At 59.6% G+C, this 115343-nt stretch carries 92 protein-coding genes and 3 pseudogenes (2 of these 95 cut by a window edge); 37 read left to right on the plus strand and 58 right to left on the minus strand.

The genetic code is table 11. The annotated features are described in order from the left end of the window. The 4 genes and pseudogenes from M1D74_RS17200 to M1D74_RS17215 form a co-directional block, all read right to left on the minus strand. Positions 1–878, minus strand: partial view of an aldehyde dehydrogenase family protein gene (locus tag M1D74_RS17200; protein ID WP_458117331.1) — the 5' portion only. Its footprint begins 502 nt before the window's first position; the window shows 878 of its 1380 coding nt (coding positions 1–878); it begins with the start codon at positions 876–878; its stop codon lies off the left edge, out of view. A gap of 132 nt (positions 879–1010) precedes the next feature. Continuing rightward, a pseudogene (locus M1D74_RS17205) lies at positions 1011–1184 on the minus strand (RidA family protein); the annotation flags it as partial. Positions 1185–1418: 234 nt separating this feature from the next. After that, positions 1419–2765, minus strand: coding sequence for an aspartate aminotransferase family protein (locus M1D74_RS17210; protein ID WP_458117332.1), 1347 nt, complete (start codon positions 2763–2765; stop codon positions 1419–1421). Positions 2766–3111: 346 nt separating this feature from the next. Further along, the gene (locus M1D74_RS17215; RefSeq protein ID WP_458117333.1) at positions 3112–3264 is read right to left on the minus strand and encodes a hypothetical protein; all 153 of its coding nucleotides are present in this window, start codon (positions 3262–3264) and stop codon (positions 3112–3114) included. 84 nt (positions 3265–3348) lie between these two features. Between M1D74_RS17215 and M1D74_RS17220 the strand changes: the two genes are divergently transcribed. Then, positions 3349–3537, plus strand: coding sequence for a hypothetical protein (locus tag M1D74_RS17220; protein WP_458117334.1), 189 nt, complete (start codon positions 3349–3351; stop codon positions 3535–3537). Here the strand turns inward: M1D74_RS17220 and M1D74_RS17225 are convergent. Beyond that, positions 3534–3761, minus strand: coding sequence for a hypothetical protein (locus M1D74_RS17225; protein WP_458117335.1), 228 nt, complete (start codon positions 3759–3761; stop codon positions 3534–3536). The genes M1D74_RS17220 and M1D74_RS17225 overlap by 4 nt on opposite strands. A gap of 138 nt (positions 3762–3899) precedes the next feature. Here M1D74_RS17225 and M1D74_RS17230 point away from each other — a divergent pair, with 138 nt between their 5' ends. Continuing rightward, positions 3900–4847: a LysR substrate-binding domain-containing protein gene (locus M1D74_RS17230; protein ID WP_458117336.1), complete on the plus strand. Its 948-nt coding sequence runs from the start codon at positions 3900–3902 to the stop codon at positions 4845–4847. A gap of 108 nt (positions 4848–4955) precedes the next feature. After that, on the plus strand, positions 4956–5183 hold the full coding sequence (locus M1D74_RS17235; RefSeq protein WP_458117337.1) for a hypothetical protein: 228 nt from the start codon (positions 4956–4958) through the stop codon (positions 5181–5183). A 102-nt stretch (positions 5184–5285) separates the two neighbouring features. Here the strand turns inward: M1D74_RS17235 and M1D74_RS17240 are convergent, their stop codons facing one another. Then, entirely contained in the window at positions 5286–5570 is a 285-nt protein-coding gene (locus M1D74_RS17240; RefSeq protein WP_458117338.1) for a hypothetical protein, read from the minus strand. 418 nt (positions 5571–5988) lie between these two features. Between M1D74_RS17240 and M1D74_RS17245 the strand changes: the two genes are divergently transcribed. Continuing rightward, positions 5989–7407 (plus strand): APC family permease, encoded by a 1419-nt coding sequence (locus M1D74_RS17245; protein WP_458117339.1) that lies wholly within the window; start codon positions 5989–5991, stop codon positions 7405–7407. Between the two features lie 930 nt (positions 7408–8337). Here M1D74_RS17245 and M1D74_RS17250 read toward each other — a convergent pair. The 14 genes from M1D74_RS17250 to M1D74_RS17315 form a co-directional block, all read right to left on the minus strand. Then, a complete protein-coding gene (locus M1D74_RS17250; protein ID WP_458117340.1) occupies positions 8338–8688 on the minus strand; it encodes a GNAT family N-acetyltransferase in 351 nt (116 codons plus the stop codon). A 785-nt stretch (positions 8689–9473) separates the two neighbouring features. Beyond that, positions 9474–11063 (minus strand): benzoylformate decarboxylase, encoded by a 1590-nt coding sequence (gene mdlC, locus M1D74_RS17255; RefSeq protein WP_458117365.1) that lies wholly within the window; start codon positions 11061–11063, stop codon positions 9474–9476. 192 nt (positions 11064–11255) lie between these two features. Beyond that, entirely contained in the window at positions 11256–12635 is a 1380-nt protein-coding gene (locus M1D74_RS17260; RefSeq protein ID WP_458117341.1) for an aldehyde dehydrogenase family protein, read from the minus strand. 13 nt (positions 12636–12648) lie between these two features. After that, a complete protein-coding gene (locus M1D74_RS17265) occupies positions 12649–13473 on the minus strand; it encodes a TetR/AcrR family transcriptional regulator (RefSeq protein WP_458117342.1) in 825 nt (274 codons plus the stop codon). Further along, complete coding sequence (locus tag M1D74_RS17270) at positions 13470–14483, minus strand: FAD-dependent oxidoreductase (protein WP_458117343.1); 1014 nt, start codon at positions 14481–14483, stop codon at positions 13470–13472. The genes M1D74_RS17265 and M1D74_RS17270 overlap by 4 nt, the downstream gene beginning before the upstream one ends. Next, positions 14480–14872, minus strand: a complete 393-nt coding sequence (locus M1D74_RS17275) for a RidA family protein (protein ID WP_458117344.1) — start codon at positions 14870–14872, stop codon at positions 14480–14482. The genes M1D74_RS17270 and M1D74_RS17275 overlap by 4 nt, the downstream gene beginning before the upstream one ends. 51 nt (positions 14873–14923) lie before the next feature. Then, on the minus strand, positions 14924–15685 hold the full coding sequence (locus M1D74_RS17280; RefSeq protein WP_458117366.1) for an amino acid ABC transporter ATP-binding protein: 762 nt from the start codon (positions 15683–15685) through the stop codon (positions 14924–14926). A gap of 2 nt (positions 15686–15687) precedes the next feature. Further along, complete coding sequence (locus M1D74_RS17285) at positions 15688–16431, minus strand: amino acid ABC transporter permease (RefSeq protein ID WP_458117345.1); 744 nt, start codon at positions 16429–16431, stop codon at positions 15688–15690. A 59-nt stretch (positions 16432–16490) separates the two neighbouring features. Further along, positions 16491–17438, minus strand: a complete 948-nt coding sequence (locus M1D74_RS17290) for a substrate-binding periplasmic protein (RefSeq protein WP_458117346.1) — start codon at positions 17436–17438, stop codon at positions 16491–16493. Between the two features lie 468 nt (positions 17439–17906). Continuing rightward, positions 17907–19532 (minus strand): IclR family transcriptional regulator domain-containing protein, encoded by a 1626-nt coding sequence (locus M1D74_RS17295; protein ID WP_458117347.1) that lies wholly within the window; start codon positions 19530–19532, stop codon positions 17907–17909. 157 nt (positions 19533–19689) lie between these two features. After that, the gene (locus tag M1D74_RS17300) at positions 19690–20448 is read right to left on the minus strand and encodes a maleylpyruvate isomerase family mycothiol-dependent enzyme (protein ID WP_458117348.1); all 759 of its coding nucleotides are present in this window, start codon (positions 20446–20448) and stop codon (positions 19690–19692) included. Further along, positions 20448–21278, minus strand: a complete 831-nt coding sequence (locus tag M1D74_RS17305) for a fumarylacetoacetate hydrolase family protein (RefSeq protein WP_458117349.1) — start codon at positions 21276–21278, stop codon at positions 20448–20450. The genes M1D74_RS17300 and M1D74_RS17305 overlap by 1 nt, the downstream gene beginning before the upstream one ends. After that, positions 21278–22378, minus strand: a complete 1101-nt coding sequence (locus M1D74_RS17310; protein ID WP_458117350.1) for a cupin domain-containing protein — start codon at positions 22376–22378, stop codon at positions 21278–21280. Before M1D74_RS17310 ends, M1D74_RS17305 begins: the two co-directional genes overlap by 1 nt. 310 nt (positions 22379–22688) lie before the next feature. Next, positions 22689–23987 carry a flavin-dependent oxidoreductase gene (locus M1D74_RS17315; protein WP_458117351.1) on the minus strand — a complete coding sequence of 433 codons (1299 nt, stop codon included), beginning with the start codon at positions 23985–23987 and terminating at the stop codon, positions 22689–22691. A 119-nt stretch (positions 23988–24106) separates the two neighbouring features. Between M1D74_RS17315 and M1D74_RS17320 the strand changes: the two genes are divergently transcribed. Beyond that, the gene (locus M1D74_RS17320) at positions 24107–24868 is read left to right on the plus strand and encodes an IclR family transcriptional regulator (protein WP_458117352.1); all 762 of its coding nucleotides are present in this window, start codon (positions 24107–24109) and stop codon (positions 24866–24868) included. A 170-nt stretch (positions 24869–25038) separates the two neighbouring features. Here M1D74_RS17320 and M1D74_RS17325 read toward each other — a convergent pair whose 3' ends face one another. Then, on the minus strand, positions 25039–26217 hold the full coding sequence (locus M1D74_RS17325) for an MFS transporter (RefSeq protein ID WP_458117367.1): 1179 nt from the start codon (positions 26215–26217) through the stop codon (positions 25039–25041). Between the two features lie 540 nt (positions 26218–26757). Between M1D74_RS17325 and M1D74_RS17330 the strand changes: the two genes are divergently transcribed. Continuing rightward, on the plus strand, positions 26758–26919 hold the full coding sequence (locus M1D74_RS17330; protein ID WP_458117353.1) for a hypothetical protein: 162 nt from the start codon (positions 26758–26760) through the stop codon (positions 26917–26919). 49 nt (positions 26920–26968) lie between these two features. Here M1D74_RS17330 and M1D74_RS17335 read toward each other — a convergent pair whose 3' ends face one another. Both M1D74_RS17335 and M1D74_RS17340 read right to left on the minus strand, forming a co-directional pair. Continuing rightward, positions 26969–27817, minus strand: a complete 849-nt coding sequence (locus M1D74_RS17335; protein WP_458117354.1) for a prephenate dehydratase — start codon at positions 27815–27817, stop codon at positions 26969–26971. A 31-nt stretch (positions 27818–27848) separates the two neighbouring features. Further along, on the minus strand, positions 27849–28643 hold the full coding sequence (locus tag M1D74_RS17340; protein ID WP_458117355.1) for an alpha/beta fold hydrolase: 795 nt from the start codon (positions 28641–28643) through the stop codon (positions 27849–27851). Positions 28644–28762: 119 nt separating this feature from the next. Here M1D74_RS17340 and M1D74_RS17345 point away from each other — a divergent pair, with 119 nt between their 5' ends. The 8 genes and pseudogenes from M1D74_RS17345 (at position 28763) to M1D74_RS17380 (ending at position 36033) form a co-directional block, all read left to right on the plus strand. Further along, positions 28763–29440 carry a hypothetical protein gene (locus tag M1D74_RS17345; RefSeq protein ID WP_458117356.1) on the plus strand — a complete coding sequence of 226 codons (678 nt, stop codon included), beginning with the start codon at positions 28763–28765 and terminating at the stop codon, positions 29438–29440. Between the two features lie 115 nt (positions 29441–29555). After that, positions 29556–30179 (plus strand): AAA family ATPase, encoded by a 624-nt coding sequence (locus M1D74_RS17350; protein WP_458117357.1) that lies wholly within the window; start codon positions 29556–29558, stop codon positions 30177–30179. Between the two features lie 662 nt (positions 30180–30841). Beyond that, on the plus strand, positions 30842–31657 hold the full coding sequence (locus tag M1D74_RS17355; protein ID WP_458117358.1) for a hypothetical protein: 816 nt from the start codon (positions 30842–30844) through the stop codon (positions 31655–31657). A 297-nt stretch (positions 31658–31954) separates the two neighbouring features. Then, the gene (locus tag M1D74_RS17360) at positions 31955–32656 is read left to right on the plus strand and encodes a hypothetical protein (protein WP_458117359.1); all 702 of its coding nucleotides are present in this window, start codon (positions 31955–31957) and stop codon (positions 32654–32656) included. Then, a complete protein-coding gene (locus M1D74_RS17365; protein WP_458117360.1) occupies positions 32649–33770 on the plus strand; it encodes an XRE family transcriptional regulator in 1122 nt (373 codons plus the stop codon). Before M1D74_RS17360 ends, M1D74_RS17365 begins: the two co-directional genes overlap by 8 nt. Positions 33771–33974: 204 nt before the next feature. After that, positions 33975–34319 (plus strand): hypothetical protein, encoded by a 345-nt coding sequence (locus M1D74_RS17370; protein ID WP_458117361.1) that lies wholly within the window; start codon positions 33975–33977, stop codon positions 34317–34319. Positions 34320–34435: 116 nt separating this feature from the next. Next, positions 34436–35365 (plus strand): hypothetical protein, encoded by a 930-nt coding sequence (locus M1D74_RS17375; RefSeq protein WP_458117362.1) that lies wholly within the window; start codon positions 34436–34438, stop codon positions 35363–35365. Positions 35366–35730: 365 nt separating this feature from the next. After that, positions 35731–36033, plus strand: a pseudogene (locus M1D74_RS17380) (DUF4193 domain-containing protein). A gap of 813 nt (positions 36034–36846) precedes the next feature. On the opposite strand, the gene M1D74_RS17385 reads toward M1D74_RS17380, so the two are convergent. The 12 genes from M1D74_RS17385 to M1D74_RS17440 all read right to left on the minus strand — a co-directional run bounded on the left by M1D74_RS17385 (position 36847) and on the right by M1D74_RS17440 (position 54108). After that, positions 36847–39864 carry a glycosyl hydrolase gene (locus M1D74_RS17385; protein WP_458117219.1) on the minus strand — a complete coding sequence of 1006 codons (3018 nt, stop codon included), beginning with the start codon at positions 39862–39864 and terminating at the stop codon, positions 36847–36849. 867 nt (positions 39865–40731) lie between these two features. Further along, positions 40732–41295: a LacI family DNA-binding transcriptional regulator gene (locus M1D74_RS17390; protein ID WP_458117220.1), complete on the minus strand. Its 564-nt coding sequence runs from the start codon at positions 41293–41295 to the stop codon at positions 40732–40734. After that, the gene (locus tag M1D74_RS17395) at positions 41288–41935 is read right to left on the minus strand and encodes a LutC/YkgG family protein (protein WP_458117368.1); all 648 of its coding nucleotides are present in this window, start codon (positions 41933–41935) and stop codon (positions 41288–41290) included. Before M1D74_RS17395 ends, M1D74_RS17390 begins: the two co-directional genes overlap by 8 nt. Next, the gene (locus tag M1D74_RS17400; RefSeq protein WP_458117221.1) at positions 41935–43404 is read right to left on the minus strand and encodes a LutB/LldF family L-lactate oxidation iron-sulfur protein; all 1470 of its coding nucleotides are present in this window, start codon (positions 43402–43404) and stop codon (positions 41935–41937) included. Before M1D74_RS17400 ends, M1D74_RS17395 begins: the two co-directional genes overlap by 1 nt. Continuing rightward, on the minus strand, positions 43404–44210 hold the full coding sequence (locus M1D74_RS17405; RefSeq protein ID WP_458117222.1) for a (Fe-S)-binding protein: 807 nt from the start codon (positions 44208–44210) through the stop codon (positions 43404–43406). The genes M1D74_RS17400 and M1D74_RS17405 overlap by 1 nt, the downstream gene beginning before the upstream one ends. A gap of 49 nt (positions 44211–44259) precedes the next feature. After that, positions 44260–45765 (minus strand): rhamnulokinase, encoded by a 1506-nt coding sequence (locus tag M1D74_RS17410; protein WP_458117223.1) that lies wholly within the window; start codon positions 45763–45765, stop codon positions 44260–44262. A gap of 11 nt (positions 45766–45776) precedes the next feature. After that, on the minus strand, positions 45777–47819 hold the full coding sequence (locus tag M1D74_RS17415) for a bifunctional aldolase/short-chain dehydrogenase (RefSeq protein ID WP_458117224.1): 2043 nt from the start codon (positions 47817–47819) through the stop codon (positions 45777–45779). A 2-nt stretch (positions 47820–47821) separates the two neighbouring features. Continuing rightward, positions 47822–48988 carry an L-rhamnose isomerase gene (rhaI, locus tag M1D74_RS17420; RefSeq protein ID WP_458117225.1) on the minus strand — a complete coding sequence of 389 codons (1167 nt, stop codon included), beginning with the start codon at positions 48986–48988 and terminating at the stop codon, positions 47822–47824. A 408-nt stretch (positions 48989–49396) separates the two neighbouring features. Further along, positions 49397–50443 (minus strand): rhamnose ABC transporter substrate-binding protein, encoded by a 1047-nt coding sequence (gene rhaS / locus M1D74_RS17425; protein ID WP_458117226.1) that lies wholly within the window; start codon positions 50441–50443, stop codon positions 49397–49399. A gap of 67 nt (positions 50444–50510) precedes the next feature. After that, a complete protein-coding gene (locus M1D74_RS17430) occupies positions 50511–51560 on the minus strand; it encodes an ABC transporter permease (RefSeq protein WP_458117227.1) in 1050 nt (349 codons plus the stop codon). Continuing rightward, the gene (locus tag M1D74_RS17435) at positions 51557–52588 is read right to left on the minus strand and encodes an ABC transporter permease (RefSeq protein ID WP_458117228.1); all 1032 of its coding nucleotides are present in this window, start codon (positions 52586–52588) and stop codon (positions 51557–51559) included. Before M1D74_RS17435 ends, M1D74_RS17430 begins: the two co-directional genes overlap by 4 nt. Continuing rightward, positions 52585–54108, minus strand: coding sequence for a sugar ABC transporter ATP-binding protein (locus tag M1D74_RS17440; RefSeq protein WP_458117229.1), 1524 nt, complete (start codon positions 54106–54108; stop codon positions 52585–52587). The genes M1D74_RS17435 and M1D74_RS17440 overlap by 4 nt, the downstream gene beginning before the upstream one ends. A 364-nt stretch (positions 54109–54472) precedes the next feature. Here M1D74_RS17440 and M1D74_RS17445 point away from each other — a divergent pair, with 364 nt between their 5' ends. From M1D74_RS17445 to M1D74_RS17485, 9 genes and pseudogenes are all read left to right on the plus strand, one after another. Continuing rightward, complete coding sequence (locus M1D74_RS17445) at positions 54473–57685, plus strand: glycosyl hydrolase (protein WP_458117369.1); 3213 nt, start codon at positions 54473–54475, stop codon at positions 57683–57685. A gap of 110 nt (positions 57686–57795) precedes the next feature. Further along, positions 57796–58359: a MarR family winged helix-turn-helix transcriptional regulator gene (locus M1D74_RS17450; RefSeq protein ID WP_458117230.1), complete on the plus strand. Its 564-nt coding sequence runs from the start codon at positions 57796–57798 to the stop codon at positions 58357–58359. A 659-nt stretch (positions 58360–59018) separates the two neighbouring features. Next, positions 59019–59150: pseudogene (locus tag M1D74_RS17455) on the plus strand (LacI family DNA-binding transcriptional regulator); the annotation flags it as partial. 108 nt (positions 59151–59258) lie between these two features. After that, on the plus strand, positions 59259–60071 hold the full coding sequence (locus M1D74_RS17460) for a LacI family DNA-binding transcriptional regulator (RefSeq protein ID WP_458117370.1): 813 nt from the start codon (positions 59259–59261) through the stop codon (positions 60069–60071). A gap of 362 nt (positions 60072–60433) precedes the next feature. After that, positions 60434–61645, plus strand: coding sequence for a sugar ABC transporter substrate-binding protein (locus M1D74_RS17465; RefSeq protein WP_458117231.1), 1212 nt, complete (start codon positions 60434–60436; stop codon positions 61643–61645). A 6-nt stretch (positions 61646–61651) separates the two neighbouring features. Next, the gene (locus M1D74_RS17470) at positions 61652–62596 is read left to right on the plus strand and encodes a carbohydrate ABC transporter permease (RefSeq protein WP_458117232.1); all 945 of its coding nucleotides are present in this window, start codon (positions 61652–61654) and stop codon (positions 62594–62596) included. Beyond that, complete coding sequence (locus tag M1D74_RS17475) at positions 62593–63477, plus strand: carbohydrate ABC transporter permease (RefSeq protein ID WP_458117233.1); 885 nt, start codon at positions 62593–62595, stop codon at positions 63475–63477. The genes M1D74_RS17470 and M1D74_RS17475 overlap by 4 nt, the downstream gene beginning before the upstream one ends. Before the next feature lie 49 nt (positions 63478–63526). After that, positions 63527–65584 (plus strand): glycoside hydrolase family 31 protein, encoded by a 2058-nt coding sequence (locus M1D74_RS17480; protein WP_458117234.1) that lies wholly within the window; start codon positions 63527–63529, stop codon positions 65582–65584. 165 nt (positions 65585–65749) lie between these two features. Further along, on the plus strand, positions 65750–67540 hold the full coding sequence (locus tag M1D74_RS17485) for a glycoside hydrolase family 35 protein (protein ID WP_458117235.1): 1791 nt from the start codon (positions 65750–65752) through the stop codon (positions 67538–67540). A gap of 169 nt (positions 67541–67709) precedes the next feature. Here the strand turns inward: M1D74_RS17485 and M1D74_RS17490 are convergent, their stop codons facing one another. Then, on the minus strand, positions 67710–69161 hold the full coding sequence (locus M1D74_RS17490; protein ID WP_458117236.1) for an aldehyde dehydrogenase: 1452 nt from the start codon (positions 69159–69161) through the stop codon (positions 67710–67712). 840 nt (positions 69162–70001) lie between these two features. Here M1D74_RS17490 and M1D74_RS17495 point away from each other — a divergent pair. The 3 genes from M1D74_RS17495 (at position 70002) to M1D74_RS17505 (ending at position 72989) form a co-directional block, all read left to right on the plus strand. After that, entirely contained in the window at positions 70002–71411 is a 1410-nt protein-coding gene (locus tag M1D74_RS17495; RefSeq protein ID WP_458117237.1) for an APC family permease, read from the plus strand. 62 nt (positions 71412–71473) lie between these two features. Continuing rightward, entirely contained in the window at positions 71474–72220 is a 747-nt protein-coding gene (locus M1D74_RS17500; RefSeq protein ID WP_458117238.1) for a cyclase family protein, read from the plus strand. 43 nt (positions 72221–72263) lie between these two features. After that, on the plus strand, positions 72264–72989 hold the full coding sequence (locus M1D74_RS17505; protein ID WP_458117239.1) for an alpha/beta hydrolase: 726 nt from the start codon (positions 72264–72266) through the stop codon (positions 72987–72989). 185 nt (positions 72990–73174) lie between these two features. Here the strand turns inward: M1D74_RS17505 and M1D74_RS17510 are convergent, their stop codons facing one another. Both M1D74_RS17510 and M1D74_RS17515 read right to left on the minus strand, forming a co-directional pair. Beyond that, a complete protein-coding gene (locus M1D74_RS17510; protein ID WP_458117240.1) occupies positions 73175–75124 on the minus strand; it encodes a primary-amine oxidase in 1950 nt (649 codons plus the stop codon). A 210-nt stretch (positions 75125–75334) separates the two neighbouring features. After that, positions 75335–76243 (minus strand): PaaX family transcriptional regulator, encoded by a 909-nt coding sequence (locus M1D74_RS17515; RefSeq protein ID WP_458117241.1) that lies wholly within the window; start codon positions 76241–76243, stop codon positions 75335–75337. 133 nt (positions 76244–76376) lie between these two features. On the opposite strand from M1D74_RS17515, the gene M1D74_RS17520 reads away from it, so the two are divergent. After that, a complete protein-coding gene (locus tag M1D74_RS17520) occupies positions 76377–76877 on the plus strand; it encodes a hypothetical protein (RefSeq protein WP_458117242.1) in 501 nt (166 codons plus the stop codon). Positions 76878–76963: 86 nt separating this feature from the next. Then, entirely contained in the window at positions 76964–78607 is a 1644-nt protein-coding gene (locus M1D74_RS17525; protein ID WP_458117243.1) for an amidohydrolase, read from the plus strand. A gap of 57 nt (positions 78608–78664) precedes the next feature. Here the strand turns inward: M1D74_RS17525 and M1D74_RS17530 are convergent, their stop codons facing one another. The 8 genes from M1D74_RS17530 to M1D74_RS17565 form a co-directional block, all read right to left on the minus strand. Next, complete coding sequence (locus tag M1D74_RS17530; RefSeq protein ID WP_458117244.1) at positions 78665–79405, minus strand: maleylpyruvate isomerase family mycothiol-dependent enzyme; 741 nt, start codon at positions 79403–79405, stop codon at positions 78665–78667. A 71-nt stretch (positions 79406–79476) separates the two neighbouring features. Next, a complete protein-coding gene (locus tag M1D74_RS17535; RefSeq protein WP_458117245.1) occupies positions 79477–80313 on the minus strand; it encodes a fumarylacetoacetate hydrolase family protein in 837 nt (278 codons plus the stop codon). Beyond that, positions 80313–81410: a cupin domain-containing protein gene (locus M1D74_RS17540; protein ID WP_458117246.1), complete on the minus strand. Its 1098-nt coding sequence runs from the start codon at positions 81408–81410 to the stop codon at positions 80313–80315. Before M1D74_RS17540 ends, M1D74_RS17535 begins: the two co-directional genes overlap by 1 nt. Before the next feature lie 85 nt (positions 81411–81495). Further along, positions 81496–83175: a (2,3-dihydroxybenzoyl)adenylate synthase gene (locus M1D74_RS17545; protein WP_458117247.1), complete on the minus strand. Its 1680-nt coding sequence runs from the start codon at positions 83173–83175 to the stop codon at positions 81496–81498. Continuing rightward, positions 83175–85214 (minus strand): acetate--CoA ligase family protein, encoded by a 2040-nt coding sequence (locus M1D74_RS17550; protein WP_458117248.1) that lies wholly within the window; start codon positions 85212–85214, stop codon positions 83175–83177. Before M1D74_RS17550 ends, M1D74_RS17545 begins: the two co-directional genes overlap by 1 nt. Next, entirely contained in the window at positions 85207–86805 is a 1599-nt protein-coding gene (locus M1D74_RS17555; RefSeq protein ID WP_458117249.1) for an FAD-dependent monooxygenase, read from the minus strand. The genes M1D74_RS17550 and M1D74_RS17555 overlap by 8 nt, the downstream gene beginning before the upstream one ends. A 135-nt stretch (positions 86806–86940) precedes the next feature. Further along, positions 86941–87792: a PaaX family transcriptional regulator gene (locus M1D74_RS17560; protein ID WP_458117250.1), complete on the minus strand. Its 852-nt coding sequence runs from the start codon at positions 87790–87792 to the stop codon at positions 86941–86943. Positions 87793–88787: 995 nt separating this feature from the next. Further along, entirely contained in the window at positions 88788–90101 is a 1314-nt protein-coding gene (locus M1D74_RS17565) for an MFS transporter (RefSeq protein ID WP_458117251.1), read from the minus strand. Positions 90102–90366: 265 nt separating this feature from the next. On the opposite strand from M1D74_RS17565, the gene M1D74_RS17570 reads away from it, so the two are divergent. Both M1D74_RS17570 and M1D74_RS17575 read left to right on the plus strand, forming a co-directional pair. Next, a complete protein-coding gene (locus M1D74_RS17570; protein WP_458117252.1) occupies positions 90367–93321 on the plus strand; it encodes a glycosyl hydrolase in 2955 nt (984 codons plus the stop codon). A 98-nt stretch (positions 93322–93419) separates the two neighbouring features. Further along, positions 93420–93965, plus strand: a complete 546-nt coding sequence (locus M1D74_RS17575; RefSeq protein ID WP_458117253.1) for a MarR family winged helix-turn-helix transcriptional regulator — start codon at positions 93420–93422, stop codon at positions 93963–93965. Positions 93966–94043: 78 nt separating this feature from the next. On the opposite strand, the gene M1D74_RS17580 is transcribed toward M1D74_RS17575, so the two are convergent. Beyond that, positions 94044–95318 carry an MFS transporter gene (locus tag M1D74_RS17580; protein WP_458117254.1) on the minus strand — a complete coding sequence of 425 codons (1275 nt, stop codon included), beginning with the start codon at positions 95316–95318 and terminating at the stop codon, positions 94044–94046. Beyond that, complete coding sequence (locus M1D74_RS17585; protein ID WP_458117255.1) at positions 95318–96085, minus strand: MBL fold metallo-hydrolase; 768 nt, start codon at positions 96083–96085, stop codon at positions 95318–95320. The genes M1D74_RS17580 and M1D74_RS17585 overlap by 1 nt, the downstream gene beginning before the upstream one ends. Before the next feature lie 145 nt (positions 96086–96230). On the opposite strand from M1D74_RS17585, the gene M1D74_RS17590 reads away from it, so the two are divergent. Then, entirely contained in the window at positions 96231–96818 is a 588-nt protein-coding gene (locus M1D74_RS17590; RefSeq protein ID WP_458117371.1) for an ABATE domain-containing protein, read from the plus strand. A gap of 159 nt (positions 96819–96977) precedes the next feature. Here the strand turns inward: M1D74_RS17590 and M1D74_RS17595 are convergent, their stop codons facing one another. Beyond that, the gene (locus M1D74_RS17595; protein ID WP_458117256.1) at positions 96978–97928 is read right to left on the minus strand and encodes a LacI family DNA-binding transcriptional regulator; all 951 of its coding nucleotides are present in this window, start codon (positions 97926–97928) and stop codon (positions 96978–96980) included. 134 nt (positions 97929–98062) lie between these two features. Here M1D74_RS17595 and M1D74_RS17600 point away from each other — a divergent pair, with 134 nt between their 5' ends. Then, on the plus strand, positions 98063–99364 hold the full coding sequence (locus M1D74_RS17600; RefSeq protein ID WP_458117257.1) for an MFS transporter: 1302 nt from the start codon (positions 98063–98065) through the stop codon (positions 99362–99364). 78 nt (positions 99365–99442) lie between these two features. Beyond that, positions 99443–101848, plus strand: coding sequence for a glycoside hydrolase family 2 TIM barrel-domain containing protein (locus M1D74_RS17605; RefSeq protein WP_458117258.1), 2406 nt, complete (start codon positions 99443–99445; stop codon positions 101846–101848). A 229-nt stretch (positions 101849–102077) separates the two neighbouring features. Here M1D74_RS17605 and M1D74_RS17610 read toward each other — a convergent pair whose 3' ends face one another. Genes M1D74_RS17610 through M1D74_RS17620 form a run of 3 tightly spaced genes read right to left on the minus strand, consistent with a single transcriptional unit; the run spans position 102078 to position 104805 of the window. Further along, positions 102078–102845, minus strand: coding sequence for a hypothetical protein (locus tag M1D74_RS17610; RefSeq protein ID WP_458117259.1), 768 nt, complete (start codon positions 102843–102845; stop codon positions 102078–102080). Between the two features lie 2 nt (positions 102846–102847). Further along, positions 102848–104389 (minus strand): relaxase/mobilization nuclease domain-containing protein, encoded by a 1542-nt coding sequence (locus tag M1D74_RS17615; RefSeq protein ID WP_458117260.1) that lies wholly within the window; start codon positions 104387–104389, stop codon positions 102848–102850. Next, positions 104386–104805: a plasmid mobilization relaxosome protein MobC gene (locus M1D74_RS17620; protein WP_458117261.1), complete on the minus strand. Its 420-nt coding sequence runs from the start codon at positions 104803–104805 to the stop codon at positions 104386–104388. Before M1D74_RS17620 ends, M1D74_RS17615 begins: the two co-directional genes overlap by 4 nt. Before the next feature lie 443 nt (positions 104806–105248). Here M1D74_RS17620 and M1D74_RS17625 point away from each other — a divergent pair, with 443 nt between their 5' ends. The 3 genes from M1D74_RS17625 (at position 105249) to M1D74_RS17635 (ending at position 107111) form a co-directional block, all read left to right on the plus strand. Further along, a complete protein-coding gene (locus M1D74_RS17625) occupies positions 105249–105461 on the plus strand; it encodes a helix-turn-helix transcriptional regulator (protein ID WP_458117262.1) in 213 nt (70 codons plus the stop codon). 35 nt (positions 105462–105496) lie between these two features. Beyond that, positions 105497–105775: a hypothetical protein gene (locus tag M1D74_RS17630; RefSeq protein ID WP_458117263.1), complete on the plus strand. Its 279-nt coding sequence runs from the start codon at positions 105497–105499 to the stop codon at positions 105773–105775. Between the two features lie 385 nt (positions 105776–106160). Further along, positions 106161–107111, plus strand: a complete 951-nt coding sequence (locus M1D74_RS17635; protein WP_458117264.1) for a glycoside hydrolase family 43 protein — start codon at positions 106161–106163, stop codon at positions 107109–107111. Positions 107112–107601: 490 nt separating this feature from the next. On the opposite strand, the gene M1D74_RS17640 is transcribed toward M1D74_RS17635, so the two are convergent. The 5 genes from M1D74_RS17640 to M1D74_RS17660 all read right to left on the minus strand — a co-directional run bounded on the left by M1D74_RS17640 (position 107602) and on the right by M1D74_RS17660 (position 112580). Continuing rightward, positions 107602–108582, minus strand: coding sequence for a zinc-binding alcohol dehydrogenase family protein (locus M1D74_RS17640; RefSeq protein ID WP_458117265.1), 981 nt, complete (start codon positions 108580–108582; stop codon positions 107602–107604). Next, on the minus strand, positions 108579–109004 hold the full coding sequence (locus M1D74_RS17645; RefSeq protein ID WP_458117266.1) for a MarR family winged helix-turn-helix transcriptional regulator: 426 nt from the start codon (positions 109002–109004) through the stop codon (positions 108579–108581). Before M1D74_RS17645 ends, M1D74_RS17640 begins: the two co-directional genes overlap by 4 nt. A 347-nt stretch (positions 109005–109351) precedes the next feature. Beyond that, positions 109352–110764: an MBL fold metallo-hydrolase gene (locus M1D74_RS17650; RefSeq protein ID WP_458117267.1), complete on the minus strand. Its 1413-nt coding sequence runs from the start codon at positions 110762–110764 to the stop codon at positions 109352–109354. A 305-nt stretch (positions 110765–111069) separates the two neighbouring features. Next, positions 111070–111969: a sulfite exporter TauE/SafE family protein gene (locus tag M1D74_RS17655; protein ID WP_458117268.1), complete on the minus strand. Its 900-nt coding sequence runs from the start codon at positions 111967–111969 to the stop codon at positions 111070–111072. Further along, positions 111969–112580, minus strand: a complete 612-nt coding sequence (locus M1D74_RS17660) for a rhodanese-like domain-containing protein (RefSeq protein WP_458117269.1) — start codon at positions 112578–112580, stop codon at positions 111969–111971. The genes M1D74_RS17655 and M1D74_RS17660 overlap by 1 nt, the downstream gene beginning before the upstream one ends. Positions 112581–112702: 122 nt before the next feature. Between M1D74_RS17660 and M1D74_RS17665 the strand changes: the two genes are divergently transcribed. After that, complete coding sequence (locus M1D74_RS17665; protein WP_458117270.1) at positions 112703–112960, plus strand: metal-sensitive transcriptional regulator; 258 nt, start codon at positions 112703–112705, stop codon at positions 112958–112960. 733 nt (positions 112961–113693) lie between these two features. On the opposite strand, the gene M1D74_RS17670 is transcribed toward M1D74_RS17665, so the two are convergent. Beyond that, positions 113694–115343 carry the 3' portion of an OmpL47-type beta-barrel domain-containing protein gene (locus M1D74_RS17670; protein WP_458117271.1) on the minus strand. The gene runs 2529 nt beyond the window's last position, so only the last 1650 of its 4179 coding nucleotides appear in the window; the start codon falls outside the window, past its right edge; the stop codon is at positions 113694–113696.

Here is a 115343-nt window from a genome sequence, read left to right on the forward strand (position 1 = left end):
CCCACACGCAGACTGCTCACCTGTTCACAGACGAGCTCCCGTACACGTTCAAATACGGGCTCCTGTACAAGGATGCGTGTATTGGCCATGCAAATCTGACCGGCAGAGAAGAAAGCATTCTTCAGGCAGGTAGCTACGGCCGCGTCGATGTCAGCATCTTCATAGATCACGCTGGCACCTTTTCCTCCCAACTCCAAAATCGGCCGGGCGAAATTCGATACTGCAGCCATGGCTACCTGACGGCCTACGTTCGTGGAACCAGTGAAAGCCACGACGCGGATGCGCCTATCCCCGGCCAAAGTCTGCCCAACTTCGGCATCGCCATAGACAATCTGCACAACGTCTTTGGGAGCATCTGTTGGCAAGAGATCCAAGGCCCGAGTTGTCGCCAAGGGAGTCAAGGGGGCAGGCTTCACAACCGCCGTGACGCCTGCGGCCAGAGCCGGGCCGAGGTCACGGAAGAGCAGGAATAAAGGCCAGTTCCAAGGAACAATAAAAGCTGCGGGACCCGCAGCCTCTCGGATCAGATATCCAGCCGAACCGTCGGAGAGCTCATGCGAAGAGCCTGACAGCATACGTGCGAGCCCGGCGCTGAAACGCACCGCGTCTACCGTCATCTCGACTTCACGCTGGCACTCTGTCCGAACCTTCCCACTCTCACCTACCAGGAGATCGACAAGTTCATCAGCGTGTTGTTCAAGCGTATTTGCCCAGGCGAACAATGTTGCCTGCCGCAGCTTTGCATCTCTGCGCCAGGGGCTCATCCGGAAGGCAGTATCGCTTCGTTCGATGACCCGGAGAGTTGATTCGGCGTCATCCATATTGAACGCTGCAAGTTCTTCATGCGTACTTTTATCCAGGACAGTAAGATTTGTCATTTGTGATTGTTCCTCATCCTTGAGTTTCCGTCGGCGTCCTTACACTGGATGCAATGCGGGGAGGTGCTTCGGAGTGTATTTCCGATCCGCTTGATAGCCCTTCGCGCCGATGCAGACGATCGGCAAGCCCGATCAGGAGCGTCTCGACGAAAAAATCGAAACTGTCGTGAAGGGGCCCTCTAGACAGTTGAAGATCGTGCTCCGTGCAGGGCGTGGTTCCGCGAATCGCTCCACGTAGATTTCCTTGAAATCTTTGGAAAGTGAGATGTCGGAGACGAAGCACATGGTTTTCACCACATCTTTGAGGTCGGCGCCGGCTACTTAGAGGACGTTCCACGGGTGGACGCGCGCAGTTCGCAATGGCCTGCAACACCCTCACGCGCATGGCTGCAAGGGTTGTTACGCCACATCGCTGCCTCCTATGCGTGAGTCGCCCTCCCACTGAACATAGGAATGTGCGGCATGTTCGATGCAGCCTATGCAGTCCGAGGGAGCGCAGTTGAGAACGGTGAAAATCTTCTACCGGCGGTTCCCCCACGCTTATGCCTCGATGTCTTCCACAATCTCCTTGAGCGTCTCGATGAACGACGTGATGTCGTCGTCCGTCATCGGCAACGATAGTGAGATCCCGCCGCGGTGGACAGGGAAGAACCCGCGGTTTGCCAGCTCCAGGGAGCAGGTCTGCAACTTCTCGGTGTCCACATTGGTCCAGTAGTCCCGGTGCGTCCGGACCCTCGATTCAGGGCTGGTGAGGTAGACGTAGCCCAGACGCGAGTTTCCCCTGCCCAGGATCCGGAACGGGTGATTCTTCTCCGCGCTCCACTCGTTGATCTCGGTCAGAATACGACCGGCCTGGCCGTTGAGCTTAGTGAACGCCGCTTCGTCCAAGGTGCGCATGCAGGCGATGCCGGCGATGAGAGCCAGCTTGTGACCGTGGTGGGTGCCGGAGATGACGACCTTTCCGTTCTCCAAGACGCTCATGATCTCGGCGGAACCCCCGACGGCCCCGAGGGGCATGCCACCGCCGATGACCTTGCCCATCACCGTGAGGTCAGGGGTGACCCCGCACTCACCCTGAAGTCCGTTGTAGCCAGCACGTAGCGTGACGGTTTCGTCGAAGATCAGCACGATACCGAGTTCCTGGGTCAACGACCGCAGGTCCTCGACAAACTCCTGATCCAGAGTGACGAACCCTCCGGCGCCACTCTCGAGCTCGATGATGAGGCAGGCGATGGAGTCGGCATTGGCTCGGAGGATCCGCTCGGCGCCGACACGGTCGTTCTGGGTCAGCAGGACGACGTTCTGCACCTCAGCGGTGGGGATTCCGCCGCTGTCGGCCATCGGCTTAGGATCGGAGGCGGTGCCGCTGTCCGGTCCGGGAGATGGATGGGTGGAGATGTTGAGGGGATCGGTGAAGCCGTGATATCCGCCTTCGACCTTCGCGATCTTGGACTTCCCCGTATACGCTCGGGCGATGCGCACGGCGCTCATACACGATTCTGATGCGGAGCAGGAAAACTGGACCTTCTCTACCGAGGGAATGCGGTCCACGAGTATTTGCGCCAGCTCCGCTTCTCGAGTGCTGGGGTTGCCGAAGGAAATTCCCGACGGTATGGCTTCGATGAGAGCGGACGTGATCGCGGGATGGTTGTGCCCGAGAATGTTCACCGTGAAGTTGTTGTTCAGATCGAGGAGCGTATGTCCGTCGACGGTCTCGATATGGGCACCATCGCCCTTGTCCACGTAGACCGCGTGGGGGCCGAAGTTGAAGGAATTCCTGCTGTATCCGCCGGGAATGAGGTGCTTGCCTTGCTGCGTCAGCTCACCCGACTTCGCAAATTTTGTCGTGAACCGGTCGAGGCTTGCCTCAAAGGTCAGCTTGACCATCAGTACCCATCTCCTTCGGCAAAACATTGTTACTACCCATCCGGCTTGCACGGAATTCCTGCGGGAGGGTGAACCGTCTACTTATTCCTTTATCGTCGAATCTGTTGCGAGCCAGGACAAGCCGCAGATCACGATCAGCCGATCTCAAAATCCAATCGACGGGCCAGGGCGCATCCATACGCTCCAGCACCGCCACCCAGCACCGCAGCTCGAGTGGTTCCGGACATCGGGGTGGTCGCGCCCGTGGTCCGGGCGGGGTCGTGGCGGCGCAGCACCTCCTGCATCCGCGGCTAGTGGTCGGCCGGTGGGATGATGAATCCATCCACGCCCCTGATCGGCTCCCCGATCATCGCGGCGATGTTCTCCGGGAGATCTGCTGGATGCGCTGCTCGAGCTCGCGGACGCAGAAGTCCATGACGTCCTGACCGTCAAAGAGGTGGGGTCGGTAGGAGTGCGGCGAGGTGAGGTGGGGCAGGTGCGGGCCCTGGCCCTCGGCCATGTCGGCGGATCCGGTCGCCGAGCCGCCGCCGTAGGTCAGGCCGTGGTAGGCGGTGTGGCGGGGGAGGATCCAGTTCTTGGACGAATGGCCGTTGAGGTAGTGGTAGTAGCGGGCGGTCTTGAGGCCGCGTCGTTACCCTCGGACCCGCCGGAACTGAAGAACACCTTGGTCATCCGCTCCGGGGCCAGCGAGATCAGCCGCTCCCACAGCTCGATGGCCTGGTCGTTGCTGAAGTGCCAGAAGGAGGTGAACTACTCCAGCTTGTGCATCTAGGACGCGGCGACCTCAGCCATTTCCGCGCGGCCGTGACCGATCTGGGCCAGCCACAGCCCACCCGGTGGCGTCGAGGTACTCCCGCCGGTCGCGTCGGTCAGGCGGCACCCGCGGCCCTCAACCATGATGACGTGGTCGGTGACCGATGAAGGCAGATGCGGGTGGATCAGGTGCTTGACGTCCGTGTGGAGGGGATCGGTCGCCTCGCGGGCCTGAACGGTCATGGTGCGCGCCTTTCCGCCTGCGTTTATACTGGGGGAAGCATTGACTCGAGCATGCGGTGTGGCGCTTATCACGGACAACGAGCACTTCGCGATCGGCCGATCGTCTGATGCGATCAGGGGTCTTATCGGGAGGCGCACGTGGAAATCCGGCAGTTGCAGTACATGACCGTGCTCGCCGAGACCCTGCACTTCGGCCGCGCCGCCCAGCGCATGCACATCGCACAGTCGGCGTTCAGTACTCAGATCGCCCGCCTCGAGCGGCAGGTCGGAGCGCAACTGTTCGACCGCTCGGCCAACCGTGTGACGCTCACGCGGGCCGGTGAGGCATTCCTTCCCCGCGCCCAAGCGATCCTCAACGAAATGGCCGACGCCAGCCAGGAAGCCCGCCTCGTCCACGCCGCAGGTCAGACGCAACTGCGGATCGGTCTGTTTTGCGAATCAGCCGGTGAGCTGACGCCGCTCATCGTCTCCGCCTTCCGGACCGCGATGCCCGACGTTCAGCTGTCTTTCCAGGAACTGTCCATGGTCAACCAGGTGGAGGCGCTGGCCTCGGAGATGGTGGATGTAGCGTTCATCCGATCGCCGATGGCCGACACGCGGGTACAACTGCACGAGCTCTTCGCCGAGCCCCGGTTGGTCGGCGTCAGGCCCGATCACCGGCTGGCAACTCTGGATCAGGTGACCACCAGTGACTTGCTTGAGGAACCCTTCGCTGTAGCTGCTCCCGAGGCCCCCGCGCGCTGGCGTGCCTATTGGTCATGCGATGACGTGCGTGGTGAACCCGGGCGAGTCGCAGCCTCGGTGACCAATGTCCCGGAGAGTCTCCACGCGATCGCTTACCAAGGTGCCGTCGACACCTTTTCCGGATCGACGACCCGCTTTCTGCGCTTCCCCGGCGTGGTCTACCGGCCCATCGTGGATGGGACATTCTCACCGATCGCCGTGGCCACGCGCATAGACGAACGGCGCGGCCACGTCGAGGCGTTCCGTCGCATAGCCCAGCAATTGGCAACTACGTCCCTATCTGTTGTCCCGGACGCCGTCCCTGTCGACCGAGCACCCAAGGGCACGCCCAGAGCCGCCTGACCGAGCCTACTCAGCGGTCAAGGACGGTGCTCGAGCACGTAGCGGGCATCCATTGTTCAGGGCGCTGCTACCCACCTTCGGCATGAAACGACGGGGAGCTCCGCCCTAATGAGCCAAGATGTCGGGTACCACGTGGGTGAGAACCAGGCTGCCGGCATTGGCGTCCTTCGCGATGCGTCCGATGTCTCCGATGTCGGTGTGCACTTCGCGCATGTGCTTCATCGTCGTTTCGTTCCATCCCATACGAGTCGCCGAGGATTCGAGTTCGACGGCTTCGTGGATAAGGACGTCGCAGTTCTTGGCCAGGGCGATGAAATTGGTGATGGTGCGGTGTGACCAGAGAACACCACTGACCCGTGCTGCGTGTCGAATCGATAAGCCAAAGCCGGGCATGGGGCGCGATGGGGAACGAGAGTTGCGGTGACTCTAACGTTCTCCTCAGTGCCTGGGAATCTCAATGCTGCTGTCGAGCAGCCTGGAGTGGTGGGGCGGGGGCCGGTTCTCGATAGGGGGTGTGGTCACGGAGCATAGCCCAGATGACGTTGAGATGGAGCTTGCCCCGATGTTCGCCGCCAGCACAGGCCCGAAGCCAGGCCTGCTCAACAGGATCTCGGCGGCCTCGTGCTGGTGGAACCGATCGGTGATCTCGTGGTCGAGCCCGGCGAGTTCTTCATCGATCGCGGTGATCTCCGCCGCTAGTTTCGTGATATGTGATGAGCCCACCGACTGGGTCGGAAGGCTCGTGTGCTGGATAGCTGCGGCGTCGACGGCCGCCTGGCCCAACCTGGCGGCGCGTACACACGGTTCCCACCGGGATCTGGCGTTGAAATGTCTTCCGATGCAGTCCGCCCCCGATTGTGGCAGCAAGACACGGGTTCCTCTTTCAAATGGGACTCGCGCCACCAGCGTACCGACGGTCCTTACATGAGCGGGCGCCACCCAGAAGGGAAATTCTATGGAAAGGCGTGGCATTGCTCTGAAGCGCATCCGGCTCGCATGTGGACTGCAGAAGACTCGAAGAGTGATTACAGATGAAAACCACCTCGCCAGTGCTGGAGGACACCATTCTGAATCCGCGATGGGCCGATCTCCTTTTCGCCATTGGAGACTCTTGTGATCGGCACCATACTTTGGGGATTGAATGACTTTCTCACTGACTGGAGTTGCCGTGGCTGCTGACGCCTCACTTCGACGTACCCTCAAACTGCGCCATGTCGTGCTCTTCGGCCTCGCCTACACGGCACCGCTGGCGGTCGTTAATACCTACGGGCCGATCGCCCACGCCTCCCACGGCCTGGTTCCGGCAGCTTACGTGGTTGGCATCGTGGCCATGCTGTTCACCGCCTACGCGTACTCCCAGATGGCGCGTCGGGTCCCTTCGTCAGGATCAGCTTATGCCTACGTGCGCGCGTCCATGGGCGCGCACGCTGGCTGGGCGGTTGGCTGGACTGTGCTTCTGGACTACTTGTTTTTGCCCGCCGTCGAAGCGGTAATCAATGCCATGTTCCTTGCGACCATCTTCCCAGCAGTGCCGCACTGGGCATGGATCGTCGTGTACATCGCCCTGGTGACGGTCACGAACATCGCCGGCGTCAAGGTTGCAGCGGTGCTGAACTACGTCCTGGTGGGCTTGCCGCTTCTGCTGCTAGGGGTATTCTCCTTCCTTGCCGTGAAAAGCGTGTTGGCGGGTGAGGGTGTGGGGGCCGTGGTCTCCACGTTGCCGTTTCACAGCCCGGACGTCGGCATGGCGGCCGTGCTCTCGGGCGCTTCACTGGTCATCGTCTCGTTCCTTGGTTTCGACGCTGTCACAACCTTGGCCGAGGAGACACGCGACCCGCGCCGCACCATTCCGAAGGCCATCCTTATCGTGACGCTGATCGCAGGCCTGCTCTTCATCGCGATCTCCTACCTGATGTTCCTGGTGCACCCAAACCATGAGGCGTTCACTAATCCCAACGCCCCTGCATTGGAAATCTTCATGACCGTTGGCGGCCCTGCCCTGGTCTCCATTTTCCTGGTCTGCCGCACAGCGGGCGGACTCGCCGCCACGATAGCGTCCCAAGGCACGGTTTCACGCATTTTCTTCGCCCTGGGCCGCGACGGAATCCTGCCGCGTCGACTGTTCAGCTACATTCACCCTCGATTCCAGACGCCCATGGGCGCCATGCTGGTCGTGACTGCGCTGGTCCTTACTCTCGCCTTAAGCCTTAGTATCGATACCCTCTTCTCGATGATCAGTTTCGGCGCTTTGACTGCCTTCGCTTTCGTGAATTTGTCGGTCGTCGTCTTGGTCTTCTTCAAGGAAGGCCGACGGGGGCTCCAAGGTACTCTGCTCTACCTGTGCGTGCCCCTTGTGGGATTCATGGTGTCCTTCGTGCTGTGGTTGGGCCTCAGCACTCAAGCGAAGATCCTCGGCGGGTTGTGGGTGCTGGTCGGAATCGTCTATCTGGTCATTCGGACCCGTGGATTCACCCGGCAGATGGACCCAAACCTCGGTTTCGACACACCGGAGGCGCCCGAGGTCCCCTCCCCCCAAGAAGCGAGAAGCCCTCGTGCTTGAACATGACGTCGAACCGTTGAACCTAGCGTCGGGGCTGGCTCGTCGAAGGCCGCGGACCGAGTCCGTTCTTGCTTTGAACTACGTTGTGGGCCTCTTCGGAACTATGCCTCCTCCCATCAAGGTCGCGCACGCTGCTGGTATCCCGAACCCGCAGCTCAGCCATATCTGACGCGCCAGGAGCAGCATGCAGACTATAAACAACCATGACTACGCAACGGCGGGTGACATTCCTTCCACCGTGCGCGGGTACGAAACATGCCGGGGTGAAGTTCAGCAGCTGGCTTTCCGCTCACGGCCCGCCTGGCCGGACTTCAGCACCGCCGGGGATACGGCCCAAACATTGTTCTCATGGTGACCGATGATCTGGCCTTCAGCGACGTTGGGCCCTTCGGCACGAGATAGACATGCCGAATTTAGATGTAAAAGGGCATGACCTTATTGGCACGGTCCCCGAACACAAACTCGACCGAGGACTACGGCGTGTGTTAATTGGACTATGACGACTGGGGGCATCTCAATGCGGGGGACAGGGTGCGCGTTCAGGTTCCAGGGTATCCACTCCGAGACGCAACGGTCGACGAAGTAGGTGAGGACGCCACCTACTTCTGGTTATGGATAGACGGGTATGGCCGCAAGATGACTTTTGTTGGGGACGGGTCAGCAATCTTCAAGTTGTCCGAGTCGTCCCGGTAACGGGTGCCGCATCCGCGGATCGTGCCGCCTGCTGGAGGTTGACCGGTGCACGGATCTTTTTCAGCCGCCTGAGTAGTGATGGGGCCGGTTGGCTCTAGAAAGTGCAGGGCGCAATGGGGCAGTCGCTGGCCCAACTACGCCCTGAGCAGTCTTCCCAAAAGACGACGTCGGAGGTAACCAGTAAGTTTCCGGCTCTCACAGCTTGCAGCAAATGTTGCTGCCACGGCTGGTGGAGGCTCATTGGTCAGGATCCAACCGTTTAAAGAAGTAGACCCGGCGATATCCATCTTCGACGTCTCGGTGGGTCTCGTGATAGCCGCGCCTCGGGTAATAGGTGAGGTTTTCTACCATCGCCTCGTTTGTGTACAGGCGGACTTCCTCGAGCCCTGAACGACGGGCGAGCTGCTCCGCTTCGATGAGCAACGCTGATCCCAAACCCAAGCCCTGAACGTCAGGTGATACGGCGAGGTTAAGAATGTGAAGTGCCGCTTCCTCACACCGGGTAACAAGCATGCCAACCAGCTGATGATCGCTCCAGGCAAGAAGGGCGTCCCCCGAGGCTGCAATCGCATCATAATCAGATGTCATGGGAGCGGGTTCCTTCCCGATCCGCTCAACGTACGATGCATATGCCCTGCGAGCGAGGTCACACATGGACGAGCTGTCGGACTCACGTGCAGCCGCGAACTTTATCCCCGCTTTCTCGATCATCTCATTAGTGCACCATAACGGACTGCTTTTGAGCATCTCAGATAATAAGAACTGGCGTAACGACGTTGCCGACGCATGGGGAAGGATCTCAAAGCGCTAATTCATGCCCCCGGCGCACGGACGCAACGGGACAGCGAGCCGTTACTGCCCCATCCTTGAATTGGAAATTTCCGGTGTACTGGTCGCTTCAATTCCTGAACTGGAATAGCGCGCGTTTGCATTGCCGGCCACTCCGCCAATCACTATCAACGCGAACAGCGAGTCCGAAATCACTTCTGAGACATAAGCACGGGTGAGGGCGGCGGTGCTTGAGGGTTAGGTCAATTGCACCGCCGGTCCTGGCATCGGTGGAACTTACGAGGAGTGTATGACAATCCGCTCCGGAACAGTTGAAGATCTAATGCCCGACTTCAGACTTCTCTGCCGCTGACACCTCCCACAGGCACGCCGATCTTGGCAGAGGACCAACCGCGAGGTATGGATCGAGCCCCACCTTGTCGACGGAGTGAAGTGACCAGCTGCGCATGTGCACGCAGCTGGTCACCGACAGTCCCACTGCTCTAGTGAGCTGCCCTGCATCGAAATTCAGCACCAAGCGGAGAATAGGATTCTCTACGCGCATGGCCCCAAGATCAGGGTTTTGCGCTGCACTTGGCCCTAGGTCAGCTCGGGATTGCGAAACTGGTCGGAACTTCGAGCAGGACGGGTGCATCAGCGTTCAGAGCATCGCGTAGTTTGGCTTTGAACTCTTCCAGTGTTTGTGTCCGGTGCGCCTGGACCCCGTACCCTTCGGCCAAAGCACAGAAATCGATCCCTGGAACATCGAGTCCTGGAGATGCCTCCGCTCCCAGACGGGTTGCAAAATTCCGAAGTGCTCCGTACGTGCCGTTGTTAAGGATGACGTATATGACCGGTATCTTCTCGTGGGCCGCTGTCCACAGTGCAGTGATGCCGTAGTTCGCAGAGCCGTCCCCAATTACGGCGATGACCTGCCGCTGGGGTTCGGCCAGTTGAACGCCAACCGCCGCAGCCATCCCGAAGCCCAAACCACCGGAAGCTGCAAAGTAGTAGCTGCCCGGATACGTCATGCTAAGGCGCTGCCACATGGACGCAATTGTCGAGGTGGACTCATTGACGTAGATTGCGTCCTCAGGAGCAACTGCATCAATCGCGTCGAGTACCGCCTCCGCGTTCAGGCGGGAATCCGTAGAGTGTGGAAGCGGCGGAATGGGGATCGGTTCAAGTGAGGCTCTGCCGCTGTCCGGTGCTATTCGTGCCAGTGTTTCAACAGCCGAGCGAATGTCTGCCACAAATGCGTTACCCATCGGAGCTCGAGCTGCCTCCGCTGGATCCGACGTTATATGAACGAGCGAGGCACCCTTGGGCAAAAAGGCGCCCGGCGCATGCTGGTGGTAACGGAAAACCGGCCCGCCAATGACCAAAATGAGATCATGCCCCTCCAAGGATGAGGTGACCCCTGCTACATTTGCGGGCAGGAGACCGCGGAAATTTGGGTGGCGCGTGGGGAACGGACACCGGGGGGCAGAAGGGGCGACCCAAACGGGTGCTCCTAATTTTTCGGCCAGTATCACTGCTGAGTCATTAGCCCGGGTCGCATCCACTTCGGGACCTAGGACCAGCACGGGATTCTCTGCCTGCGCCAGAATGTCCGTCAGGTCGCGGATCTGCCCCAACGACAGGTCACCGCCCTGGGACACGACTCTGCCTTGAACGTGTTCGTCGGCTTCGCCCGCATCTTGGCCCCAGTCATCGTAGGGAATGGACACATAAACCGGGCCCCGCGGGGCGAGAGCTGCCGTATGTACTGCTTGTCCAAGAGTCCTGACGACGTCGGACGCAGCCAGAGGCTCACTGCTCCATTTGACCAACGGACGAGGCAGCGCCGGCGCGTCCATGTTGGCGAGCATGACCTCCATTCCCACGGTCGAGCGCACCTGCTGGCCCGCGGTGATGACAAGAGGACTGTGCGAGTAGAAGGCGTTCGTCAATGCCCCCATCGCGTTGCCCGTTCCTGCTGCCGCATGCAAGTTCACAAAAGAGGGAACACCCGTTGCCTGGGCGTAGCCGTCAGCCATGCCGGTAACCACTCCTTCGTGCAGACCAAGGATGTATCGGAAATCCTCTGGCATGTCAGCGAGAAACGGAAGTTCATTCGATCCTGGATTGCCAAATACCGTGGTAATACCATTCCGACGTAGCAGTTTGTACGTCGCTTCGCTGATTGTCGTCAAAGTATCGATGCTTTCTGTGTTAATTGTACAAAATTTCGCCATCAAATGAGGACCTGCGGCGTCGGAATGAACGCTTGGAGAAGCAAGCCTTCCTGTCTCTCCCTGATCGATTCGGCGTCAGGGCAGCATGGCAGCGGAAGACGGCCATTGGCTGTCGATCCGTGCTGCAGCAAGCCGCCCTCAGCAAGCGGGTCAGGAGACATCCCAGTTGACGTGCTTCAGCTCCGTGAATTCGTACAGGCCTTCCATTCCCCTGGTCCTGCCCATACCTGAGTCTTTGGAGCCACCGGAGGGAACCTCGGCAAAAATACGCATGTATCGGTTGACCCATACGGTTCCGAAATGGAGTTCCCGTGCAGCCTTCCAGGCACGGTTGATGTCCGTCGTCCATACAGCGGCGACCAGACCGTACCGGGTATCGTTCGCCAGGGCGAGCCCCTCCTGATCGGTTCGGAACGGTTCCAGGGTCACTACGGGCCCGAAAATTTCTTCCTGGCGAAGGCGGGGATTGATACGCTCCCCGCTGATGACCGCCGGTTCCAGGAATGCACCGGGCAGGTCAAGCGTTGACGGAGTTCCGCCTCCAAGCAAAAGGGATCCCTCACTCCGCGCAAGATCAATATAAGAGGAGACCCGGTTCGCCTGATCTGCGGAAATTAGGGCGCCTAAATCACTTGTCTGATCGGAAGGATGCCCCACACGCAGACTGCTCACCTGTTCACAGACGAGCTCCCGTACACGTTCAAATACGGGCTCCTGTACAAGGATGCGTGTATTGGCCATGCAAATCTGACCGGCAGAGAAGAAAGCATTCTTCAGGCAGGTAGCTACGGCCGCGTCGATGTCAGCATCTTCATAGATCACGCTGGCACCTTTTCCTCCCAACTCCAAAATCGGCCGGGCGAAATTCGATACTGCAGCCATGGCTACCTGACGGCCTACGTTCGTGGAACCAGTGAAAGCCACGACGCGGATGCGCCTATCCCCGGCCAAAGTCTGCCCAACTTCGGCATCGCCATAGACAATCTGCACAACGTCCTTGGGAGCATCTGATGGCAAGAGATCCAAGGCCCGAGTTGTCGCCAAGGGAGTCAAGGGGGCAGGCTTCACAACCGCCGTGACGCCTGCAGCCAGAGCCGGGCCGAGGTCACGGAAGAGCAGGAATAAAGGCCAGTTCCAAGGAACAATAAAAGCTGCGGGACCCGCAGCCTCTCGGATCAGATATCCAGCCGAACCGTCGGAGAGCTCATGCGAAGAGCCTGACAGCATACGTGCGAGCCCGGCGCTGAAACGCACCGCGTCTACCGTCATCTCGACTTCACGCTGGCACTCTGTCCGAACCTTCCCACTCTCACCCACCAGGAGATCGACAAGTTCATCAGCGTGTTGTTCAAGCGTATTTGCCCAGGCGAACAATGTTGCCTGCCGCAGCTTTGCATCTCTGCGCCAGGGGCTCATCCGGAAGGCAGTATCGCTTCGTTCGATGACCCGGAGAGTTGATTCGGCGTCATCCATATTGAACGCTGCAAGTTCTTCATGCGTACTTTTATCCAGGACAGTAAGATTTGTCATTTGTGATTGTTCCTCATCCTTGAGTTTCCGCCGGCGTCCTTACACTGGATGCAATGCGGGGAGGTGCTTCGGAGTGTATTTCCGATCCGCTTGATAGCCCTTCGCGCCGATGCAGACGATCGGCAAGCCCTATCAGGAGCGTCTCGACGAAAAAATCGAAGCTGTCGTGAAGGGGCCGGGTAATTCCGGATTCCCACCTCATGCCGAATGCCTGGTTCGCCAAGGCATCGATATTTCTGGATATGGTGGGGTATCGGCGTGCAGGCACACTGAGCAGCCGATCCTCGACGGTTGCCCGCCATCCCTGACCGGCCTTATCGAAAGCGGGCTCAGAGCAAAGCTCGCTGTTTGTCCATCCAGTGACACCGGCTGCCAGCGCGTTATATGCGAAAGTCAGTTCGGCGCCGGTGAATCCTGCCCTCTCGATGACGCTGAGGGTACGCTCGATGGACGGGAGCGACGCTTCGACTTCCGTCGAGAGTTGTCCTGCGATTATCGGAGCAAAGTTGGGATGGGCGTGCAGGACATTGCGGCGTGTATGGGCCCACCGAAAAAGCCAGGATCGCCAGTCTGCGGGTTCTGCCTCTTCGATCTTAACGTTGTGCGCCAAGTGACTGGCTGCAGCGGAAATGAGTTCATCTTTTCCTTGAAAGTGCCAGTAAACGGCAGAGGGGGCAACCTCTAGTTCCTCTGCCAGGACACGCATCGTGAGTGCGGCGAGCCCATGCCTGTCCACATATTCGGTGGTCTTTTTCAGGATTGCGAGGCGTGTGAGTTTGGGGCCGTTAGGCTTTTGCGCCACAGGCCTCTTTCCTTTCACCACCCCTACATCACTCATCTGATTTTCTCCGTTATGCTTGCGAGCAACTCTGAGACGGACTCGGCGCATCCCCAGGACAGCGTTACGCCGGCACCACCGTGGCCGTAGCAATTGATGATCGGACGCAGACCGTAATCCTCCCTATCCAGGCGAACGGTTGGACGCGCCGGACGGTGACCTACTACTTGGCGTTCGATGGGGGCTCCCGCCAGGGAAGGCGCGAGTTCGAAAGCCCGTTCCAGTATCCGGGCTTCTTGGGCCAAGTCGTACTCCGGATTCCAGACATGGGGTTCGGGGTATCCTCCGCATATCACGGTGTCACCTCTGGGAAAGACATACATCATGCCTTCCGGGTGGTCCCGATCACTGATCGATGTCGTCAGCCCTCCGGTATTGGCAAGCATGACAATCTGGCTCCTGATGGGATACGACTCCGTGTCGCCATTGAAAGTGCGTGAGTTCAACCCCGCAGCAAGGACGATGGGGCCCTGCCCGGGAACATCATCAAAGCCGGAGACCTCTCTGTGCTCTATTACCACGCCTGCCTCAAGGCATTTGTCACGAAGCCAGGGGAGGTACCGGCTCATATCAATTCGGAGAGAACGGGACAACGTGCCATATCCGTAAGCGGCAGGAAGTTGGTCCTCCAGGAGCTCCCTTGCCGGCTGTACGACAGATTCATACCAGCGGTCGGTCTTCGGGCGGGCCCGCATATAGGCAACGCTTTCCTGGGGAGCGATGCCAGTTTTTGGATCCACTGCCAGCTCTTCGAAGACCTCCCGCGTGCGGAGTGCCCATGCCCTAACTCGGTCCGATTTCTCGACGTGCACCGGGCCCCAAACTGCAGCTGCAATCGAGGATACGGTGTCCTCAACTTCGTGTGCAGTAATGACTTTGACGTTCCTCTTCTGCTGAGCCAGCAGAAGTGCGCAGCTGAGTCCAATGACGCCGCCGCCAATGACCGTAATTGTCTCCGCTTCGGGCGGTCCGGATTTCGGGGTGTCCAGAGTTGACTCCTTCAACGTCAACGTGTCGCTCCGGGCAACACTGCGATGGCCTCGATTTCCACACGGAAGCCCTCCAGACAGTTGAAGATCGTGCTCCTTGCAGGGCGTGGTTCCGCGAATCGCTCCACGTAGACTTCGTTGAAATCCTTGAAGAGTGAGATGTCGGAGACGAAGCACATGGTTTTCACCACATCTTTGAGATCAGCGCCAGCTGCTTTGAGGACGTTCTCCAGGTTGGCTATTGTTCGTTCTACTTCCTCCCGGAAATCCTCGGGAAATTCGCCCGTCTCCGGGTTCTTGCCAACCTGGCCGCTGGTATACACGAAACCATTTGCAATGATGGCCGGGGAGAACCGGTTCCCAACCGTCGGGCCGGTAGTTGCAGGAGCGATCGCTTGGAATGAAGACATGATCAACCTTTCGGTAATTGGATTTGAAGCGGAGGTGGTTGCGGGCTGCGCCTAGTAAGCTCCGGCCGCGTGACTGGAAAGGAACGAAACGGTACGCGGGTCTGTGGATTGCAGGACATCCTGCGGGGACCCGTTCTCGATGACCCGCCCTGTGTCCATCAGAACAATTCGGTCTGCCACACCCATGGCGAATGCCAGTTCGTGGGTGACGACGACCATCGTCATTCCGTCTGCACTGAGCTTCTTCATGACGTCCAGCACTTCGACTGTCGACTCCGGGTCTAGGGCTGATGTCGGTTCATCAAAGAGCAGAGCTTCCGGCTTCAGGGCCAAAGCACGGGCGATGGCTACGCGCTGCTGTTGGCCGCCGGACAGTTGTGCCGGCCTGATCAAGCATCGGTCGATAAGACCAACGCGATCGAGGAGTTCGATAGATTCAGCCAGTGCCTGGTCTTCGGAATGTCCGCGGACATGCATTAGCGGGAGTGCGACGTTTTCGACGGCAGTCAGGTGCGGAAACAGGTGAAAGCTCTGGAACACCATGCCGATGCTGCGGCGAAGTGCAACAAGGTGGCGCTTATCGGCCGGTCTGTTGTCCGCGAATACCTTGTGTTCGGCCACCTCTATTGTTCCCGAATCCGGGGTTTCCAACAGATTCAGGCAGCGCAGCAGCGTGCTTTTCCCTCCACCGCTGCGTCCGAGGATCGTGACGACTTCGCCTTTGTGCACCGTGAGATCAACACTGTCGAGCACGACGTTGGAACCAAAGGACTTGCGTAGGTTACGGACTCGAATTGTTTCGGTACCAGAAATGTTCACAGTACAACCTTCCGATTGCTGTCTTGCTGGAGGCGCCGTTCGGCGAGGAGGCGTTCGGCGGCGTGCAACCGACGGACACGTCGGGCACTCATCGGCTTGCTCGCTTCGAGACGCCGTTCCAGGGCGCCGACCAGTCGGGAGAGCGGGAAGCAGAGGGCAAAGTAGAGGGCACCAATCATCACGTACACTTCCAGGGGCCGGAAAGTTGTGGATGCAATTATTTGCCCCTGAGTCATTAGCTCAGCACCGCCGATAGTGACGAGCAGAGCCGTGCTCTTTAGAAGATCAACGAGCATAGTCCCCGTTCCCGGAAGTGCCAGCCGAATTGCCTGGGGAAGGATAACCAGTGTTTCAACTGCGCGGGGCGTTAGCCCGAGCGCAAGCGAGGCCTCACGTTGTCCTTTTTGGACTCCTTCCAAGCCTCCACGGAAGACTTCGGACATATACGCGCCATACGCCAGAACGAGCGAGAGCACGCCAGCTGTAAACACGTCCAAGCGTATGCCTACCGACGGTAGACCGAAGTAGAAGATGTAAATAGTCGTGATCAGGGGAAGGTTTTTAAGCACCTCGGTGTAACCCAGGGCCGAAGCCCGGAAGGGCCACTTAGACGATCCTCGCAGCAGGGCGAGGATGATCCCTAGCAGTACGCTTCCGAGGAAGCTGACGACCGTAAAGGCGAGAGTGTTGAGTAACGCTTGCCCTAGTGATTCGATGTAGAGCGTCCAGTCGATATTCATGTGGTTTGCCGATCAATTTTACGCGGGTTCAAGTGTCTTCCGTTCCTAGCTGCGGCGGATTATTTTTCGGGAGGAGTCCAGCCGGCCTCCCGGTCGACTGCCGTCCGCTGCTCACTGAAGACCTGCGCCCAGCCGTCGGATAGGGAAAGGAACTCGTCGGGGTTCTCGATTCCGTACTTCGTCATGAGTTCGGCGATCTGCCCATCTGCGTACATTTTTCTGATCTGCTCGTCGAGCGCCGCCTGCAGTTCTTCGTGGCCTGGGGCGAGGTACCAGCCGAGCATGACAGGGCCAAAGATTTCCAGCGTTGGGTCGGCCCTGAGTTCGTCAATGGTCGGGGCAACAATGGGAGTAGCGACGAGGTCGAGCTCGGGCCGGGACTGAGCGGTATAAATTGCCATCAGCGGGTCAATCAGAGCGACATCGATGCGTCCTGCTTGGAGATCAGCGATTACGGTTGCTGCATCCGGGTAGGTATGCAAATCAACGTCGTCCCTCTTCTGTAGGTTGTCCACGAAGAGGAATCCTGTGATCGTTCCTACACGCTTGCCGGCCAGGTCATGATGCGTCGAGGCACTGACTTCGGGGGAGTGGAGGTATACGTGGGGGACGTAGAAGGGCGGATCCGTAAAGAGACCCTTCTGCGTACGTTCCTTGCGCCATGCAACGCTTCCCACCGCGATGTCCTGCCTGGAGGATTGCACCGCTGCAAGCATCCCGGGAAAGTCAGAAATGACCACCTGGGACTCCAGGCCGAGGTCGTCAAGTGCTGTGGTCAGCATCTCAGCTTCAAATCCGACGAACTCACCGTTGACCAAGTTCGTATTGGGCATCGAGGCCGTCGTATTGATCAGGACCTTGTCACCGCCGATCAAATTGTATTTGCTGGCGGCCTCATCGTCCCCAGCCTGGGCACCGGCACAGCCCGTCAATAAAGTGATCGCCGCGGCAAATGCTGTCAGGGCGGCACCTATCCGTGTAGCCCGGCCATGTTTTGTTAGTGCCATTGTCTTACCTTTCTGAATGCGACCTGGGGGGGTGTTCGCTATACGAAATACCTGAACGCTGTTCAGTGAATCATTGAACGCTGTTCAGTTGTGTTGCCCATGCGTTTCCTCCTTGTAAAGCCTTTACTGGGGCTGGCAGGCGAGGTCGGATAAATGACCCTCGCCTTAATAAGAAGGTGGGCTGCAATACCAAAAGCCCTTTAGCGCAACCCCTACAACGAGGGACTCCCTTGGGCAGGAGAACTAAGAACGATCCCTGCCTCGCTGTCTGACAAAAATGCCAGGCTCTCGAGTTGGTTACAGGGGCCTACGCCAAGAGGACAAGCCGATAAGAAGGACGCTTGGACCGTCAACAGCGCTTAAGTATCTTGAGTTATCAGAGTGGCTTCGTCGCTACGGAATATTATGAAAACTGCGCTGTTTTCGATGTGACCAATATAACGTGGTCCATCAGGACCAGCAATAGAGCTATCCGAAAAGCGTCACATTGCGCGCTATGCGGACAGTTGGCGGTATCAGACCATCTCTGAGTTCTGTCACTAGCGCCGCTGCCGTCTCACGAAGCGCCGGCAGGAAAGTACTTGCCATGGTCTGCTGGGAGACCGCCGGTTCGTGCACTGACGCGCTTAGGGCTGCAACGACCTCTCCCCGACGGTTTTGCAGGGGAACCGCAATGGCGCGAAGTCCCACCTCCAGGAGTTGGTCAACGTAACTCCATCCTTGGATTCGAACCGTCTCGAGCGTGTCGGCCAAGACTTCGGTCTGTCCGTCGTCCGTTTCGTGGCGTAGCGCGATGATCAGTTCGTCGGGTGGCAGAAGCGACAGAAGAACCTGACCCATGGCGGTCCCGGCGGCGGGAATGCGGGTGCCGGGGTAGATGTTGACAGCCATAGGACTCGGCGAGCTGGCTGTTGCAATGTACCGGAGGTTCGCCCCTTCGAGAATGCCGATGGAAATAAATGCTCCAAGCTTTCGGGCTAGTTCTTCGAGGTAGGGCTTGCTGACATCTGCGAGGGAAAGCTTAGGAATCAGAGAGTATCCGAGTCCGAGAACCTGCGGGGTAAGGGCAAAACCTCGGGCCTGGGGAGCCAGGTATCCAAGAGAAGATAACGTCAGTACGAAACGACGTACCGCTGAGCGGGGAATTTGGCACCGTTCGGCTATCTGTGCCAGCCGCAGGCACGGGTGGCCCGCGTCAAAGCAGGTGAGGACTTCCAACCCGCGCTCCAGTGATTGGATTGCATCCGGAGGTCGCCTCATATTGCGTGAGGGCATAGCAGGTGCGGGTACAGCTTCTGCGGGAGCTGTGCTGGAGCATGCCAAGAGCCGCTTCGCCGTATCCTGCGCGGCAGACTGGAGGAGCGGCACGAACCTGTTTTCAAGAACTGCGGTATCCACGCGCGTGGCGTGGGCGACTATATTCAGGGCAGCGATTGTTTGCCCTTGGGGGTTGTGCACGGGAACGGCGACCGACCTGATGCCGGGCACCAGCTCCTGATCCGCTACCGCCCAGCCGCGCTCACAGGCTTCCACGATCCGTCGCTGGACATACTCCCTGTCAACCCCGGGTTCTTGGTCAATGAAGCAGAAGTAGTCGTTCAGTTCGTCCGGATTGAGACCACCAAGCAAAACACGGCCGGTTGCTGTGCTGTATGCGGGAATGCTGGAACCAACCGTTATGTTGGCCGCGACGATTCTGTCGGCAACCACGCGGGACGTGAAATAAACGCGATTGTGATGCAGGACCGTCAGCGAAGCGGTCTCCCTTACCGTTCGGACCAAATCCCGTAAGCAGGGATGAGCAGCGTCCGGCAGAGGATTGCTGCGAAGATACGCATCACCGACACTCAGAACGCCGGGGGACAACGTGTACCCCCCGGCGGACTGGTTCGCGTAGCCGCGGTACTCTAGGGTGAGCGCGAACCTACGCGCAGCGGTGCGAGTGATGCCGACCTGAGTTGCTATCTCGGTAACTGAAAGAGCTGTATCCTGCTCAGCTAACGTCCTGAGTACGGCCAGCCCGCGTGCCATGGACTCCACATAGTCCGGGTTGGTGGTACCGACGTCAGCATCGGCCGCTGTTGCTCTTTGCACAGTCTCGAATGTAGACCATCGGTTCGCCAATCAGGGGCACAATGAAGAAGGGCTGGCTCCTCCCCGGCAAAGAGATCATGCGGCACCGACTGTCCACGAAGCACGCTGTTGCCTCCACCTCCGCCCCTGAGCTGCGGAATCTACAAGCAGTACCTTTTCAGATCCATCTCGGAGCCGGACTTATGTCAATGTTGTCGTCTGACGTGCGTCGCGCGAATGCCGCTATTTCACCGTTACCGCGGCCGGCGGCCCATTGAACGATGGCGGGCAGTGGCCCGGTGACGATTCTCGGTTTGTTGGCTGTGACGTCGCCAAACGTCAGGTCCGTTCCGGACACCTTGATTAATAACCCTACGTCGGTGCCGCGGGTGTGCCAGGCGCCGGTGATGTCCTCAAGCAGGCGGGCAAGTACGGGTTCAGGGATATCCGTGTAGGATGCTCCGTTGTTCAGGTCTACGGCGTGCATCCAGACTTCCCGGGTGCGCATCCACACCGTTTCTTCTCCTGGTACCACTCTGCCCTGGGCTGTCCTAACTTTGTTGTGCCAGGCGTCGGCGGGCAGGTCGCGCCATTCTACGTTCAGGTGGATTGCGGAATGGTCAAACAGGTTCCTCAGTGCGATGGGGGACAAGGTGGCGCCGAACTCGATTTCGCGGTTGCGGGCTTCGGGAGAGGGATACATAGGTCTTTCCACCCCCGTGGCCGCCCATTCAACCAGCCGAGCGATGGCCCGGGCGTTGTATCCCACGTGAGCCACAACGTGCCGCCGGGTCCAGCCCGGCAGGAGCGACTCTCCGTCCAGCTCAGCGTCGCTCAGCTCGTTGAGCTTGCGGGCGAAGAACGCGGTTCCACGTCGGGCCTGCAGCAACCCGTCCAGCAGGACGGGGTCCGTGGTTTGATCGTTCCGGGCAACCATCAGGCTTCCTTGACCACGCGGTTCGTCAACTCGCCCAGGCCCTCGATGGTGGTCACCAGGACCTGGCCCTCCTGCAGGTACCGCTTGGGTTCCTGGGCGTGGCCCACCCCGCCGGGGGTGCCGGTAGCGATCACGTCACCGGGGTTCAGGGTGATGATGGTCGAGATGTAAGAGACCAGGAACTCGGGGGTGAATACCAGGTCCGACGTCGGCGTGGACTGCTGGACATCGCCGTCAACGGCCGAAGTCATCAGCGGGCCCGGTGTGAATTCATCCTTGGTGACCAGGGCAGGGCCGAACGGAGTGGACTTTTCCCAAGTCTTGCCCTGCAGCCACTGGATGGTGCGGAATTGGTAGTCACGCATTGAAATGTCGTTCAGCACCGAATAGCCGGCGATGTGGTCCGCGGCCTGGGCTTCGGGGATGCGGCGGCCCTTCTTGCCGATCACGACAGCGAGCTCGGCCTCCCAGTCCACAGTATCCGATTCCTGCGGCAGGGCTAGGTCATCATTGGGCCCGATCAGGGACTCGGCGTATTTGGCGAACAGGGTGGGGTGCTCGGGAACCTCGCGGCCCATCTCCTTGATGTGGTTGCGGTAGTTGTGGCCCACGCAGATGATCTTCGCCGGGGAAGGCACGACCGCGGCGAGATCCGCGCCGTCCAGGGCATGGGTGGCGCCGCTGGCGGCTTTCGCCGTGGTTTCCCACGCAGGATCCTGCAGCAGGGCCCCGACGTCGGAGAAACCCGGGATTTCGGTGAGGGTCCCGCCGTCCTGGCGGACCGCCGTCGTGCTCTTCCCATTGTCGAGGCGGAGGGTGAGGAGTCTCATTACTTGGTGCGTCCTTCGGTGTAGGTGCGGTTGAAGTTCAAACGTTCGAAAATGGGGGCGTCACTGAATCGGAAGAGGTCAAACTCACCCTCGACTGAGGCCTGCAGAGACCAGGCAGCCCAAGACGGAACAACGAACAGGTCGCCCTTGGCCAATGCCCTAGTTTCGCCGTCCAGGGTCACGGTGCCGGTGCCCTCGAAGACCTGCCAGACACTGGAACCCACCTCACGCAGCGGCTCAGTGGAAGCACCGGCCCGGAAACGATGGAACTCCGCACGGATGGTAGGCATCACGTCCCCGCCAGTCGTCGGGTTGGTGTAGCGGATCGCGGCGTGGCCCTGGGACACCGTGGCCGGGTGGCCTTCGTCCTCCAGCAGCAACTGATCGCGCAGAGCAGCGTCGGTGTGCTCCCATCGGTATGCGGCGATGGGAGAGTTGGTGGTGTCCTTCAAACCTGACAACGGCCGCAAGCCAGGGTGGGCCCACAACCGCTCAGAACGGGAAATGTGCGGTGTGGCCTCGTCCGTAACTCGCTCGGTGCCGAACTCGAAGAACCCGGCATCGGCGTAGTGCACGAACGGGATATCCAACCCATCGATCCAGGCCATCGGCTCATCGGTATCGTTATGGTGACCATGGAAGTTCCAGCCAGGAGTCAGCAGGAAATCGCCACGGCGCATGGCCACGGGGTCTCCGTTCACCACCGTCCACACACCCTCGCCCTCGACCACAAAGCGGAAAGCGTTCTGCGAATGCCGATGCTCCGGCGCCGTTTCACGACCACCCAGGTACTGGATAGCGGCCCACAGCGTAGGAGTGGCGTACGGGGTACCGCCCAGGCCTGGATTCGCCAGCGCGATCGCTCGGCGCTCCCCACCCCGGCCCACAGGAACCAGGTCGCCGGCGCGAGCGGCCAACGGATAAAGGTCGTTCCACCGCCACAGATGCGGCACCGCCTTCGGAGACGGGACCATCGGCATCAGATTTCCGATCTCCGTCCACAACGGAATCAAGTTCTCACTGTCAAAATCCCGGTACAACTGCTCAAGCTGCGCAGCCTCCTCAGGAGTAGGTTCGGCCGTCGTTTCAATTCCAGTCATCTGGCTGAGTCCTTTGGTTGATTATTCGTTGTCGTTGTCCGCCTCAAACGGGTGCCTGGTGGTTATGAAAGTCAGGCGGTTCTCCGTCGTTCGGCTCGAGGTCGGCCTCTTCGTGGCGAGGCAGTGACTCTCATTCGGGGTGAGGGGGCTGTTGGTATCAGACCCGATTGAAGCCAATGCGTGTCCTCAATCAGCCCTCGAAAAGCGTTAGGTCAGTTCCACGCATTTGCTCCGAGCGCACACGCCCGGAGGCACGACGTGCCTGGCAGCCGGATACGTCAGTGACGTGTTCCAGCAATCCATGTGCCGATTACTCCCTCGCTGCCACCGAGGCCTTTAGTTCCTCCAGACTGTATCCCGCCACCTGGCGGTACCGGTCAGCAATCTGGGTCAACTCTTCGCTGCTGATCACGTCTTCAATCCGGTCGAAAGGCTGGTCGTTAGTGCGTTCCCATACTTCCCGAATAATGGTGTCGGGCGGGGCCGCCCTGTTGGTCAGGACAACGGCTGAGGTTCGGGGCAGGCGGTCTGCTTCATAGTCGGCCAGTGCCTGTTGCGGGTCAGCAGCAGCTCCTAGCAAGGACCCCAGCTTTTGCGCATCGAGAATGGCCTGACCTGCGCCGTTGGAGCCCCGGGGAACCATGGGATGTGCGGCATCGCCGAGCAACGTCACTCGACCGAAGGTCCATCGGGGCAGGGGGTCCTGATCAACCATTGGGTACTCGAGGACCTTATCGGAACCTCTAATCAGCGCCGCTACGTCAAGCCAGTCAAAGTTCCAGTCTTTATATACGTCATAAAAATCGTCGAGCTGGCCTTCGCGGGTCCAGTCCCGTTGGGTCCGTTGCGGAGTTTCGATTTCCGCCACCCAGTTGACCAGCTGATTACCCTCGCCATCGACATTGTTACGGATGGGATAGATGACCATTTTGCCGCTGGCGAGCCAGCCCGCCCGAACCATGGAGGCTCCGGTGAGGAATGGCTTAGCTACCGTGACTCCCCGCCACATGGTGACGCCCGAGTAACGAGGTTCCCCTTCCGCCGGATAGAACTGCTTCCTGATGGCGGAATGAACTCCATCGCAGGCGATAATTACGTCAGCACGAACTGCCGGAAGCGGCGTTTTGTCGCTGGTCCTTGTGAACTGGGCAACGGCACCGGTTTCATCCTGGTTCACCGAGTCGCAGTGGTGGTCTGTAACGACGGCATCTGCCCCCAGGCGCTCGATCACCGCGTCCAAAAGAACCTTCTGCAGATCGCCACGGTGGATCGAGTACTGCGGGTTGTCGTATCCGGCATGACGGCCCGCAGGCTCCGAGTGGATGAACTGGCCGAACCTGTTGAAGAAGGCGGCCTCCTGGGTGATCACCGCCACCTCAGAAAGTGCTGGTTCCAGCCCCAACTCTCCCAAGACAGCTGCGGCGTGAGGGAGGATGTTGATCCCTACGCCGAGGGGGCGAATCTCCGGAGCCGCTTCGAATACCTTGCAGGAAACCCCTGCCTTCTGTAGTTTCAGGGCCAGCACCAGTCCACCGATGCCTGCCCCAATAATCGCGACCTGCAGTGCTCCCGGATCCGGGTTGTCGTGTGCTTCAACGAGGGATGCCATTTTTCTCCTTAGAAGGGTCCGCGTGTGCTTAGTGAAACGCGGGTTAGTCCTTGCTTGCTTGAGCCACTAACGTAAACGGACTGTTCCTTCTGCAGAACATTTCTGGCAAAGTTTCCGTCATGCAGAACAAAGCTCTACCGCCATATGCGGTCGAATCGGTTTCTAATGCCCTGCGCATCCTGATTCTCTTCAGAGAGCACGACATTGTGCGGGTTACAGATGCGGCGAAGGAATTGGGTGTCGCGCGATCCACTGCACATCGTTTGCTCACGACCATGGCGTACGAAGGTTTCGTGCAGCAGGAGCGGAACTCACGCTCGTATCGCCCGGGTCCGGCATTGCTAGAACTAACGCTATCTTCGGGTGGACTCCAAAGTCTTCGGCAGACAGCAAGACCGATAATGGAAGACTTGTCTGTCCTGTGCAAGGAGACTGTGCAGCTTTTGGTTCTGGAAGGGCGAAGCGTCAGGTTTCTCGAAAGCATCGAAAGCGACAGGGCAGTCAGGGTCACGGGCCGTACAGGTGCCTTGCTGCCTGTACACGCGACGGCAGGGGGCAAGTCGTTGCTCGCGGCGATGAAACCAGACGAGGTCAAAGCTCTTCTTTCGTCCGGTTTGGGACGCGTCACCGAACAAACCACCACCAATATGGCCTCGCTCCTGGAGGAACTGGAGGACATCACGCGACAGGGATATGCCATCAACATGGGGGAGAGCCTTGAGGGCCTCCACGCGGTGGCGGTACCAGTGAGAAACGCGCAAGGAAAAACAGTCGCTTCCCTGGCAGTCAGCGTCCCGGCGGACCGAGGTGGTGCGTCGAGGCTGCGTCAGCACGCATCCGCCGCTCATGACGCCGCCGAGCGTTTGGGCCCACTCTTGTGAAGGGCAGCGGATTGAGGCCCGCCACGTCCCCTACCGAGCAACCTATCGTTCGATTCGTCCCCCGGTAGCAGTCGCGGTCCGTGTGCCACATGGACCGCGACGCCTCACGAGGACGTTTGGCTCCCTACAGCGGCATGTGGGGTTTTGAAGACGCGTTCGCGCTCGGATCGTCAGTCTTTCGTCTCCACCGCTACGTCTGCCGGGCGTTCATTGACGAAGTACATGAAAAGGATGGCCACAGCCGGCCCCGCGGCCAACGTTGCAAAAGCAGCAAAGAAGGACTGGCCGGTCAGTGCAAATACTCCACCCACGGCAAGCGGCACAAGAACGCTGCCCAACTGCCAGAAACCCGACATGAACCCTGCTGCTGTACCAATCATTTCTGATCCGACGAGCCTTGGTACAAGTGCAACCATCAGCGGCATAAAGCACGACGCTCCCAGCCCGAGGAGGGGTGCAACTATAAGGAATGCCGTGGCGTTATTCATCAGCCCGAAAATGAGGAGGGTCACTGCGAACACGGCGTATACGATCATCGCAGGCACCCGACGCGATGCGTTGAAGTAGTCGGAGACCCACCCCATGATTGGTTTACCCAGCACACCGAGCGCTGCATAGAGCGCCACTATCCCTCCCGCTACCGCCGGGTCAATGCCATGCCCCTTGATGATGAGGGCGTTGGACCATGTGATAAAGCCGTAGGCCCCCCAAAATCCGCCGAAGCCTGCTAAAGCCAGCAGCACCAGATTCTTATTACCGACGAGTGTGCGGAATGTCGATTTTCCTGCTGCTCTTGAGGATCTGGTAACGATGGGTCCTGGGCGGAGGACCACATAGCATACTATTCCGACGATGACCGAAACGACGCCGAAGACGTGGTAGGAGGCTGTCCACCCGTAGAGGTCTATGAGGGCGGGCACTGCGGTGTTGGCAATAACTACGCCGAGGGAAACGGCCGAGGTATAGATCCCCATTACCTTTCCCAACTGGTGGGGTTTGAACCAGCTAGAAATCAGCTTGATGCCGGCAGCATATTCGGCTCCGGCGAACAATCCGACTGTTCCCTGAACCAGGATGCCAATCACCGCAGAAGTAGTGGATCCGAAAACAAACATGAAGGATCCAGCGCCCACAAGGGACACCGCAATGATGGTTCTGCCTCCAAACTTGTCGGTCAGGATTCCTCCACCCGAGATAGAGACGACATAGCCGATGTAGTAGCCGGTGGCGAATACGCCCAGGCTGGCGAGGGGAACACCAAGGTCTTCCCCGACAAAGATAGAGGAAGGCCCCCAAGTGGATCGGTCCAGTGAGGTCATCGTGAACGCCAGCCAGCAAAGTGCCAGCACTATCCAGGGATAACGGCGCCGGGATTGGGAAGGGGCGTCCGAGTAGGTCGAAGTTTTGAGGTGGGAGACCAATTTGAAAAACTTTCTACGCTGAAGATAACTACCAACCGTGAGCTCGGTCAGGTCCGTTTCCGCGGTCGTCGCGGAGCGGGTTCTCCAAATCGACAAGAACCATTACTGCTGATGGACCTGCAGAGCACCGGAGTGTCTTCGAAGTCTAGGGAGGTGTGAGTCACAGTCGTTTTTTTGCTGGAAAGTTCTTCACAGGGGAACATTTCGGCGGCGGGTAAGGCCTTGATGCGGCATCCTATGGCCCCGATCAGCCAATGATACGGAGCCCCTGTCGGCAGAGGCACAGACAACCCTGACTCTTTCTGAAGTTTTGCAAGCGGGGATATTGTTCTAGGTTGCCCTTCCCCGCAGCTGAAGTTGCCCGGTCAGGATTCATGCCCCGAATTTCAGGGAAATACACGGGATGAACTTCATTCTTGGCGGGCGTTTTGGTCCTTGTGCGGGACCTCTCGCCCTTCAATGCTCCATATGGACAGCGACGGTGGTCGCTTCGGGGCAGCGGCGTGGACCTCGACTACATCGTTGTCGCCCTTGATAATCGAGCACTCAGGGACGCCTGCCTCGGAGGTTCAGAACGATCGCATCGGGCTGGTGCTCGGCGACCGCACGACGGACGTCGCCGTTGAGTAAGGTGTCACCGGCGACGTGGAGGACTGGAGTAGGTCAGGGTTCCGGACAGTCAGCCGTGCATCCCACGGTAGTCCGATGCTGCGTACGTGCCGAGGATCCGGACCTCAGAAGTGAAGAACTTTAGTTCCTTCAGGGCCAAGCCAAGCGATGGGTCTTCGGGGTGGCCTTCGACATCGACCATGAACATGGTGGCGGCGAACTGGGTCCCCACCATGTAACTCTCAAGCCGGGTCAAGTTCACGCCGTTTGTAGCGAAACCACCAAGAGCCTTATAGAGAGCCGAGGGCACGTTCACAACCCGGAATACGAAGCTTGTGATAGCTGGTCCGGGAAGTTCCGCCCGGCTTGGCAATTCTGTTTCTCGGGCCAGGACTACAAACCGCGTGGTGTTGGAAGGGTCGTCTTCAACCCCCGAAGCCAAAACGTCGAGGCCGTAGATCTGAGCCGCGAGCGGCGGGGCCAAGCACAGCTTACGAGGGTCGTTCCATTCTCTGATCTCTCGTGCCGACCCTGCCGTGTCCCCGGCAACAACCGGTCTCAGTCCTGCCTCCCGGATTAGGCGGCGGCACTGACCCAGAGCATGGATATGACTATGCACCTCGGTGGCTTCTTCTATTGTGCTCCCGGGAATGCCCAAAAGGTCGAAGTGGATGGGCAGGAAGAACTCGTCAACTATCTGAAGGTTGGATTGCGGCAGCAGGATGTGGATGTCCGCAACCCGGCCGGCGATCGAGTTTTCGATGGGAATCATGGCCCGGTCTGCTTCGCAGCGTGCGACCAGTTCGAAGACGTCTTCGAAGCTTGCGCATGGGACGCTTCTCATCCCCGGAAACATCTGCTTACAAGCGATATCCGAGTTGGCTCCAGGCTCGCCCTGGTACGCAATCGTGTAGGCCATCCTTCGTATGGTGCCACAGGTTAGCCATCCCTCACCTCACGTTCAGAAATCCGGTAAGAGCTTCTATCCACTGTTCGAAGGCATCAAGGTGGGCGTCGTGTGATCCTGCTGCAAGGTCGACGCGTATGACGTCGCTACCCCGCTTCACGAATTGCGCCTTTTGGTCTTCGGTGAACATCCCGTCCTCGGCGTAAACAACTAATGTTGGCGCCTGTACGCGCCCCCACTCCGCCCACCGCGGTTCTCCAAGAGGCGTCAGCACCGCGACCATCACTTCGGGGTCGAAGCGGGGATGCAAACCGTCCTCCCGGCGTTCCATGTCCTCGAGCCAGGCGCGCTGTATTGGACCGTCCCCTAGGAATGCGGACGCCGTGGAACGGTCAGGGAATGGAATGGGCCAGGAGCGGAAGTACTCGCCGAGAGCCGCATGCTCGTGGTCGCTGCCACCCCTTTCACCGCACTCGAGGAGCACGAGGGACCGGACGAGGTCGGGGTGAGCGGCAGCGGTGAGCATTGCGGTGTGAGCACCCATGGAGTGCCCGACCAGATGCACCGGGTCGGAAACCTCGCGATCAATGACTGTGGCAACGTCGCTGACGAAAGCCTTACGCGAGGTGTCTGAGGGCAACCGTGTGCTCAGGCCGTGACCCCGCTGGTCGATCAGTATGACCTTTCGCCCGTGCAGCGCTCGTGCAGTAGGCAGAAATTCCTTTCCGCTTCCGGCCAGGCCGTGGAGGATCACGATGGAAGGCTCACAGCCGTCGATGACGACGTAGCTGATGTCGGTGCCATCAGCTACGCGAACTACGCGCCTGGTTTGATCCACCCAGAAATCCTACGTAACGACCTATCACCGGCCCGTAGGCCCGTACATCCGGAGACTTCCAGTAGGTATCGTCGTTCTCTTGCGATTCCTCCTGGTGGCGCCTGCTAGCGTGATCAGTTGTGGAACCACTTGAGACTGAGCGCCGGGTGATTGATGCTGCTGAAGGCTTAGCGCGAACCCTCGGGGAGAACGACAACCACACCGTGGCCGCCGCTGCGATGGATATTGACGGTTACATTCATCAGGCAGTGAATGTCTACCACTTCAACGGCGGTCCCTGCGCCGAATTGGTCGCCCTGGGCGCCGCGGCCACCGCAGGGGCGAAGCAACTGCTCACGATTGCTGCAGCCGGCGATGGAGGGCGCGGTCTCATTCCTCCGTGCGGTCGATGCCGGCAGGTGCTACTTGATCACCATCCCGACATACTTGTCGCAGTTCCTACAGAATCTGGCCCGGCTGTCCGGCCGATTCGGAAACTCCTGCCTGACACCTACTTCTTCCCGGACGCTAACGGGAGCCGAATCTTCCGGTTCAACAAGCGGTATCACAACGCTGTGATGTCAGGGGAGAAGACAACGACCATCCGCTGGGATGACCCAATCGAGGTGGGACCCGCAACTTTCGTCTTCGAGGGCCACCCCGACTTTGCCCACACTGAGGGCGAGATTCTTTCCGTAGAACGGATCCGCTTGATCGATCTCGATGCTGAACACGTCGCGGGTTTGCGAACGCACTACCCGTCCATGCCTGAAGACGCCGACCTGTCACGCGTCACTTTTCGCATCACCCCGTCCTGAAACCTTGGAGCCGCCAACCTCCGAATCGTGTGACTGAGATCGACCAAGCTCCGTAGCAAACCGATCGAATCTCAAGCGCAGGAATGTCGGCGACTGCCTATGGCAGAGTTACTACATGCGTTTGCTAGTGATTTTTGGTCCGCCCGCGGTCGGCAAAATGACCGTCGGACGCGAGATAGCTCAGCGGAGCAACTTCCGCCTGTTCCATAACCACACCCTCATCGAGCCCCTACTCGAAGTGTTCGACTACGGGACACCACCGTTCACCCGCCTACTTAACGAATGGCGGGCGGGGGTCGTCGAGGAAGCAGCCCTGTCAGGCACCGACCTGCTGTTCACATTTGTGTGGGGCCTAGAGTTGCAGGCAGACGCCGATGATCTCTCGAGGTACATCCGCCCCTATGTCGAGAAGGGCGCAGACGTAGCATTCGTGGAACTGTCAGCGGACCTGAACACGCGCCTGCGACGGAATCGGACCGAGTTGCGCCTCGCCGAGAAGCGATCAAAGCGCGACGTGGAATGGTCCGACTCGAATGTTCGAGATATGGAACGTTTCCTTATGAATACTGACCCGAATGCCACTGTTGGCGGGGCTTTGCCAGGAACCGCACTCCTAGCTGAACACATGCATCTACGGCTGGACAACGGCGATCTCACAGCACAGGAGGCAGCGGCCCAGATTCTCGCCTGGCTAGAAAAGGCTCCAACGGAACACATCAGCCAACAGTCCGCGTCTTAGCGCAGGAGGACAATACCGAAACTCGCATACTGTCAGAGATCGGTTTACGGGCATCAATGGGTATCCCTCGCCGCACTAGCGATGGATTAGGGCCTCGTCCACTGCGATGTAGCCTGCCGAAGTACGAGTGAGGTGCCAATGGTGATCACTTGCCGTCCAGGCGTTTCCCTGAACTGTTGCCATTTGGAGCCACTCCATCATCGTTTGCAAATACCCGTGCATTAGCGCCTCGCGCACCTCCTGACGCAATGGAGAGGGCACTGCGTGATGAATTATGCGAAGCGGCTTAGAGTCCCGCTCTTCGATCCCAAAGTAATTGGCTCGAGCATCCGAGGACCAATCAGCCGTCAGTAGATCCAACGGTTTTACCGGTTTCGTGTCGAGCCAGCTCAATGCCAGAGTTCGCACCCTCACGTTCTGACGCCGAAGTGCCACCAGAAAGTCTTCTTGTCCAAGCGGATAGGACCACCCACTTGGGAGGCGGTCACGACTGAAATTGGCCCACGGATCGTTTGCTTCCATGCCCGTAGCCTAAGCACCCCTTCAGGCCCAACAGCGATCAATCCCTCGCGATCCCTCATCGGACACTGCGACCTAATGCGACACCCCACTGCTCTCCCCGCCGATGCGTCGAAAGAAGTTCGTTCGTTCGTGTCTTCGTCATGCAACTCGCGGAGCTGTGGAAGGTTAGAGCAGTGAAAATTGTGCAAGAAGAAGGTGATGGGAAGCTGAGCTTCCGCCAAACGATCGAGGACGCCGAACTCGAACCGGAAACACTGTATAACGCAGCCAATGACCTCCAGCGAATCTCAAAAGCGGAAGCGATCGAACTGCTTTATCAGATGGCGATTGACGCAGGCGTTACCGACGCTCTGCTGAATTACGGCATCTTCCTGTGGTACGAAGGCAAGCTCAAGCAGGCCATTCCTCCTCTCGAGCAGGCCTACGAGGCCGACGACCAGCATGCTGCCCTGACACTCGGACAGATCTACTTTGAACTCAACGATGCGAAGACCGCCATCACCTGGTTCGAACGATCGGGCGATCACCCATACGTGCCGGTGCGCCTGTCGCGTGCGTACCGTTCCCTCGGAGCCGAGAACACCGCACTGAGAATCCTGCTGGAGGCAAAAGAGGAGAACCCGGAAGCTGCCGTCGAACTCGTACTGAGTGGAGAGCTGGAGGTTGACGAGTCGATTGAACTCCTCGAACGCCACATTGATGAAGGAGGTGTCGACGTGCTCATCCCGCTGGCGAACCTCTATGGGATGAAGGGACGTGTCGCCGACGAAATCGAACTTCTCCGTCGAGCCGTCGCAGCCGGCGAACCGAACGCAGTGCACAATCTCGGGCTAGCGCTTTGGCAAGCAGGACACCGCCAAGAAGGTAGAACACTCTTGAAGGAAGCTGCGCAAAGCGGTGACCAACTTGCCGCTCAAGCGTTGCACGGTCTTCGTAGAAAGCGCCGCAAGAGATAGCACTCATCCCACAACAACGGATCGCTCACCGTACAGCCAGAGATCGGATGCGGGCATAGGTCTGGGGGCCAACCAAGTTGCCGGCGAAGAAAGGCAGGATTCAGCAAGCTGAGGAACCTGATTAACAACAGCTAGTCAATAGATGACATGGCCGGAGTGCTGGGAAGCGTTGCGGTCCGACGAGCAAATCTTGGACTTGCCGTGTGACACTGAAGCGATAATGCGCGAATGATGTGCCATACTGAAGTCAGTCCTCGGCCGAATTCGCGGCTCCGGACGCGAATCAGGAGGACCATTATGCTCCCAGCCTCGCCCGCCGACGTTCTCGGCTCCCATGTTCAGGACGTCCATACCCTTGTGGTCGAAACCGTGCGCTCCCGGCACGAGCGTTTCGCCGAAGCGCATCAGGTTTCGGGATCGCGGTACATGATGGGGTTCGGCAGTCAATGGCGTGATCTTCTGGATGACGTACAGGAAGCCTTCAAGGACCGTGGATATAGGACGCACAAGCTGCCTCCGGCTGGCTACAAACTCCCGGTTATCAACGACTGCCTCGTATATGTCTGGCGCGTCCCGGACTCCAAGGGAGCGGTCTCGTCGTTCGCATCCAGTCCGACTCGGTTGAACGGCTTCGCTGCTCAGCTGCTCGATCCGACGCTCTTCGAGCCGGGATTTGGGGGTGAACCCGAGTCGGAGCTGGCCTCTGATTCACCCGAAGCGACTGATCTCGAGCGCGTGGTGCGGGCAGCCGAGGACGTTATGCCATTAGTCCTAATCATGATCAAGTCCTCGCCGCGACAACTGCAGTCAATCGAATGGGCGGTAGCCGAGCTCGACGGGGAGACGGGAGAGGTCAAGTTGCACGGTCAGGAAAGCATTTGGGAGCCGGAGCTCAACGTTGATGACGTCGTGACGGACGTCGAGTCGTTCGACAGCGGCACTCCGAACGGCCCCACGATCGAGCCGCAGGAGCAGGAGGGGACGCAGCCGGATGCGTGACGATGGCCCCGGCCTCTTTGACTTGCCCGGCGCCGGGCAGACGCATGGCCGCTTCGAGCCGGCGCGACTTACCCAGGCACGCGTTCGCGTTGGCATGAGTAAGACCGATCTGGCCGCCGCGGTCGGAGTGTCCGCTGCCGCGATCGGTCAGTACGAGGCCGGCGTCAATTCGCCGCGCGTCGACGTACTGGACCGTTTGGCGAAGTCTTTGGATGTCCGTCCTGAATTTTTCGACATAGGCCGTCCGCTTGCGCGCATCGACACCGTAAATGCGCACTTCCGCAGCTTAAGATCCGCCCGTGTAAGCGACCGGCAGAAGGCCCTGGCCACTGCGACCTTGGTATGGGAGTTGACGTTTGCGCTTGAGCGCCACATCAGGATTCCCGAGGTCAATCTGCCCGTTGTGCCTGAGCCCACTACTCCGGCGGACGCTGCCGCGCTCCTGCGATTGCATTGGGGAATTCCCGATGGCCCCGTCAAGCACCTTGTGGCGACGGTTGAGTCCCATGGCATCGTGGTCGCCATGCGCCCGCTCGGCGAGATCGACGCGGTCGACGCCTTCTCAGTTGTGATCGTGGATCGTCCCATAGTTGTCACTACGCCGCGTCGGAGCGAGAACGTTTTCAGGCATCGGTTCTCGATCGCGCACGAGATAGGGCACTTGCTGCTGCATTCGGAGTCATGTGAACACAACGCGGCCATCGAGAAGGAGGCGGACGCATTCGCCGCTGCGTTCCTGACCCCTGCCGCCTCTATGGATGCGGCACTTCCGCCGAGGCTCGATTTAGCAGCACTAGACAGGCTTGGCAGGACCTGGGGCGTCTCTCCTCACTCACTCGTCCGTCGAATGGTAGAGCGTGGTCGCACCACTGAGTCGTCGGCCCGGCGGGCGTACCAGCGCCTAACCATGGTCAACGATGCAGCCGCCGATCCGACCAGTGCGTATCCAGGTGAAATGCCCACGCTCTTGAAGAAGGCAGCCGAATTGGCCGCAGACCACGGTGGTGGCGCGCCTGCTCTGGCCGAAGCTCTGAAGATCACTCCGCGTCAGGTGCGCGACTTGCTCGGAGAGGTCGATCAGCGCCCGGTCTTGCGCCTTATCAGCGGCGATTAAATTATGAGCGTTGTAGCAACGAGGGAGCGGTTTCTGAGAGGAGTTCACCATCCAACCCATCTGAAGGGTTCCGCCGAGCAGGAGTGGGATCCTTGAACGCACATGTTCTTTTCTCAAGCGTAAACAGCATCAATTTCCAACAAAGACGAGGCCCGCTGGCTACTGCCCACCTTGATGTCACCTGGTCGTAGTAGCTTTACGGCCATGGAAACGCCCTCGTTACCGCCCAGCGTCATCAAATTCATCGAGTATCTCGCCCGGATGGCGCGCGGATACGATAACCATCTCAAGTGGAATGAGCAGGCCAAGTTCAAGGCCGACCTCATGAACGTCCGTCATCGTTGGACCGGTGTGGAAACGACGGCGTTTCGGGAACGCTGTCTCGCGGAGGGCATGCGGGGCGAGGACGTCGACGAACTTGCAGATTGGTTGGGCAAAGCAAAAACTGGCCGACGGCTCGTTCCACAGCACAGCTACCGCGACTACAGTTTTCCTGAACCAGCCGAAGCCGCCGCGCCTTCGCAGGTGGAGACCAGCCGCGACTGGTGATCAGCTCGGCGGAACCAGGACGCTTTGCCGGACATCGGAGACGCCTCAATAACGCCCCTAATGTGGCGGGGCCGCACAGGCGTACACGCTCGAACTCTAGCTGGGGGAATAGATAAGTGGATGCAGCAACGTCGGCAACGATCTGGGCGGCCATTGCTACGGGTTTTTCGGCCTTGACCGTCGCGGTTCAGTCGATATTTACACGGCAGTCGGTGAACGAAGCTAAACGGTCAGCTGATGCGAGCGAGAAAGCGGTGAACGCCGCGAACGCCACCCTCGAACTTGCTCGTGAAGAAGCGAACCACTCGGCTGTGGGTCTTCAGTTGGCACAGAAGCAGGCGGAGCAAGCTCAGTTGATGGCCGCCGAGACCATTCGAGCAAGAATGGAAGTATCGGCTCCTAACGTCGTGATGAACTTTGTTCACGTCAATGAGCAAGGGCACGCCATCCCGGTCGGCTATGTGGCGTCGGAGGAGTCTGGGTCCCAAGATGATGCTCAACTGGCGGCGGTCGAGGTTGGTCACACCTTCGTAGACCCGGCGGACGAAGATCGTTGGCTTTTCGCAGTTTTTCGCGTGACTTTTCGGAACCGAAGCACGAGTCCCGTGACATTGCAGCTCCATCAGGCATTCAGCCGATTCATTAAATCTGGCGGCGTGCGTGGGAGAACTCGATACCTCACTATTGATGGCTATGGCGCGGAGGGCAGTAGCCGTGCAACCTTCATCCTTATCGGAACGCGGCTCGGTCAGTTGTTCTACGTTGCTAATCATTGTGGTGACCGTGTTATTGGTGGCGAAGGCTACTGGTCCACTGATCTACAAGGCGACTCCGGGTGCTACATCTCCCAAAAGCTTGAGATAACGGGATCCCTACTTCGTCACGGCGCACGTAAGGGCGAGTATCAGCTCAATGCTCTGGGACCGGACATCAACTACCCTTCGACGGCGGTGATGCACCGACAGAAGCGTCATTACGCAGTTGGCGACGATGGCCATGGCGGTTTCCGGCTTTTGCCTGAGGATGATTTCTCCACATTGGCTTAAGCGCGGTCATACTACAGGCAGCCCGTAAGTCGGTCGCACACTGCTGCGTTAGCCGAACGGTCAACGCTCTGGATGTGACCGAACCCAATCAATGGCAGAAACCGATGCCATATGTACGTATGGGCTGAACGCATACACGCACGTTGAGGGGTCGCTTTATTGCAGCCCATACGAGCCCATAGCCACAGGAACCAGAGTCGACTGACGAAGTCCGTGAGTAACAGAGTCCTTGATCTATGTGGAGGGAGATAGCACCCAAACTTGCGATGCATGCCGGAGATCAAGCGGTGCATATAGATGAAGTTTGAGATTGTGTGGTTGAGAGTTCAGCCCTGTACGCTGGGGCAATTTCACGAAGGAGACTAATGGCCACCGATTACGACGAGCCCCGCAACAAGTTCGACGAATCCTCAAACGAGTCCCTTGAGGCGATCCGCGCCTAGGCGGCGCAGAAGACCCAGACGGCGATCATCGACGTCGACGATTCCGACACCGCAGAAGGCATCGACCTGCCAGGCGCCGATTTGTCGCACGAGGAACTGCAGATCCAGGTCATCCCGCAGCAGGCAGACGAGTTCACTTGCTCGTCCTGCTTTTTAGTTCGTCATCACAGCCAAGTTGCCCGGACGTCCGGCAGTCTGCAGTACTGCAAGGAATGCGAAGGCTGAGGAAATCAGCTGATCCGGACGCAGCAGTGCTGAAAGATGCCGGACCCGCGAACTCACTCAGGCGGTCGCTACTTGGATGTACGAGACCGCCGATCTGGATGGCGTTACATTTGCATCCGCCACGGTGACGACCTGTGGTTATGGGCGGTCTTCGAAAGACCAGGCGACGGGCTCTCCAGTCCGCAACTCCGAGGCATAAAGGTAGAAGAGCTCCACTACGAAAGCGGCGCCATCAAGCACGCCTTCCGGATGCTGGACCTGTCTTGGAAGAGCGAATAGGCCCATCTATTACTCTTAGCCGGTCCAATAAGAGGTCGCGCAGAACGTTGAATGCCTTCAGGCTGACGGTCGGAACTGGGCCTCCTGTGCTCGTCGGGGTCGGGACTGGGGATGAGTTCGAATGAGGCCTGCTGCAGGGATCGCCCCGGCGGTTCGCGTCCTCATCACAGGTTCCATGTGAGTGTGGCTCGGGGTGGCGCTAGGCTCCCGTCTTGGCCCGTGATATCTCAGACAGCGGCGCCGGGCTTCCTAGCCGACGGTGATGACGTGCTTCGACATCTTGACGTTTCCGGGAACGGCTTCGAGTTACCGCCTTTCCGCACTGGGGATCAGCCGACAGCCTAGATCCCCGAACGAGCTATGGACTGGCGCCGCATAGGAAACGAACTGCTGCGTCAGTTCGACGAGCAGAGCCCAAGGACTTGGCATCACCATTTACGAGTCCCACCTTGACGCCGGTTCAACCTTAAAACCTTCAATGGCTGTGGGGTGCTCGAACGGATCCCATACGAGCACCCCTCAGTCTCATCCTGTTCAGCGACCCCGTGCCTTCCAGTCTCCTGGTTCGAGATCAACCTCTTGGTACGTTGTTACCGAGACCGGGCCGAACACGCCGTAGGCCTGTCGCGGACCCCTGGAAGGCGTCGCCGCCTCGCCTGTAATGACGCGCATCCGGTTCCGGAGTGTAGTGCCAATCTCGATTTGTACGGTGTTGGCACCAGCTGTCACATACTCGGAAATATCTGCTTCGGGATTCCGCGGGTTGATTCCGCGCACTTCCTTTCCGTTCACGGTGAGCCGCACAGTGTCGTAGACCGACCCGAGGTCGAGGGTTACTCGGCCCGACTTTGACCACTTCTTATCGACGTTGAGTGTGCCCTGGTAGGTTCCGATACCAGAGACATCTTCCAGCCCTGGTATTGAGGTCCATGCCGGGAGCTTGCCGTCCGCGCCGAGCGTCAACGCATGCTCGGATGGCACCCTGGCAATGTCGTACGGGTTGGACCCGTCAGCCTGCTCCCAGGACTCGACATTGAGCTTCCACTCGGTGCCAAGCGCAGCCGTGGGTACCTTTTTAGCCTGCGCGGTAACCTGGGCCCCGTTGCTGAGTTCTGCATTCACCGTGCCGTCGCGGTCGGCCAGCAGCGTGATCGTCTTGTCCGTGTATTCGGCTCCGCCCGCAGCGGTGGTGGAAACGACGCTGGGCAACTTATCGAGCTTCTTGTCCGACCACTCATCACTGATTGCGATGATTGTGGTCTCGTTCCCCTCTAGAGCGACGTCGACCGTTGTACGCCCGTTGGACTGGGTAAATTCGGCAATGGGCGTGATCTGACCGGTCCAAGCGTCGAGCTTGTAAGGTCGGCCTTCGCCCTTCAGTGCATAGGTGGTTGTGAGCGGTGTAGTTGCTGTGTTGTAGAGGTAGTAGAGGTCGCCGGACTCAGTCGAACGGCGCACCGGCACTGCTGTGGTCGCGCCAGTGGCGTCCGCATCAGGCAGAGTCGACGCCTCTTCAAGAGCCGCCGGAACAGCAGCCCGGTCAGCGACCTGAACCGCAGAGCCGGTGGCGAGAATGTCAGCGACAATGCCAGCGATGTCGGCATCACGCTCGGCATAGAACGGCGATTCGGTGGGCGGGGCACCAATGAACAGAATCGGAAAACCAGCCCTGGCGGCTTCGAGAAGGTGATGCGCTGCATCGACCGTCAGCTTCGTTCCCTGATCAACGATAAGGGAACGGTAGCCGGCACCCTCTGCGTCGAGGCGCCCGTCCGACACGGTGAAGGTCTCGAGGTCGAGCATGTCCGGCGACACGAACCCATACGAGTATCCAGCGGCCTGCAGAGCACCGTTGTCGTTGTAGTACTTGGGCGGTGTGGTTCCCAGAAGCATGTCGCTGTAGCTGTGCCGGTAAACAGCAACGTCGGTTACCTGACGTCCTTCACGTAGCGCGACCTGCTGACGACCCAAGTAGTCTGCTACCGGCTCCGCAAGCTCCCAGGTCGGTTGCTTCCCGTAGTTCTCGGAGAAGGAGTTCTGGCCGAACCGGATCCATCCCGGCCAGGTCGCATCGGGGGAGAGGTTGTAGGAGTACCCGTGGAACACAATGTTGTTCACGCCGCCGGCGAAGTTCCCCTCCACAATCGGGAGCGTGTTTTGCCAGCCGAATGCGTTCGTTCCTCCGAAGGAGGCGCAGCATTCGGTGGAGATCAAATTCCGGTCCGATGCATGAGCAGCCGCAGCCGTGTATCGGTAAGCGTCGATCTGATTGTTGTGCTGGAACGATTCTGTTTCGGGGACGTCGATCTCGAACACAGCCTGCGACTGCTCCAGTGATTGCCCGTACGAGGGCTGGAACCGCAGACCGAGATTGTACTGCGCAGCCCATTCACGCATGGGAATGATGTGGTTCTCCACATACAGATCGGTCAGCGTCTGGTAGTAGTCATTGCGGATCTTCTGGCCCACCCCCGGCTCGAACTCGAAGGTTCCCAGCTTAGTATCGGCATTTGCCCGGCCCACAAAGAAGTTGTTGAGGTCCGGAACAAGGATTGCCGGCAGATGCGGAGTCAGGTCATACCCGCGACGGGCCTTGAACTCTTCGAAGAAGTCGTCAGTCCAGAGCTGGTAGGACGACAGGTGTAGCGAATCTTCGAACAAGTACCCGCCGTTATCGGCAAGCAAATCCACCGCAGCGGGGTCTGCAAGGAGCTCCTGTTCCCACAAGGTTGACCAGGCGTTGGTGCCTTCCTTGCTCAGGTGATCAACGACGAACGACTTCGGTTCAGTAATATCGGCGACCACGGCACCACTACCGCGGAACCAGTAGCTGGTCAGCACCCAATCCTCAGAATCATCCGGTGCAGTAAAGGCAATCGGCTGGGAAGAATCCTCCGGCACCTCCAACACAACCGTCGAGGACTGATCGAGGTTGACGCTTGTGTAGTCCTTCGTGCCAACGGCAGACGGGTCGAAAGCCTGACCCGGAGCGAGCTTGGTGGCGACTACTGCGACAAGCTTCTGATCCTTCACATCCGCAGCAGGGGCCTTGATCGGCGCAGGCGCAGGCGCCTCGAAAGTCGAACCTGCGGCCACCTTTACCACACCCCAGGCCAACTCCTTCTCGGAGCCGGCGCTATCAGGAGTGACGTAATTCGATGGCGTAGCTGCAGGGTAGTTCGCGCTCACCATGAAGTCGACGCGAAGCCCGATCTCCGGCTCCGCGGCGAGTGCCAGGGCGGTGCGCATCGCATCGTTCCAAGCATCGCTGTTCCAACCGTCGGTAGCTGCCGACCCACCGCGCACGGGGAATGCACCGATCTCAACCGACCCGAAACCTCGGTCGGCTATATCGGTCAGGGCAGCGCGGAGCTCATTGTCATCAATGGGCGCGAGCGGCATCCATAGTCGCATCGTCGCCCGGTTCTCATTCGAGGGGTCAGCGAACTCTTCGGTGAAGACTGATGAATTGGACGGCAACGGGGAAGTGGTTGCAATGGCGGCCTGCGGGACGATCAACGTTGCGAGTAGCGTCGCGGTCAGCGCTGGCACGGTCAGCCATCTATGTGACCCGCGAGCAGGTCCAACTGGCCGCTTATTTGGAAACTTCACTGTTTCTCCTTGTCATCGTCGACATACGCCTCTTCTTCCCCTTTATCAGGAATTACTGATGTCAAACTCTGCACGGCAAGAATGCGATTACCGCAGCCAGAGTAGGAAGAAATTGAATGGTTTCAATTGAGCAAACTATATGCTTGTTACACATTTCAGTCAAGGAGTATTCATGCTGTTACTTTTGATGTGCAACAACCCCGTGAGCCGCCACATACACAAGTCCTCGATCACCGACCTGCTGATCCGAGGTGATGAGCGGTAGGCGGGCGAACTACCTGATCGTCCTGCCTTGTACTTCGGTGGGGTGGCGTATCTTAAGTGTGGTTTCGAGGCGGACAAAAAAGCAGCTCAACGGTAAGCCAACGATCAACGCCCTTGTTGGTAACGGCATTCAGCTGACGGCAGCGAGTCCAGTCGTGCACAGCGGATCCCGTCCTGACGGGTCCAAAATCATGGCTGACAGAGTTCGTTAGTAACAGAGTCTTCATTGGAAATAGGCAGCCTGCAGTAGTACAAGGAATGCGAAGGGTGAGAACGCAATCCGTTGCCGAGCTCGTGCGAGTCCGGGGCGAAAAGTGAGTATGGATAAACCGCGAATCCGGCGGTAGGGGAGTCGTCAGCGAAGCCGCTACTTTACATAAGATCAATTATCGGCGTTCACAATAGCCGCCCTGCGCGCGATCCGAAGGCTTATTCAGGACTCATCGAGCGTAGTGAGAGAACGTGCGCAGTTGAACTACACCCAGACCTGATGTCAGGCGGGCCGCTCAGCAGCGTCAGAATAGGGTGCGCTGCCTCAGCGATCTATCGCGTCACCTTTCGTTCCACGAGAATGGCTCCATCGTCCACGTGAATGAGGCGTCGCCCTACCCCTATCACCCAGATCCATACCGCCGACCTGTCATTCATGATCATGTCGACTTCGCCCGCAAAAACTTCTTGCTCGTTGAACCTCACTTCTACGGCGCTGCCTGGTCTCAGTCGATACCAGTTAAGTTCATCGGATTCAGCTACAGGGAATTTGTGAATCTTCAACGGGTTTCGGGCTTCCTTCTTGCGTCGGGTGTGTTGCGGCTCGACCTCGACCTCAGCATTGTTCCGGCGGGGATCCTGACACTTTTCTGCACGCGTTGCCGCTTCTCGCTGACTCGTGTCTCCCATCCGCAGGGCCGCCGCATGTTCGTTACGCCGGTAATCGAGTTCATTGATGGCCGACCAGACTGCATGGCGGCGTGGAGGCATCACTTTTTCAGGCCGATTCAGCACGTTGGAGACGGTGCCTACAGAGACCCCCGCTTTTGCGGCGACATCGGAAAGAGTTGCTGGTTTCACGCCTTCCTTTCGACGGGAACTAACGGCATCAGTCATCACCCGAACTCTCCCGTGTGATGATGACGTCCAGGCGGCGAGGGCCGTGGACTCCTTCGACGCGTTCGAGTTCGATGTCGGAGGTCGCACTGGGACCGCTGATCATGGTGAGTGGTCGGGTTCCGTCCAGGCGGCGCAGCGCTTCAGGAAGGATCGCGGTGATGTCCTTGCTGTGAACGATGCAGATGTGGTGATCCGGAATTAGCGAGATTGCCCGGCGGCCTTGGTTCGGGCTGCCGTCGAGGATGATGGTTCCTGATTCTGCGACTGTCACGGCGCTGCCCGTCACTACTGTGTCCGTCCCGTCGAGTTCGGCGATGGACAACGGGCCTGTTGCGCCACCGTCGACCCTTTGCCGTGAGGGATTCGCTTCCCACGCAAGCCAGGTAGGATCCAACCCGATCGGCACCACATAGGTGGCGGCGCCGGATAGGAGTTCTTGGATAGCGGCCGGGACGTCCATTGCATCTACGACGGTGACGCCGGCCTTATAGTCCTCAAGCCGGTCGACGAGCATGTCGATACGCTCAGTTGCATCGGTGGTGCCGTCCAGCCTGTAGTTCCGCGGAATATCCGGGATGGTCGGGGAATCCTTGAGCGCCGTTCGAACGGCGGCAAGAACGTGCTCGCGTGTGCTCATCATTTCTCGTGCTCCTTTTCCCACCAGTCCCGGAACGACTGAGACGGCGGCGCCGGGATGTCACGGCTCTGGGTCCAGCCGGCCGCGATGCCAGGCAGCTTCTTGATTCTTTTGTCCCGTCCGGCAGCGGCGCGGCCGAGGGGAAGGAGCTTTTCGACGGCGCCGAGCCGGCTTCCGGAGGACAGCGCCCAGGACGCGGCTTTGAGGGCCACGTCCATCTGCGAGGGAAGCCCTCCGCGGTGGGCTTCCACGTCTTTACCTCGGAGGTGGACCAGTATGTCGGGGATGTTGATCTTGACCGGGCAGGCATCGTAGCAGGCACCGCAGAGCGAGGATGCGTAGGGCAGTGAGCCGTTCTCTTCGGCTTGGATGCCGGTCATCAGTGGTGACAGGATCGCGCCGATGGGGCCGGGGTAGGTGGAGCCGTAGGCGTGGCCGCCAGTGCGCTCATATACGGGACAAACATTGATACAGGCACTGCAGCGGATGCAGTGCAGCGCCGAGCGTCCCATCTCGTCCGCCAGGGCGTTGGTCCGCCCGTTGTCGAGCAGAATGACATGGAGCTTCGCCGGCCCGTCGCCTTCTGTCACACCGGTCCATAGCGAGGTGTATGGATTCATCCGTTCCCCCGTGGAGGAACGCGGAAGCAGCTGCAGGAACACCTCTAAGTCCGAGAAGGTGGGCAGCAGCTTCTCGATACCCATTACGGTGATGAGGGTTTCGGGCAAGGTAAGGCACATACGGCCGTTGCCCTCGGACTCCACTACGCCCAGCGTGCCGGAGTCTGCGATGCCGAAGTTCGCTCCGGAGATTGCGACCTTTGCTGTTAGGAATTTCTGCCGCAGGTGGGCGCGGGCAGCCATGGCCAGCCGCTGCGGTTCGTCCGTCAGGTCCGGGTCGACGTTCGGCATCTCCTGAAGGAAGATATCGCGGACCTCGGTGCGGTTTTTGTGGATCGCCGGGACCAGGATATGGCTGGGCTTGTCGTGGCCGAGCTGGACGATAAGCTCAGCCAAGTCGGTCTCGTAGGCAGCGATGCCGTGCTCTCCCAGGTATTCATTCATGCCAATTTCCTGGGTGGCCATGGACTTAATTTTCACCACTTCGTCCACGCCCTCGGCCTTGACCAAATCGTGGATGATGCGGTTGGCTTCGTCCGCGTCCCGAGCCCAGTGCACCACACCGCCGCGGGCAGTGACGTTGGATTCGAAGGCTTCGAGTAGCTCCGGGAGCCGGGCCATCACCGATGTCTTCAGGGCGCTGCCGGCCTCGCGCAGGTCCTCCCAATCCGGTAGTTCACCGGTGACAGCCAGGCGTTTGCCGCGGATTGTGGATGTTGCATGCTTCAGGTTGCGGCGGAGCTGAGTGTTGCCCAGCTCGCGGCGGGCTGCGGATGGGAACTTTTCCTCGGCAAAGAGGTTTCCGGAAGCGGGCCGGAGGCCCGGCATGCCAAGCTGAGTGCGAGACATTACTTGACCACCACTTTCACCACTGATTGTCCTGTTGTGCCGGGCACGGCAGCGGGCTCCTGTTTAGTGCTGGCCAGGATTTCCGCGAGATGGAGCGTTGCCACTGCGTCTCCCTGCCGGGATAGGCCGCCGCCAATGTGCATCAGGCAGGAGTAGTCCCCACCTGCGCATACGGATGCACCGGTGCTGCGGATGTTCGCTGTCTTGTCCGTCAGCATGGCCGAGGAAACATCGGCGTTCTTTACGGAGAAGGTGCCGCCGAATCCGCAGCATTGATCCGCTTCTGGCAGATCTCGCATTATCAGGCCCTTTACGCCCCGGAGCAGGTTTACTTGACGGTCGCCGAGTTTGAGCAGGCGCATGCCGTGGCAGGACGGGTGGTAGGTGACGGTGTGCGGGAAGTAGGAGCCGAGCTGCTCCCCTGGGTTGGTAACACCCAGAACGTCCACCAGGAGTTCGGACAGCTCATAGGTCTTCTGTCCGACTGCGGTGGCTCGCTCCTCGAGCCTGGAGTCGCCGACGTGCCGGGCCACCATCGGATGCTGGTGCTTCACCGAAGCGACGCAAGATCCGGAGGGCGCGACCGCGACGTCGTACTCTTCGGATTCGAAGGCGCGGACATGATTGGTCACCACGGGCACGGCTTCCTTGAAGTAGCCGCTATTGACATGCATCTGCCCGCAGCAAGCCTGCCCTTTAGGAAAGACCACCTTGTGGCCTAGCCGTTCGAGGACCGCCACAGTTGCCTGCGCTGCCCGTGGGTACATGCCGTCGACGATGCAGGTGGCAAATAATGCGATTTTCATGAGGGGTTTCCAATTCGGTCTTGCAAGCGGCAAGGACAAGAGAGGGCGATTACTCGGTGCTTTGGAGGGCGCCTTCGTGTCCGGGCAATAGCGGTGCTCCCGGCTCATAGGTGACCAGTCCAGTCTTGGCAGCAACGAGGCGGCGCAGTTCCGGTAATCCGCCGGTGACGGCGCCGGCCGCCCGTGCTTGGACGAGCACGTTACCGAATGCGGTTGCTTCGACAGGACCGGCGATGACCCGTCGCCCGGTCGCGTTGGCTGTGAGCTGGCACAGCAGTGCGTTCTGGGATCCGCCTCCGACGATGTGCACGATACTGATGTGGCGGCCAGTGAGCCCTTCGGCTTCCGCAATGGTCCGGGCATAGCCTGCGGCCAGGCTATCCATGATGCACCGGACAATGTTCGCTGCCCCCTCAGGCAGGAGCGCGCCTGAGTCTCGGGCCGCGGCCCGGATACGGTCAGGCATGTTGCCTGGTGCCGTGAAAGCGGGATCGTCGGCATCAATCTGCGGACCACCCGCAGGAAGTGCTGATGCGGACGCTAAAAGGCTGGTCAGGGACGCTGAGCAACCTTCCGAAGCCCAGGTCCGCTGGCATTCACTCAGGAGCCAGAGTCCGCCGACGTTGCGCAGGTAGCGGATGGTGCCATCAACGCCACGTTCATTCGTGAAGTTGGCTAGTCGACTGGCTTCACTAAGGACGGGCTTATTTAGTTCTACGCCCACCAGGGACCACGTGCCGGAGGAGATGTAGGCGAAGTCATCGCGCAGGGCAGGAACTGCCGCGACTGCGGAGGCTGTGTCATGCGAACCCACTGCTACGACCTTGGTGTCCCGGTCCAGGCCGGTACGAGCAGCCACCTCCGGCAGCAGGGTGCCCACAGTGCGGCCGGGCTCCACCAAAGGCGGGAATATCTGCGGCGGCAGCCCCAGCGGATGGAAGAATTCGGTGGCCCATTCGCCCGCCACAGCGTCAAACAACCCAGTGGTGGAGGCATTGGTGGTTTCAGTACGGCGGACGCCGGTAAGCAAAAATGCGATCAGGTCCGGGATCAGCAGCGCCTGCAGCCCATCAAGATCCTGCTCGGCGGCGAGCTGGTAAATGGTGTTGAACTGCAGGAATTGCAGGCCCGTAGTTCCGTAGAGACAGCGTTCACCGAACTTGGAATGGACCTGTGCGGTTGTGGCCTGGCTGCGCTCGTCTCGATAGCTGAACGGCTGCGCAATCAGCTCGCCGGCGGCGTTGACTAGGCCGTAGTCCACAGCCCATGTGTCTATACCGATACTGGTGACGCGCTCGTTTCTTACCGCAGCCGCTTCTGCTGCAGCCGCCAAACCTGTGAGGACCTCCTTAAAGAGCGCGTCGAAGTTCCAGCGGAGGCCGCCATCCATTTCCACGACTCCGTTCGGAAAGCGGTGCACGGTCTGCAGAGAGGCACCAACGTCGGCCGAGACGCGGCCGAGCATGACCCGCCCGGAAGAGGCGCCGATATCGATGGCGGCGAACACCGCCCCCGTCTCTGGCGGGGCGGTGTTCGCGGATGTTTCAGTAGTCATCGCGAGTGTGCTTACCGAAGGAATGCTGCGGCCACACCGGCGTCGACCGGTACGTGGAGGCCGGTGGTGTGCGACAGTTCGGCTGAGGTGAGTACCGCGGTGGCGTTGGCGACGTGCTCGGGCAGGACCTCGCGCTTGAGAAGGGTGCGCCGGGCGTAGTACTCGCCGAGCTTCTCTTCCTCCACACCGTAGACAGCGGCACGCTTGGCGCCCCAGCCGCCGGCGAAGATGCCCGAGCCGCGGACCACGCCGTCGGGGTTGATGCCGTTGACCCGGACGCCGTGCTCGCCGAGTTCAGCGGCGAGGAGGCGGACCTGATGGGCCTGGTCCGCCTTGGTGGCCGAGTACGCGATGTTGTTCGGTCCCGCGAAGACGGAGTTCTTGGACGAGATGTAGATGATGTCTCCGCCCATCTCCTGGTCGATGAGGACCTTCGCGGCGGCCTTCGACACCAGGAAGGAGCCCTTAGCCATGACGTTGTGCTGCAGGTCCCAGTCCTTCTCCGTGGTCTCAAGGAGCGGCTTGGAGATGGACAGCCCGGCGTTGTTCACAATGAGGTCCAGTCCGCCGAAGGCCAGGACGGCGGCGTCGACCGCTTCCTGGACCTGCTCCGGGTTGGTGACGTCGGCCTGAATCCCGATGGCGACGTCGGGGCCGCCGAGCTCCTCGGCCACCTTCTCGGCGTTCTCGAGGTTGAGGTCCGCGATCACCACGCAGGCGCCCTCGGAAGCCAGACGCGTGGCGATGGCCTTGCCGATGCCTGACGCTGCGCCGGTCACCAGCGCAATGCGGGTGGCGTGAGACTTCGGCTTCGGCATCCGGGCGAGCTTGGCCTCCTCGAGCGCCCAGTACTCGATGCGGAACTTCTCGGACTCATCGATGGGGGCGTAGGTGGAGAGTGCCTCCGCGCCGTGCATCACGTTGATCGCGTTGATGTAGAACTCGCCGGCCACGCGGGCGGTTTGCTTGTTGGCGCCGTAAGAGAACATTCCGACGCCGGGAACCAGCACGATCGCAGGGTCGGCTCCGCGCATGGCGGGGCTGTTTTCATCCGCGTGACGCTGGTAGTAGGCGGCGTAGTCCGCGCGGTACTCCTTGTGCAGTTCCTTCAGGCGCTGTACGGAGTCCTCGACGGAGGCATCTGCGGGCAGATCGAGCACCAGCGGCTTGACCTTGGTGCGCAGGAAGTGATCCGGGCAGGAGGTGCCCAGCGCCGCCAACCGCGGGTGTTCGGAGGCTGCGAGGAAGTCCAGGACCACGTCGTCGTCCGTGAAGTGGCCTACCTGGGCCCGGTCGGTCGAGGCGAGGCCGCGGATGACGGGGGCCAGGGCGGCAGCCTTGGCGCGCCGCTCGGCGGGTGCGAGCGGTGCGTAGCCCTGCAACGGCTCGCCGAACGGGTTGGGGCGGCCGTTTTCGGCGATGTACCGTTCGGCGGTTTCGATGATCCAGAGCGAGTTGTTCTCGGCCTCGTCGGAGGTTTCGCCCCAGGCAGTGATGCCATGGCCGCCGAGAATGGTTCCCACGGCCTGCGGATTCTTCGCCTTGATCGCCGCGATGTCCAGGCCCAGCTGGAATCCGGGGCGGCGCCAGGGCACCCACACCACCTTGTCGCCGAAGATCTTGGAGGTAAGGGCCTCGCCGTCAACGGCGGTTGCGATGGCGATACCGGAATCCGGGTGAAGGTGGTCAACATGGGCTGCGTCGACCAGCCCGTGCATGGCGGTGTCGATGGACGGCGCCGCGCCGCCCTTGCCGTGCAGGGTGTAGTCGAAAGCGGCGACCATCTCGTCCTCGCGGTCCAAACCCGGGTACACGTTGGTCAGGGCACGCAGTCGATCCAGGCGGAGCACGGCCAGGCCCTGTTCCTTCAGGGTGCCGAGGTCGCCGCCGGAGCCCTTGACCCACAGCAGCTCCACCTTCTCGCCGGTGACGGGATCGGTGTCGTTGCCCTTGGCAGAGGTGTTGCCGCCGGCGTAGTTGGTGTTGCGCTTGTCCGCGCCGAGACGGTTGGACCGTGAAATCAGGTCCTGGACTGTCGGGTTGTTGGTGCTCATGGTTATGCGCCCCATCCTGCCTGCTGACCACCCTGGCGGTCGGCGTTGATCTTTTCCTGGTAGCCGCTGGCAGCGTAGGCAGCCATCGGGTCCGCGGGAAGTCCGCGGGATTCACGCCACTGGGCAAGCGCCGGGCGGACATCGGTGTAGAAAGCGTCCATGAAAACCTGGTGTGCAGCGAGGACGTCGCCGGCTTCCTGGGCTTTGGTCAGGGCTTCGCGGTCCACGAGGAGAGCGCGGGCCGTCATCTCCTGGACGTTGAGCACCGAGCGGATCTGGCCGGGGATCTTTTCCTCGAGGTTGTGGCACTGGTCCAGCATCAGCGCAACATTGCTGGACGGTTCAAGGGCGCCGCCGCGGACCACTTCATACATGATGCGGAACAGCTGGAAGGGGTCCGCTGATCCTACGATCAGGTCATCGTCGGCGTAGAAGCGCGAGTTGAAATCGAAGGAGCCGAGCTTTCCGAGGCGGATCAGCTGCGCCACGATGAACTCGATGTTGGTGCCCGGTGCGTGGTGACCGGTGTCGAGACAGACCATGGCCTTCTCGCCGAGTGCGAGGGTGTGGGCGTAGGAGGTGCCCCAGTCAGGAACATCGGTGTGGTAGAAAGCCGGTTCGAAAAACTTGTACTCCAGCACCATACGCTGGTCATCGCCAAGCCGGGCGTAGACCTTCTGCAGGGAGTCGTGCAGCCAGTCCTGCCGGGAGCGCATGTCGCCCTGGCCGGGGTAGTTGGTGCCGTCCGCCAACCAGATCTTCAGGTCCTGGGAACCGGTGACGTTCATGACGTCAATGCACTCGTACATGTGGTCCAGCGCCTTGTTCCGCACAGCGGCGTCGCTGTGCGTCAGGGAGCCGAACTTGTAATCGTCGTCCTGGAAGGTGTTGCTGTTGATCGTGCCGAGCTTGATGCCCAGTCCCTGTGCGTACTCGGAAAGCTCCGAGTAGTTCTCCACCTTGTCCCAGGGGATATGCAGTGCCACCGAGGGTGCAAGGCCCGTCAGTTCGTTGACCTTGGCGGCGTCGGATATCTTCTCCTGCACAGTGCGCGGGGTGCCGGGGGTCTGGAACACCTTGAACCGCGTTCCGGAGTTGCCGTACGCCCACGAGGGCACTTCAATTGCCAGGTTCTTCAAGCTAGGCGCTATTGCCTTTAGATCAACCATTACTTCTCTCCATTACCGCGCGACGGTCAGGCTGTAGTCCCGGAACCGGCGCATCTCACTCGAATAATTGAATCGTTTCATATTACATCGAGATTAGCCCTGATGTACACCACCGTCGGGGTTCGATGGTTCTCGCTCCGACGCCTGCGACGTACCTAAGTTCTTAGTCGGGATCATAAGAACCGCTCCCTTAATGCGGCCTTGATCCGCCATTCCCTAGCTCCCTTTCACCCATACTCGACGGGCCGCAGCATTAGGTGCGGGCTGCACGTCAGCCAGTGGTGGGAGCCAGCGCTCGAGGCACCCCAGATCTGACTGCTACGTCCCAAAACCAAGAGGATGTTACGGGTCAGGCTGTTGACCCATTGAGATCAACAGCCTGACTCGTTGCGTGATACCGCGAGCAATCTAGAAGTCGAACTCGCCGATGTTGTCGGCATTGAAGACAAATGGCTCACCCAGGAGCACGACGCCGTCTGCACCTACTTCGTACTCACCGAGCTTGCCGGCCTCGAAGCTCTCCCCTTCTTCGCCGGTGATCTCGCCCTCGACCAAGGCCTTGGCTGCGAAGGCGCTGAGGTATCCCAGATCCGCGGGGTTCCACAGAGCGAAAGCGGTGATTGTGCCGTCCTCCACGTATTCACGCAGCTGGTTGGGAGTTCCGAGCCCGGTCAGCGCCACCTTCCCCTGGTACTCCGATGTGGAGAGGTATCGGGCGGCCGCGGCGATTCCGACCGTGGTCGGTGAAACGATGCCCTTCAACTCGGGGTACGTCTGCAACAGGGCAGCGGTACGGTCGAAGGAAGTCTGGTCGTCGTCATCGCCGTACACAACATCGACCAGCTCGATGTTCGGATGATTCGCTGCCAGTTCTTCCTTCATGATCTCGATCCAAGCGTTCTGGTTGGTGGCGTTGGCCGCCGCCGAGAGAACGGCGATCTGTCCCTCATCACCGATCTGTTCCGCGATGAGGTCAACCTGGGACTTCGCGATACCCTCCGCGGTTGCCTGATTGATGAAGAGGTCGCGGCATTCCGGATTCGTGTCGGAGTCGAAGGTGACGACCTTGACCTCAGCATCACGCGCTTCATTCAGCGCATCACAAATGGCTTCGGGGTCGTTCGCCGATACAACCAAGGCGCCAACGCCTTGTTGAGCAGCAGTTTGAATGTAGCTCACCTGCGCTGTTGGGCTCGCTTCGGTCGGGCCGACTTCAGCGAAGGTTCCCCCGAACTCCTCAATCGCCTCTTCGCCGCCTGCGTTGGAGGTGTCGAAGTACGGGTTGCCCAGGTTCTTCGGGAGGAACGTGATCTCCAGATTGGCGTCAGATCCTTCGGCGCCGCCTGCTGCGCCTCCTTGTTCCCCACCGCCTCCGCAGCCGGTGAGCACGATTGAGACGCCAAGCGCCATGGCGGTGAGGCCGCCGTATCGGCGTCCTCGGTTAGATGTGAACATCCTTTTTTCCTTTCCAGATCCGGGTGAGTCCGGACATTGTTTGGCTGAAGCTTTGATGGATTTGAAGCTAGGATTCGCGTTTTTGCGCCGGTGACGCAGCGGGTGATTTACGCCGGCGGTGGAACCAGGCCAGAACACTCGCCGAGACGACGGACAACACCAGGAGCACACCGGTAAGGACGTTGATGAGGTCAGCGGTCACGTCGGCCAGGCGGAGGGCGCTGCCCATGATCCCGATAAGAAGTACTCCAGCGATAACGCCGTGGATAGCGCCGCGGCCTCCGAAGATCGACACACCACCGAGGAGTACGGCTGCGATGATCTGCAACTCCATACCGGTGGCGTTGTCTCCGCGAGCGTTGCTATAGAGCAGGGTGAAGTAGACGCCAGCGAAACCTGAGACGGCTCCACTCATCACGAAGAGGATGAACTTTGTGCGGCCCACGTCTATACCGGAGAAGGCAGCCGCTTCCTTATTCATCCCAATCGCGTAGAGCGAGCGGCCGAACGGCGTGAAATGCAACAGTGCTGCGAACGCCAGTGCAAGCACGATGAAGGGGATCATGATGACCGGGATCGGCGTGCCGGGGATGTTCTCCTTGGCAAGGTCCGTCCAAAACTCCGGGAAGTCGGTGATGGCCGTCGTTCCGAGAAGCCCGACTGCAATACCCCGGAACAAAGCAAGGGTGCCGATTGTGACCGCCAGGGAAGGCAGCCCCACGACAGTTACCAGGAACCCGTTGAGGGCGCCGGCTATTGTGCCAATCAAAATGGCGACGACGGCGGCGACCGCCATCGGCCAACCAGCCTGGGTTAGTACTCCAGTCATTACGCTCGAGAGCCCCACGATGCTCGCCACTGACAGGTCAATCTCTTCAGTGATGATGATGAGCGTCATTGGCAGCGCAATCAGCAAGATCGGTGCGATGTCTCTGAGCAGGAAGGTCGCCGTGAGGGGACTATCGAAGTTCGGCACTGTTGCCAGCGCAATCGCTATAACTGCGAGCAACAGGCCGATGATGGCCGCTTCCCGGGTGAACAGGGCGCGACGCCACCCTGGCTGGGCGTACGCCTTATATGTGCGTGTAGTTCTGGTTTCCGGTGTGACGGTGGTCATCGTTCTTCCTCCCTGGCTTCCAGGAGCTTTCGGGATTGTTTGAGAGCTAGCACGCGATCGAGGACGATCGCGCCAATAATCAGAGCGCCGACAACTGCCCTTTGCCAGAAGTCCGAGATTCCCAGGATCGGAAGGGCACGGTTGATTGTGAGCAACAGGTACGCTCCGATGGCGGCGCCCCAGAGCGTTCCGACTCCGCCAGAGATGGCAACTCCCCCAATCACCGCTGCACCGATTGCCTGCAGCTCCCAGCCGGTGCCGGCACCGGAACTGACCGTCCCGTAACGCGCGGCGTAAAGTGCCCCGGCCAAACCCGCTAGCGCTCCGCTGACGATGAAGGCCATCAGCACCCGCCGGGTTACAGGTAGGCCGTAGAGGTGAGCCGCAGAAGGTTCGGATCCGATCGCATAAAGCTCCCTGCCACCCTTTGCGTTCCGGAGGTACCAGGCAGCCGCCACAAGTACCGCGGCCGCCAGGAGCGTCAGATAAGGAATCCCGAAGATCTGACCTGTACCGAGCCCTCGAAAGCCGGCAGGGAGATCGGATGCGTTGATTCGGTCGCTGCCCGCCCAGGCGACGTTGATGCCGCGGTATATATACAAGGTTCCCAATGTGATGACGAGGGCCGGGACTTTGGCGAAGGCGACGAGTGCCCCGTTGATCAAGCCGAGGACGGCGCCTGTACCGATGGCAATTAGGAACACCGCGATGGACGGTATGCTCGGCAGGTCGATGAACAGCCGCCCGGTCAGATACGCGGTCAGGCCCATTACCGATCCCACGGAGAGATCAACGTTGCGGGTGATGATCACTATTGCCGAGCCAACGGCGATGAGCATGAGGAGCGACGGCGTCAGGAGAAGGTCGCGGAAGCCGTCTCCAGAGAACAGGAAGTTGGGGTTGCTGGCCGTGGCCACAATGATGATCAGAATGAGCGCGAGGAGAATTCCGGTTTCGCGCGCCCCGAAGATGTTCTTGGCGACGCGGCCGATTCCCCGCGAGGAAGGCTTAGTCAGAGTGGCAGTCATCGGGCGTGTTCCTTCTCGGCGGTTGCTGCGTACATCACTGCTTCGGGAGTGGCTTCTGCCCGGGAGAATTCGCCGGTGAGCTGGCCTTCCCTCATCACCAATACTCGGTCTGCCATTCCTAGTACTTCCGGAAGTTCTGACGAGATCATGATGATGGCCAGGCCCTGCTGGGCCAGTTCCGAAAGAAGGCGGTGCACTTCGGCCTTCGTCCCGACGTCAATTCCCCTGGTGGGTTCATCGACAATCAAGAGCCTAGGGTTGGTTGCCAGCCATTTGCCGAGCACGACCTTCTGCTGATTGCCGCCGCTCAGTGTCCCCGTTTGAGCATCGAGGGCAGCGGTCTTCACCTCGAGTCGGCTTGACCAGTCAGCGGCGGCAGCATTTTCTTTCGAGTTCCAGATCAGTCCTGCTTTGGTGAGCGAACCGCGAATCGCCAACGTGATGTTGCGACCAACGCTGTCGTCCAGGACCAAACCCTGCTTACGGCGATCCTCCGGTACCAGGGCCAGCCCTTGCGCCATAGCGGCGCGGGGATTGTTTTTCGGCATCCTCCGTCCAAGCAGCTGCACCGAGCCGGAGTCATAACCGTCAACGCCGAAGACTGCCCGGGCTACTTCGCTTCGCCCAGCACCCACGAGACCAGCCAAGCCGACAATCTCACCAGCCCGGACAGTGAAGCTGATGTCATGGAAAACACCGGCGCTGGTAAGGCCTTCAACCCGGAGAACCTCCTCCCCTATCTCTGCAGGCAGCTTGGGAAAGAGCTCCGCCACGTCACGCCCAACCATTTGCCGAACCAGATCATCAACCGTAGTTGCACTGATGGCACTGGTGTCGATGTAGCTTCCATCGCGCATAACCGTGACCTTGTCGCAGAGCGAAAACACCTCGTCAAAGCGGTGCGAGATGAACATCAGAGCGCGGCCCTCATCCCGCAAGCTGCGCGCAACTGCGAAAAGCCGTTCAACCTCCACCCCGCTCAGCGCTGCAGTCGGCTCGTCCATGATGAGCACCCGCGCATTCAGCGAGATGGCCTTGGCGATCTCAATGATCTGCTGGTCCGCGATCGACAGACCTTCTGTAACCCTGTCTGGGTCAATGGCCACACCTAGACGCTTAAAGGTCTCCTGAGCTTCCGCGCGCATCGCCTTGCGATCGATTCTTCCGAACCGGTTCGTCGGCTGGCGACCCATAAAGATGTTCTCGGTGACCGACAGATGGGGGAACAACGTCGGCTCTTGATAGATGACTGCGATGCCCGCCGCTTTCGACTGGGCCGTCGTATGAAAGTCCACCTCCTCACCACGAAGGCGGAAGATCCCCTCGTCACGCCGATACAGGCCAGCGATGATCTTGACGAGCGTTGATTTACCCGCGCCATTCTCGCCGATTAGCGCGTGGATCGAACCTTGTTCGAGCTTGATTGTTCCCGAACGAAGCGCCACTACGGCGCCGAAAGATTTGGCTACGTTGGCAAGTTCGAGCGCAGGCGGCGCGACGGCCGTAGTGCCTACCGACACGACATCTCCTCCTCGAGGTGCGTTGAGTGAATCGTTTCATTTGAACGATTCAGGCAAATCCTATGTAATCCAGGCCACAAAAGTCAAGGACACGACTGTGACTCATACCCACCTTCTCCTGCAGGGAGGTGGTGGCGGCTGCAATGCCACGGATCACGCCCCCCACCGATTTGCTGCTCATAAGCAAACCACATAGTTCACTAGCTTGCGATAAATATGTCCTCGTGGTGAACTACTTAAGCTAGATTGGGCCAACAGCGCCCGGGTCGCAGACGACTCGCGCGTCGCCACAGTGGCGAGGCCCCCAGCGCCATGCCCGCTCGGTGCTGCGTTCTCGACGTTCAAGGAGGAACTCGTTGTGAGAATGAAAAAGGCTGTTGCGGTGATCGTAGGTGCACCTTTGGTGCTCTCGACGCTCTCCGCGTTTCAAATGCCACCCATACCGCGAGCATCAGCAACCAGCGAATTCGAAAGCAAGCTGGAGTCGATACTCAGCGAGGTTGAGCCCAAGTACCGCCCTGAGGTTCGGTGGTGGTTAGCGGAGGGTCTAAATACGGACAAAACTCTTCGCGATGAGGTCAAATGGCTTGCCGATGCCGGGTTTGGTGCTACCGAATTCCTCGCAATGCCGGAGGACGGAGCGCCAGACGAAATCTACGGCTGGGGGTCCGATGAATGGAACGCTGACAGTCAGCTCATCATGGAGGAAGCTACTAGCCGCGGTTTGGGCTTCAGCCTAACCAGTGGTGCCAACTTCTCCCACGCGAATCTACCTGATACTTACAACTGGCAGGGCTCTGCCTTCACTCCTGACAACAAAGCCTCATCCAAGTCGCTTAACTATTCAACGATCATGCTGAAGCCTGGGGAGCAGTTCTCGGGGAAGCTTGCGCGACCTTCCCATGATGTGCCGGAAGAGGTCAAAGACATCGTCTTTCAAGGCGCTGTAGCAGCCAAGGTTACAACCCCTCGAGCCGGAGCAGGTGTCGACGGAGCTGAAGGCTCCGGAACCGGCGAGATCGATTTCACCACACTCACCGACCTCACCTCCGATGTCGTAGAGGCCGAGGGTGAATACTCCTTGGAGTGGAAGGCGCCCGAGGATGGCGAGTACGCCATCTTCACCTACTGGATGCATGGCACAGCCCAGACAGGTGACCCTTCGGTCGCAACGAACTACACCGTGAACTACGTCGACAGCTATGGCATCGAGGCCCTGAAGGACTACTGGGAGGAGTTCGTCCTCACCGAAGACGTTCGCCACATTCTTGAGCAGAGCGGGCGAGGCGAGATTTACATGGACTCCTTGGAACTCGACTTCCCGGGAGCCGCGAGCACACTATGGGGCTACAACTTCAAGGAGGAGTTCCTCGAGCGACGCGGGTACGACATCACGCCGTACCTGCCGCTCATCGGGGCGGACGGCGCACTGTTCGTCGTCAAGCCGGCGCGCACGTGGGATTACACCGTCGCGGGCGAGGAACATCAGGACCAGCTGGTGAAGGTTCGTGCCGACCTCGACCGCACTATGACCGAGATGTATATCGAGAACGTACTCAAGCCGCTGCAGACCTGGCTGCACTCTCTGGGGATGCAACTCCGGGCAGAACCGTCTTACGGCATGAACTTCGAAATCTCTACCCCAGGCAAATACCTGGACGACATTGAAACGGAGTCATTCGCGCATGAGGGCGATGTTGACCTCATCCGAGGCATGCTCGGATCGGCGAACATGTATGGAGTGCCTTTGTCGAGCGAAACCGGTGCCGTAGGCGGACGCAACTACTACTACGACATGGACTATTGGACAAACCTGTCCTACCTACAGTTCGCCGGGGGCGTCAACAGAACGGTCTTCCATGGGCATTCCGCGATTGAAGGATCCGAGGAGGACACTGCATGGCCTGGACACGAGGGCATGTCCACATTCTTCTCGGACCGGTTCGGCGATCGTCAACCAGCGTCTGAGATGTACCCGGAATGGACTGAAATGCTTGGGCGCAATCAAAAGATTCTGCGGCAAGGGCAACCTCAGCGGGACATCGCCATCCTGCGTACTGACCACTCGTACAACAACTACCCCAACTTCTCGTTCAGCACCCCAAGTCTGCCCGAGAATAACTCTGCGATGCATAACGATCCCTGGTACTGGCAGGACATGTCGCTGCAGCATGCCGGCTACACCTACGACTACTTCTCGGAGCAACTGCTAGCGGACGAGAGCAACGTCGAATGGACGGATGGGGTCCTGCAACCCGGCGGCCCGGCCTACCAGGCGGTCATCGTGTACCAGGAATCGATGGACTTCAAGAGCGCAACCCGACTGCTCGAGATGGCAGAAGACGGTGTGCCGGTTCTGTTCGTCAATAACACAGTCGAGACGCTCAACAGCCGCGCTCCGGACGTCACGTACGCGCAGGCCGCTTCGAAAAGCTCGACGCTCGTCCAGCACACGGACGCCGAGCTCCAGGCTGTGGTCGCTGAGATCAAGGCTCTGCCGAATGTGAGAGTGCTCGACAATCAGAGCGACACTTTGGCCACGCTGCGCGACATGGGCGTGGAACCTCGGGTCGCATACAGCGAGCCGAACGATAAGCTCCTGACAGTATCGCGCCTTGATACTAAGGAAAACATCCTTTATACGTTCGCATACAGCTTCAAGTTCGACACGAACAAGGGAGAGGAACCGCACACCTTCGACCTGTCGCTTGCTGCGCCGGGTAAGCCATATGTCATCGACGATTGGACCGGCGACGTCAGCGCCATGGGTGCCTACGACGTAAGCGATGAGCGTACGAACGTCCAATTGACCCTGAAGCCTGGGGAAGCTGAGATCATCGCTCTCGACCTCGATGACCCGGCAGCGGGAGTGCATGCAATCTCGACTACCGCTGACCGAGTGGTTGAGGACAATGGGGTGCGGTCGATTCTGGCTACGGAAAGCGGGGAATACACAACCAATCTCAGTAACGGTCGTGCGGTGCGCACGAAGGTCAAGGTCCCGGAGAAGATCGCGCTCGAAAATTGGGACATTAGGGTCGAGGACTGGAATGAGGGCGACAAGGTCGTCAATACTGAATCCAAGTTCGGACATGAGACGCGCGAAGCCTACTACACCACCAAGAAGACGGAGCTCCGCTTTTCTGACAGCACACTGCTGCCCTGGAAGGACCTCCCAGCGACGGACGAACAGCTGACTCAGCTATCGGGCAAGAACCCGTCTATGTCGCAGGTATCCGGTGTGGGAACATACGAGACGACATTCGAACTTCCCCGCAACTGGAACGCGAAGAATGGCGCCGTCCTGCGGATTGGCTCGACCAACGGCGAACAGGCGCGAGTCGTCGTCAACGGCAAGACTGTGGAAGGGCTTGACCTGCGCACGCTGGAGGTCGACGTCTCGGATTACCTTGTCAAGAACCGACCGAACACTGTTCAGATAATCGTCGCGACCACGCTTACCAACCGTATGCTCGCACGCGGTTATCCGACACCTGGTCCCGTGCAGGACTATGGAATTACGGGCGCGGTAGAGATCGTGCCCTACACCCTCGCGCGCGTACCTAACCAGGGCTAGACGGGTAGGCAGCACACCCTACGCAGCACTGCGGGGCCCGGCTCTCAGGCCGGGCCCCGCTTTGCTTGCTGTGCCATACCCGCGTGTGCACATCGGGTAACGTATCAAGGATGAGTGACGAGGATACTGCGACCCGCACTTGCGAAGCGCGACAGAACGGAGGCGTCGATCTGACGCCTATTATTGGTTCAGATCCTCTAAATCTCGTTCTCTCGATTTCTACGATCATTCACCACGCGGACAGCGAAGCGGTGAGACGAGCGGTCATGTCGGCTATCGGTTTCCCCGTCGATGATGTGTCTATGTTCTTGGTAGTGAATCACCTCGCCTACCGGGGAGCCATGCGTCCCTCAGAGGTGGCCGTGATGCTTGGCACAGGTCGCGCCAACGTTACGAGAGTCGCTCGTGCCCTGATCGACCTCGGCCTAGTGATCCGAGTTCCATCTACCGATGACGCCCGCAGCGTCCTTCTCACATTGACGCCGCAGGGCCGTGACTACGCTCGCCGCATCATCGAACAGAACGAGGAGTTTCTCAAAAGGTTGCTCAGTGACTGGAGTGTAGAAGAGGTCGACTCTCTGAAGCGGATGATGGCGCGGCTTGCACGGCAGTGGACCTCGGCGATGGCGGACACTGGCAACCATGCTGCTTTGGCGAGGCAATGGCAGCTGTGATTTGCACCCGATTAAGTACTAGCCGCTACTTGAGCACCCACCGCTGATAGTCCACGGTTGATTACGCGCTGCGGGAAGGCAGGTGTATGACGCAGCCGAGCTACGGAAAGACGTAGGCGACATAGTCGCCCACGAGCGTGAGGGGGCTTGCCTTTGGAAGAATCACCGCGGCGTGCGTTCGAGCGATTCACTCGTTTCCACAACGGCTACCTGATCGGGCTGTAAGAGTCATGAGCTCGCGAACCCGCGGCTAGGCCGGCCGGACGGCTGCATGAGCTATTCCGGCTCGGAATCGGACACTCGTGCTTGTGTGGAGAGTGCCGTGAAGGCTCTTTTGCCCTCATCCGAAGGGGGCATCCCAGCAAACCCAAGCTTTTATAGGCCCCCGCATCCAATCTCCCCACAATGTTCTTGCCCTGGGCATATAGACGGCATTGATTCGCAGCTCTTTGTAGAATTGTTCCGTCCCGAGCCTTGCGCCGGAAGATCCGCGATGGTGCGGCCGGCACATACCCTCGGAATCCGTAGCGACGTGAAGCTGCGCAACTTAGCGTCTGGGGCCGCCGCGCCCATTCAACGGCTGACATAGGAACGGTGAGCGACGCGCTACGCATGGCACTGCGGTACGTCGGCGTGAACCGGTTCGCTAGGCTTATGGCATGGTTACCATCAGGGATGTTGCAGCGGACGCGGGCGTGGCACGGAGCACCGTTTCTTACGTCTTGTCCGGAAAGAAGAAGCTTCCTGATGCCACCCGTCAGAAAGTTCTCGAGAGTGTAACAAGGCTTGGCTACCGTCCTGATCCCATGGCGCGTGCACTCGCACTTAAGCGCACGAACATCTTGGGCTTCTTGGCATCGATTGATACGAGCTCTCACGAGTCTGACATCAGTGTGTTTATGAGCTTCGTTCGGGCGGCGATGTATGAGGCACGGGCCCGTGGATTCGATCTTTTGATGATGGGCAAGGGCGACGATGAACTGCAGGGCGATATGCTGGCGGACGCACTCGTCGTAATGGATGTACGCCTGGATGATCCCCGCCTTCCCGCCCTCACTGAAATCGGGCTGCCGACGGTTCTCGTAGGGTACCCCGGCGAGGGAAGCACTTTCAGTTCCGTCGACTTGGACTTTCAGCAGGCCGGCGAAGTGGCCGCGGCGCATTTGATCGATCTAGGGCATACGCACATTGCGGTTGTAGGACCGCCTTCGCCGCAGTCCCTGGGAGAACAACCGGGTTTCACTCGCAGATTCCTCGACGGGTTCATCATGGAGTGCGATGCTAGAGGCGTGCGCGGCGCAGTCATCGAATATCGGGCTGGGCCTGAAGGAGTGAAAGATTGGCTTGCATCAGCTGAAGAGACGCTTCCGGAACTCAGCGCCATCGTCGCAGCTGCTCCGGGCGTGCTTGAGCCCTTCCTTGATGCCCTTCAAGGAAGGGGTGTTTCAATACCGCAAGATTGCTCTGTCATGACAGTTGCTCCCGCTGAGACCATGCGCTCCTTGGATCTGCCTATCACCGTTATAGATCTTCCTGGCAATGAGATGGTCCGCCGCGCAGTGAATCTGGTGCTAGACGAGCTCGTCGGTACCGCGAAGCCTGGACTCGTCGAACTCATGCCAGCCATTTTGTGCGATCTTGGCTCAACCACCCGCCACTTGCCGGAAGGGAGCGGGTCGGTATTCGCTCCTACCGCCCAAACGCGTACGTAACACGCCTTTCAGGTGACGTAGTATTAGCTCCCCCGAGCCGACGTACTATTAGCCCCCGCGAGCTGGCTATTGCTCAGTTGCAGCTGTTATCGGTTCCCGTCACCATCTGATGCCTAGTACTTTTTTTGAGCCCTTAACCTTACGCTCTGGCCCGGATCCCCGCGTTGTTGGACCCTTCACAAATATCAGATTGGTTACCCCGGGAGAGAACCGGTTCTCCAAAACTATTGAACCGGTTCTCCAACTCCGCTAGCCTTGCCTTGTTCGTTCGGAACATGGCCCTCTGACACGGATCAGCGGCCTTCCGAAACGGCGCAACCGCCCGCCCGGTGCGGTTGACCCGGTATTCAAGGAGGAATGCTATGCAGCAACGTCATAAGCGCACTGAAGCGTCACTTGGTATGACCGTCGTCTTGGGACTCGCCTTGTCCGCCTGCAGCGCAGGAGCGTCGTCCGATTCGAGTAACACACTCACTCTATGGGATGCGTACACGCAGTACGACGAGAACTCCCCCTACGGCAAACTGATATCGGGCTGCGAATCGTCGACCGGAATTTCGATTGAACGCACGTCCGATCCAAGCCTGGAAACCAAGTTCCTGCAGGCCGCATCGTCCAAGACCACTCCTAACCTCATCGTGCTGGACAACCCCTCCGTGGCCCGGTTCGCCGATGTGGGCTTATTGGTCGACAACGAAGCCTCTGGTCTTGATACAGCCGATGTGCTGCCAAATGTACTCGCTGCCGGACAGCTGGACGGCAAGACCTACGGATCCTCTCTCGGATCAAACACCCTAGCGCTGTTCTACAACAAAGATCTCCTCAGCGCCGCAGGCGTTCAGCCGCCGACGAACTGGGAAGAGCTGAAGGCGGCCGCAGTTGCCCTGAGCACTGGTGATGTAAAGGGTCTTGGCTTCTCCGCCTCCGGGAGCGAGGAGGGGACGTTCCAGTTCCTGCCCTTTTTCTGGGGTGCGGGCGCCAGCCTCGAGGACATCTCCTCACCCGAAGCTGTCGAAGCGCTAACGCTTTGGGTCGACTTGGTGCAGAGCGGCGCCGCCTCCGAGGCGAACGTGAACACCAACCAGCAGGATGTACGCGACCAGTTCCTGGCAGGAAAGCTCGGCATGATGGTGAACGGCACATGGCAGCTCTCAGCGCTCGACGAAGCTGGGCTGAACTACGGCGTCATCCCACTTCCGGCGAAGAACGGCGAGGCGGCGCCCAGTCCCCTCGGTGGCGAGTTCATTGAGGTCGTAGTAGCGGATGCGGAGATGCAAGAGCTCTCTACAGAGTTCGCTCAATGCATGATCGATCCTGCAAATCTAACGGAATGGGCTGCGGGGCAGTCGTACATCATGCCGTATCCGGACGCTGCAGCTGACCAGGCCACGGCTGACTCAGCCCTCGTGCCCTGGGTAGAAGCAATCACTGCCGCTCAGGGACGGACGGCTGAACTCGGGGTGGCCTATCCGGAGACTTCCAAGGCTCTTTACACTGCGATTCAGGAAGCCCTGACCGGATCGAAGACACCACAGGCGGCGCTCGACGACGCCGCGGCAAGCCTAGAGAAGTAGGTCACAGTGTCTGTCCGAGATGCCACCCGCGCCTCGACGCGGAGCGAAACCGCGCCGCAGCCCACGCTTCGCCCTCGTCGCCTCCGAAAGGCTCAGTCCAGTATCGCGGCCATCGGGTTCATGGCACCGGTGGTGGTCTTCCTACTGATCTTCTTTATTTACCCGATCATTCGGGGCGTCATATTGAGCATGCAGGACTTTGGGCCGACAGCTTTCATCACTGGCGAGGCTCCCTTCGTCGGCTTCGACAACTACATCGCAGTCGTGACAGATGCGGTCTTCCCCCTGATCGCGTGGAACACTGTCGCGTTTACAGTTGCCTCCCTTGCCGGCCAATTCAGTATCGGGCTGGTTCTCGCCTTGTTCTTCACTCGCCGTTTCCCGCTGTCAACGACCTTCCGTTCACTCATCCTGCTGCCCTGGCTGCTTCCCCTGATTGTCTCCGCCACAGCATGGCGGTGGATCTTCGATCAACAGTTCGGTGTCCTGAACTACGCGCTAGGAGCCCCGATCGGATGGTTGACTGACCCTTCTGTATCACTGTGGGCCGTCATCCTTGCGAACATATGGCTTGGTATCCCGTTCAACATGATCCTCCTATATGGCGGCCTGCAAGGCATCCCGGAGAACTTGTACGAGGCGGCGTCACTGGACGGAGCGACGCGCTGGCGGACATTTTGGAGCATCACCTGGCCTCTACTGAAACCCGTGAGTGCCGTAACCCTGCTCCTGGGTCTCGTCTACACCATCAAGGTCTTCGACGTCATCTGGATTCTTACTAAGGGCGGCCCAGCGAACAGCTCCAACACTCTGTCCACGTGGTCCTACCAAACCTCATTCACGGACCTCCAGTTTGGCGTCGGAGCCGCCGCGGGAGAAATCCTCGTTGTCGTGGCGCTCGTCTTCGGCTTCATCTATGTTCGAGCCCAGCGCAAGGAGGCCCTCCGATGAGCGTCATCAGTTCTTCCTACCGAGACAAACTAAGAACAGAACGAGCTAGGAAGAGCCGTACCAAGTCACCGGTTCTACGATGGGCAAATTTTGTCTGCGCCGTTGTGCTGTGCGGATTTCTGCTCTTCCCGCTCTATTGGATGGTCAACGTCTCACTCACCAAACCTGAACATTTGATACAGAGTCCTCCTTCTTTCCTGCCCTTAGATCCGACGTTGGATGGCTATCACCAGGCCATATCAACCCAATTGCCGAATCTTGGCTCGAGCCTGATGATTTCGATAGGGTGCGTAATCCTAACTCTGGCGATCGCATTACCGGCCTCGTTCGCGATGGCCAAGTTTAGGGTTCGCGGAACAGGCCTGGTGATGTTCGTATTCCTGCTCGCGCAGATGATCCCCGGAATTGTGCTTGTCACGGCCCTGTTCGCGATTTACAACGCCTTCGGGCTCCTTAACACCTACCCGGGCTTGATTCTTGCAAACGCAACTGGTTCAGTTCCGTTCGCGGTCATCGTGCTGCGCGCGTTCATGTTGGGGATCCCAGATGAGCTTCTGGAAGCAGCCAGGATCGACGGCGCAAGCAACTGGCGCGCATTCGTGTCGATTGTCCTGCCGTTGAGCCGCAACTCCATCGTTACCGCGGCGCTGTTCTCTTTCCTCTTCGCCTGGGCGGACTTCCTGAACGCGAACTCACTCACATCTGGTAACAGCATCGTGCCGTTTACGCTCGGGCTTTATCGATACATCGGGTCCACCACAACTAACTGGAACGGGATTATGGCGACCGCTGTAATCGCCTCTATCCCTGCCGCTATCCTCCTCATCGTCGCTCAGCGCTACGTAGCCGCAGGTGTAACAGCCGGAGCCGTCAAAGACTGACGCTAGCACCAGGCGCTGGCGCTTTTTTTCTACTTCAGAACGGGATTCAATGACCGACGAAACAACGCACTTCGAACAAGACGGGGCCAGGCTCATCTGGCGCGGGGACGGCGAGACGGTCGTCGTCGAACCGTGGGGCCAAGACAGCGTCCGTATACGTTCGACGATAATGTCGGAGGTGCTCGACTTTGACTGGGCTCTGCTCGAGCAGCCGCTAGTTCCATTCACCATCAACATCGAAGGTGATCGGGCGAGCCTTACCGCGGGCCGTATCACCGTTGTCCTCGTCGCATCCGCTCACTACGGCTATCAGACGGGTTACGCGGAGCATTCATGCTCTCTAACCTTCGTCAACCAGCGGGGCGAGGTGCTTTTCTCGGAGCTAGATGGCGGAGGAGCCCTGCATCTGAAGGCTCGGGATCATCGTGCGCACCTCGGCGGCGATTTCCACCTCACAGCATCATTCAAGACGGACCCGGCGGAAAAGCTTTTCGGGATGGGTCAGTACCAGCAAGACATCCTCGATCTAAAGGGTTGCACGCTCGAACTCGCACATCGAAACTCACAGTCGAGCGTACCTTTTGTCCTCTCAAGCAAGGGTTACGGTTTCCTCTGGCACAACCCAGCTATTGGTCGCGCGACATTCGGCGTGAATCGCACAGAATGGGTCGCAGAATCGACCAAGCAGCTCGACTACTGGGTGACGGCTGGTGACTCGCCGGCCGAAATCACGAGCGCTTATGCTCACGCCACCGGTCACGCGCCGATGATGCCCGAGTTCGGGCTTGGATTCTGGCAGTGCAAGCTAAGGTACTGGAATCAGCAGCAGCTTCTCGACGTCGCGCGCGAGCACAAACGTCGAGGACTACCCATGGACGTAATCGTCGCTGATTTCTTCCACTGGCCCAAGATGGGCGACTACCGCTTCGAAGAGGAGTTCTGGCCCGACCCCTCAGCGATGGTTGCTGAGCTGCGCGAACTCGGCATTGAATTGATGGTCTCCGTGTGGCCGCAGGTCTCGGTTGAATCCGAGAACTACGCCGAAATGAAGAAGAATAATCTTCTCGTTACTTCCGAGCGCGGGCTCGACCTACACATGCAGTTCGAGGGCCCAAGCGCCTTCTACGACGCCACAAATCCGGCCGCGCGGCGCTTCGTGTGGGAGAAATGTGCGCGCAATTACGGCGCACATGGCATCCGCATGTTTTGGCTCGACGAGGCTGAACCCGAGTACGGCGTCTACGACTTCGATAACTTCCGGTACGCCGCGGGTCCCAATGTCCAGATCGGCAACATCTACCCCCAGGCGTTCTCACGCGGATTCTACGAAGGGCAACAGGAGGCTGGCCAAAGTGAGATCGTCAATCTTGTTCGCACCGCGTGGGCAGGGAGTCAGCGTTATGGTGCGCTCGTGTGGTCCGGAGACATCAAGTCGAGTTACGAGGACTTTCGACGCCAGATTACCGCCGGTATCCACATGGGAATCGCGGGCATCCCTTGGTTCACGACCGACATTGGCGGATTTGCTGGCGGTGACATCTCCGACCCTGCGTTCACTGAGCTCCTTACACGCTGGTTCCAGTTCAGCACCTTCTGCCCCGTCATGCGCCTACACGGAGACCGTCATCCAAGCGAACCCGTAACATCAGCAGACGGCTCACGCCGCTCCCCCTCGGGTGCAAACAATGAGCTTTGGAGCTTCGGGGAGGAGACGTATGCAGTGCTCGAGAAATACGTTCACCTCCGGGAAACGCTGCGACCGTATACCCGCGACATCATGCGTTCGGCCCACGAGCACGGCCAGCCCGTCATGCGGGCCCTGTTCCACGAGTTTCCCACCGACCCCGAGGCCTGGAATGTCTCTGATCAATACCTGTTCGGCCCCGACCTTCTCGTCGCTCCAGTCCTCACCGCTGGAGCTACCACCCGCCTGGTATACCTACCGGCTGGAGCAGACTGGACCGAACTCTCCACGGGTAGGTGCCTTAGCGGAGGACAGACTGTCCTCGCCGACGCTCCGCTTGACGTTATCCCAGTTTTCAGCCGTAACGACCGACTCGCGCACTTAGTCGGGTCAATTGGAAGGTCCGGGTATCAGCGCGCATGAGAGGCAACCTGAGCCTTGGGTGAGTGCAATTTGTCCTTCATGATCTCTCCCCGTTCGACGTCGAGTTCGCCACCACCAAGCGGACTGGCACCCTCGACGAGGCAGCCCGGGAAGGATCACCGAACTTGTTACCAGCTCCAACGAGACTGACCCGGAGGTCAACCGGTGAAACCTGCAGAACTACGCCGCACTCTTCCGAGCGCTAGCCATACTGGTGCAACCTTTGAAATCGGCGAAGAATCATTCCTTCTCAATGGCGAACCCTTCACCATAATCGCAGGTGCCATGCATTACTTCCGAGTCCACCCGGGAGACTGGGAAGACCGGCTCGAAAAGGCCCGTCTCATGGGGCTCAACACGATCGAGACCTACATTGCCTGGAACCAGCATGCTCCGTCGGAGCAAGTGTTCGACACCAGCGGACAACTTGATCTCGCGCGTTACCTCGAACTCATCCATGCGGCCGGCATGCGAGCCATCGTCCGGCCTGGGCCCTTCATATGTGCTGAATGGGACAATGGGGGTCTTCCAGCATGGTTGTTCAAGAACCCGGAAGTAGGAATCCGCCGCAACGAACCTCGCTATCTTGCGGCGGTAGAACAGTACTTCGCGTGCATCCTCCCGATCGTCGCTCAAGCTCAAATAGGTCGGGGTGGGCCTGTCATAGCTATGCAAATCGAGAATGAGTTCGGGGCGTTCGGGTATGACCCCGAGTACCTTCGCAACCTTGTACGTCTCACCCGGCAGCACGGCATAGACGTTCCTCTTCTGACCGTGGACCAGCCTACGGATCTTGCACGCGGGAGCCTCCCCGACCTACATAAGACGGCGAGCTTTGGATCGAGGGCTGCGGAACGTCTCGCTGTCCTGCGAGAGCACCAACCAACGGGACCGTTGATGTGCGGGGAATTCTGGAACGGCTGGTTCGATAATTGGGGATCACACCACCACACGACGTCACCTGAAGCAAGCGCCACGGAACTCGACGTGCTACTTAGCCATGGCGCGTCAGTGAACATCTATATGTTCCATGGTGGCACAAACGCGGGCTTCACCAACGGCGCCAACGACAAAGGCGTCTACAAACCGACCGTCACCTCGTATGACTACGACGCCCCCTTGGACGAAGCTGGCGACCCCACGGCTAAGTACCATGCCTTCCGCGCAGTCATCGCAAAGTGGGCCTCGGTCCCAGATGAACTGCCCACACCGAAGAAAGTTCGCCCCAGCGGGGTCATCGAGATGAAACCAGCCGAGTCTCTCTCCTCGTACGCAGACAGAACCTCTACCTGGGAGCGGTACGAGGAATGCCCATCTGCCGATGACATTGGCCATTACCGGGGCTACTTGAGATATCGCACCACGCTACCGGGTGGTCCCGAGGTGCTACTTACCGTGACAGAAGTGCGGGACCGGGCCCGGGTGATCGCCGATGGCGATTGCATAGGGGTGCTGGCTAGAGAACTGCATGACAAGACACTGGTGGTTCCAGCAGGAACCCGATGCCTGGAGTTTCTAGTCGAGGACATGGGGCGAGTGAATTACGGGCCACGCCTCGGGGAAGCGAAGGGCCTTATAGGGCCCATACTAATCGACGGGCGCACAATCACAGGGTGGGAGATCCAACCCGTTCGCTTCGATCTCATGTTTGACGAACCGCCTGCTACAAGGGAGAGTCCCATCCCTCTGGGTCCCACTCTGCAACGGGGGCATTTCAACCTGACACACCCGCATGATCTGTTTCTTGATTTTGCGCTCTGGGGGAAGGGAACAGCATGGATAAACGGATATCATCTGGGGCGCTTCTGGCGGAGGGGGCCGCAGCACACACTCTACGTGCCGCGGCCAGTTACCCGCGGTGGAGACAACGAGCTTCTCTTACTCGAGGAACAGCCGACCGGAGCGACCCAAGTCCATATGGTCCCCACAGCGAATCTCGGTCATACCGAGCCATAGGTCACCGTCGACAGATGGCCGAGCACAAATCCAAACTGCGTGCCATTTCTCACTGATGATGACGACACCGGATCGCCATGTCCTCCAGCATCCCGCCACAGACAGGCATAGGCCCACCGGAGAGCGTGATCTCCGGTGGGCCTATGCGTTGATCCAGTGGATCTATGGGTCAGAACGGATACGGCTGGTTCGATGGTTCGATGGTTATCCACTTGAGTTCGGTGAACTCGTTGATCACTGCCCGGCCGTCGAAGCGTCCGTACCCACTGTTCTTGGTTCCTCCGTACGGCGCCTGAGCGTCGTTCTGGACTGTCGCCCCGTTTACATGGACATGCCCAGCCTGAATGCGCATAGCGACCTGCAGCGCACGTGAGCTGTCGGCACCAAAGACTGCTGCCGCTAGTCCGTACTCTGTATCGTTCGCGACCTGCACCGCTTCTTCTAGTCCAGAAACCCGGACGATGGTTGTTATCGGCCCGAAGGTCTCCTGATCATAGATTGCCATTTCAGGACGAACCTTATCGATGATGGTTGCTGGCATTGACGCGCCGTTTGCCCGCTCACCAACGACCAGTTCTGCACCTTTATCGAGTGCATCATCGATGAGTCCGTTGATGCGCGCCCCGGATTCCTCACGGACCATGGGGCCGACCACACAGGTCGGGTCGGTCAGGGGATTCCCTGCTGTCAGCTCTGCCGCCCTCGCCGAGAATTTCGAGACGAACTCGTCAGCAACGCTTTCATCGACGACGAACCTTTCGGTGGACATGCAGATCTGGCCTTGATACAAGAAAGAGCCAAAGACTGCTGCGTTCACTGCACCATCGATGTCGGCGTCATCAAGGACAACGAAAGGCGCCTTGCCGCCGAGTTCGAGGAGTGCAGGCTTCAGATACCGTGCTGCCTTCTCCGCGATGATACGGCCCACTGGTGTTGATCCAGTGAAGTTGACGCGGCGAACTGCCGGGTGAGCGATGATTGCTTCGACCACCTGGTCGGAGTCCTCAGGGGTACTTGTGAGGAAGTTCAGGACTCCGGCCGGGAGACCGGCCTCGTGCATCACATCCGCAATGATGGCATGGGTCTTGGGACTGGTCTCGGAGGCCCTGAATACGACGGTGTTGCCGCACACGATTGGATATGCGATAGCCCGAGCCGCCAGCACGCCAGCTCCGTTCCATGGTGCCATGCTAAGGACAACCCCTGCCGGCTGCCTTACAGTCATGGAAAGCGTGCCCGGCTTATCCGTCGGAATCGTCTCACCTTGGATTTGCGTTGCGAGTCCCGCTGCCTCGCGGAAGAGTTGAGCCGTAAGGAACACGTTGAAGCCCGCCCAAAGTTGTGCGGCGCCAACCTCGGACATCATCGTCTCGATGAACTCCGCGCCCCTACGCTCTATGATGTCGGCGGCCTTGAGCATGACTGCGCGGCGTTCGCTGGGTCCGGATGTGGACCAGGTGCTAAAGGCTTTGGACGCGGACTCGACCGCGTCAAGCGCGTCTTCCACAGTGGCAGCTGCAGCTTCGGTCACCAGATCCCCGGTTATGGGGTCGTGGCGCTGGACTACCTTACCTTCACGACCACTTCGGGACTGGTTGTCGATGACAAGTTGTGTTTGCAATGGAGCTCCTTAGAGAACCGGGCGGTAGAGGTCTTCTTAGAGCACAGCCTTGGGCTCTAGGTGGCTTGTCCGTCGTTGTTGGCTATGACTCTGATGAGGAATGGGTGTGATCTGACCCACATCCAATGTAACACAATTGAGTTGTGCGTCAACGAATACGTTGCACATGGAGCGTGGGGACCTGAGCCGCTCCGCGGGGCTCGCTCCTATATCAATCTGTCCAGCCCAAGGCGGACAGCGCAAGTCCAGCGCAAGCCGAACCTCGCGAGGCTTCACCCGGAACGACCTCACAGTGCACAGGCGCATCCGTGCGGTTGCCAGTACAACCAGGGCGGCCGGCTTTCATAAGATCAGCCGCTGCGACGAGCACAGTCCCTTTTTCATGTGGATCTGTTGAGGCCTGGGGGGCGCCCGCTACCTTTGGCGTCCCGGAAAGACCTCACCAGCATCGCCATCTGTACGTTTTTCAAAGGTTGTCTGTGAGTCGGCCTCTGCAAGCTCGCGGACCAGCGCACGGGCCAGGCTGGAGAGTAAGCACCACTGGCCGCAGCAGATATATGGACCTACTGCAGCGGTTAGCGGGTGGGTGCCCGCCGTATGGAACGAACTTCGTTCTTGCAGCGAAACATGTAACGAAAAATTCGTAGACACCGAGAAACTGTTGCTATAACCTTTTCGAACGACCTGCATTGACGCTTCGCCACTACTGATGGCCCAGCTACCAGCAGCCCATCGCCGTGTGTTGACAACCGTCGTTCCCATACCGATCGCTGCATCCCCAATAACTCGTCCGCCATTCGCGCTCCAGCACATCTGGAGGGAATGCATCAAGGGAGCACCATGGTCACCTCTGCCTCTTTAGCACCATCACAGCACCGTCTGTCCGGCCGATTGGGCGTGGGCGCAATTATTTTCATGGTAGTCGCGGCTGCCGCTCCCCTGACGGTGGTGGCTGGCACCGTTCCATTGGGAATAGCGAACGGCAATGGCGCAAGCTACCCAGCGGCTTATCTCATATGCACGATAATCCTGCTCGCTTTCGCTGTTGGATTCACTGCAATGTCCCGTTCTATCCCTGACGCAGGTGCGTTCGCCTCCTACATCGGCGCTGGCATCGGTAAGAGAGTCGGCACAGGGGCAGCGCTTCTTGCAGTGGCTTCCTACTCCACGATTCAGCTGGCCATCCTCGGCTTCGCTGGACCGACAGTGGCCGGCCTTGTGGCCAGTTACGGTGGACCAGACCTCCAATGGTGGACCTACTCCCTCGCCCTACTTGCACTAACAGCGTTCCTCGGATACCGAAACATCGAACTCTCCGGCAAAATCCTTGGGCTCCTGTTGATAGCTGAAGTAGTGGTGGTGTTGGTCCTCGATATCGTGGTCATCGCACGAGGTGGCGGCCCCGAAGGACTCTCGACGACATGGATGACACCCGGGGCCTTCTTCGAGGGAGCCCCAGGGATTGCCTTGATTTTCGCCGTCAACGGTTACTTCGGATTTGAAGCGGCGGTTATCTTTCGGGACGAAGCACGTAATCCAGAACGCACGATCCCGCGGGCGACCTATGGCGCACTGATGCTAGTCGGCGCCTTCTACGCAATTTCGTCCTGGGCTATCATCTCGGCTTGGGGCGATGGAGGCGCTGTAGCAGAGGCTTCCACTGCCCCCGATTCGATGGTTATCGCCACCGTGGTGACCTACCTAGGTTCTGTAGCCGGAGACATTGTTCTGGTACTGCTAACAACTAGTCTCTTCGCGGCCATCCTGTCGTTCCACAATGTCATATCGCGCTATCTCTTCGACCTTGGACGCACCTCACTTCCCGGCCCCCTGAACCACTCGCATAGCCGCCATGGTTCGCCGCACGTCGCTTCCACCACCACCAGCCTCCTGGGCTTTGTCCTCCTCGGAGTGTGTGCACTCTTCGGCATGGATCCCATCCTCGAGATCTTTACCTGGTTCGTCGGGATTGGTGCGGTCGGCCTACTCACCCTGATGTTGCTGACCTGCATCGCTATAGTCGCCTTCTTCCGACGCAACAGACGGGTCAACGCCTGGCATGGCATTGTCGCACCGCTTCTTGGTGGACTGGGCCTGGCCTGGCTGCTTGGCATGACCCTTGCCAACCTCCCGCTTCTCATCGGCGGATCCTGGGCACTCGCCGGAGTACTCAGCGCCCTCCTTGTCTTGATCTTCGTGCTCGGGGTAATGCTTCCGCATCGCGCGCTTCCGGTCACCTCAGAAGGATGAGCGCATTGGTCAGACATGCTCACAGTCCTGCAACTAACCACCCAAGCGCAACAGGAGTATCAATGAAAGCGGTCAAGAACATTTTCGAACTCGCTCACGAGCTGACTGGTCACAACATCTACGATGTTTCTCCCGTCCTCGGGCCCGACACACCAATGTTTCTGGTCCACCCAGCCCCTGAGGTTCGCCCAGATGCTCGGTATGAACCCGAGAAAGCTCATTCCGCATCGAACGTTCTGGTGATGTCAGAACACAGCGGGTCCCATGTGGATGCGCCGCTTCACTTTGATCAGGCCGGAAAGACGATGGCTCAAGTGGATGTAGACGCCCTATTTCTGAAGCCATACAAGAAGTACGACTTTTCTCACCTGCAGCCTGAGCCCGGCCAGCTCGTGACCCTCGAAGAACTCCGCGAGTGTGAGCAACGTGAGGGTTTCGATCTTGAACCGGGAGACATCGCAATTCTGGAGTACGGCTGGGATCAGTATCGGCCGGGAATGGCTGCGGGCAAGCCTGAAGGCTGGTGGGGCAGCAACGAGCCGGGCATCACCGCAGAAGCATGTTCATACCTAGCTGACCGCGGTATAACCGCCGTGGCGTCGGACACTGCAGGAGCAGAATGCTCCACGAAGGACGGCCAGATTCTCACCCTGCCAGGACATGACACGTACTTCCTTCCCCGCGGGATCCTCATCATTGAGGGTTTGGAGGGACTCGGACAAGCTCCTGCGCAGGGCCTCTTCGCTGCGTTGCCTTTGAAGATTGCAGATGGCACAGGATCCCCTATTCGTGTCGTTCTTATCGCCTAACGGCTGAGCAGAACCGCCCAGCGGACAACTGAAAGAGTGGAAATTGACTAATACTTACGTCCTACTGCACGGCGCGTGGCGCGGGGCGTGGGCCTGGGGTTCGGTGCCCGACTTCCTAAGCGAAGCCGGGCACCGAGTCATTGCGCCAACGCTTCCTGGGCTGAACGTGGGCGATGACCCCAACGACGCACACCTCGAATCGGTCATCGAAGCGGTCACTGCGATCCTGTCCGCAGAGCGGCCTGAAAGCACCATCGTTGTAGCGCAGGACTGGAGCTCGTTCCCTGCCACAGCTGCGGTAAATCGGATCAACGCCCGACTGAAGCACCTGGTTCACTGGTGTGGTTTCATTCCTAGGGAGGGCAAATCCTTCCTAGATACAATTCCCGTGCCCGACGCGCGGATGTTGTTGGAGAGGGCACAACTGAATGGCGGGGCGGCTGTTAAGGTGCCTTGGAAACGCTGGCGGGAAAATTTCCTTCACACCGCTAGTGACGACACTGCCCGGCTGACATACGACCTTCTCCGCCCTCACCCGTTGAACCTGTTCACCGAGGCGCTGCCCGCCGGCGAAGCACAGCTACCGGAAGTTCAAACAACCTACCTCATCTCCGAACTCGATCGTTCACTCGAGCCCGGACCTGAGTGGTGGGACACAGGGCAGGCCATACGGCTGGACCAGGAGCCAATTCGCTTGCCATTCGACTTTAGCCCTACCTTCACCCACCCGCGTGAGTTCGCAGAGGCACTCTTGGCATTATCTTCATGACGAGGTCCACTGTTGGGCTCAGCCTTGTTCGCCCCCTTCTCACGATCGGAGAAGGGGGCGAAGGCTTTGCTGGGGCCGAGTCGGAAACCGATTGGGGAACAGGTATGTAGCCAGTTGCAGTTCAACCCCACGGATACACGAAAGCTGTGTTCCGGATTCTCCGGAACACAGCTTTCAGTGAGTCCTTATTTCGAGTGGCAGGCGGGGGTCGACTCCGGCAAGTCAAGGGCCGGGTTTCCGTCGAAGAAGCCTGTAGGCTTCAGATGAAAACCCATGTGATGGACCGGCATGACCGGCCAGTCCTCGGGACGCGTAACATGGTGGTGCCCAAAGGTGTACCAGATCACTACGTCTTCGTTACGAAGGGGACGGTCCTGTTCCACCCATTTGGGAAGCCCCTCACCACCGGGGCTCTGGTAGGGGTAATCACCCGCAGCGAAGCGCTCGCTCGGCTCGTACTGGGTCACCCAAAGGTGGTGCGCCGCAAAGCCGGCCCGCTTGAAAGCAGGGGCGTCCTCCTGGAACATATGGATCGCGTTCTCGCCAGGAGCGATTTTGTATCCGACAGGATCACCGACGCGGTTTAGCTCGTCCTCGTTGATGATTTTCCAGTAACGCGCGCGTCGGAGGTCCAAATCCCGCTTGGCCTCCGACTCCCGTGTAATTGGAGTGACCTGAGTGGTCCAAGCGTTGCCGTACAGGTTGTCCGGTCCCGACGGCACCGGATGGCTATCCACCTCGACGACAGTGTTGCGTGGACCGTCGACGGCCATGTCAAGACGCGCATTGAAGAAGTGCTGGTGATGCGGCGCGTATAGGCCAGGAGCGATTTTGGACCCGTGACGGGGTGTCTCGCCCTCACCGTACGCACCCATAGACATGATGCCGGTGAGCTTGACCTCGCACTGAATCGATCCGTCCTGGTAGAAGTACCAGAAGAAGCCGTAATCGTAGTTTGCCAACGTCATGAACTGCGAAACCACCAGTCGGCGCGCACGCCGGACGACGCTCTTGCCGCTACGGAGGTCGGTATGCTTCCATGCAACTCCGAAGTCTTCTTCGTGCATGCAAATGGCATTCTTGACCGTTTGGCCGTTGCCGTCGTTATCGCTCAGCGCCACGTCGAAGTAGTAGATTTCGCCAAGGCAATCGCATCCGAGGGTCAGGCTGTTCGCATTCTTCCCAAGCCCGTCCTCGCCACCGTCAAAGACGCTCTTGCGCACCTGGGTGGGTGCAGTGTCTGCGTAGGGAACGACCATCTCGGAGATCGACAACCTATGGGCGACGGACCGCAGACGTCCTCGGTCCTCATAACCCACGGTGTGAAGAACTAGGCCCTCGCGAGGGGTGAAGCCTACACGGAACCGCCACTTTTGCCACCGCACCTCGTAGCCGTCCACCTCGAAGCTCGGTCCCTCTGGCTGCGTAATTTCAATCGGTTTTAGATCTGTCCGGAGCCCATCAAAATGCGGAATGTTCTCCGGATTCTGAATACCTTCGGGCGTGTAATCACCGGGATGCTTCGGAATATCCACGACGCCATGGTCGGTTACCTCGAGAACCTCACCGCGGTCTAGATCCACCAGGACAGTGAGATTGTCTACAGGGTGCGCATACCCATTCTCATCCTCAGAGTCGCGAACATAAGTCAGGGGGCGATTCAGCCGACGGGATGGTGCATCCTCTTCGGTGAGGTAAGCGCACGGCCATGGTTCAAGCATGACATGCTCGAAGTTGGTCACCCCGCGTTTGCGCATGGCCGCCTGCCAGCGCTCATCGGCCCGCACCAGTCGCTCAACCGTTTCCACGTCTTCGGCCAGCAACCCCGGTTGCGCATCGGGAATATGCTTGAGCGAAAGCACTTTGCCCTCAGTAAGCGAGACTACTGCCTCATAGGTCTTCGCAGCCTTCAAATCTCGAAGAACGATGAAACCACGCCGGTGAAGGAGTGAACCTTCCTCAAAGGCTTGCAGCTCTTCCTTTGTGGGCTCCTGGCGTTCGATGCTGATGAAACGGGCATTCGGGAGCGGCTCGTCACTGTCACGGAAAATGGCCGAGGCGTTCTCAATCTCTGCCGTGCTCAGTGGATCCAGTGGATGCGTGGTCGTCTGGGTTTGAGAAGTAGTAACACTCATGAGTTGATGCCTTCCTTGTTGCTGGTCTTTGACCTGGGTAGCCGAGCAAGTCCTTCGCCCACCCACTGGTGAGAGTCCCCCGGCAGTAGTCCGGGTACCAGTCGCGCTCTCTGACAAACTCGCAGTTTAACCCTAGTTACCCACCTCACATGAGTCAATATCTCGGCGACCGTATCAGTAATGAATCACTATGTGACCGACTTCGTTTCATCACATCGACTGGGAACCGAAGGTGCTCAACTCACTGAGATGATTCTGCACACAGGCTTCGGCACTGTCCTGCAACGCTGCACGTGCCTCGAGAAAGAGTTCATGAGCTTCGTGGCCCATCCATCGTGCAGGCAATAGGTCAGTAGGCAGATCCGGATCTCGGAAGGGAAATTTCCGATAATTTTGGATGAGTCCAGTCCGCTCCAGGAGGGCTTCGGGCGGCGGCACCCGCCCAGAGCGGTAGCGAGGCATCTGACGTCGATATCTGGCCAGGAACTCACCATAGGAGCGATTCAGGGTCTCGAGGTCCCAGCACCGCTGGGCCATATCTCGGTCATACGTCAACCCCTTGGACTGCGCTTGCAGGATATCCAGGCGAACAGCAGCCAAATGCGCAAATTGCTCCTCCACCTTGGATGCCCGGTCATGCGGACTTATCCAAGTGGAAGCGGCAAGAGACCCAAATCCCTGCCAGGATAGTTCCCTGCGCAACTGTTCACGAAGGGCACGCTCGGCCTCCGGTACGTAGTAGATGACCACATGCCAGACTCCCGCCCAACTTCCCGTTAGGTGGTTGAAGATGCGTTCTCTACCTTCATCGAGAATTCGCCAGCTTTTTTCCGTCAGCGAATAGATGACCCCCCTACCGTCAGGATCCGGTTCGGCGGTGAACCAGCCCTCCTTCCGCAGGCGCGAGAGGGTAACCCGAGCAGTGCTGTCACCGACGTCAAACACTTCGAGCAAGGCGATCAGATCTCGTAGCCGAGCCTTTCCTCCGCGGTACCGCAGATAATCGCCGAAGAGATCGATGACTACTCCGCGTGGTTTCAATGACTGCCCTTCCATAAGTTCCCGCGCAGCGATCGCGGCACAGAAATCTTGACTCAAACTATTGACGCCCGTCGTCAAGTTGTATTTTATCGGACAATACACCCCGAGCCACTGGCCCCCACCGAATGCCTTACCGGCGATCCATGCCCCGAGGCCCGAGTGTGGCCGAAGACTGATCGGAACCATCGTGGATGCAATCCATATAGCGTGTGTGAGCTCGGCAGCAGCTGCTGCCGGCTGCACGATGGCGCTCAAACCCCGCGCCTCCGCCTTCGAGATTGCCGCTGCGCTGATCATGGTTGTAGCAATGGTTGACGGCATGATTGGGCCGAATCTTTTGCCGTCAATCGTGTGGGCGCTGATCCTGCTTTTTTCCGCCCTTGCTGCGGCTGCCGTACACCGCTCCACAGTTGGCTGTGACAGCCTGGACGTGCCGCACAATGCCATGACATCACACCGTAGTATCGGCGCAATTCTCATGGCTGGCCTACTGCTCGTTTCCGGCTCTCATCATGATGGGCTGCCGCCCTCTGCCCACGCCGAGCACTCAGGCGGTGTCTTGGAATTGCTGCCGGTAGTCGCTGCGGGAGGGTTTGCTGCCGCAAGCCTCTGGTTCGCTCTCGGACGTCGAGCCACCTATAGGAGCCAGCGCTTTGAGGCCGCGCTCATGGGATTTTCCGTCCTTTTGATGGCCCCGTCGGCGCTGGCCTAGCTGCGGGACTACATCGCACCATCCATGGCGGATGGTCCTACTTGAATAACCGACCTGGCACTAACCATCAAGGAGATAGATTCACTATGGCTCAAACCCGCGATTTGATAATAAAGAACGCCGTTATCCGAACGGTCGACGGGCAGGATTCTGTTCATAATGCAGTGCTGCTCAGCGGTGGCAGAATCGGCGCAGTGGGGACCGAGGAAGCCGTCCGGGCATCCGCTTCACAGGGCGCGGAAGTGCTTGATGCCGTCGGTCGCACAGTTGTTCCCGGCTTCATCGATGCCCATAACCACATGAGCCTAGCCGCCTTCGAGCCCGATTCGGTGGATTGCACAACTCCACCATTGACCACTCTCGACGATGTTCTTCGCACTATTGAGGCGCACTGCAAGGGCCTACCACCCGGCCAGTGGGTGCGCGGCTATGGATTTCATGAATCGAAAGTCAGAGAACAGCGCAATCCAACGCGGTACGAGTTGGACGAAGTGTCACCCAACAACCCCTTCTTCCTCATAGATGCCAGCTGTCACGCTGGCTTCGCCAACAGTGCCGCACTCAGCGCGGTCGGAATAAACGAATGTGTGCCTGATCCTTGGGGCGGCCAGATCGAGCGCGATCTCAAAGGCGTGCCCACCGGCACCCTATTCGAGGCAGCCACCAATCTGCTGCAGTCCGCATCGTGGGAGGCTTACGCCTACCGAGACTGGGACCGAGCTGTCGACCTTCTGGAGGCCAAGGCCAGACAGTTCCTGGCTCTCGGGCTGACCGGCATTGGGGACGCCTGCGTGACCACGAACGCTGCCGAGCTCTACGCTCGCGCCGATGCGACTGGCCGGCTGCCACTGACCTTGCAGCAACTCCACGGTGGCGATCACTTTTTTTCCAAACAGGATTTGCAGAACTCAAATCTGATCGACCGCCTTCGTAGAGATGAAAGCAGCATGCTAAGAGGCGGAACCATGAAGATCTTTGCCGACCGGGCTTTCCCCGATGGTCCTGCAATCCATCAAGTCCACGACGGGTGCAGCAAGCACGTAGGTACCAACTTTTACAGTGCGCAGGAGGTGTATGGTCTGGCCCTGCAGGCTGGAGAGCTGGGCATAAATCTCGCCATTCACGGTATGGGTAACTGTGCGGTCGACATGGTGATGGACGCCTACGAAGCCGTCCGTAGGCAGGCCGGCGATAGCCCGGTTCTTCGACTCGAACACGCTTTCGTTGCCGAGCCTCGGCAGGCTCACCGCATGGCTGAGCTCGGGATGGACGTGGTTGTTAACCCCGGTCTCACATACACCTGGGGAGACGTGTTCTCGCACTGGCGCGGAGAAGGACAAGATCATCTGCGCGTGATACCAGCGCGCAGCTTGCTCGACGCCGGTGTCCGGGTGAGCTTCGCTTCAGACTATCCCTGCGGCGTTGTTTCCCCGGCCGAAATCATGTGGGGAGCGGTGTCCCGCGAGCACTACACGGGTATTTCCATAGATGCCGACGAAGCCGTAACAGCAGCAGAGGCCCTGCGCGCCTATACGATCAACCCTGCAATAGCCTCTGGTCGCGGTAGTGAGGAAGGAAGCATCGAGGTCGGGAAACGCGCCAACCTCCTCGTACTCGACAGAGACCCTGTTACCTGCCCGATCCATGAGTTGAAGGAGATGGCTGTGGATCGTACCTACGTCGACGGTGAACTTGTTCACGAGAGAGACCTGGCACCGCTAGCGCAATGAGAACGGAGGGTGCCTGTCCTCGTAGCAACGAGGACAGGCACCCTCCGTTTCCACGGGTCAGATCCAGCGGGGCGCCGGGTGTTCACCACCCGTGAAGACGAGCCCATGTGCAGGGCGGCCGGCAGCCCAGGCAACCAACTCAGGCAACGCACCAGAAACAATCTTCGGATTCACCGCTGCCGTGTCGCCAATCTCGGTGATGGACGGCGATCCGGAGACTTTCAGAACCAAGCCCGTATCCGCGTCACGCGTCCTCCAGACTGCGGTGATGTCCCTCAGCATTCGCTCCAACACGCCGATCGGGATGTCGGCGAAACCCGCTCCGTTGTCTAGGTCCACCGCGTGAACCCATACTTCCCGTGTGCGCAACCACACCGTTTCGGAAGCAGGAACCTCACGGCCTTGGGCTGTCCTGACAGTGTTCTTCCATGAACGATCCGGCGTGTCACGCCATTCGACGTTGAGGTGTACCGCTGAATGCTCGTAGAGGTGTCGAAGTGCATCAGGCGGGAGGGTCGCACCAAAATCAATCTCATGCTCACGCGCCTCGGGCGACTCATACATGGGCGTTTCGTTACCGGTGTTGGCCCAGTCAATCAGCCGGGCGATGGCGCGGGCGTTGTAACCGATGTGCGCGGCGACGTGAGCACGCGTCCAACCCGGCATGAGCGACGGCTCGTACAATTCAGCGTTAGTGAGTTCTTTGAGTTTGCGGCCGAAGAAAGCGGTGCCGCGGCGGGCCGTCAGCAAGCTCTCCTTCAACCCTGCATCCGTTGTCAGGTCATGGCGCGCTACCATTCGGTACTCCTAGAGGGTTAGGTAAGTTGGAAACCAGGCGAGCTGGTCCACCGCGAGGCTGACGTAAACAATCAGGCCTCCACACCTACGGCGGCCACGGCACGGTTCTGCAGCGTGCCAATCCCATCGATGCTGGTTTCAACCGTTTGCCCCTCGGTGAGGTACCGCTGAGGATTTCGGGCGTGACCGACGCCGCCGGGAGTGCCCGTGATGATGACGTCGCCGGGGTTGAGGGTGATCATGGTGGAGATATAGGAGACGAGGAACTCCGGCCCGTGCACAAGGTCAGCCGTTGATGCCTCTTGCATAATCTCGCCATCGACGACAGTCCGGATAGTGCCGCCCGGCTGCCACTCATCGGATGTCACTAACGACGGTCCCAGCGGCGTAGAGTGTTCCCAGTTCTTCCCCTGGAGCCACTCCTTGGTGCGGAACTGCCAGGAGCGCATCGAAACATCGTTGCAAATGGAAAAACCGGCGATGTAATCTGCCGCGTCGGATTCGGGGATGCGGCGGCCCGACTTCCCAATAATCACCGCTAGTTCCGCTTCCCAGTCGATAGCTGCATCTTCGGCCGGCAGCTCGATGTTGTCGCCAGCACCAATGAGTGTCTCCGCATATTTCGAGAACAGCGTCGGGTATTCCGGCAGTTCCCTGCCCATCTCCAGGATGTGGGTCCGGTAGTTCAGCCCGACACACACTATCTTCGACGGGTTGATAACAACCGGCGCCAGGTCTGACTCGTCATCTTTGCGGGTTGGCCCATCGGCCTCGGCGGCAATGGAACGCCAGTCCGGATGAGCAAGCAGCTGACCGACGTCCGAAAAGCCTGTGATCTGTGTGTAGGTATTGCCGTCCAGGCGGGCAGCTACTGTACCTTTTGGCGTGCGCAAGGTCGCCAGTCTCATTACTTACTCTTCCCTTCAATGAACGTTCGGTTGAAGTTGAGTCGTTCGATGATGGGCTGATCGCCGAATTCGAACAAATCAAACTGTGTTTCTGCTTGCAGGCTGAATGCCGCCCAGGAGGGAACGACGACAAGATCGCCCTTTTCCACTTCGTGGGTATCTCCGTTGATGACGATCCCCCCACGGCCCTCAAACACCTGATAGACACTTGACCCGACTTCGCGGGTCACTGGGGTGTGCGTGCCGGCACGTAGGCGATGGAACTGAGCACGAATAGTAGGCATCACGTCTCCGCCTGTTGTGGGGTTGATGTATCGCACAGCGGCGTGGCCCTGATGAACCGTGGCTGGGTGACCTTCGTCCTCCAACTCGAGTTGGGCGTGGAGGGCGCGGTCGGTGTGTTCCCATCGATAGGCCCCAATTGGCGAACTTACTGTTGCATCCAGGCCAGAGAGCGGGCGTAGGCCTGGATTGGCCCACAGGCGCTCCGACCGGGAAATATCGGGCGTCGATTCGTCCGTCACCCTTTCTGTGCCGAATTCGAAGAACGCAGTGTCGGTGTAGTGCACAAACGGGATATCAAGCCCGTCAATCCAGGCCATCGGCTTGTCGGTCTCGTTGTGGTGCCCGTGGAAGTTCCACCCAGGAGTCAGCAGGAAGTCGCCGCGGGACATCCGGACAGGATCGCCGTTCACGACGGTCCACACCCCCTCGCCCTCCACCACGAACCGAAACGCGTTCTGGGAGTGCCGATGTTCGGGCGCGGTCTCGTGCCCGCCAAGATATTGGATAGCGGCCCATAGCGTGGGAGTTGCGTAGGGCCGACCGCCGAGACCTGGATTGGCCAGGGCTATGGCGCGGCGTTCACCACCCCGGCCGACTGGCACAAGCTCCCCCGCTCGCTCAGCCATGGGAAGCAGAGCATTCCAGCGCCAGACGTGCGGTAAGGCCGAGGGACTCGGGTGCATTGGCATGAGATCACCGATCTCGGTCCACAGGGGAATCAGATTTTCACGGTGGAAGTCGCGATACAGCTGCTCAAGGGCCGCGGCTTCCTCTGGTGTTGGCTCGGCAGCGAGCATCTGGTTTTCGCTCATGAGGGGTGGTCCTTTCTCCATCAATGGTCTTGCATTGGAGACTCTGGTTTGACAGGGCAATTGCGTTCAGATGATCGGGTGGGAGTCAGAGATGCTGGCCCGCTGAGAATTCGGACTGAAGTCGGGCGCTGATATCGGCGCGCAGCTCCTTCTTGTCTATCTTTCCGACTTTGGTGGTCGGCAGCTCACTCACAACGACGAGGCGCTCGGGAATTTTGAATGCTGCGACACCTGCCGACTGGATGGACTCGCGTATCTGGTCCAAGGTCACGTTGCTCCCTGGTTTGGTCGTGATGTAGAGGCACAACCGCTCACCCAGCACCGGATCCGGCATGGCGACAGCGGCGGCCATAGTTACGTCGGAAATTCGATAGACCAGGCTCTCAATCTCCTCTGCGCTGATCTTCTCGCCGCCTCGATTGATCATGTCCTTATCGCGTCCGTGCACTGTTAGATTGCCGTCGGGCCGACGCACGACTATGTCTCCACTGGCATACCAGCCGCCCTCCGAAAAGGCTCGAGCATTAGCTTCCGCTGCGCGGTAGTACCCGCGAGGCGTATAGGGACCGCGCGTCAAGATCGCGCCTGGCTCGCCATCTGGTACGTCTCTGCCTGCTTCATCAACCACGCGGATTTCGTCCCCGTCCGACACGGGGCGCCCTTGGGTGGTACAGATGACTTCGTCGGGGTCGTCTAGGCGGGTCATGTTGATGAGACCTTCGGCCATGCCGAACACCTGTTGCAGGGTGGCCCCAAGGACCGGATGTACCTTTCTCGCTATCTCATCGGGAAGGCGCGATCCTCCGACCTGCAGTACACGTAGCTTAAGTTGATGCCTTGGGTGGCTTTCCTGCTGGAATTCAACCCATCTCTGTGCAACGGCGGGAACAGCCGCTGCTACGGTCACTCCCTCCTGCACCATCGCTTCGAAAGCACGCTTCGGTTCTGGACTCGGCAACATCACCGTTCGGCCGCCAACAAAGAGCGCCCCGAGGATACCGGGGCAGGCTAACGCGAAGTTATGACTTGCAGGAAGCGTGCCGAGATAAACAGAGTCCTCGTGCAGGTCCGCTACCTCCGAGCACGCACGAATGTTGTAGGAATAGTCGTTGTGTGTGCGATTGATCAATTTGGGCAGGCCAGTGGTACCACCGGACAGAAGAAAGCACGCCGGGCTGTCCGGCGAGGGGGCGGCGTCATCGAGTCGCCGGCGAGCTCCGGCTGGGTCCGATCCGGGCGCCAGCAGCGGGTCGAGGGCTATTGTACCAGTGTCAGGTTCGCCGCTGACCAGGATGAAGTCGATTGTGCTGACCGAAGCCTGGATTTCCCGTGCCAGCTTGCGGTGGTCGAAGTCCTTAATGATGTCCGGAACAATAACTGCCCGAGATTCGGATAGCTCGGACAGGAATGTCAACTCGTGCCGGCGGTGCGCGGGCAGCGCCATGACGGGCACGATTCCGGCGCGAAAGCACGCCAACGTGAGGACAACGAACTGCCAGCTGTTCGGCAGCTGCACCATCACCCGATCGTCGGGACGGAGGCCCAGAGAGAGCAAACGCTCTGCGGCGGCGTCCATACGGTTCGCTAATTCGCCATAGGTCAGACGGGTTTCTCCGTCTACCAAGGCTGTTTTGAGCGGCAGGCGGTCAGCGATGTCGTGAAGGTAGTCTCCCAGGGGGCGATCCTGCCAGTACCCTTTAGCCCGGAATTCTGCGGCCAGTTCGCGCGGCCATGGGACCGTTCCAGTACACGTATGCGACGGCATTAGCACTTCTCCTTGTTCGTGATGATGACCGCGTCGAGAGCCACCAGCCCGTCCTCGGTGAGCCGTAGGGGGTTGATCTCGATGTCGGAGATCTGCGGGTTGCCCTCAAGAACGGCTCCGAGTTGGAGGATTCGCTCCGCTAGTGCGCTGGTATCAAGGGTTGGACCACCCCTGAAGCCGCGCAAGAGTTCATTAGCTGCAAGTTCTTCAGGCATGGCGCTTACTGATCGACGGGACGCCGGCAGTGAGCGGATCGTGGAGTCGGCGAATACCTCGGTTGCTACTCCACCCAGGCCAAGGACGGCAACCGGCCCGAAGACCGGGTCGCGCCGTACACCGAGTACCAGGTCGATCCCTTTGCTTGCCATTGCCTCGACCAGGAACTGGCGGGCACCGATGGCCTCGAGCGCGTTGATGGCGGCGTCGAGAGCTTCTACGTTCGAAACACCAAGATGAACTCCACCGATGTCGGTCTTGTGAAGCACTTCGGAGTCGAGCAGCTTCACCACGACCGGGCCGTCGAGAGCCTCAAAGGCGGCTCGCGCCTCATCGCGGGTGGTGCAAACATGACGCGGCGGTGTTGTGAATCCTAGATCGTCCAACAAGTCCTTTGCGTTTGCCTCATGCCATACTGCGGAGGCGTCCACCTTCCGTCCGAGGGATTGATGAACGTCGTCATCATCGCGGAGGTACTGCAATCTAGCATCAACAGCCAGGGCGGAAAGGCCGCGTGCGAGGGCGGAAGGCCCAACCAGCAAGGGAACGCCGGCTTTGAAGGCGGATTCCCCCGCTTCGCGTACTTCGCCCTCGGGCCCATCTACACCAACTAGCACAGGTAGCTCGGCGAGAATACCCGAAGCTGTGACTGCTTCCGGCAAAGAGATCACAGGTTCGGTGATGCCGTAAACACCCACCATGTCGATTGCTTCATCCGCGGCGACCGCTTGAAGCACCGTTTCATATCCTGGGCCCGGACGTCCCGTATCGACCGGATTCGCTTGGAAGGTCAGGGGGGGCAGCACCTCTCCGATCCGGTTGAGGGCAGCCTCGCCCAGCCGTGGTAAGTCCACACCAGCGGTGCCCAGGTGATCGGCGACGAGAAGGCCGGGGCCGGCCTGACCTGTCACTAATCCCGCCGCGGCCTTGGCGGCAGGCCTGCTGCGACGGCCCGACAGGGCGGTTGCTGCATCAATCAACTGCAGCTCGTCGTCAACCACAACCGCTCCAGCTTGACGCAGAACGGCACGGGTGGTCTTCCAGGAAGTAGCTAGCGCTCCCGTATGCGACTGAGCGAATTCCGAGACATCAGAGCGTCCGACCACCAGAGCAACCACAGGCTTGCGCAGACTCAGTTGGCGAACCGACTCAAGCAATCTCGGGCCGTCCGATACCGTCTCCAGATGCAGGACAACGACCCGCGTCGCTTCGTCATGGGCAAGATAGTCCAGCACCTCGGGAGCCGTGATATCAAGTCCTGCGCCGATCCCTATTCCCAAGCTGACGCCCACTCCTGCACGTTGCAGATGGAATGCCAACACATGATTGATGCCGCCGCTTGCCGCGACCACAGCAACGGAACCTGGCCCCAGTTCGGCTACTCCGGGTACGAAGCTAGCGCGCAAGGATCGGCGTGGCACAAAGAACCCTGAAGTGTTCGGACCCAAAAGCCGGATGCCTGTGTCGGCGACGGCCTCGCGAACCTGCCGATCGTATTCGTCACCTACACCACCCGCTTCAGCAAATCCGCCTGAACAAACCAGCGCGGCCCGAACTCCTTGAACCGCACTGTCGCGTAGGACCTGTGCAGTTGCTGCTGCGGGGACACACAACACGGCCAGGTCAATGGGCGACTCAGCGCTAGCGGCCGCCGCGGCGATACTAGTGTGCAGCCCGTCCCCGCCGCGGCTGTTGACGAGATGCACTTGCGGACCATAGGCCGTCAGAGATTCAGCCATCACGGCGCCCAACTTGCCGGGGGTAGCCGAGGCCCCGACAACGACGACGCCAGACGGTTCGAAAAGGCATGCCAGATCAGCCACGGAGGGCCTCCTCGTGCATAGAAGCCATTTTGGGGCTTGCGACAGCGTCGGCCCGACCGGACAACACCAGCGTTTCGGTCAACGCCTCATCTTCGTTGTCCACGATGATGGCTGGAATGCCGAGTCCGATACGCACTTCCTCCGACACTAGGGTTCTGGTGAGCGGTGTACCGCCTCGGATGATGGCCGCTGCGGCATGACTCAATGGCGCGCGTGCCACTACCTCCTTCACTCCCTCTTCGGCCCCAGGCGCTTCAAGAAGAATCGCCGATTGCACCGAACCGGGTTCAGCGGCTATCGGCACATTTGTCCCCTTATCGTCGATGAGTCGAATCGGTGCCCCGTCGTCGTCGTGCTCCAGGTGGAGCTGGCGAGTGGAGAACTGCACGCCACCGACATTCAGCGGCGTGAGCAGGGCTTCAGAGCCATGCTCAGTCCGCCACTCATTGCGAGTTGCCTCAACAAGACTGGGATCGCGCTTGAGAATCCTGTCGATGCCGATGCTTCGAGAGAAGAAGTGGAAGGCAAACTGCGAGGGCGAAAATGCATCGTAGTACCGCCCGAAGTGCTCCCACCAGCTGAGCCCACCACTCGCGGCGGTCTGAATCTTGCCTACCTGAGGTTCCCGCTCGGCCTGGTAGGAGCTGAATGCGGAGGAAAGGTCTCCTGGCTGCGAGGCAATCTCCCGCGCAAGCACAATGGCGTCTTCCATCGCCATCTTGGTGCCCGATCCCACGGAGAAGTGGGCGGTATGGACAGCATCACCAAGAAACACGACATTGCCATGATGCCAGGTGGTGGTACGGCGGGTCCTGAAGGTACCCCATCGTGAGTTATTGGCAACTATCTCGCCGCCTTCGATGTCCATCGCAAAAAGCTCTTCGAGGAAGGTCCGGGTCTTCTCGTCGGAGCGTCCGGGCGGCTGAGTCACGTCGAACTCGTCGAGTCCGGCGCGCAGCCAAGTGGCCTCGTCAGTCTCAACAATGAAGGTGCTTAGTTCGTCGTTGATGGGATACGCGTGAGCTGCGAAGTTGCCGTACTCACTCTTCCGATGGATGAAGGTCAGCCCATCGAATAGATGCGTCGTTCCGAACCAGATGAACTTCGCCTGAGCCGAATCGGCAGTATGGCCAAGGTGTTCACTGAGCTGCTCCCGCGTTCGAGAATTTGCACCGTCAGCTCCCACTATGACGTCGTATCTTGCTCCCAACTGAAGCAGCGAAGGAGCCTCTTGGCCAAAGTGAAGGATGACACCGGCCTCAGCGGCCCGTTCCTGCAGAAGCGGCAAGAGTGTGCGACGGTGAATTGCTGCCATTCCATTGCCGCAGAAGGGAAATCTCTGGCCCTTGAGCCGAACCTCGATGGTGTCCCAGTGCTTCCCAAAGTCGTTCAGACCGTTGCGCAGCACGGGATCCGCTTCATTGATGGCGTTGAGGGTAGCGTCGGAGAAAACGACACCAAACCCGAAGGCATCTGTCGCAAGGTTTCGCTCGTAGAGCTCGACCTCCGCTTCAGGCATCTGTCGCTTCAGAAGGGTAGAGAAGAACAGGCCGCCCGGGCCTCCGCCGATGCAGGCAACTCGGATCGTCATGGTGGATCGCTTTCTTGGATGGTCCCGATGTGATCTATCGCTCACATAAGAGTAACAAAAAAACGTCTGCCAACAATACTTCGTTGCATTTTTCCTGCGGGCGTCCCCCGGTTCCTTGCGGTAAGGCGTGGCCGGCTACATTTCCAGCGGCGGCGATGTGACAAACGGCGTCCCCATTGCCGCTTCCACGTGAGCTATGGCTTGCGGAGCTAACTGTGCGTGAAGCCGACGGAAGAGTGCGTAGGCTTCGCGACCCGGCCAGTTGGCAGGTTCAAGCTCTTTCGGAAGTTCCGGGTCTCGGAAGGCAAATCGCCGCGCTTCACCGACCAAGAGGGTTCGAAGCTCGACTGCCTCGTGCCCAGGGCGCACCGCGTTCTGCTTCGGGTCGTCAAACATCTGGTAGTTGCTGATGAACCGCTCGTAGTCCTCGGCTAAGCCCTGCAAATCCCAGCACTGCTCAGCCAAGCCCCGATCATCAGTGATGGATTCCGTTCCCGACCAAAGGACAGTTATCTCTGCTTTCGGATGTCTTTGAATCAGCTGGCGAGCTGGCGCCATCCGGTCATGAGCTGCAAGCCAGACGGAAGGAGATAATTGACCGAAACCAAGCCAAGCAAGGTTCTTCCTCAAGGCATCACGAGTTGGGCGAGCGGCTTCCGGCACTTGGTACAGGACCATGGTCCAACGTCCGCCCCATGTGTCATCCTCGCGCTGGAAGATGCGCTCTCTTCCGTCCACTAGGACCTGCATCATGCTCTCGGAGAGCGTGTAGATGGTTTCCCTGCCCTCCCGACGAGTCGAGAACCAGCCTTCCTTCTTCAACCTCGACATCGTTACGCGGGTACTCGAGGCCTCGATATTGAAGATATTAAGCAATTGCGAAAGCGCGCCCAGGCGAACCTCCCCATTCGAGTAACGGAAGTAGTCTCCGAATAGGTCCAAAATAAGGGAGCGGGGTGTCGGTGCCATCGCCTTCTTTCCGGTCAACCATTGCGTCCTGGGCAGAAGTAACACTATCGCCACGACTACTTGCCGGTTGTCACTGTTGGACGGCAGGGGAACGCTTCAGCGTGCGCGCGTCGAACGCGCAGCGATGGTCAAAGACTTCTTCAGACCCTGGTTAACAACGTAGGAGGTTACGCCGATGCAGGTCCTGGTAACGCTAACCGAGTGATGAACTATTCGCACAACCTCGTGCTCAAGGAACATCCTTCGTTGCGTGCGCTGAACCGAAATGCTCATCGTCGGCTGCACATTCTGATCCCAGCGGTTCAGGGAGCGTGTTGACGTCCTACACTCGCTTCTCGAAACGGTGGCTACGAATCTATTTCTCCCTCGTCATAATCCAGTCGGCCTTTCTCAAACGGCTCCTTGCAGAGTTGAACACTGAAGCTGCTCAACTCCCGTGACTTCATCGTTCATGTTCTTAAGCAGTCACTGCGTCCTCTGGGGCGGTGGCCCTGAATGTTCACAGGTGATGAGCGAACTCGACTGACGTACGGCGCAAAGATCGTATCTCGCTTCGCTGGCGTGCACTTCACGGCAGCGATACCACCGTCGCTTCACAAGGTGCAATCGATAGACCATCGCGGTTTCCGAGACTATGAGCATGTACCACTACCCATGACGGCGCCATCTACCCTGAGGCGCTTGCAGTCACCGCCCGCCCCTGCATGCTGGCTGATCAACTGGTATTCAGCCCTTACCCCACGCGCGATAACGCCCTAGTGACCCCAAACTCAACTCGATGAGGAGTTGTCCCGACATAGTGGCGGCGAGAATCACCAAAGCACCTTCTGACTGAGGATGTGCCGGTCCTCGCCTTGACTATCAGGCCGCTTCATAGCACCGCCCGCTAATCATCACCTGAGCGTACGTTGCAGAGGCAGTGTTAAACGTGTGACCTCCGGAGGAAGCGAACGCCGGCTATGCGCTTCCCCCGGAGGCCGTTCTCTCGGGGCCGACTACGAGTCGTGCCCCTTTTAGCTCTTGAGGATTCCGTCCGCCCGCAGTTTCGCTCGCACCTCTGTGAGGTCTCGTCCTTCCAACGCGAACGCATTGAAACGCGGCTTGCGGAACGTGATCCATGCGACCGCAGCACCAATTCCTGCAACTGCTGCAAGGAGACCGTACATAAGCTGCGGTGTTGTGAGGAGTGCGGGGGTGAAGACGGCGAGTGACGCTGCAAGGATGCGAGCTACAGCGAGGACGGCGCCCTGAGTTGAGGAGCGCAGGAGGGTGGGAAATGACTCTTGCGTCCAGATTTTCATGATCGCTTCGAATGCGAACGCGATCCCGACGAGTTCCAGAACCATGTTCAGAATGAGGGTGGTGAGCGAGAACCCGAAAACGGCAGGGATGGCATAGGCCACAACGAAGGCCACGCCGCCTACGAGGAAGTAGTTCATGCGATATTTGGTGTCCGCAATTCGCATAAACCAGAGAGAAAAGAGCACCCCGACGGGGATGGACAGAAGGCCAATGATTGAGAATAGTTGCACCGACAATCCCACAACGTTGACCGCGATGTAGGCGCCGAACTGACCGGTGGTGTTCGCGGCGAGGTTGGTCAGAGCGTAGAACGCTATGAGGGCGAGAAACGGTACGAGGTAGAGGCGCTGGGAGACTACGTCTTTCAACCCGCTGCGTTCCGCTCGGACTGTGTGAGCGCCGGCGCCTTTCTCCTCCCTGGCTGTGGTCCAGACCGATGACTCCGGGATGGTCAGGCGCAGGAGAAGGACAATAAGCGCGATCACGGTGACGTGGCCGAAAATGATTTGCCCACCGAGGCGGCCCATCTCGCCGACGAAGACTCCTAGGAGCACCGCGGCCCCGATTCCTCCGAGCCAGAGTATCTGGGAGAGTCCGATGAGTTTGCCGCGGTTGTGGTCGTTAGCGGCTTCAGAGATGGTTGCCAGTGATACCGGAAGATCGGCGCCGCTGCCTAGGCCGACCATGATGCTTCCGAGGAGGAGCCATGTGAAGTCCCCGCTGAACACGAGCATTCCGGAGCCGATGATGATGACAGCCATGGTGATGATGAAGACTGACCGACGGCCGAAAAGGTCGCCGAGGCGTCCCCCGACGAGAGCACCGATGGCTATTGAGAAAGTCAAGGCCCCTGAGAGCACCCCGATCTGATTTCCTGAGAGTCCTACGGACTGCTGATACAGCACCAAGGCAGAACCTGAACCTGCTATTGCCGCCGCATCAATGTACGACGCCATGCCTGCCACGATGGCGACCCACCATGGGTTCGGAGTACGGGGCTTTGGACGGGAGGAAGTAGACACCATGTTCTCCTTCGAACAATGACGGCCGGCGGGCCGGGTGATGAAACGATTCAGACGCGATCAGCGTACGATGATTCAGACCGATAAGCAATAATAATGAACGAAGAACTTCATTTTTGAAAGCATATGGTGTCCTTTGGACACTATGTCGGGCATAATGTCACTACGCGCGCGTTGCCACCCGCAACGACCCGACCGCGCGCAGATTTGCCAGGCCGCGCGACTGAGAAGAAACGTCGAACGCGATAATCATTCGAAGGGGAATGCCATGTCTATGGAGAATCTGAAGCGTGAGTTGCGCATCCCGGGCATCGAGTACCGGCCGGAAGTGCGGTGGTGGTTGGCTGAGGGCTTTCATACGACTCCTACTCTGCGGGCAGAAGTTGCGGCCGCCTATGAACTGGGCTTTGGCGGGATGGAGTTCCTCGCTATGGACGTCGACGGAATCGATCATGCCCGTTACGGCTGGGGGTCCGAGGAGTGGGCGCGAACGTCACAGGTTGTTGTCGAAGAAACGACTAGGCGCGGTATGGCGGTCAGCTTCACCTCCGGGACAAATTGGGCGAATGCGAATCTGCCGACTATCAACCCGGAGCATCCCGCCGCATCCAAAGAGCTCAACGTCGCAGTCGAAAGAATAAGTGGCGGCCTCTCCCGCTCTGGGCCTTTGCGGCGAGTAGACCCGAATAAACCCATGGCACCGATGGTCCCGCCCGTCGAGCGTGGTCCGATCAGCGACGTGACTCTGGTCGCAGTTATCGCGGCCCCACTGGTGGGTAGCACGGAGCGGGGCGTAGTCCTGGATGCTGAACGGATCATCGATCTGACCAATTTGGTTCGCCAAGAATGCCTCGATTGGACCGCTCCCAACAGCGGTGAGTGGCAAATCTTCACCTATTGGATCCATGGAACAGGGCAGACGGCGTCTCCCTCTGCAAGCGTCAATTACGCAGTGAACTACCTCGATCCTGATGGAGTTGAGGCTGTCATAGATTACTGGGAGTCCTCAGTTCTCACGCCTGAACTTCGCCAGCAGTTAGATGCAAACCCGCGTACACAGATGTACATGGATTCTCTCGAGCTGGCCACCTTCGGGGCCGGTGGTCTTCTCTGGGGCCGTACCCTCTGCAATGAGTTCGCAGCGCGAAGAGGCTACGACGTCCGACCGTGGCTTCCGTTCCTGACCTGCACTCCCCAGTCACTGACCGGTGGGACCGTCTTTCACAACGAACCGCTGCCCGAGCAACAAGTGACTGTGGACAAGGTCCGTTTCGATCTTGTCCACACCTTTACCGATCTCTACATCGAAAACATGCTTCGACCTCTAGCCCACTTCTTGCATGAACAAGGCATCGAGCTCCGAGCAGAGATCAGCTATGGAATGCCCTTCGAACTCACCCGGCCCGGACCGGAGGTCGACGGGATCGAAACCGAATCCTTCGAGTTCGGTTCACAGATCGATGCCTACCGCTTGATGGCCGGGCCAGCACATCTATTCGGCAAGCAATACTCTTCAGAGACTGGTGCCACCACCCGAAACCATATGCTGGACCATCGCTTCTATGACCAGATCATTGCAACGCAACTCGCCGCAGGTGTCACCAAGACAGTCCTGCATGGCTTTGCTAGCACGGCCGGCGCCGAAGGGGCGACGCACTGGCCAGGGCACGAGGGTATGTGGGCGATGTTCTCTGAGCGATTCGATACCCGCCAGCCTTCCTGCGAGTTTTACCCCTTGTGGGCCTCCGCTCTCGGTCGGTACCAGCTCGTCCTTAGGCGCGGGAAGCCTCGCGTTGACATCGGAATCCTCCGCACTGATCACTTCGTTGATGCCCACTCCGGTTTGGTTTACCGCGACGATAAAGGAAACAGGCTGCTTGAAGAGGACTCCTATGGCCGCAGGTGGATGCGTGACCGACAGAACCATTGGTGGCAGGACCTTGGCATGCAGGACGCCGGGTGGACCTACGAGTTCTTCGACGGTGAGCTGCTCCTGCGGAAGGACGTGTCCTTCACCGACGGCCTCGTACAACCTGAAGGCCCTGGCTATCAGGCCCTGATTGTCTATCAGGAAGCCCTCGATCCGGACGTCGCCTCACAGCTACTACAGTGGGCACGAGATGGTCTCAGGGTCCTCATCGTGAATGGCGCGAGGGAACTCAAGGTACTCCTCACCAATGAGTACGTCATCCATGAACAAGCGGCAGCCCGCACACCAGGCCTAGATGGGCGCGACGCTGAACTGGCGAGCACGCTAAATGAGTTGCGCGGCCTTCCCAACGTTGCAGAGGTTGCTGCGCCCAGCAGCACCTTAGGGGCTCTGCGTGACCTGGGCGTAAGAGGGCGCGCAGAGTTCTTAAACGAGAACAGGAACGTCCTATCACACCTGCGCGAGGACGGGGATCTTGCCCACCTGTACCTCTACCATTTTCTATACGAAACAGGGCAACCAACTACGGTGGAAGTCGCCCTTCAGGGTGGCGGAGATGTGTACCGTGTTGATGCTTGGACTGGGCGCGTACGACCCCATGCCGAAACCAAGGCGAACGGCGCCAGGACTGTCATTACCGTGACCTTGCACCCTGGCGAAACGGCTCTCTTTACTTTGGACCGTTCGGCACCACCTGTGCAGCGGGTGGCTTCCACCAAGGTCGAGACCGTTGCGTCGTTGCTGACCTGGACCACTTCGGTTGAGAGTTGGGACGCCGGAGAGTCGACAGAAGTCCACGTCGAGGATCGGGGGCTCGGGTACGAGACCCGCGAGGTGCGCCCCACCACGGAGATCAGCCGGCTGGAGGCAGGATCTGGAGCACTGCGCCCATGGTGCGACATCCCAGAGGTTGGCCCGGAGGTATCGGGTGTGGGCGAGTACCGTGCCACCTTCACTCTCTCGGAGGCTGTGGCCCCTTCCGACCGGTACGTGCTTGACCTCGGTTCCACAGCTGGCGGTCTCGGCTCCGTGCACGTCAACGACGGCATGGTCACGGGATTCGACACTTCTCACCCTGTCGTTGACGTCAGCGCCGATGTGCGATCTGGTCAGAACACGGTAGTGATCCGCGTTGCCAGTTCCCTCAACAATCGCCTCATCGCCCGCGGCTACTACGACTCGGTGTTGGATCTCGCCTCCTTAATCGGTGAGCATCAGCCGGCACCACCGCCCGTGGGTGTGCGAGCTCATGGGCTCCTGGGACCGGTGCATCTTATCCGCGAGCGAGGTTGAGTATTCCTCTCGCTACTGGGGATGAATGCCTGCCAGTAGAACGCAACCCGTACGGTAGAAGTGCAAGGTAAGCAACAAACAAGGAAGTCGAGGCGGCAGTGACAGATACTCAAGTGCGGGAACTTGCCCACGGGGACTACACCCCGGCTGGCGGACTTGATCCGCTGAACCTTGTCGTGTCGATTTCCTCCATCATCCACCACGCGGACAGCCTGGCAGTCAGACGACGGGTGATGTCAGCTGTTCGGTTTCCCGCCGAGGACGTCCCGATGTTCCTCGTGGTCAATCAGCTGTCCTATCACGGTGCTATGCGGCCCAGCGATGTGGCGGACATGCTCAACACCTCACGGGCGAATCTCACTAAGATCACGCATCGCTTGGTTGGCCTAGGGCTCGTTGTGCGACACCCCGACCCGCATGATGCGCGTAGCGCTCTTCTAGCTCTCACGACTGAGGGACGTGAGATAGGTGAACGGATCATCGCGCATAATCAACGTTTCCTCGATGAACTGCTCGCTGACTGGAGCGAGGAAGAAGTTGCGACGCTGAAGCGGATGCTGGCCAGACTCGCCCGCCAATGGTCTGCCCCTCCCCTGCTGCGGTCCCAGGCCGCGCTCCCTGCGCGCCTTATCGCCGGGAAGTAGTCCGCCACCGCTTCTTTGCACGACGAGAGAGGACAGGGACTACCGCGAAGGTAGTTCCTGTCCTCTCGCAAGGGACCTTTACTCTGACACGGCCAATTCCTCGGAGCGCCCACCGATCTGTATGGCCACGACGATGAGTACGAGCACGAGCAGACTTGCCGAAAGGCCGTCGAAGGCGACCATCGCGAGGACGGGCCCGGCGAGGGCGCCGCCGACTGCACCAGCGGTGTTCATCAACGCATCGGATAGACCCTGGACCTGCGGACGCTGCCCGAGGGGTACCGACTGGGTCAGCAGAGTCGAACCGGCAACGGTGGAAGCGGACCAGCCGACCCCTAGGAGGATTAGGCTGACGGTGACGCCGGTCATCGAATCCGCCGCGAGAAGCCCAACGATGAGGGCCGCCGCAAGCAGCATTTGGCCCAACAGGACGACGGCCCGTCCACCCCAGCGGTCCGTGAACCAGCCGAACAAGGGTGCCAGCGCATACATCCCCGCCAGGTGCAAGCTGATGGTGACGCCGACAAGGGTGAGAGTGGACCCGTGTCCGGTCATGTGAACCGGGGTCATGCCCATCAACGCGACCATGACAGCGTGCGATAAGGCGATCGTGGCAGTAGCCCGTCGAGCCAACGGGTTGGCTCGAAGGATCGACATCCCTCCAGCGGGACGCACTTCCGGAATCGCGGCTTGGGTTATGGGACTACCCGCTGCGGTCAGCAACGGGTCGGGGCGGAGACTGATCAGGTACACGGCGATGCCGGCGATTTGGGCCAGGACACTGATCGCGAAGCCTCCCGTCATGGAGGGAAGCCCTACCCACGCACCCAACGCCTCACCGGGCTCGAAGAGGTTTGGCCCGAGTACCACACCGAAGGTTGTGGACCACACCACGAGCGAGAGATCCCGCCCTCGAGTCGAATCCGCAGCGAGGTCGGTCGCGGCGAACCGGGCCTGCAGGTTCAGAGCTGCCGCAGCCCCCATCAAGGTCAGCCCGATCAGGATGAGCGGGAAGTTCGAGAGGAAGGCTGCGGCGATGACCAGCAGGCCGCCAAGGGTCGCGACCGCCGCGCCAGTGGAGAGCGAGATGCGCCGGCCCCTCGCACTGGCGAGCCGGGCTAGCGGAATGGCAAACAGAGCAGCGCCGAGAGTTCCGGTGGTCGCTGCCATCCCTGACCAGGCCTCGGACCCCGATACCTGGACGATGAGCAGCGCGCCGAGGCTTAGAGTTGCGCCCGTTCCGATGCCGCCGAGTATCTGACCGACGGACAGTGCGGTCACGACCCTGCGCTGAAGTTTGCGTGTGTCGGCCCTATGGGTGTCGGCCCGCACCTGAAGGGTTGCTTGGCTCATCAGAAAATCATCTGCTCTCCGTCAGCCGGTACGTGGACCAGGTCGGAGATTCCGTTCTCTGCTGCGAGGTCACGCACCTGCGCACGGGTGACGACGCAGTGATTGAGAGCTTCCATGTGCACGGCGATAATCTGCGCGGTGGGAAGCGCTTCGTGGACCCGAAGGACATCCTCTGCGCCCATGATGATCGCGTCCCCCCCAATCCAGGTCGCCTCACCGGTATTGAGGACAACGAGGTCGGGCTTGTGCTCATCTAGGGCCGTCACTACACCCTGGTGCCAGACCGTGTCGCCAGCGACATAGATGGAAGGCTCACCGGGTGATTCCAGGACGAAGCCGCTGACCGATCCCATGCCTGGGTTCTCGGCCATGAACTCATCCGATCCGTGCTGACCGTCAGTGCGGGTGACAGTTACTTTGCCGAGCGTGACCGGTGAATCCATGACAATGGCGTTGATGAAACCGATGTCTGCGAGCATGTGCGCATCGCTGCCGTTTTGCACGACGATGGGAACCTCACGGGGAAGCAGCGACGCAGCAGCCTCATCCCAGTGGTCAGGATGCGAATGCGTCACTATCACCGCATCGACGGACAGGAGCTCCGCCAGCGGCGTCTTCAGATCCACCAACGGGTTGCGGTTCTTATTCTCGACGATGGTCGGTGCCGCCATACTGGAACCTTTAGCGCCCAGCATGGGGTCAACGAGTATGCGCATTCCTGCCGTCTCAACGAGCATGGTGGCATTGCGGACGTGGGTGATTTTCACAGGTTCCCTCTCGGATGGGGTTACCTTCATACCGTTTCTCACGGGAAGGTGTCGTATGTTCCATGAGAGACTGTATCCTCTTCTCATGGATAGCGCAAACATGTACCATGAGAACATGCCTTCGCCGCTTCCAATCGCCGACCTGATGCCCCCTGCCCCCGGGGAGAAAGCTCATTCATCCCTGGCCCTGGCAAACAGTTCGGGCCGAAGGGACGACCCGGAAGAGGGGGATCTCTTGATCGCCCCCGAGCGGGCGACGCGGTGGATGATTGAGCAGGGCCTCACCGCCTCTGACGTGCAGTTGTACGACTATTGCAGCAACCGTCTTCGGGATTTCCGGCACTCGGTGCGAGAGGTTCTCGGTGCAGCCGCAAACGGAATATCACCTGATGTTCATGCGATAGCCGCCATCAACGCCGCCATGACTCAGGTCCCCTCCGTCACCCTGCTCCGATGGGCATCAGCTGATGGCTTTTACGGTCAACAGAAATACGCGGAAACGCAGGCCGTCGAACACGCATTGTCTGCGATCGCGACAGACGTGGTGGACGTCCTGACAGGTGATGAAAAACAACTACTCGCGCAATGTGCGGACCCCTCATGCGGCCGTTTCCTACTACGAACTCACCCACGCCGGCAATGGTGCTCGAATCGTTGCGGAGACAGGGTGCGGGCAGCTCGGGCATACGCTAAAAGGACTCTAAGTCCAATCGCCTTGGTACAAAGCGACTAGCACAGATGCTTGGCTCAGGCGTCCGACGAAGAGTACACAAAGCTCAGCCTGCAACCACTGACAGCCCTCACTTATGCTCTCGTGGGCAGGCAGAAGCCGTTCTAACATCGCTCGCCGGTGGACCCACGCCAGACCGGATGGATTCTCGGCGTAGCATAGTCAAGTTGTGCCTCCTTGAACAACTTCTCCTTCTAGCACTCCCCGCTCATCAAATACCTCGGGCCCAAGGCCACCTGCAACGGAATCGGCAAGCATCTCAACGAAGTCGGCCCTCCAGTAAGCTATCGTCGTTAGTCGCGGGGAGACTTGCGTGGCAATGGGAGTGTCATCCATTCCTATGAAACCTAGATCACCGGGAACGTCGCGGCCGAGCGCGTGGGCCGCTCCTAGCGCGGCGGCTGCTGTGTCGTCGTTGTAGCAGGCTACGCCGGTGCTGTGAGGAAGGGCGGTGAGAGCCCGTAGATCAGCGTCCGCACGCAGCTCCAGCGAAAGAACCTGCATCTGAGGTAATCCGGCGTCCCGACACGCTTCCCGCGCGCCGCTTTCTCGTGCTCGCATCATCACGTCGTTCTGAGCTTCTGCAAGCCGAGCGTATGCGATGTCTGTATAACCTCGCCCCAGCAAATGCTCCACCTGGATGCGGCCAACCCGCCACTGCGAACCCCCGGAGCCGGATACGGCACCCGCAAAATCGTATACGTGCACCCCGGAGTTCTCGAGCACCCTGCGCTCCGCGTGTGTGAGCTCAGCGAGGGCGAGAAAGGTGCGGGGGCGAAGCGAACGCACTATCGAACTGAACGAGTCAAGAGAAGGCGAAGATGCGCGAAAGAGCAGAGACAGCCCCCGTGCCGCCAATGCATCCGTGAGGCCGGCCATCTCCGTCCCCATCAAGCCGTTAGGGGCAGACGGCAATGAAGCAATGACCAAGTCGCTTTCGCCACGCACCAAACTACGTCCGGCAGCCTGCGGCACGTAGCCAAGATCACGGACCGCATTACGCACGGCTAATTGCACCGGTCCGCTGAAGCGGTCGGCATGCCCATTGAGGATGTAGCTGACAGTGGAGCGGGACACTCCAGCCCGCCTCGCTACATCCTCGCTCGTAACCATTCCGCGTTCGGCTCCTTCTCCCTCTTAAACCAAGGCCTAAACTTCTGACCGCTCGACTTTTGCAGTGCAGTCATACTACAGTCTCTGTTCACGCGTGTGATTCACACGTGTGAATTCAGATTAAGGAGTACTCAATGACGAGTCGCAAGCCCATTACGGTCCCACTGGACGTGACGGAGCCAGCTGTCCGACTTATTACTGAAGATGCTGCATCTCCGGTGGAACCGACATCGATAGGGAGATGGCTATGGGTCGTGTATCCGCTGGCGATGGCTGCCATAAATGTCGTGTGGGGAGGGGTGATGCAGGTGCTCCTCGGCAAGCAGATATCCGCATTGATTCCAGGAGCAACGGCGTCCGCTGCTGCTCTGGGAACGGTGACCGCAATCGCTGCAGTTTCCAGCGTCTTCTCCCAACCCATAATGGGCCGACTCTCGGATCGGACCAGGACGCGTTTCCTAGGGCGCCGCAATGCGTGGATCTTCGGAGGCGCGATCGTGGGCGCGATCGGACTTGTCCTCCAATCGCAGCTAGAGTCGGTAGCCGCTCTCGCCATTGTGTGGGCAGTGCTGATGTGGCCGCTCAACGGCGTGCAGGCAGGTCTCGCCGCAGTGCTGCCTGAGAGGGTGCCTGTGCGGCTACGTGGAAGCATGTCCGGTATCGTCGGCGCCACGACGATGGTCGGCCTGTACGCAGGAGTGGCACTCGCTGGTCTGTCCGAGGGCATCTTTTGGGGTTACCTATTGGTGGCGGCGGCGTTTCTGGTTATTGCACTACTGTTCTCGCTGACGACACGCGATGAGTCACTGCCATCGGTGGCGCCGGAAGAAGGACGCTCCACAAGGAAACTGCCAAGCTTCCGCGGGTCACCCGACTACTGGTTGGCGTTCACGATTCGCTTCCTTCTCATGTTCGCTTACTTCGTCATCACGAGCTTCCAGCTCTTTATCCTCCGAGACCACGTCGGCATCTCCGATATTGACGACGCTGCTAGCACCCTTGTGGCTATTTCCGGTGTAGCCACTATTCTCGGACTCGTCTGCTCGGTGGTTGGCGGTTGGCTTGCGGACAAGCTGGGGAGGCTAAGGTTCTTTGTCGCCCTCAGTACCGCGATGTTCGTTCCGGCCGGGTTCATCTACTGGTTCGTCCCGAGTATCACCGGAGCTTGGGTTGCCGCAGGTGTTCTTGGCGCCGGGTTCGGGTTGTACGTAGCGGTGGACGCTGCCCTCATCAGTCGCGTGCTACCGAACCTGCGCAACGCTGGCCGTGATCTGGGGATCATGAACATTGCAAACGCCGGACCCCAAATAATCGGGCCAGCGGTGGCCGGTGCGGTTGTTGGCATGACGGGCTCCTACACCGTCGTCTTTGTCGCAGTTATCGCGAGCGCGACTCTCGCCGCGATCAGTGTTTGGTTCATTAGAACAGTGAGATGAGCGGCAGCGGCCACGTCGTCACGGCCAGGCCGCGCCCAAATTTCAGCCCTATCAACCCTCTTCCCAGGAGTCATCGCGATGATCCGAGCCCCCTTCAATGACAACTGGACATTCGCCCCCAAGGTGTCCATCTTCGAGGATCTGCGTGGTGGCGAAGACCGAACGACCGTGACCTTGCCGCACGATGCGATGCTTTCCGGAGGGCGCGGGCCAGGTGCTGCCGGTGGCGCGCATACGGGATACTTCCATTCCGGGGCGTGGCAGTACGAAAAGACCCTCGATGTTCCGGCGGCATGGGGTAACCGGCGCGTGGCACTGGAGTTTGAGGGGGTCTACCGAGACGCGATGGTATATATCAACGGTGAGCTCGCCGCCCAATGGGCGAACGGGTATTCCGTCTTTCATGTAGCGATGGACCCCTTTCTGCGGTACGGGGAGTCAAATAGTGTGCGCGTCGAAGCGCAGGCGAACGAGGACTCTCGTTGGTATAGCGGGGCGGGGATCCATCGTCCCGTACATCTGCTGCTCGGTGGTCTCGTCCACATTCCTCCGACGGGCTTCAAGGTGACCACTCCGCAGGTCGAGCCTGGCTTAGCTGCCGCCACCACAGTGACGGAAATCGTCAACGCCGATACCAGCACGAGCAAGGTGCGTGCGTTCCTAACGATTCACGATCCCGCTGGCGCCGTAGTTGCCACAGATGAGGCCACCGTGACAGTGCGGGCCGGCGAGAGTGTCGTTCTCCGCCAGAAAGCATTCCTTCAAAGTCCCTCTCTCTGGGAGCCGAACTCCCCGCATCTGTACACCGCGGCCGTCTCGCTGTCCGACGAGATGGGGCAGTGCGACGAAGCATCGGTACGTTTCGGGATCCGATCGGTCACTGTGGACCCATACCATGGGCTGCGGATTAATGGACGCGGCCTAAAGCTGCGCGGAGCCTGCATCCATCACGACAACGGGATCCTTGGATCTAGCGGATTCAAGGCCGCGGAAGAGCGCAGGGTGAGGCGCCTAAAAGAAGCGGGCTTCAACGCTATACGTTCTGCACACAATCCTATGAGTGTTGCGATGCTCGATGCGTGCGACGAACAGGGCATGCTTGTCATGGACGAGGCCTTCGATGTGTGGACGCAGAGCAAGACCAACGACGACTACTCACGTCGCTTCTCGCAGTGGTGGGAGAAAGACATCGATGCGCTCGTCGCCAAAGACTTCAACCACCCGAGCGTGATCCTTTACTCGACAGGAAATGAGATACCCGAGCTTGGCACTCCTCATGGAGCGCGATGGGGTCGACTGCTCGCCGAACGTATTCGTTCTCAGGACAGCACCCGGCCCATCACCAACGGTATCAACGGCTCCATGCTCGTCGCAGATAAACTCGAAGAGATCGCTGCTGAGACCGAGGATGACAGCATCGAATTTGGAGGGGGGTTCAACGCCGTCCTTGGTCTCGACTCGATGATGAACGCGGCGATGCGTCTGCCAGAAGTCGGTAAACGTATGGCCGAACCGGCGTCAGTCCTTGATGTCGTCGGCCTCAATTACGGTGATGTGCGGTACACAATGGACCGAGACGCGTTTCCCAATCGAGTAATCGTCGGGGCCGAGACCTTCCCGACCCAGATCGATAAGCTGTGGAAGCTCGTTTCCGACAACCAACACGTCATCGGTGACTTTACCTGGACCGGCTGGGACTACCTCGGGGAGGCTGGTATCGGCAGGCCCCGGTACGCAGGTGACACCGCCCTGTCCGCCGAGTACCCCTGGCTCACCGCTGGATGTGGGGACATAGATCTCATCGGAGAGCGGCGTCCCATCTCCTATTACAGGGAGATCGTTTTCGGCCTACGCGACCAGCCTTTTCTCTCCATCCAGCGCCCCGAACATCGTGACTCACCCGCTGTTGCAACGGCATGGAGCTGGACGGACTCCGCAGCTAGCTGGACATGGGATCTGGCGCTGGGTACACCTGTCGTAGTTGAGGCCTATGCAAACGCAGAGGAAGTTGCTTTTGTACTGAACGGCGTTGAAGTAACTCGCTCACGCGTGGGAGTAGATCGGTCGTTCCTCGCTACAGCCGAGATCCCATACGAGCGGGGCACCCTCGAAGCGGTGGCTCTGGTACGCGAGCAGGAAGTCGGTCGCTGTCAGCTAGTGACTGCTTCCGACCCGGTGCGTGTTGAGCTGTCGGTCGAGCAAGGGGCCTCCGACCTCGTGTTTGTTGGCATCGCTGTCGTTGACGGCGAAGGACGAACGAACCCGCTCTCAGAGGTACCGGTGACGGTGGACGTCACCGGGCCGGCCCGTCTTCAGGCTTTGGGGTCGGCGCGGCCCAACGCCGACGGGGAGTTTCTGTCATCCTCGTGTGTAACTTACGAAGGTCGAGCCCTCGCGGCCGTGCGGCCCAATGGGTCCGGTACTGTCGGTGTTCGCGCTCACATATCAGGCCTTCAACCGCATGAAATCTCCTACACCGTCTAACGGTTGGGTGAAAAAGCACGTTTACCTACTGGCAGTGTCTCACCAGACCTTTGGGTCGACGAGCAGAACCGCATGATCCGTCCGCGGATCAGGCGCTGAGAACTAAGATCCGCGTAGGGTAATCAACTGAAGACGACGGTACCGCCCCGTTGTTGCCGCTTTGCGTCCGCGCACACCCCGCGCCTGCACTCGGACGGAATTTTCCAAACATGCCCAGAGGCTCGTCTTTCTACCCCAGCCCGACTTCACGTCCTCTAGCCGCGCTTTGGATGGCTCGCCTTTTCCCCTGTACGAGCTTGTGCCCATTCATAACGCTTTCCCGCGGGTGGGTGGCTTGGTCTCGGTCTGCGGCGAGGACGGCGGTGACGGCATCCTTTCCTTCCTCCGTGTGCCCGAAGGTGCCCATGAGACGCTCTGCAAGTTGTGAGCGGCGGTCATCGGAGTCCCACCGGCCCTCGGCTTCCTCTGCAGCATCCCGTGTGTCGAAGTCGCTCTGCAGGTCTCCCCGAGCGATGGCTGCTGATACCCCTTCGGCTTGAGTGAACTTCTGCTGGGTTTCCTGCTTCTCAAATCTTCTCCCCTGGGTCTGATCCCCTTCGATGTCCGGTGATACTGCGTACCTATCGAGGAAGTCCTCAGGAGTGAGGTGGTATCGATCCTTAACTTCATCATGCATGTGCTCAAGTGACAGTCGTGCCATGTCATCGAAGGGTTCCCACTGCTGCGCGAGGGCGTAGTGGGTGGCGATATCCAAGGGCTGCGCGGATTCCCAAAACTGTATTTGGTGTACAGCGGCGAGCTGGGTTCGCATCACTGCGCGTTCGGCTTCGAAGCGTTCCTGGAGCTGGCGGCGCTCGGCCTCTGCTGCACGTTGGAGTTCCTGCTGCCGTTCGGCCCGCTGGCGGGCGAGCATCTCCCCGAGCCTCCCCGCTACAGCTAGTGCGGCTTGTGCTTGAGCGCGTAGCAGGTCGTTGGCTCCATCTGGTGCGTGATCCACGATTATCTCCCCATTCCTTGTTCGTGTGCGGTTTGTTGTTCTTGCTGGCGTTGCCGTGCCGCGTATCCATCCACCTCGGTCAGGTCTTTCACCTGTCGATTGGGTCCATCATGTGCCGGCTGCAACTTCGGTTCGGGAACGTCCGGCAGGGGTGCTGCGACGGCGGCCAGCTGGTTCCGGATCGTTTGGGTCAAGACGGTTGCTTCGCGAAGTTCCCTGCCGGCTTCGTGCATAGCGCGGATGGCGCCGAATGTGCGAAGTATCTGCTGCATGATCAGAGCCTGGGCCACCGGAGAAGGTGCCGTGGTGGCGGCCAGGAGGAAGGCGGTGGTGCCGGCCATACGCAGGGGCGGGTCAACCGGCTCGGTGATCTTCATGCCACTTCGGTGAGCGGAGCGGGCCATCGCCCGCGCTGCTTGCGCCAAAGGCCCGGGAGTTGGTTCGGTTGCCCTGGACCATGCGCCGAGCAGACCGGAGGTCTCGCGTGCCACATGCGCCCAGGTTTGGTGATCGTCCGGGGCGACTTTCGTCATCGCTCGACGTGCCTCCGCCAACTGCAAGGCGAACTTCCGTGCCAGGTCCTCATCGAACGCTCTTCCTGCAGCTGAGGTCGCTGGAGAGCCTTGTTTCATGTCCGGGGCGTCCGGGTTCGCGATCCTGTGGTGACGCTTGGCAGCCCACCATTCCTCGGCGGCTTCCTGTGCCTGCTGCGGCATATCCGGCCAACCTGTCCGCAGGGCAGGGAGGGTGAGGTCCTTGGCGAGTTTGCCTCCACCGAACCAGATCGGACGCATTCCCTTCGGGGGCCGCTCGGCGACCGCGTAACCGGTGACAACACTTCGCCCGCCGTCAGCGAAACGGGCGCTGACCAGCAAACCACTACGGCGCAGGCGACGGACGAACTCCGCCTCATGCTGTGAAGCGACGGCACTCGAACGAACCACGCGCTCCATCCGGAAGCGTGCCGGCTCCTGCCCGCGGCCGGCTGTCTGCTCTGCAGGCTTGAACCCACGCTCGGCGTACTGCCCCAGCTCCAATAACCCGTACTTCTTCTCGATGCCACGGGCTGCTCGCTGGGCCTTCGGCCAGTCGGCTCCGTCGTGCCACTTCGTGCCATCCGATCGGACACGGGAGGCCACGATATGGATGTGGTCATTCCCGGCGATGCTCTTGCCATGGTGCACGGCGACCCACTGCGCCGGCGCCTTGCCACTTGTCTCGGTGAAGCCCATTTCATCCATGAATTTCTGGGCGATGTCAGCCCACTGCTGCTCGGTCACCGGACGTTCATCGGCACGCAGCGACAACGAGCAATGCCACACATGGTTCGGGATCTCCATGTCGAACGTCCGCCGGTTTAGGTCCAGTTCCTTGGCGACCATGACGGCCGAGCTCTCATCCAGCTGCACATCATCGAACCACGCCATGATCGTCGGACTGCCGTTGACCAAGTGTGGATCGGTGTGCTCATTGAGCTTGCCGGGGCCAACCAGATACTTCATCAGCCCGACGGGGCGGTCACCCTTGGTGATGTTCGGGATCACGGCTTCAGTTCCTCAAGCACATCAACGATCTTCGCCATCACCTCGCGGGCTTCCTGCACCGCGGCCCGGCCATTCGAAGCCATCTCCCCCGTCGTGTTCTGATGCCGTGCAACCTGATTGATGTTGTTCGCCGCAGTGGCAACCAGGTACCGGATCTCAAGCAAGGTCGCGAGCTCCTGCTTGCGCAGCTGCAGGGAAGCAGGGTCACCAGTACCAAGGGCAGCGTCCACCAGAATCGCTGACGGGGACAACCCGGTTTGCGCCTCCAGTTTCAACAGCCTGGCACGCTCCATCTCCGACATGGAAACACGCACGTACTGGGTCTTTCCCTCAATGCGCTTGCGCCGTGACGACCACACACGACGGGCTGGCTTGCCAGCGACGTCACGTTCGCCGGTCTCGTCATTCTCAGCCATGCCCGTCCCCATCCTTCCGGCCTAGCGCAGCGCCCCTCCCCGGAGGCGCCACACCTCAGTGTGCCATCGCCCAGCCGCAGGCGCCAGCGCGAAACGATGTTTATGGCACATAAACGCATAGCTTGCTCCGCCGGTCGGACCGTCTGCTCGTCCCTTCACGGATGAATGTCTGGCGGATCTTCAAGATTCTGAGGAGGCGCTCCGCGCCATGTGAAATGCACGGCTGCGCCGTTCCGTTTCGGCTGGTGAACCTACTGTCCGCCCTTCTCTTGGCAAGTCTCCACCGGCGGCTTTCGCGGCATATCCTCGCTCGCTTCGCTCCCTCCGGTATTCCACGGTCCCCCGACTCCAACTTGCCAATTCACTTCGCGGCCAAGTGATGACGGCGTGGCCGAAAGGAACGGTGACCAAGGATGAAAGCGGGACAAGCAATGTATGGGTTAGTGACACCACGTGAGGTGGCTGAGAAGCACGGGGTCAGTATTGCGGAGCTGGCATCCTGGAGGCGGCGAGAGGTGGGTCCCCCGTTCTACAACTTCGGACGCAACGCGATCCGCTACGACATGGCCGACGTCGACGAGTGGTTCAACGATCTAGGCAACGCGTACCTACACCACTCTTCCCCAACCGAAGAAGCACACCTATGTCCGGCATAGCCAGCCACCAAAACCTTCAGAGATAGGGTTAGAGCATGGGAAACATCAGCCTCGAACACACACAACAACAAGCACGCGCGCTCCTCGACTCACGCATTGAATCCATCACCGACCTGGTCAAAGCAAGGCAACGCGTCACCGACCTCAAAGAGCAACTCGCTGTCGCGGAGCGCGATGATAAACGCGCCTACGTGCGCGCCACCAAAGACGGATGGTCGCCCGAAGAACTAAAGACGCTTGGACTCGAGAACGCAACTGCTGGGCGTCGGCGCCGGAACCCGCCTGGTTCTGCAGCCGATGCGCCAAACGCATGAACACCAGAAGCCGTCTTATACAACGGCCCGCCTACACCGACCATAAGCACTACTTGCCGCTCGCTATGGTTGGCTCTCAGTGACCTCCCGTACCCGGCCCTTACTAGCCGAACGCATGATTCGGGATCCGAAACTGCTGCTACGACAAGTCTGGGATCCGGCATCGTTGTTTCGCCCCCGAGCATCGTTACAATCGAAAAGGGCCCTGGGCAATCAGACAGGGCTGCCAAAGCAGAAGTAATGAAGCTCATCCAGGGTAAGCACTGTCCGCCCGGAAGTGCGCCCACGCCCTCGAGTGTGCGAGCTTTCTCGCATGTATGTTCCTGCACATCGGACCCAACCAACTGGAGTTGTTGTTCATGCCAATTGCCCTAGGGAAACGACCTTGACTAATTGCACTGCCTACCTTTTTGCCTATTTCACGGGCGAATCCACGGCCGATGGTGAACAGATCTACTTCGCGGTGAGCAGCGCCAAGATTCCCCTTTCCTTCACGCCGCTTGCAGGAGGGCAGCCAATCCTGTGTTCAACCGTCGGCAGCCGAGGAGTCCGCGATCCCTTCCTCATTCGCAACGAACTGCAGGGCGGTTTCCACCTCATCGCAACCGATCTGAATATTCATCACACCCCTGACTGGGAACGTGCCGAGCGCCGCGGAAGTCGTAGCATCCTAGTTTGGGACTCCCCCGACCTTGTATCGTGGCAAGAACCGCGGCTGATGGAAGTGGCGCCGCCCGAGGTGGGGTGCGTATGGGCACCCGAGGCATTCCTTCTACCCGAACGTAAGGAGTACGCGGTTTTCTGGTCGTCGACTCTATTTTCGAATCGAGATAACGAACGCAGCTGGCCAGAGCACTTGCGCACCATGGTCAGCTTTACCCGTGATTTCCGTACCTTCTCCGAGTCAGAGGTCTATCTGGACCTCGGGCACTCCGTGATTGACACCACCTTCTTAGAGCATAACGATCGGACATACCGGTTCATCAAAGACGAACGCTCGCGGTCCATCGAACCAGTGCATGGAAAGCACATCTATCAAGAGGTCAGCGACGACGGATTGTTACACGGGAGCTTCCGCACGATAGCCAAAGGGATTGGCTCCTCCTACCTTGATATGGGCGAAGGGCCAATTGCTGTCAACGACCTATCGGGTGACGCAAGCTACCTCCTCATTGATGAGTTCGGTGGGCGCGGTTACGTCGCATTCAAGTCGGATGATCCTGCGCGAGGTGAGTGGACGCCTGTCACCGACGCAGTGCTTCCACCGGGCGCGCGGCATGGATCCTTGCTCCCTATTACCGAAGACGAGCGCCAAGCACTCTTCAACCTCGTTTGAGCACAAGTTCAGCAGCGCAGCAATGACCAATGTGCAAGGCGCCCTTCTCGCTTGAGTTGCGCCCGGACCAGAAGTCCACTCCAATCTCTTTCCAGACCGACAGATTCATTGCGCCTGTTCGGGCGGATTAGGAGCTACGTTCTGTGAGCTGGAGGGACGGTCAACTTCGTGACGCTCCAATATGGGCAACCAGCACCATCGAGAAACAGCTCTGCACTCCTCATCAGGCATCGTTGCGGGAAGCTGCGTTCCGTTTCACCCATCACAAAGATTCCCAGCGCCTACCCCTTGGGATGTCAGTGGCGTCACGGAGAATGATGAGCTCGGCGATACGACCGTGCGTGGGGATCATGGGCGGTTACATCTTCCCGCACTGCCCGAAGCGTCGCGCCATCGCAGCATCATCCCGCTGCGCTGATTCCTTTCATTGACTCGGTCTCCTACCAGCAGTACGCGTTGCGGGGACGGTCAGATCCCGACTCTGCGACCATTATGGAAGCACCACGGCCTTACCACCTACAGCGTTCGCCTCAAGGTCGCGATGTGCCCGCACTATCTCGTTCATTCTGTAGGTAGCGCCCACCGGGACCCGGGCTTCACCAGCGGCGACAGCATCAAGAAATTCCTGCAGAACATTTGGGGGCAGGTCCGCCGCCCCACCGGAGTAGGCGGTAAGCCGCACACCGTTTGGCAGCCAGTCCATCGGATAGAACCGGTCGATCGTCCACTGATTGGACAACATGCCGGTGAAGCACACCACGCCCCCCGGGCGAACCGAGCGCAGCGTGTCGCGCATGACGTTCACTCCGACGAGCTCCACTGCTGCGTGGACACCGCCGGCGATCAACTCCCGTACACGAGGAGCGAGTTCCCCGTCATCAACGAGTACATGGTCAACGCCAACGCTCTCCAAAAGCGACCGACGCGACTCTGAACGAGTAGTGGAAAGGACCGTCATTCCGCGGCGCTTGGCGAGCACCGCGATAGCTAGACCTATCGAAGAAGTGCCACCCCGTATCAGCAAACTATCCCCGTCTCGGGCTCGGATCCCAACAGTTAGGGAGCCGTAAGCCGTCTGAATCATCTCTGGTATGGCACCGATGATCTCCCAAGGCAGATCGCTGTCGAACCCGATGACCTGAGATGCCGGAACAACGACGAATTGCGCATACCCGCCGTCGAAGTCCCGACCCATGCCGCCCATTAGCGTGACCACCTGCTGCCCGCGAGAAAATTCACCGCGGGGCGACTCCTCAACCAAACCCACCGCTTCAATTCCTGGAACACGGGGAAAGCTACCGCTATGGGCCAAACCTTGGCGGAAGTGCAACTCAGATCGGTTGAGTCCGAAGGCTCTAACCCGGATCAACACCTGTCCCGGCACAGCTCTGGGCCGAGGCAGCTCACGCAGGCGCAATACTTCCGGACCCCCCGGGGCCTCCACGACGACAGCTTGCATCATCTCGCTCATGGTGCCCCTACAGCCGAGGAGGTGAGGCGCGCACTGAGACGCTGGATGGCCGAAATCAGGGCGCTCACATTCTCGCCCGCAAGATGTTCATCAAGAACCTCCTGCAGCGCCTGGATGCCAAGAGCTAGAGCTTGACCGCCCGCGGGGCTCAGTACGATGAGCGAGGACCTGCGATCGGAAGGATTTGGCTGCCTTCGAACGAGCCCCTCCCGTTCGAGCCGATCTGCTAGCTTGCTCGCTGCACCGACGGTGATGCGAAGCTCCTGTCGCAGCTCCTCGACGCGGCTGGACGGTGAGTAGCGTTCAATCACCCTCAGCGCAGACAACACCGCAAGCGAGGGAGCACCAGAATCCCTCAGCCGGTTATCAACTACGTTCCATAGGTCCGTCTCGTATCGGACAACAGCGTCGAAAAAGTCCATAATCAAAACCTTCACATCTATCAGGCAGCGTATGATCCCGGAACTCGATGGGCACCTGCCTGAGCTTGGAAGCATCTACCATCGAAGCCCACCCTACCATGTGCATTCCAGGGAATATAAATGTCAGGAATCTTTCGATGCGAGGGGCTTGTCGTATGCAAGAAGTTGACGAACGAGCAGAGTTGCGCCGAGCGCGTCAGGACTATCCACTCTGTGTCCTGGTCTGCCTTCTGATGGTGGCAGTTCTGACCGATGGCCCAGCACGCCGCCCCGCGGTGATTGCGGGTGAGAGAAGGTGCCCGGGCAGGAGGGGTCCTGCCCGGACAATGTGAGCGTTGGTAAAGGTCTTAGGCGTACGTGCCGGCGTTGTGCCGGGCCTGCTGGAACGCGTCCCAGGCGACGTAGCTGCCGTCGAGTTCGATGACGTTGTATCCGGCGCGGCGCAGCGCGCTGGCGGCCACGGAGTTCCGGACCCCGGACTGGCAGTAGGTCACTATGGTGCCGTCAGTGGGGACCTCGTCGAGGCTCCACATGAGGCGGCCGCCACTGAGCTGATGGGAGCCCGGAATGTGCCCGGCGGTGTGCTCTGTTCGATTGCGCACATCAAGGACCATGGCGGCGTCGAAGCCCTCTAGTTCCTCGGGCTGGATAAGCTTCGGCGTGAAGCTGGGGAGCCCTTCGACGTTGGTGACGTAGCCGGCAACGTTATCGATGCCGACACGGACGAGGTGGTCCCACAAGTTCATGGCCTGGTCCTGGTCCTGTGCCAGCAGTACCAACGGGTTTTTGTCGGTTTCCGGGTTTATAACCCAGGCAGCGTAGCTGGCCACGGATTTGCCGGCTGGCACGTTCAAGGACCGCACCACCGTGGCTTCGTGAACACTGGTGTGGGGGCGGGTGTCGATGAAGGTCAGGGCGTCCTGGGCGAGGCCTGCGGCAACAACGCTGGTGGCGAGCTCGGGCGGCGGGGTACGTTCGCCTATGACGGCTGGGCCTTCACGGTTTTCCCGCTTCATCCTCCCGAAGTAGGCGTGGGCATCGGGCTGGCCATCAAGCAGTTCGCCGATGAAGCCAGCCTCGTCGTTGGCGGCGAGGTAGGGACCCCACCAGGAGTAAAGCCGCTCGTAACCGACGGTTGAGGAGGGGATGGCTCCGAGAGCCTTGCCGCAGGCACTGCCGGCGCCGTGCGCCGGGTAGACCTGGACGTAGTCCGGCAGGGTCAGGAACTTATCCCGCAGGCTGGCGAACAGTTGTTTGGCACCTTCGAAGCGGGTGTCTACGCCACCGGCAGCCTCATCCAGCAAGTCCGGCCGACCTAGGTCCCCGGAGAAGACGAAGTCACCGGACAGCAGGTAGCCGGGCTTATCCGAAAATGCACCATCGGTTACCAGGAAGGACAGGTGCTCGGGGGTGTGGCCGGGGGTATGGACGGCCTGGATGTTGATGTTGCCGATCGTGATTTTGTCACCGTCGTAGAGGCGTTCGCCGTCGAATTCGTACTGCCAGTCCGGACCGCCCTCGCCCGAGACGAAGATCTTCGCCCCGGTAGTTGCTGCGAGCTCACGGGTGCCGGAGAGGTAGTCGGCATGGATGTGGGTCTCGGTCACCGCGACGATCTTCATGCCGTGCTTTTCAGCCAGTTCCAGGTACACCGCGATGTCGCGGCGGCCGTCCACGACCGCGGCGGTGCCGTTGGCCTGGCAGCCGATCAGGTAGCTGGCCTGAGCGAGGTCTTCATCGTAGATACGCTCGATGAGCATCTGTGTTCTCCTTCGGATAAGGGGTGGAGGGGAGGTATTCGGCAGGTGGATGTGCCTGGTCGTTCAGCCTCAGGGACTGCCGCCTGGTGCGCTTGACGTTCAAGCCAGCGGCCAAGGGTCGGCGTGCTGCGGGCTGGCGGCGCTCTGTCGGTAGTAGTACATAGGTGACGGGTGACCGTGGCGGTGCCGGCACCTGAGGACAACAGGGCCTTTTGCCTTGGCGATTGAACTGTGGTGTAGGGCTGGCTGAACGCTTCCTTCAAGGAGCTGATGTCGTGGTGTTCTCCTTGACGGTGTACTGCAGGCTAAACGGGTGAGGGCATGCTGCGACGGCCACTGCGGTTACGCAGGGGGCAGGAACTGACGAAGAACCAGCAAATTCCAGCCGTGGCTGCAGTGAAGCCCGCGACGCCTGCTGCAGTAAACCACCGCAGGTCTGCCGGGACCTGCTGGATGAGGACGAAGGTTCCCATGGCCAGGACGAACCAGCCGAAGGTCTTGCGCAGCATCACTTCCGGGATGCGCCCTGCCAGTTTGGAGCCGGCAAGGGTGCCGACGATGGCCGCGGCAGTCACGCCTGAGGCGACGAACCAGTCGAGCTGGACGGTGGTCAGGTATCCGCTGAGCCCCGCGAAGGACTTCATCGCGATCACCACCAGGGAAGTGCCCACGGCGACCGGCATCGGCAGGCCGCCAAGGAGCACCAACGCCGGAACCACCAGGAATCCACCACCCGCCCCCACCAATCCGGTGATGAGCCCTACGACTGCTCCATCCAGCAGGACCTTGCGAAGGGGCAGTTCACGCTTGACCGGCGCCGCATCGCCGTCGCCGGCCTTCTTCTTCCAGCCGCGAAGCATGGCCATGGAGGTGGCCACCATCATCGCAGCGAAAGCTATCAGCAGAATCTGACCCGGGATGTGTCCACCCAGCAGGCCACCAACGAACGCGCCGACCATCCCTGCGGCGCCGAAGATGAGCCCCGTCCGCCACATCACTCTTCCACCCCGGGCGTGGCTGAAGACGCTTACCGCGGAGGTGACGCCGACAACAAACAGCGAGGCCGCGATGGCTTCCTTGGCCTCGAACCCTGCCACATAGACCAGGATCGGCACGGTCAAGATTGATCCACCGCCGCCCAGGACCCCAAGCGAGAGCCCGATGACCACCGAGAGGGCAAGGACTATCATCAGGACCGCGGTCATTAGGCCGCGGCATCCGTACTGGTGTTGTTGGCGGTGGGCAGGGTCAGGATGGCGCTTTCACGGGTGGGTTCCGTTGCGGCCTTGTTCCACGGCATCGCCGAAATGGCCCGGCCCATGATGCAGGTATTGGTGGCGGCCGAGAAGGTCAGGCCGGTCCCGATGAAGCCGGCGAGCATCCGGATTTTCGGGGAGACAAACTTCCCACCTGCCAAACCCAGGATCACCAGCGATCCTGCTGCGAGGCGGACTTGGCGTTCCAGGTCCCAACGGTCCTTACCCTTCACGACCTCTCCGCTGGCGGCCGCAAAGCCGGACACACCGCCGGTCAGGACATAGACGGATTTGATCCCGAACTTGCCGAGGCGCTGGCGTGCCTGCTCGGCCCGAGCCCCCGACTGGCAGACCAGGACCACGAGAGAACCCAGCCGGGCCGCGAGCTCCTCGGTGTACTCGGACAGCAGCGGCAAGGGCACGTTGTAGGAGCCGCGGATATGCAAGGACTCGAACTCAGCGGCAGAGCGCACATCAATGAGCACGAGGTCCTCGTGCTGATCAATCCAGGAGCGCAGAGCCTCCGGAGCAACGGCAGCTGCCGTAGAAGGGGAAGTCATAATTGGCCTTTCAAAGTTCATCGGGCGGATACCCCACCGAGTATTGCAATACCCCCGGGGGTAGTCAAGACACCCCCGGGGGTATAACATGGAGTAAAGCTGACGACCCTTGGAGGCACGCCGTGGAACTTAACCCCTCAGAACTGACGCCCGTGATCAACCGCCTTAAACGCGCCCAAGGCCAGTTGGCCGCTGTCACCCGCATGCTCGAAGAAGGCAGGGACTGCAAGGACGTCGTTATTCAGCTCGCCGCCGTATCTAAAGCGCTCGACCGGGCCGGGTTTGCCATTATCGCCACAGGTCTGGAGCAGTGCATCGTCCAGAAAGACGCATCATTGGACAAAAAGGACCTCGAAAAGTTATTCCTCTCCCTCGCCTGACCAAAATCAAGCTGGAGCTAGTCAGAGGAGAACCTTGACGTCCTCGCTCAGACAACCAACCCTCTCCGAAGCACCTGAGCACGATAGTGGCTGAGCACAAGTTTGCGAAACACTTCGCAGAGAATGGATGTAGGGAACCGGATGGGGAGGCTGATCGGGTATGCCAGCCATGCGATGATCTTTTGAGGCAGCGCAATCACCCGGGATCTGGACTACCGCAAGACTTTCGAACCGTGGAAGCCGCTGACAACCCATGTGATCACGGCGTATATCCGCCCCTCCTTTCGAAGCCCGTGTTGGCGACGAAGTGCTCGAGTGGCACACCCGGTGAAGTACGACCAATTTGCGGCAAGAACATCCTCACCAAATGCCTTTGGCGACAGCCGAGCGCTTCGCTCACCTAATCTCAGCGATGAGGACCACGGTCAAACACAATGAGACGAGTGGCCGAGCGACTCCTTCCATGACCACGATCACAACCCAGGAGTCTGTGCACGACTGCAAAAGACCCGACCTAAGCGATCAACTTGAAGATGACTGCAACGCCGGGGAGAGTAAGCGAACGCCTCGCGTGACCTCCAAGTGGCAAATCAGCCAAGGCTGGTGACGCATCACCACTATCTAAACTTGTCTCGCGAAAGCCCCTGCTCGGATGAGCCCGTTGCCCACGACAATGTGAGCAGGCTCCGGGTCGGTCTGTACCGGCCCGGAGCCTACTCAGTCGGTGCGGGAGCTATCGACCCCGGCTGATCTCGATGATGGACTTATCGATGTTGCCGGCCTTGTCAGTCGCCCGGATTTCCACCCTGGCATCCTTTCCGCGCGGCTTGATGACGCCGTCGTAGGGTGCCCAGTCGGTGTTCTGTCCATTGGCTCCTGCCGGCCAGACTAGACGGTACTCCAGCAAGGCCAGACCCGAGACGCCGTCCTCGGCGGACAGAGTCACATGCTGGGAGGTCGGGTTGATCTCGTGGGAGACCTTGGGCGCTGCTGTGTCGATCTTGAATGTCGCAGTAACTACCTCAGATACATTTCCGGCCGCGTCAGTCGCCCTGGCTGCCACTTCAACCTCGCCCTGCTCGGTGATACGGAGAGGCTCGCCATAGGCCTGCCAGTCGCTTTCGTTGACGGAGTACTCCAGCTTGGGATCGGTGTCGACCTCGTCGGTCGCTTCGATCGTTACTAGCGGGGATTCCGTATGCCAACCGGCCTCATTTGCCTCTTTGTCCAGGGTGAGCGCCACAGTCGGTGCCACAGTGTCAGCAGGTTCTGATGCTGCCACCAGGGGCGTCACACCGATCTTGTCAATGACCGGGGCGAACCGGGAGCGAAGCAGGAGGTCCTGGTTCGTATCTGAAGCGTAGGTTTTGCCATCGAAGTTAGGCTTCTCCTCCGACTGGAACACAAGGGTGTTTGTGCCTTCCTTCAATTCAACTGGGAATTCCAATTCCCAGAAGTTGTTCTCATGGAAACTGTGCGGGAAGCCCACACGAGTCGCCTTCGCACCGTTAACGGAGACGTTGGCGAAGCGGGCCAGAGGATCCGGGTTGTAGTGCGTGGACGGCGACTGCTCCGGGTTGGAGTAGCGCACGGTAATCATTTGTGTTCCGGCCCTCTCGGCTTCCACCTGCACCTCGAGGGTGTTGGTGTTGCCCGGTTCCCCACCGATCTGTGCGATCGCCTTGCTGCCGCTCGCCAGGGAGAGGTCACGCACCTCCGCGGAGCCGTTGATCTTACCGTCTTCCGCCTCAACCCAACGGGTTTCAAGCGCCCCCTTCGTGTCGAGGACTACGAGCCGGTCGGCCGTTATCCCGTCGGTAGCGCCCATAAGCTCAACCTTGTTCACACCACCGCGCAGGAAGACCGGAAGCTCGGTGGCTCCGCTCACGCCGGCAACTTCGGCGTCATTGACCAGGAGTTTGGCCTGGCCCTTGCCTATGGCGTCCAGGCGCAATGTCTTCTCACCAGGGGCATCCGAGTAAACCCAGAACGTCGACTTGGAACCGGTTACAACAGGAACGCCGCCGGCACCGGATACGCCGCCGAGGGAGTAGTCAGGCGTGGTACCTGAAAGTTCCGCGAACTCAGCTTCGTAGGAACCGAAGGGAACCTCCGGGTTAGGCAGTGACAAATCGATCTTGTCGATGATTACGTCACCCTTGGTAGCACCACCTTCCAATCCCTTCGCAGCGAGGCTGATGGTGTTCTCACCGGCCTTGAGTTCCACCTTCGTGTCCTCGTGGTCCCACACAACCCACTTGTAACCCAGCGGCATGAAAAGCTCTTGTTCAGCAGCGTCGTTCACGCGCAGGAAGACGTTTGTGGGTCCTTGCTCCTGAACTGCTTCGAAGCGGTTCCAGGAGCTGCCGAAGATACTCAGATC

This window comes from Arthrobacter sp. D2-10 (assembly GCF_054161285.1).

What these genes read in the sequence shown, in the direction of transcription:
- M1D74_RS17210 (WP_458117332.1), bottom strand. Translation starts at nt 2,765, where the DNA reads ATGGTCAAGCTGACCTTTGAGGCAAGCCTCGACCGGTTCACGACAAAA.
- M1D74_RS17215 (WP_458117333.1), bottom strand. Translation starts at nt 3,264, where the DNA reads ATGGCCGAGGGCCAGGGCCCGCACCTGCCCCACCTCACCTCGCCGCAC.
- M1D74_RS17220 (WP_458117334.1), top strand. Translation starts at nt 3,349, where the DNA reads ATGGCCGTTGAGGTAGTGGTAGTAGCGGGCGGTCTTGAGGCCGCGTCG.
- M1D74_RS17225 (WP_458117335.1), bottom strand. Translation starts at nt 3,761, where the DNA reads ATGACCGTTCAGGCCCGCGAGGCGACCGATCCCCTCCACACGGACGTC.
- M1D74_RS17235 (WP_458117337.1), top strand. Translation starts at nt 4,956, where the DNA reads ATGAGCCAAGATGTCGGGTACCACGTGGGTGAGAACCAGGCTGCCGGC.
- M1D74_RS17245 (WP_458117339.1), top strand. Translation starts at nt 5,989, where the DNA reads ATGACTTTCTCACTGACTGGAGTTGCCGTGGCTGCTGACGCCTCACTT.
- M1D74_RS17250 (WP_458117340.1), bottom strand. Translation starts at nt 8,688, where the DNA reads ATGACATCTGATTATGATGCGATTGCAGCCTCGGGGGACGCCCTTCTT.
- M1D74_RS17260 (WP_458117341.1), bottom strand. Translation starts at nt 12,635, where the DNA reads ATGACAAATCTTACTGTCCTGGATAAAAGTACGCATGAAGAACTTGCA.
- M1D74_RS17265 (WP_458117342.1), bottom strand. Translation starts at nt 13,473, where the DNA reads ATGAGTGATGTAGGGGTGGTGAAAGGAAAGAGGCCTGTGGCGCAAAAG.
- M1D74_RS17275 (WP_458117344.1), bottom strand. Translation starts at nt 14,872, where the DNA reads ATGTCTTCATTCCAAGCGATCGCTCCTGCAACTACCGGCCCGACGGTT.
- M1D74_RS17285 (WP_458117345.1), bottom strand. Translation starts at nt 16,431, where the DNA reads ATGAATATCGACTGGACGCTCTACATCGAATCACTAGGGCAAGCGTTA.
- M1D74_RS17290 (WP_458117346.1), bottom strand. Translation starts at nt 17,438, where the DNA reads ATGGCACTAACAAAACATGGCCGGGCTACACGGATAGGTGCCGCCCTG.
- M1D74_RS17300 (WP_458117348.1), bottom strand. Translation starts at nt 20,448, where the DNA reads ATGGTTGCCCGGAACGATCAAACCACGGACCCCGTCCTGCTGGACGGG.
- M1D74_RS17305 (WP_458117349.1), bottom strand. Translation starts at nt 21,278, where the DNA reads ATGAGACTCCTCACCCTCCGCCTCGACAATGGGAAGAGCACGACGGCG.
- M1D74_RS17310 (WP_458117350.1), bottom strand. Translation starts at nt 22,378, where the DNA reads ATGACTGGAATTGAAACGACGGCCGAACCTACTCCTGAGGAGGCTGCG.
- M1D74_RS17315 (WP_458117351.1), bottom strand. Translation starts at nt 23,987, where the DNA reads ATGGCATCCCTCGTTGAAGCACACGACAACCCGGATCCGGGAGCACTG.
- M1D74_RS17320 (WP_458117352.1), top strand. Translation starts at nt 24,107, where the DNA reads ATGCAGAACAAAGCTCTACCGCCATATGCGGTCGAATCGGTTTCTAAT.
- M1D74_RS17330 (WP_458117353.1), top strand. Translation starts at nt 26,758, where the DNA reads ATGGACAGCGACGGTGGTCGCTTCGGGGCAGCGGCGTGGACCTCGACT.
- M1D74_RS17335 (WP_458117354.1), bottom strand. Translation starts at nt 27,817, where the DNA reads ATGGCCTACACGATTGCGTACCAGGGCGAGCCTGGAGCCAACTCGGAT.
- M1D74_RS17350 (WP_458117357.1), top strand. Translation starts at nt 29,556, where the DNA reads ATGCGTTTGCTAGTGATTTTTGGTCCGCCCGCGGTCGGCAAAATGACC.
- M1D74_RS17355 (WP_458117358.1), top strand. Translation starts at nt 30,842, where the DNA reads ATGCAACTCGCGGAGCTGTGGAAGGTTAGAGCAGTGAAAATTGTGCAA.
- M1D74_RS17360 (WP_458117359.1), top strand. Translation starts at nt 31,955, where the DNA reads ATGCTCCCAGCCTCGCCCGCCGACGTTCTCGGCTCCCATGTTCAGGAC.
- M1D74_RS17365 (WP_458117360.1), top strand. Translation starts at nt 32,649, where the DNA reads ATGCGTGACGATGGCCCCGGCCTCTTTGACTTGCCCGGCGCCGGGCAG.
- M1D74_RS17370 (WP_458117361.1), top strand. Translation starts at nt 33,975, where the DNA reads ATGGAAACGCCCTCGTTACCGCCCAGCGTCATCAAATTCATCGAGTAT.
- M1D74_RS17390 (WP_458117220.1), bottom strand. Translation starts at nt 41,295, where the DNA reads ATGACTGATGCCGTTAGTTCCCGTCGAAAGGAAGGCGTGAAACCAGCA.
- M1D74_RS17395 (WP_458117368.1), bottom strand. Translation starts at nt 41,935, where the DNA reads ATGAGCACACGCGAGCACGTTCTTGCCGCCGTTCGAACGGCGCTCAAG.
- M1D74_RS17400 (WP_458117221.1), bottom strand. Translation starts at nt 43,404, where the DNA reads ATGTCTCGCACTCAGCTTGGCATGCCGGGCCTCCGGCCCGCTTCCGGA.
- M1D74_RS17405 (WP_458117222.1), bottom strand. Translation starts at nt 44,210, where the DNA reads ATGAAAATCGCATTATTTGCCACCTGCATCGTCGACGGCATGTACCCA.
- M1D74_RS17410 (WP_458117223.1), bottom strand. Translation starts at nt 45,765, where the DNA reads ATGACTACTGAAACATCCGCGAACACCGCCCCGCCAGAGACGGGGGCG.
- M1D74_RS17415 (WP_458117224.1), bottom strand. Translation starts at nt 47,819, where the DNA reads ATGAGCACCAACAACCCGACAGTCCAGGACCTGATTTCACGGTCCAAC.
- rhaI (WP_458117225.1), bottom strand. Translation starts at nt 48,988, where the DNA reads ATGGTTGATCTAAAGGCAATAGCGCCTAGCTTGAAGAACCTGGCAATT.
- rhaS (WP_458117226.1), bottom strand. Translation starts at nt 50,443, where the DNA reads ATGTTCACATCTAACCGAGGACGCCGATACGGCGGCCTCACCGCCATG.
- M1D74_RS17430 (WP_458117227.1), bottom strand. Translation starts at nt 51,560, where the DNA reads ATGACCACCGTCACACCGGAAACCAGAACTACACGCACATATAAGGCG.
- M1D74_RS17435 (WP_458117228.1), bottom strand. Translation starts at nt 52,588, where the DNA reads ATGACTGCCACTCTGACTAAGCCTTCCTCGCGGGGAATCGGCCGCGTC.
- M1D74_RS17445 (WP_458117369.1), top strand. Translation starts at nt 54,473, where the DNA reads ATGAAAAAGGCTGTTGCGGTGATCGTAGGTGCACCTTTGGTGCTCTCG.
- M1D74_RS17450 (WP_458117230.1), top strand. Translation starts at nt 57,796, where the DNA reads ATGAGTGACGAGGATACTGCGACCCGCACTTGCGAAGCGCGACAGAAC.
- M1D74_RS17460 (WP_458117370.1), top strand. Translation starts at nt 59,259, where the DNA reads ATGAGCTTCGTTCGGGCGGCGATGTATGAGGCACGGGCCCGTGGATTC.
- M1D74_RS17465 (WP_458117231.1), top strand. Translation starts at nt 60,434, where the DNA reads ATGCAGCAACGTCATAAGCGCACTGAAGCGTCACTTGGTATGACCGTC.
- M1D74_RS17475 (WP_458117233.1), top strand. Translation starts at nt 62,593, where the DNA reads ATGAGCGTCATCAGTTCTTCCTACCGAGACAAACTAAGAACAGAACGA.
- M1D74_RS17480 (WP_458117234.1), top strand. Translation starts at nt 63,527, where the DNA reads ATGACCGACGAAACAACGCACTTCGAACAAGACGGGGCCAGGCTCATC.
- M1D74_RS17495 (WP_458117237.1), top strand. Translation starts at nt 70,002, where the DNA reads ATGGTCACCTCTGCCTCTTTAGCACCATCACAGCACCGTCTGTCCGGC.
- M1D74_RS17500 (WP_458117238.1), top strand. Translation starts at nt 71,474, where the DNA reads ATGAAAGCGGTCAAGAACATTTTCGAACTCGCTCACGAGCTGACTGGT.
- M1D74_RS17510 (WP_458117240.1), bottom strand. Translation starts at nt 75,124, where the DNA reads ATGAGTGTTACTACTTCTCAAACCCAGACGACCACGCATCCACTGGAT.
- M1D74_RS17525 (WP_458117243.1), top strand. Translation starts at nt 76,964, where the DNA reads ATGGCTCAAACCCGCGATTTGATAATAAAGAACGCCGTTATCCGAACG.
- M1D74_RS17530 (WP_458117244.1), bottom strand. Translation starts at nt 79,405, where the DNA reads ATGGTAGCGCGCCATGACCTGACAACGGATGCAGGGTTGAAGGAGAGC.
- M1D74_RS17535 (WP_458117245.1), bottom strand. Translation starts at nt 80,313, where the DNA reads ATGAGACTGGCGACCTTGCGCACGCCAAAAGGTACAGTAGCTGCCCGC.
- M1D74_RS17540 (WP_458117246.1), bottom strand. Translation starts at nt 81,410, where the DNA reads ATGAGCGAAAACCAGATGCTCGCTGCCGAGCCAACACCAGAGGAAGCC.
- M1D74_RS17545 (WP_458117247.1), bottom strand. Translation starts at nt 83,175, where the DNA reads ATGCCGTCGCATACGTGTACTGGAACGGTCCCATGGCCGCGCGAACTG.
- M1D74_RS17555 (WP_458117249.1), bottom strand. Translation starts at nt 86,805, where the DNA reads ATGACGATCCGAGTTGCCTGCATCGGCGGAGGCCCGGGCGGCCTGTTC.
- M1D74_RS17565 (WP_458117251.1), bottom strand. Translation starts at nt 90,101, where the DNA reads ATGGTGTCTACTTCCTCCCGTCCAAAGCCCCGTACTCCGAACCCATGG.
- M1D74_RS17570 (WP_458117252.1), top strand. Translation starts at nt 90,367, where the DNA reads ATGTCTATGGAGAATCTGAAGCGTGAGTTGCGCATCCCGGGCATCGAG.
- M1D74_RS17580 (WP_458117254.1), bottom strand. Translation starts at nt 95,318, where the DNA reads ATGAGCCAAGCAACCCTTCAGGTGCGGGCCGACACCCATAGGGCCGAC.
- M1D74_RS17590 (WP_458117371.1), top strand. Translation starts at nt 96,231, where the DNA reads ATGCCCCCTGCCCCCGGGGAGAAAGCTCATTCATCCCTGGCCCTGGCA.
- M1D74_RS17595 (WP_458117256.1), bottom strand. Translation starts at nt 97,928, where the DNA reads ATGGTTACGAGCGAGGATGTAGCGAGGCGGGCTGGAGTGTCCCGCTCC.
- M1D74_RS17600 (WP_458117257.1), top strand. Translation starts at nt 98,063, where the DNA reads ATGACGAGTCGCAAGCCCATTACGGTCCCACTGGACGTGACGGAGCCA.
- M1D74_RS17605 (WP_458117258.1), top strand. Translation starts at nt 99,443, where the DNA reads ATGATCCGAGCCCCCTTCAATGACAACTGGACATTCGCCCCCAAGGTG.
- M1D74_RS17620 (WP_458117261.1), bottom strand. Translation starts at nt 104,805, where the DNA reads ATGGCTGAGAATGACGAGACCGGCGAACGTGACGTCGCTGGCAAGCCA.
- M1D74_RS17630 (WP_458117263.1), top strand. Translation starts at nt 105,497, where the DNA reads ATGGGAAACATCAGCCTCGAACACACACAACAACAAGCACGCGCGCTC.
- M1D74_RS17640 (WP_458117265.1), bottom strand. Translation starts at nt 108,582, where the DNA reads ATGAGCGAGATGATGCAAGCTGTCGTCGTGGAGGCCCCGGGGGGTCCG.
- M1D74_RS17645 (WP_458117266.1), bottom strand. Translation starts at nt 109,004, where the DNA reads ATGGACTTTTTCGACGCTGTTGTCCGATACGAGACGGACCTATGGAAC.
- M1D74_RS17650 (WP_458117267.1), bottom strand. Translation starts at nt 110,764, where the DNA reads ATGCTCATCGAGCGTATCTACGATGAAGACCTCGCTCAGGCCAGCTAC.
- M1D74_RS17655 (WP_458117268.1), bottom strand. Translation starts at nt 111,969, where the DNA reads ATGACCGCGGTCCTGATGATAGTCCTTGCCCTCTCGGTGGTCATCGGG.
- M1D74_RS17660 (WP_458117269.1), bottom strand. Translation starts at nt 112,580, where the DNA reads ATGACTTCCCCTTCTACGGCAGCTGCCGTTGCTCCGGAGGCTCTGCGC.